Below are 115,343 nucleotides of genomic sequence, written 5' to 3'. Positions count from 1 at the left end.
ATAATAAGCTGAATTTATTCGCGCTTTTATAACGTCATCATGGCAAAAACCTCCCGATATTCTGTGAATACGTCCCCCCTATTTCTACCAGACTTTTGCAGTGTTAAAAGTGTTTTTTTAGGCATCGTACTCACAGAATTACTCGCGTTTATCCTTGCTTTAGCCCCGCTCAATAAAGTGGGATTTGATTGGGGCTATACTATTCGCAATTTTTTTAATGATTTAGCCCTTATCTCTCTTTTTGTACAATGGATTACGCTCTTTAGCATGGCAACACTCTGTGTTTTAAAACCGTTTTTAACACAGTTTAATAGCAACAGTATTGTTGGCATCATCAGCTATTGCATCATTCTACTGGTCACTAATATTGTGGGAGAAGTAGCATGGCTCATCGATGAAAACATCAATCATCCTAATCTTAGTTTTGCCGTACAACATTTTTGGCTGATTCTACAATCAACATTAGTGATTGCCATTACTTGTGGCGCGGTTCTCAGCTACTTATTTTATAAAAGCACAGGGCGTAAGGCATTAATCACGCTGGTTTATATCAATATTGTTTTGACTGCTTTTATTCTCAGCGAATTAGTGGCTTTTTTACTTACACCTTTTCCATTCCGCCCCATAGCCGAACAACATCTCCTATTCCTACTCCGCAATTTAGGCATTAGTGCCATTGTTAGCGCAATTGTCTTACGTTACCTATACGTACAATATTCATTACAACAAGAAAGCAATTCAAATGCACACGCTAATATCCAAGCCTTACAATCCAAAATTCGCCCGCATTTTCTTTTTAACAGCATGAATACCATTGCAAGCCTGATTCGCTTTCAACCCAAAGAAGCAGAACAAGCCGTTGAAGACTTTGCTGAACTCTTTCGTGTCGCGCTGGCTGATGCGAGCGAGCGCGTGACGATTGAGGAAGAAATCAGTTTATGTAAACAATATTTACATATAGAAACGTTGCGACTTGGTGAACGTTTACAGGTTGAATGGCAACTGAATAATGTACCGATGGATAGCTTAATCCCTTCATTATCATTACAACCCTTGTTAGAAAACGCGGTGTATTATGGAATTCAACCCTTATTAGAGGGAGGGGTCATTGTTGTAACAGGTTTATTTGATGGGCAACGAATCTGCCTAGACATAGAAAGCCCTTTACCAACAGAACCTAAAACTCATCAAGGGCATGGTATTGGACAAGAAAATATCCAACGACGTTTAGCATTTTATTATGGAACGCAAGCGAAATTAATTCGCCAAGAAGGAGAGGGAATATATTGTGTGAGTTTACGTTTTCCTTATGAAAGAAAAGCGTAATTTAACTTGAGTTCGGCGATTTTTATAAAACAAAACAGAGACCTGCTAGGTTTTTAAAACTTAGCAGGTCTCTAATTAACGCTTTGAATTATAAACTAGAGTTAGAGGATGCGATTAATGATAAGAACTCCGCACGGGCGGCAGGGTTTTGGCGGAATGTGCCAAGCATTGCGGAGGTGGTTGTACTTGAGCTTTGTTTCTCTACCCCCCGCATAATCATACACATATGACGTGCATCCATGACAACCCCAACGCCATATGCATCTGTACATTCCTGAATTGCTAAAGCAACTTGATGGGTAAGTTGTTCTTGAATTTGTAAGCGACGTGAGAACATATCAACAATTCGCGCGACTTTAGACAGACCTAACACTTTGCCACGTGGTAAATAGCCAACATGACATTTACCAAAAAACGGCAACAGGTGATGTTCACATAAGCTATAAAATTCAATATCTCGTACTAAGACAACTTGGTCACTGTCTGATTCAAATAACGCCCCATTGACAATCGATTGTAAATCTTGTTGATAACCGCTGGTTAAACGCAGTATTGCTTTTGCGGCACGCTCTGGGGTTTTTAATAAACCATCACGAGTCACATCTTCACCGACATTGGTGATAATGTCACGATAAACAGATGTCAGGACATCAACAGCATTGTCTTGAATAGGATATTTTGAAGCGTCTTGGAACATAACATCACGACCTTTTGGAGTTTAGTGTTAATCAACACGATGATGATTGATGGTTGATACAGTGATAAAAAATACAACTAGAAACAATCAGGCAATTCCCTTGTATCGAGTTTGTTTTTATAACAGCTTAATGGTGTAGTCTTCAGGATTTAATCGTTGATTATCTAAATAAACCTGATGCCCTTGTAAGCATAAACGCCGTTTAGCAAACCAGTGAATGACTTGCGGGTAAAGTTGATGTTCTATTTGTAACACACGTTGTGCTAATTGTTCTTCTGTATCATCGTGATAGACAGGTACACGTCCTTGTAAAATCGTCGCGCCGCTGTCTAATTCTGGGGTAACAAAATGCACGGTCGCGCCGTGTTCTGTTACTCCAGCTTGTAAGGCTTGCCGATGGGTATGCAAGCCTTTAAAGGCAGGTAATAGGGACGGGTGAATATTAATTAAACGCCCTAAGTAATGTTGAATAAAAGCGGGGGTTAAAATCCGCATGAAACCCGCTAATACCACTAATTGTGCTTGATAGCGGTTGATACAGATTTGTAAGGCGGTATCAAACGTTGCACGGTCAGCAAATTGGGTATGGTCTATGATTTCACAGGGAATACCTGCTTGTTCTGCGTATGTTAAACCCTGCGCTTGTGGACGGTTGCTAATCACTGCGCGGATGTCCACTAACGGGTCTGCCGCGTCGATAATGGCTTTTAAATTACTGCCTCGTCCTGAGATTAAAATAACAACTGCCAATCGTTCCATTATGCGCCAGCATGTAAGATGATGCTGTTTGTAGCATCTTCAACTACTTCGCCAATATGCCACACGGTTTCCCCAGCATCGTGTAAGCATTGCATGGTGGCATCTAAATCCGCTGGCGCGACACAGACAACCATCCCAATACCGCAGTTAAACGTGCGATACATTTCATCGTCGGCGATATTGCCTTGTGTTTGTAGCCAATCGAAAACAGGCGGACGATGCCAACTTTTCGTATTAATCCGCGCACATAAGCCTGTGGGTAAAACACGTGGCACATTTCCTGTTAAGCCACCGCCTGTGATGTGGGCAAGCGCGTGAACGGGAATTTTTTCAAGCAGTTTTAAAATGGATTTTACATAAATACGGGTGGGTTCAAGCAGGGTATCGCCCAGTGTCCGCCCATAAAAGGCTTGATGGACATCGGCATTACTTAAGGTTAATAACTTACGCACTAAGGAGTAACCGTTAGAATGTACGCCACTAGAGGCAAGCCCTATCAGCGCGTCGCCTGCTTTCACTTGACTGCCGTCGATGATTTTTGATTTTTCCACCACTGCAACACAGAAGCCTGCTAAATCATAATCTTCACCGTGATACATGCCGGGCATTTCTGCGGTTTCACCCCCGACTAACGCAGCCCCTGCGAGTTCACAGCCTTTACCGATGCCACTAATCACACTGCTAGCAATTTCTACGTCTAACGCACCTGTTGCATAGTAGTCGAGGAAAAATAATGGTTCTGCACCAGAGGTTAGGACATCATTAACGCACATGGCAACTAAATCGATGCCAATTGTGTCGTGTTTACCTAACTGCATGGCGAGTTTTAATTTTGTTCCCACGCCGTCTGTACCAGAGACTAAGACAGGCTGGCGATAACGGTCTAAAGGGATTTCAAACAATGCGCCAAAACCGCCAATACCGCCCAGCATTTCGGGGCGATGTGTCCGACGGGCAATCGGTTTAATCCGTTCGACCAGTGCGTCGCCATTGTCTATGTCGACTCCTGCATCACGATAAGTTAAAGAAATTTGATTTTTCACGGTGTTTTATTGAACTGTGTAAATTTAAGAAAAGAGAATATCAGCGACATGACCTTGAAGTCACTTTAAACCGCTTCATCATGACTGATAACCATATCAATAATGGGTTGTTATTTAAAATGTTCTATCCATTTTTTGCGGATGACGGATTTTTGCAAGTCTTGCGCATGATTTGCGAGATAATAAATGTTTTACGAATTTCTTCAATTTATTTTAGTCGCTACGACGTTGGCTGTTTATGACGCATAACAAGCACTCAGTAATTTTAAGTATTGCAGGGATTTTCCTGTTTTTAATGATAATTTTATCTATTATTCATGGATTAACAAAATTAACACATCCTGTTTTAGCGGGGATATGTGCATGGTTAGCAGGCATTTTATTATTTAAACGGGTCTCGCGTCAGCAAAAATACCAAGTATGGATTATCTTCACGATAGGCTTATTGGGGATTATCTTTAGTCTTTCTCAAAATAATCAAGCGGTTTTAAGTGCTGCTATTTCTATTAATCAAGCGGTTTTAGCCATGTTAGCCTCCGTCGGCTTTTTGCGTTTAGTGACACAACCACGTTTACAAAAGCATGAAACCTTGCCTACGGGAAAATCGGCGTTATTACGGACTTTGTACGGTGTGCATCTCTTTGGCTTTTTTATCAATATGTCTGTCTTGGTGATTATGGGCGACCGTTTAGCCGCGCAACAGCATACCTTAAGCCGTCAACAAGCCATTATTTTATCGCGGGCTTTTGGCATGGCGGTGTTGTGGTCGCCCTTTTTTGCGGCGATGGCAGTCGTGTACTTATATATTCCGCATATCAATTTTTTATTACTGATGTTAATGGGTTTCCCATTGGCTTTGTGTGGCTTATGGTTGACAGGGCGAGCGTTAAACGGTGAAGCAGAAAGTGAGTCGTTCACTGGTTATCCCATGCATTTTGCCGCTTTGTGGATACCTTCCTTACTGGCGTTATGTGTGGTCATTACCCACTTTTTATTGCCACAAGTCCCTGTTTTAACGTTAATTACCCTATTGCCGTTGTTGCTGGTTTTTCTCGTGCTCAGTCTGCGTCATGGGGGGCGAAGCGCGTTCCAGCAGTTTTATACTCATATCACGCATGGTTTACCGACAATGTCAGGAGAATTACTGCTTTTTTTAGCGGCGGGCGTGATGGCTGCGGGCATTAGTGGCGTGTTACAAGTTTTAGCGATTCAGTTGCCATTAAGCCAGTTTGGTTTTATCGAAGCGAGTTTTTTACTAATCGTTATCCTATCGATTGCTTTTATTGGCGTACATCCTTTAATCAGCATTACCACCTTGAGCCCTTTATTTTTACCTATTCCGCACGACCCAAATTTATTAGGCATGACTTTTTTAATCGGCTGGGGTTTAGGGGTTTCAGGTACGCCTTTTTCTGCCATGCACTTGATGATGCAAGGTCGATTTCATTTAAATACTTATACAATGACACGCTGGAATATTGGATTTACGTTGAAAATGATAGGCTTATCACTATTCGTTTTGTATAGTTATGATTGGATAAACGGTTAGGAGAGGCAAGGAGGGAGTTTTTAAGCGGTTTGGGCGTGTGCAGTAACTCGTCCGCGTGCACCGTGAAAATATTCTTTCAGCCATGGGTGATCGATTTCTTGTAGCTTTCGAATTGGTTCAACGGCTAAAACTTTTTTATCCGCAAGCACGGCGATTTTATCCGTAACTTTCCATAAGGTATCTAAATCATGGGTGACAATGACGATAGTTAAGCCTAATAACTCTCGTAATTGTAAGACCATATCGTCTAATGCATCCGCGCCGACAGGGTCTAATCCTGCGGTAGGTTCATCTAAAAATAAAATTTTCGGGTCTAAAGCTAGCGCACGGGCGACAGCAGCGCGTTTTATCATTCCGCCACTCAATTGGCTGGGGTATTTATTGCCCGCGTGGGCGGGTAATCCTACTAATGCGATTTTATAAGCAACTAATTTTGCAATGGTCGTTTTGCTTAATTGTGTGTGTTCTTGTAGGGGAATTGCGATATTTTCCGCTACCGTCAATGAGCTAAATAATGCGCCGTTTTGGAACATCATGCCACATTCACGCCGTAACCACAGGGCTTGTCGGTCGCTTAAGCCTAAGACTTCTCGCCCTAACACTTTAATTGAGCCTGACACGGGTTTTTCTAGCAAAATAATTTCCCGTAATACCGTCGACTTTCCTGTACCGCTACCGCCAATAATTGCCACAATTTCCTGCGGATAAATACTCATATTCAGATTTTCATGGATGACCATTTTGCCGAATTGAGTCCGTAATTGATTAATTTCTATTGCGGGCGATAAAGACATAGCGTGAATCATTAAGGGGCGGTATGAATATAGGAATTTAGACTAATTCGGATTATTCGCGCAAGGGTTGCGTAAATGATTGTGACAGCGGTCTAAATAAACTTTTGCCGCATCATCTTGCTCATTAATGCTTAAAACCATTTCAAATAGTTGTTGTGCCAGTAAAAAGTTAGTTTGGTGATAGGATAAACAGGCTTGCTCAAATTGTGATAATGTTTGATTTTTCAGCGCAATTAAAGGCGGTAGGTCAGCATCATACACTTCATAAAGCGTCACTAGATTAGTTTTCCCTTTGACAATCACGCGGTCAAGTAAACGGATTTTATATTGTGTGGGGTCTTTGAGCTTTTGATAGGTTTGTTCAGTAATCAGTAAACACACTCCATAGGTTTTTGTCAGGCTTTCTGTTCTGGAGGCAAGATTGACCGCGTCAGAGATAACCGTACCATCCATGCGGCTTTGTCCACCCACTGTGCCAAGCATTAATAATCCTGTATGGATACCAATTCCAATGCGCAATTTAGGTCGCCCTGGTCTGCCACGAGTTTCGTTATATTGATTAAGCGTTTGGAGCATCTCGATAGCTGCTTGCAAGGCTTGGTCGGCATTTTTAGGAAAAAGTGCCATGATGGCATCACCAATATATTTATCGATAAAGCCTTGATGTTCACTAATAATTGGCTCCATACGGCTGAGGTAAGCATTGATAAAGTTAAAATTTTGTTGCGGGGTCATGGCTTCGGATAAAGAGGTAAAGCCACGAATATCTGAAAAAAGTACGCTCATTTCTCGTTCAGTATGGTCGCCTAGATTGACATCTATAATACTGGTTTTGTTGAGAAAACTTAAAAATTCATGGGGCACAAAGCGCGACATACTGGCTTCTAGTTTAGTGCGTTCGCTAATCAGTGCCATTAAAAATAAAGTGGTTAAACAGATAACGCCAATGAATGCTTGTAGCAATAATAAAGATTGATACAGTGAAGGCAGGACGAAAGGTCCAACGCGCATGATAGTGCCAAAAATGGCAATAACAGATAGGAGAAAAATCACGGTCATGGTTTCGCGTTGTCCAAAACGGAAAATTGACCAGATGATAAACGGCATCATTAAAAATGCCATTGGATAAGCCCGAATGCCTTCACTTAGCGGTTGACCAAAAATAAGCCATGCTGTTATGCCTAAACTGAAAAAAAGTGAAATTGCTTCAAATAGTTGGCTTCTAGTCCAATGAATATGCCATTCTTGATGCCACGTGATAATTAATGGTGCAACAACTAACACGCCAACAATGTCCGCAAGCCACCATGTCCACCAATTATTTAATAATGAACTTGCCTCGATAATGCCATAGAAATATAAAGCCGTATTGCCTACACTCGCACTAATCATGCTACTGAGCAATACCGCAAAAAAGATGAAAAAAATTACATTCTTAGTATATCCAAATAAATCCGCATTTTTCGCGTAACGCTTGATAAACCAGACGGCAATAAAAAGCGCGACAGCATTCCCTGTTGCTATCCACAATTGTTCATGACTAAATGACTCAAGAAAGAGCAAGTTTAATTCGCCTAACCAGACGCTAATTAAAAAACGATATCCCCAGATAAACATCACCGCAAAACCTAATCCTGCTACAGGCCAAATAGCGGTTACATCGCCCGTTGTACTGCCAAGTATGATACTCAGTTCACTGATGAGGTAGTAAACCACTGCAAATGAAAGAATATTGCCGATTTCTAATAGGCGATTGCGATTTTTACGGCTCAGTTTTTTAATCAAGGGAATGCGCAACATGAAGTTAAGGCTCTAGCGCGATATGAACTTTATCTCCTAAAAAACGCGGTTGGGTTTTTAAGAGATACAAATCGAGTACCGCTTTAAAACGAGCGAGATATTCGCGTAGCGGGGTTTTAATATCCATACTGGTGGGAACGTCTTGAGCGTTAAAACCAATGGCTTGTATGCCATAAAAATCGCTGATAAATAAAGCTCGTTGGTTATGGAAAGCTTGAGAAATGATAATAAAATCGTTTTGGGAAAAAACTTCCCGTGCACGAATAACAGAGTCTAGGGTACGAAATCCTGCATAATCAAGAGTCATAGCATTCTCAGGGATTCCTGCCTCTAGTAGTGCTTTTTGCATGTACAACGGTTCGTTATAGGAGGCTTTGCGGTTGTCACCACTGACAATAATATGTCGAATCTTGCCTGCACGATAGAGTTGTACGGTTGCCTCGATGCGATAGCGAAAATATAAATTTATTTGACCGTTCGCAATATACTTACTTGTCCCTAGTAATAACGCGACAGGTTTTATAGGGGTTGTCTGTATATCATTATATAACCTGTCATTTGTCGCTAATGTTATCCATTGGTCTATGAAAAAAATGATAATTCCTAATAAGCCTATGCTTAATAAGCCTACTTTAAAGCTGTAACGGGTGAACAGAAATAAACGTTTTAATGTCTTATCTGTACGCGATGATGAATAGAAAGAACTTAACATAGTGTGTGTGCGTTAAAAAACGCCATCAGTTAAATTAAGTAGATTAATGTTTGCAATAGTGAGTCGATATACATACTCATTACCTATAAACTTTCTTTATTAACATAAGGTTCAGGGATTACAAACAATAAGTTAAGATTTTATCTGTCATTCTGTAATCAATTTAAACCTTGTATAATGCATTAATATCCCTACTACCGCCTTATCGGTATCAACACATGCAAGTATCTTCCTCTCCCTTATCAATTTATCAACGCATTACCGCTAATTTAGATAAAGTAGTCAAAGGGCAACAAAATGCTATTCGTAAACTCGTAGCTGCCTTTGCCAGTGGTGGACATGTCTTGCTGGAAGATTTACCCGGTACAGGTAAAACAACTTTAGCCAAAGCCCTCGCGCAATCTTTACAACTCACCTTTCAACGTATTCAATTTACACCCGATTTATTACCCTCAGACATACTTGGCGTATCCATATTTGACCCGCGAGAACAATCTTTCCGCTTTCATAAAGGGCCTATTTTTACCGAAATTCTATTAGCCGATGAAATTAACCGCGCCTCACCACGAGCGCAATCGGCATTATTAGAAGCGATGGCAGAGCAACAAGTGAGTATAGAGGGAACACGCTATCCATTGGATGAATTATTTTTCGTGATAGCCACTCAAAACCCTATCGAGTTTCATGGCACTTATCCCTTGCCTGAAGCTCAAATGGACAGATTCGCCATGCGTTTTCAACTAGGCTATGTCAGTCTTGAGGATGAAGTTGCGATTTTAACGACCCATCGCACCGAACAACCGATGAATGAGATACAACCTTGCGTAACACGGGAAGAAGTACGTTTATTGCGTCAAGCGGTGCAAGCAGTACGTGTCAGTGAAGAATTAAAACAATATATCGTGCGCCTTGTCAGCACAACACGCGATTATGCAGGCGTACAAATGGGCGCAAGTCCTCGAGCCTCCTTATCCCTCATGAAAGTTGCTCAAGCCCTTGCCCTATTTGATGGGCTAGACTTTATAACACCAGCACACATCCAAGAAATTGCCGTTGTAGTTCTTGCCCACCGTCTAAAAATCGACTCACAAGCCCGTTTTTCAGGGGTAGAAGCGCAAAATGTAGTCACAAACATTTTACAAAACACCCCCGTTCCAGTGTAAACAATACATGATTAACTTTTAAGCTAAACAAATAGTTAAATGGGTAGCTTATTAAAACATCCACGAATAACCCGCAAAGACTCTCAAGGAATAATCCTTTTCTAACAAAGGACTATCCGCAATTTCATTTCCAAAGGCTTCATACTGAATCCCTGCGCTAATCCCCGAATGCGTCGTAAAAAAATAATTCGCCATAACGCCCACTGTCCCATTAAACCCTGCATCCCCCGTATATTGTGGACGGTCTAAACGTGCCTCTTCTGCCCGCACACCATAATAATAATCAACCAAATTCGCGCTTAACCACTTTAACCCCAATGTCGGCGTGACCCGCAAAACTGACTGACCCGTTCCCCCAAACACAAAATTATAACCAACCGACGCGCTAACCTCTTGCCCATCGTTATACCCTAACACATCTGATACCGCCGTCACATTGAAGAGAACCCGCCCAAACTGTGCATTTAACGCAAGCCCCACATCCATCGAATAATCACGGTCTTCCATTCCTTCAAAATAAACATTATCGCTTGCGTCATACCCCTCTAAACGCGGCTGCGCAATTATATCGATACTTCCCTCTAACTCATCGATAAGCTTGTAACCAACGGTAAACCCTTGTATATAAAACCTTTGATATTTAAGGTTTATCAAAGGAATAGGCAAAATAGTATCATCTTCCCCTTTATACGGCTCTGCTTTCCACAACACCCCCAATCCAAGGCTACCTTTCCACCCTGCCCCCCCCATCGGTGGCGCGGCATAAACAGGAACGACAACACACACAAGCCAGAATCCGACCAATAAATTACGCAATCTCATTTATTTTTATCTCCATAATAAACCCCTTAAACGCTTAGACTTCGCAACTTTTCAAAAAACTTAACAACTTGCGCATCTGTTGGGGTAGAGCGAGCTAATAAATAGCCATAAATTTCCATATCTTGCCACTCTAATATCGTTTCAAATAAGGCTTTTTCCTCAACAGACGCGCTCGGATAAGCCTGCTCAAGATAGCGAAAAAAAACAATATCCAACTCTTTCATCCCACGGCGACAACGCCATTTTAATTTAGACAACTCACTCATTAACTGACTCTCTCTAGCAAGATTAATTCACAATTGTTTTAACAGGATAGCACGCAATAAAAAAGCCGTTTATATCACTATAAACGGCTTTCTAACAGCTAAAAAACAAGCACGGTTTTTTTTAATTAAACCTTTCTATCAACCAATTTTTGCTTAATTGCCGTAATGGCTTTAGCAGGATTCAAGCCTTTCGGACATGTTTTTGCGCAGTTCATAATAGTATGACAACGATAAACACGGAAAGGGTCTTCTAAATCATCTAAACGCTCGCCTGTTGCTTCATCACGGCTATCAATAATCCAACGATACGCCTGTAATAAAATCGCAGGGCCTAAATACTGTTCACCATTCCACCAATAACTGGGGCAACTGGTAGAACAGCACGCACACAGAATACACTCATATAAACCATCTAACTTGGCACGTTCTTCTTTAGACTGTAAACGCTCGCGGTCTGGTGGGGGCGGAGTTTGAGTCTGCATCCAAGGTTTAATAGACGCATATTGTGCATAAAAATGGGTTAAATCAGGGACTAAATCCTTAATAACAGGCATATGTGGCAAGGGATGAATCACCACATCGCCCTTAATCTCACTGATAGCTTTCGTACATGCTAACGTATTAGACCCTTTACCGCCAAACTCTGCGCTATCGCCGATATTCATGGCACAAGAGCCACAAATCCCTTCACGGCAAGAACGACGGAACGTCATAGACGGGTCAATTTCATTCTTGATTTTAATCAATGCGTCCAAAATCATAGGACCACATTTATCTAAATCAATTTCATAAGTTTCCATATACGGATTTTCGCCCGTGTCTGGATTCCAACGGTAAATAACAAAACGTTTAACCCGTTTTGCATCCGTCACTGTATTAAAAGGTTTTTTCCCTTTTTTAACGACAGAATTCGCGGGAAGTTTAAACTCAGCCATTGCATACCTCGTTTCGGTTCTTCAATTACCCATTTATCAAACAGGTAGAAACTAAAATACATCACACAACAAGGGTGAAGTGACAGGAGAGCAATTGCTACTCCCGCCATCACACTGAATTAATACACCCGTTTCTTCGGCGCGACGTAGTCCATCTCATCGGTTAAGGTGTAGGTATGAACAGGACGATAATCGATGCTGGTATTTCCTTTATCATCCAACCATATCAATGTGTGTTTCATCCACTCGTCATCATTACGATCTGGATAATCTTCACGGGCATGTGCGCCACGGCTTTCAGTCCGATTCAAGGCAGCATTCATGGTGACGACGGCTTGACCGCGTAAGTTATCTAACTCTAAGGTTTCAATTAAATCAGAGTTCCACACTAAAGAACGGTCAGAGACTTTTACATCATCAAAAGCGTTATAAACTTCGGTAATCTTTTGAGAACCTTCACTTAAAGATTGACCTGTACGGAATACTGCTGCGTCATTCTGCATGACTTTTTGCATTTTTAAGCGCAAATCAGCGGTAGAAGAAGAACCTTTCGCATGACGTAATTTATCTAAACGGGCTAATGCGTTGTCGCCTGCATTTTTCGGTAAGGCTTTTTGCGTTTTCCAATCTTTGCTTAATTCTGCGCAACGTAAGGCAGCCGCACGACCGAAAACGACTAAGTCTAACAGAGAGTTAGACCCTAAACGGTTAGCACCATGTACAGACACACAAGCCGCTTCACCAATCGCCATTAAACCAGGGATAACACTATCAGGATTACCATTTTTCAGGGTGACAACTTCACCATGATAATTAGTCGGAATACCGCCCATGTTATAGTGAACTGTTGGCAATACAGGAATAGGCTCTTTACTAACATCAACGCCTGCAAAAATCCGTGCCGTTTCAGCAATACCGGGTAAGCGTTCATGAATCACTTCCGCGCCTAAATGCTCCAAGTGCAGATGAATATGATCATGACCTGAACCAACCCCGCGACCTTCACGAATTTCAATCGTCATAGAACGGCTGACCACATCACGAGATGCTAAATCCTTCGCATTCGGGGCATAACGTTCCATAAAACGCTCGCCTGAAGAGTTCGTTAAGAAACCACCTTCACCACGCACGCCTTCCGTAATCAAACAACCCGCGCCATAAATCCCTGTTGGGTGAAACTGCACAAACTCCATATCCTGCAATGCAATACCCGCCCGCAATGCCATCCCGCCACCGTCACCTGTACAGGTATGCGCAGAAGTTGCAGAAAAATACGCACGACCATAACCACCCGTTGCTAAAACAGTCATTTGCGCACGGAAACGATGGATAACCCCTTCAGCCATATCCAACGCCATCACACCACGACAAGCCCCAGACTCGTCCATGATTAAATCAAGGGCGAAAAATTCAATAAAAAACTCAGCTTGATGCTTTAAAGATTGCTGATAAAGCGTGTGCAACATCGCATGACCTGTACGGTCAGCGGCGGCACAAGTCCGCTGTGCAGTCCCTTCCCCAAAATTTGTGGTCATCCCACCGAAAGGACGCTGATAAATCTTCCCTTCTTCCGTCCGAGAAAAAGGCACACCATAATGCTCTAACTCAATAATCGCAGGCACGGCTTCACGACACATATACTCGATAGCATCTTGGTCGCCTAACCAATCAGACCCCTTAACGGTGTCATACATATGCCAACGCCAATCATCAGGTCCCATATTCCCCAAAGACGCACTAATGCCCCCTTGAGCAGCAACGGTATGGCTACGAGTTGGGAATACTTTTGTTAAACAAGCTGTTTTTAAGCCTTTTTCAGCCATCCCAAAGGTCGCACGTAAACCCGCGCCACCCGCACCGACCACTACGACATCGTAGGTATGATCAATAATTTTATAAGCTGTCGTAGTCAAGGTTAGCCTCCCAACGCAATCCGTAAAACGGCAACAACGCCCGCAACCGCAATAATGACGGCAAGGAATTTAATAATAATTAACATAATCAGCTTACTATACTCAACGTGGAAATAATCCTCGATGACAATTTGCAAGCCTAAAACCGCATGATAAACAGCGGATAAAATCAATAAAATTAACGTGACGGTGACAAAGGGAGATTTTACCCAAGCACTCACCACCGCAAAATCTTTACCTGCTAAAGAGATAATAGAGGCAACAAACCATAACAATAGCGGAATCAAAGCAATTGCAGAAAGCCGTTGAGAAATAAAATGCCCCGTCCCTTCTTTTGCTGACCCTAAGCCACGTACTCGCCCTAATGGTGTCTGTAAACGCATTCTTAACGTTCTCCTACAGAATAAAAGCTAACAACCAAGCTAAGCCTGTTAAAACGACGGTCACTAATAACACCAATTTTGCATTAGCTTCAGCGGTTTTAATCTCTAAGCCATGTCCCATGTCCCAAAACAGATGGCGAATCCCATTTGCTAAGTGATAGAACAAAGAAACAGACCAAGCGAACAACAAGAGCAAACCGATCCAAGAACCGATTAAACCTTGCGCAGTTTTATAGGATTCTTCACCCCCTGCAATGGCAGATAACCAATAAACCAGAGCAATAGTTCCCAAAGAAAGGAATACTCCCGTTGCACGGTGCACAATGGAGGTAAAAGACGTGAGTTGGGGTTTATAGATTTGCAGGTGAGGCGATAGAGGACGCTGATGCACGGGCATAACAAAACTTACCTCTTAGACAGGGTTAAACAAAAAAATGTTGCAGTACGGAAAAAATAAACTGCGAGTGAAGTCGAGCATTTTATGATAAAGATAAGGGAATATAAATAGTCATCATGAATTGATTTAATTGTTTCATGATGATTGCCGTTTTGTTGAAGCGTCATCCCATAATATTTATCACTAATAAATTAATATTTAAGGTTGATTTTTACTTCTTTAGAATTATATTGTGCGCAATCACGCGGAGACCCTCATCAAATTTATTGAGGTTATCCATATGCTAGAAATACTAATTGAAACACAAAAAAGATATAAAACCGCTAAAAAATTGTACTATATAGCGGAAAAATTTAGACGATTAAAGGATTTTGAATCAGCCTGTAAAGTAGCTAATCAAGCATTAACTTTATACTTAGACTGTAAACAGAGCAAAAAAAGATATAATCGGGTTATTGCGTTATTGAAACTCATAGAAGAGTGTCAACAACACATAATATTAACATTAAACAACTAAAAAACTTTCAGTATTTTATAATATCGTTATATTGAGGGTCGTACGTTAGCGTGAAAATACAAAAGCGCGTAATTTGAGTTACGCGCTTTTTTTATTTGCTCTATAACATCATTTTAAATGATCATGAAATATCAAGAATATTATTCAGAATAGTTGTAAAGTCCGTAGGAATATCATCAGCTTGTCCCCAGTGCATTACAACTTTTTTAATAACATCTGGTTTAGGTGGGTTTTGGTCTCTAATTGCCTTGTCATTATAATATTTAGCTATGAGTTTCGAAGTACTAATCCCAGATTCCCTATGATATTCAATATAGTTTTTGTTAATATCAATATTGGGTGTAAAACTTTTTAAAATATCGATTAAGAGCTCTGGCGCAATGTAATCCTCAAATTCTCCCTTTGGAAGTACATAACAATTATTTTTTAATAAGTTTTCTCTTTTTAAATCAGAAATAATTTTTTCCTTATCTTTATCACATATTAAATAAAAAGCACTGTTTGTATGTTTTAACATCACTAAACTAGTTTTTAAATTATTCTTTGAATATGGAATTAGCTTAATATTATGTTGTTCGATATTAACGCCAATAAATTCAAATAAGATTGGAAATGCAACTAACTCTGACTCTCCCTCAACTAAAACATAGACTTCCTTGAGAGGGTTAAGAGGTTTGTTTATAATTGAGTTATTTAACCAATAAATAGCATTACCTTGGGCGATTGCCTTTACTGACTCAATTGGGGACAGTATATATATTTGATTTTCTTTTTTATAACTAGCCTGTATGCCAACATTATATATTTTTTGAGTAGAAAATTCTTTTGCAAGAGCTCCATGAATAAACCCCATGATCGTAGAAAAATCGTTATAAATACAGAAAGTATTTTTTGTGTCTGACTCATAATTAATCAAAATAGCATGATTTTGGATAGTAATATTCAATATATTGAATTTCTTATTAAGATTAACTCCGTTTTTTAAAAAATGTTTTAGCGTATTTAAAACATTCTCTGTCCCACCTAGTTTTTTAAAAATACTATATTTTTTCATATATAAATAATCAGTTATCAAAAAAATACTAACTCCTGTTTTAACCCAAGTTCTGCAAAATTTTCTTCGCAAAATCTCACCAAACTTAGATTATGTCTATTAAACCTCTCACCACCACGTAGATGATCTATTAATTCAAGTTTTAGGAATTGGTTGTGACATATAGTAACCATACCATAAAGTGATTTAAATCTAGGACTGCCAGTCCTTCATGTCGTTTTATAATACGTTTACTATATCCATGTTTAAAGTAGGTTAGGCAAGCATTTTAACTCGTTACTAAACCTAAGTTTAGTCGTAAGCAACAACAAGCTATTTATAAATATCACCGCTTCAAGCAGTGTTATCCGTTTTTGTTTGATGGGTTGTAAAAATTTCGCCGAACTCAGGTTAAAAATAAATCTCGTTCTATTCAGCACTATCGTTCTTCTCTTTTTGGGTATAATCAGCTTTTACAGCATGTTGTGTTTGAACATAGCCTTGATTAGCCACTTTTTCATAATAAACGCCTAAATTAAATTGTGCTTTAGCATTTCCCTGTTTAGCCTCTCTTTTCCATTGTTTAAATAGGTTTTGCGTTACTTTAACTTCCTGTGTTTGTTCTTCTTTTTTTATCAACTCAATTGTAAATGTTTGACCGCTTGCAATAGGCTTTTTCCGACTAGGAGGAGTTTCCATTTATTTATCCTGTAGGGTGGATTATCCGCGTTTTTTATGGTTAGGGCTGTAGATTTTATTGTGCTTTAATCACTTTAAATACAATCTCACTCACTTGTTGATTAACCCATTCATTAGGATGTGCATCTACTTGGTTTACGACTAATTCAGCGGGCGTTTTTCCCGCAAATAATGTAGTGAGATTAATAGGGGTTGTGCCTTGTTCCTGAAAAAAAACAGCGACTTTATCCAAAATCGGTTTACTCTTTTCTAATGAAACCAAGTTTGGGAATAAAATCGGAATTAATGTAATTTGATGGGCTTTCGCATAATCAATAATACTTTTTAATTCCTGTTGATGAATTCCCCATGTTACAGGGTTTGTATAGTAGCCTTGCATTTTTTCCCAGTAAATCGATTCAGGTTGATTATTGTGAGAACGATACCATTGCCAATAAAAGTAATTGGCGAGATAAGACTGATTAACAATCCCTTGTAGATAACTGGGAACAGGTTGTAATAACTGTTGCCACCGAAATTGGCTATCCTCATTCAATTGGCTAGAGGCTTGGCGAATGTCATCAATAAAATAGGATAAAACAATAATATTAGGTTTATACGGATATTTAATAATCCCTTGATATTCATCAGGGGTACTCCAGCCAACTTGGGCAATATTTGCAACTAGCCAGCCTTTTCCAAGTTTTTCTTCTAATAAATTAGAAATACGGTTTTTGTAGTCTTTAATCCCTTGACCTGCAATGAAAGAGTCTCCAACAACAAAAACTACTTTATTGTTTTTAAGTTGCTCTAAGCTATAATTATCATCCCGATAACCCAGTGTGTTAATAGGTTGCCAGTAGGTATTAAACCAGCGTTTATTTGCTAGCGTAAAACTAAAGCTATCTGAGCGAACAATAAAGAGATAAGCCCCAATTTCTAAAAATAAAAGTACGAATGCAACAGTAAAAAATGATAGCGACGCATTGATAAGAGAATTTTTTAATTTTGATGGCTTTTTCCAATATTTTATGAAAATCAGTGATAATGTAAAAATACTGAGTATTAAACTCAAAAAAATTAAGCCATAAATCGCTAAGGGACTTAAAAAAGACATGAATATCCTCGGTATTTCAGCATATTACCATGATAGTGCTGCAACATTGGTGATGAATGGAGAAATCATTGCAGCAGTGCAAGAAGAACGTTTTACACGTAAAAAAAATGAAGCAGTATTTCCCGTGAATTCAATTCAATATTGTTTAGAGGCGGGAAATATTGCGTTTGGCAGTGTAGATTATGTCGTTTTTTATGACAAGCCTTTGCTGAAGTTTGAGCGTCTTTTAGAAACTTATTTAGCCTACGCGCCTCGGGGGTTTAAATCTTTTATACAGGCAATGCCAGTTTGGTTAAAAGAGAAGCTTTATTTAAAAGCTGTGTTGAAAAAGGAATTGGCGCAATTTTCTTGTGAAGGGCAAGAATTACCGAAGTTGTTATTTAATGAACATCATCAGTCTCACGCGGCGGCGGCATTTTTCCCCAGTCCTTTTCAGGAGGCGAGTATTTTATGTATCGATGGGGTGGGTGAATGGGCAACTACTTCGGTCTGGCAGGGGAAGGATAATCAGTTGATTCCGCAATGGGAGTCGCATTTTCCTCATTCATTGGGCTTGTTGTATTCTGCGTTTACTTATTACACGGGTTTTAAAGTTAATTCAGGGGAGTATAAATTAATGGGGCTTGCGCCATATGGACAGCCGCATTATGTGCAGAAAATTTTAGATAATCTTATTGATTTAAAAGAAGATGGTACGTTTAAATTGAACATGACGTATTTTAATTATCATGTGGGTTTAACCATGACTAGCCCAGCGTTTGATACTTTGTTCGGTGGTGTACCTCGTGTGCCTGAAAGTCCATTAACACAGCGAGAAATGGATATTGCGCGGTCTATTCAGGTTGTTTTGGAGGAGGCTGTATTGCGGTTAGCCCGCACAGTGCGCCAAGAATTGCCGTCTGAAAATCTTTGTTTAGCGGGTGGTGTGGCATTAAATTGTGTGGCAAATGGTAAAATTCTGAAAGAAAATATTTTTAAAAATATTTGGATTCAACCCGCTGCGGGTGATGCAGGGAGCGCGTTAGGGGCGGCGTTAAGCGTGTGGCATGAGTATTTAGATAAGCCACGACAGGCGCAGGTTGATGATGCGATGTGTGGCAGTTATTTAGGGCCAAAATTTTCTAATGCTGAAATTCAGGCTTATTTAGATTCTGTTGGAGCGGTATATGAGGTTGTAGAGGATAATCTTTTATTCTCACAAGTGGCAACGTTTTTAGCCTCAGAGGCAGTTATTGGGTGGTTTCAAGGACGCATGGAGTTTGGCCCTAGGGCTTTGGGCGGGCGTTCGATTTTGGGTGACCCACGTAGTGCAAAAATGCAGTCGGTTATGAACCTTAAAATTAAGTATCGGGAATCTTTCCGCCCGTTTGCGCCGTCGGTGTTAGCCGAAAAATCTAGTGAGTATTTTGATTTACCTGTTGCTAGTCCATATATGTTATTAGTCGCAGAGGTCAAGCCCGAATTGCGTTTACCAGAACGTCTTGAAGATGCAACGTTATTTGGGATTGAGCGCGTTAATTTACCGCGTTCTACATTGCCTGCTATTACGCATTTAGATTATTCAGCACGGGTACAAACAGTGCATCAGGAGACAAATCCGCGTTATTATGCTTTATTACAAGCCTTTGAAGCCTTAACGGGTTGTGCTGTTTTGGTGAATACTTCTTTTAATGTGCGAGGTGAACCGATTGTTGCGACACCTCAGCAAGCTTATGAGTGTTTTATGAAAACTGAAATGGATTATTTGGTTATTGAGAATTGTTTTTTAAAAAAATCGTTTCAGCCACAACATAATTTTAACAGCCTTAGTATAGAGTTAGATTAATTGTTATGCACAGCGTCAATACAGTTGTCGATAAGAAGGTATTACGGGAATTTGGTCTTGTGCTTGGCGGGGGAATTCTGGGTATTTTTGGGGTGTTATTCCCTTGGTTTTTGCATCATACCTTTTCGTTAGGATTTGGGTTGCTGGGAAGTGGTTTAATCATTCTTGCATTAGTGCTACCTGCGGTTTTAAAGCCCGTTTATATTGCGTGGAATCATTTAGGAAATCTCTTAGCGTGGGTTAATACGCGCTTGATTTTAGGATTGTTGTTTTTTTGTATCATTACGCCGTTAGGTATTATGATGCGTGTTTTAGGGGTAGGGTTATCCAAGCCTAGCTATCGTGTCAAAAAAACACACCGTTTACCAAATCACATGGAGCATCCTTTCTGATGTGGGACTTATTAAAAGATATTTATCTCTTTGTACGTGCGCGTAAAAAATTTTGGTTAATTCCCATCTTTTTGATTTTAGTTTTGTTAGGTGGTTTACTGGTCTTAACGCAAGGTTCAGTATTTACACCATTTATTTATACCCTTTTTTAACGCGAGTATGGCGAATTTCTTTTAAAAAGACAATAACTTGTCTGAATCAGAATTTTCAGAATTAACAGAATTTAAACCCCTTAAACCAAGAAATTAATACGAATCACGTTTTTTAATTCTGAAAATTCTGTGAATTCTGATTCAGACAAAAAAAGACCTGCTAGGCTTTGAAAATCTAGCAGGTCTCTGTTTTATTTTATAAATCTCGCCGAACTCAGGTTAAAAATAAATCTCGTTCTATTCAGCACTATCGTTCTTCTCTTTTTGGGTATCATCAGCTTCTACAGCATGTTGTGTTTCAACATAGCCTTGACTAGCCGCTTTTTCTAACCATTTAACTGCTTTTTCATGATTTTGGGCTACACCTTGCCCTAGCTCGTAACAAACCCCTAAATTATATTGTGCTTGAGCATCCCCTTGATTAGCGGCTTTTTCCTAACCATTCGAAAGCCTTTTCATAACAAAGTGCTACGCCTTTTCCTTCATGGTAACACTTTCCTAAAGCACGTTGTGCTGGAGCAAATCCTTTCTTTGTTGCTTTTTCAAACCATTCAAAGGCTTTTTCATCATTTTGAGCGATGCCTTGTCCCCTGTCATAACAAATCCCTAGATTATATTGTGCTAGGAAAAGTCCTTGATTAGCAGATTTTTGAAACCATTCAAAGGCTTTTTCATAACTTTGGGCTACGCCTTTTCCCATGACATAACAAAGCCCTAGATTATATTGAGCTTGAGCGTTTCCCTGTTTAGCAAGTTTTTCTAACTGCTTAAATAGTTTAGGTGTAACTTCAACTTCCTGTGTTTGTTTTTCTTTTTTTATCTCTCCAATTGCAAACGTTTGACTACTTGCAATCGGCTTTTTACGACTAGGTGGTGTTTCCATATGGCTCATGTTCTATCCCTCCCGCCACCACGCCGATAATCGATTAATCCATGTTTTCGGCATTGGTTGCATCATATCCATGTTTAAAGTCGGTTGGGCGAGGATGACGGATATATTGTCTTCTCCGCCGAGTTTATTGGCGCGTTCAACTAGAGCAATAGATTTTTGTTCTAGGCTGATGTCTCGCATTAGAATTTTTTGCATAACTTCGTCGTCTAGCATGTCGTTTAAGCCATCTGAACAGAGTAGGTAGATGTCGTGGGATTGTATGAGGTGTTCTGTCACGTCCACCGCAACCGTGTCGCCAACGCCTAGGGCGCGGGTAACGAGGTTTTTATTGGGAGAATAGCGGGCTTGTTCGCGGGTGTAGAATCCGCAGTCGATGAGTTCTTGTAGGACGGAATGGTCTGTGGTGAGTTGGGTGAATTCTGAACCGCGTAAACGGTATAAACGCGAGTCGCCAACGTGGGCGATGCTGATAAAAGTCGGTTGAAATACAGCCGCTACAACGGTTGTGCCCATGCCTCGATATTCTTGTTGTTCTTCGGCACTGTGGAATATGAGTTGATTGGCTTTGAGGATGGCTTTTTCTAACAGGGCAGAAATGCGGTGTTGTCCGTTGTTGGTGATGGTTTGTTGTTGTTCTGGGCTGAGTTGGCTGATTTCGTTAATCATTTCTTGCATGATGGTTTTAACTGCGAGCGCGCTGGCAACTTCGCCCGCTTGATATCCGCCCATGCCGTCTGCGAGGATGACAATGCCTAAATCGGCATTGCTGTCGATGCAGTCTTCGTTGTGTTCTCGAACAAGCCCTGTGTCTGTGTGTGAGGCAATTTCTAGGCGCATGATGTTACCTTGCAGTCACGTAGCGCGGCGGCAAATTCTGCGCCTGTTTGAAAGCGGTCTTCGGGGTCTTTGGCGAGGGCTTTGTTGATGAGGTCTTGTAAGCAAGTGGGGATATCAGGTCGTAGCATGGATAAATCGGGGTGTGGTTCGGTGGTTATTTTATACATCAGGGTTGCCATCGAGTCTGCTTGAAATGGTAACACGCTTGTTAGGAGTTGGTAGAGTAGTATGCCTAGCGAGAATAAGTCCGAGCGACCGTCCACCATTTTACCCGCTAATTGTTCGGGTGACATATAGGAGGGTGTTCCTAAAATAATACCTGTTTTTGTTCGTTTTGCATCTGTAATCCGTGCAATTCCAAAGTCGGTAATTTTAATTTTTTTGGTCGCAGGGTTATACATGATGTTGGCGGGTTTGATGTCGCGGTGGATAACGCCTTGGTTGTGGGCGTAGTTTAGGGCGGTCGCGGCTTGATAGCCAATGTCGATGATATCGGCAATGGGTAGGCGTTGTTCGGTTTTGGTGTAGGGGGTGAGGTTGCCCCCTTTGAAGAATTCCATGGAGATGTAGGCTAGGTTGTATTCTTCGCCTGCGTCGTAAATGGCTACGATGTGTTCGTGTTTTAAGCGTCCTGCGGCGGTGGCTTCGCGGAAAAAGCGGGCGGTGGCTTCGGGCAGGTCTTCGGCTTCGAATTCTTGGGAGAGGGGGAGGGTTTTGATGGCAACCAAGCGATTGAGTTTGGGGTCTTTGCCGAGGTAAACCACGCCCATCGCGCCTTTGCCGAGTTGGCGTTCTACTTGGTAGCGTCCAAGTTGGGGTTTTTCGCCACTTTCGTCTTGTAGCCAGTCGTCAAGGTGGTTATTTGTGCCTCGTAGGCGGGGTTTACGGGTGCTTTGTAGGCGTTCTAAACGGCGTTCGGTGTCGCGGAAGTTGGGGGCGTGGCTCAGAATGTAGCGATAGACGGCGGCAGCGTGGCGGGCTTGGCGACGGCGTTCATAATCTAGGGCAAGGTTGTAGAGTAGTCCTAATATGCCTTCATCTGTAGGGCAGAGGCGGAATTTTTCGAATGCCATGTCGAGCTGTCCTTGTCCTTGGAAAGCAAGCCCTAGCAGTCGGTTGCTTTCGACGGCGTTGGGTAGCATACGAAATACGTCTTGATACGCCATAATGCCTCGTTTACTGGTCAGTAGGAGGTGTCCTAAGCTCAGGAGGAGCAGTGGGAGTGTGCAGGAGATGGAGAGTCCTAACCGTAGTAAGCCGAAATATAGCACAAGCAGGGTAATAAAGCTGATAAAGCTGATTAATAACGCAATTTTTGGCTTTAAATGGGGCAGTATCAGGCAGAGATAAATCAGTATCAGGAGGAAAAGTGCGGTTTGTAGTCCTACTGCCCAGTGAGGGGTAATGAGGTAGTTTTGATTGAGTAGGCTACTGACGCTGTGGGCGATGGTGAGGATGGGGGGCATTTCTCCAATAGGTGTCATTTGGCGCGTGCTGTAGTTGGGTGCGGTCATGCCTATTAAGACAACTTTATCGCGGTATTTTTCGGGGGAAATATTGCCACGGAGGACATCAACGAAGCTGTCGAGGGTAAATGCTGATTGTCTCGCAATTTCATGTTCATGGTAGAAAATGGGTTGTATGTTTAGATTTGCATCGGTATTGATACGTAACGCGCCTAAACGCACGCCTTGTCCTAAACGGATTTCGATATCTTGTAAATTAACTCGTAAATGTTTGGCAGCAAGGAGGAGCGGTAAACTGGGTAGATAGAGTTGTTGGTATTGAGTAACAAGCGGGACGCGGTTATCCAGTAAAAGTAGGTCGGGCAATACGCTGGTATTTTCGTTAAACCGTTCAAGTGGTGAGCGAATGGTGTTAATACTCAGTGGTTGTGGTGATGGGCGTGCGGTGTCAAAGCGTTCACTGATATTGGTTAAGCGGTTTCGAGTGATGCTGTCGGGTAGGTCTGACTGGGGTAATAGTGGTTCACCCAGCGTAAAAGGAACGGCAAAAACCCATTTGCCTGATTTTTTTAAACGCTCGGCAAAAATGCCATCGGCATCGAGTTCTGAATAAGCAGCGTTGAGTTTGTCTTCTAGGGTTGTGAGGATGTTGGGTAATTCTGTCCAAAGTTTTGCAGATTGTGCAAAGTCGTTTAATTCGGCGAGGCTGTCGCGCTCGCTGGCACGGTTACGACGGACTTTCGTCACGGTGGCAATTAAGGTATTGAGTTTTGCAAGTTCTGTGGGGAGTTGGTTAATAGCGGGTGATTCGCTGTAAAAGCGAATGAGCTCGGCAAGCCGTTCTGTGCCTGCATCTTGTTGGGGTTTGGAAAAATCGAGATTAGTGGCGATAACATCAGCATAAGGTTGGAGAATATCCAGCAGTTGTGCATAAGTTGTGCGTGACCATTGCCCCGCGCCGAGTTGTTCTAAACTGTTGGTATCAATGGCAATAACCGCGACTTTATCATTGGTGTGTTGGCTGGTATAACGCATGCCATTGGCGTAAAGGATATTTTCTAACGGTTGTAAAAATCCAAATTGTGCTAGTCCTAATAAACACACCGCGACCAATACGCCGATAATCCAGTCATTCATAGCTAGTTTTTCTTTGAAAGTGGTCATGCTCTTATCGGTATTAACTTTAAAAACAATGTAGTATGCCTATTTTTAGCAAGGCTAATCTGATTGTTTTTAAATCCGCAAGATATATGCCAGTGAATGGTGACGTAAAGTCATGCACTGCAACTATTTGATAAACTACCTATATTGAGTATTCAGGTGCGTTTATAACACCTTTAAAGTTTGTAGAATAATTTTGATATCAACCCATAATGACCGTTCACGGACATATTGTTGTTGATAAGCTAACTTAATCGGTAATATCTCTTGTATATAGGTTTTTTCGGGATTGTCTGAAGTAGCAAGCAATTCGCCTTCATGCCGAAATGCTATCGACGCATAATCGGTAATACCACATGGCACGGATAAGACTTCTGCTTTAACTGCCTCTGGGTAATGTGCAACATAGTCAGGCACTTCAGGACGAGGGCCTACAAGACTCATATCACCAATTAAGACATTAAAGAGTTGCGGTAATTCATCTAATTTATAACGGCGTAAAAACATCCCTGCGCGGGTAATGCGTTTATCCGTGGTTGCGGTAATTTTTAAGCCCGTATTGGCGTGCATGGTGCGAAATTTAAAAATTTTAAATAAGCGTCCCCCTTGCCCGACACGGGTTTGTAAAAAGAAGATAGACCCCTGACTGTCTAGCTTTATCCAAATAGCCAAACTGAGCAGTAAAGGGCTTAATAAAATAATCGCGGGAATCACACAGCATAAATCGAATCCGCGTTTTACCCTCATCGCAACGCTCCTGTTAAAATTCGCCGTGTTGCGTTAATCACCCGTTCGACTTGCGCATCGGTCATATCGGGATAAATCGGCAAGCTGACAGCCCGCTGATACACATCATAAGCAATCGGAAAATCTTCAGGTTCAAAGCCATAGCGTTCTTTCCAATACGGTTGAATATGCAAGGGAATAAAATGCACGCTCGTTCCGATTCGCTCCATTTTCATCCGCTCAATGAACAAGTTACGGTCTATCTTTAACGCTTCTAAGGTTAATTGAATTACATATAAATGCCATGCGTGAACGTTATCAGGTGCGACATAAGGCGTGGTGAGCGGTAAACCTTGCAACCCTTCCGTATATTGCTTGGCAATCGCTTCACGACGTTGGCGTAAGGCTTCCGCTTTGCGTAATTGATGAATGCCCATTGCAGAGGCAATATCACTCATATTGTATTTAAAGCCAGGCGCGACAACTTCATAATACCAACTTGGCAAAGAAGAACTAGAACGGTCAAATGCATCACGACTAATACCATGCAAACGCATTATTTTCATCCGTTTAGCATACTCAGGATTCGCCGTAACTATCATTCCACCCTCGCCCGTTGTCACGGTTTTAGTCGCATAAAAACTGTAAGCGGTGACATCACCAAATTGTCCGATTAATCGCCCTTTATACTGACTCGGCAACGCATGAGCAGCATCTTCCACCACTTTTAATTGATACTGTTTCGCTAAGGCTAAAATCGTATCCATCTCGCAGGCTTGACCCGCAAAATGCACAGGCGAAATCACTTTAATTCCTGTTGTAGTAGCCAAAGCGTGGGCGAGTTTTTTTGTATCAATATTAAAAGTTTGGCGGTCAATATCAACAAAAATAGGGTCAGCCCCTAAATAGCGGGCGACTTCAGCTGTTGCCGTAAAGGTATAAGGCGACGTGATAATTTTATCGCCCGCACCGACACCAATAGCTTCTAAGGCTAAATGCAAGCCCGCAGTCGCAGAATTAACGGTTAAAGCGTAAGGCATTCCAACATAAGTAGAAAATTCTTGTTCAAACTGTTGCGTTTTCGGGCCCGCAGTTAACCAACCCGAACGTAAGGTATTGACAACTTCATTAATTTCTTCTTCACCAATACACGGCACAGCAAAAGGCAAAAACGCTTCATTCACTGCAAATTACTCCTAAAACAGAGGGCAAATAGTCATATTATAACCATAAGTTAGCCCGTTAAGGGATGTAAACACATCCTCGTAAAATACCCCTTAAAAACAAGCTCGCACTATCAACAGCATTAAACAAGAGTTGTGGTAAAGTATGCTTTATTCTAGCTATCGCTGATAGGAAATATCGGCGCATAAGCGGACAGATTTTTTTAAATTCACCCGTTAAGTTTAAAGAAAGGATAAGGATTGCCACCCATGTCAAACGCATTTGCAACATTAATCGGTGAAGCAGGTGATTTTGCAACGGTGATACGCGCCGCTCAAATGATTGCGTTAACAGATGCGACCGTTTTAATTTTGGGAGAAAGTGGCACAGGTAAAGAATTATTAGCCCGCGCAATTCATCAAGCAAGCCGTCGTCAACAAGCAAGTTTTGTGACAATCAACTGCGCCGCGTTACCCGAATCGCTAGCAGAATCGGAATTGTTTGGACACCGTAAAGGCGCGTTTACAGGGGCAGATACGCATAGACAAGGACGCATTCAAGCCGCCGCAGGGGGCACTTTATTTTTAGACGAGATTGGAGAATTACCGCTCAGTATTCAAGCTAAACTCCTACGTTTTTTAGAAAATGGCGAATGCCAAGCAATTGGTAAAAATACCCCAGATAAGGTCAATGTGCGCGTAATTACTGCAACAAACCGCGATTTATACGCCGAAATGCAAGCAGGACATTTTCGCCAAGATTTATATTATCGATTAAATATCGTCCCTTTAGAATTACCCCCATTACGCCAACGCAAAAGCGATATTAAAGGCTTAATTCAACACTTTACCCAACAATTTGCCCAGCAACACCAACGCACAGCCCCAAGCTACAGCCCCGCAACTTTAAGCGTTTTGACCCAACATGAGTGGGCGGGCAATGTGCGCGAATTACGCAATTTATGTGAACGTTTAGTCTTATTCCATGCAGGACAACGGTTAGAACCTACCCATTTACCCATTGAATATCATCAAGCGACAACACCAATAAAAACCAGCCCGCTTCCCTTTTTTAATGGTTTTCCTGATGAAGGTATTAACTTAGTTGAGGTAGAAATCATGCTCATCCGTCAAGCCTTAACAAAAACTTACGGCAATTGTAGCCAAGCCGCGCGTTTACTTGGCTTAAGTCGAGACACACTCCTATATCGAATTAAAAAATACGGCATTGTCTGAGCCTTTATTCAACACAATGGTTTTATCCGCCTCATACCTAACAACAAAATTCAGAGACAAAATCATGAGCTATCCCACAATAGAACAATTTGTTGGCAATACGCCACTTGTCCGTTTACAACGCCTTGCAGGCAAAACCTCCAATACCGTCCTTGTCAAATTAGAAGGCAATAACCCCGCAGGCTCGGTAAAAGACCGCCCCGCTTTAAGCATGATTCAAGAAGCGGAATTAAGAGGCGAAATTAAACAAGGCGATACCCTTATCGAAGCAACTAGCGGTAATACAGGCATTGCATTAGCCATGGTTGCCGCCATGAAAGGCTATCGAATGGTGTTGATTATGCCAGAAAATATGAGCGTAGAACGGCGGGCATCGATGAAAGCCTACGGCGCAGAACTGGTTCTCGTGCCCAAAGAAGGCGGGATGGAAGCTGCGCGTGATTTAGCCTTTCAAATGGAAAAAGATGGTAAAGGCAAAGTCTTAAACCAATTCGATAACCCCGATAATCCCCTCGCCCACTACAAAACCACAGGCCCTGAAATTTGGCAAGCCACACAAGGCACGATTACCCATTTTGTCGCCACCATGGGCACAACGGGCACGATTATGGGCGTATCGCGTTATTTAAAAGAACAAAATCCCACTGTTAAAATTATCGGTGTTCAACCCGCGACAGGTGCGAGCATTCCAGGGATTCGTCGCTGGCCCGTCGAATACCTGCCAAAAATTTGCGACTTTTCCCAAGTTGACCAAATCATCGACATGGATCAACCCACTGCCGAAGAAACCACTCGCGCCTTAGCCACGCAAGAAGGGATTTTTGCAGGAATTTCCTCTGGTGGCTCAGTCGCTGCCGCCCTACGAGTTTCACAAACCGTAGAAAATGCTGTGATTGTCTGCATTATCTGCGACAGAGGCGACCGCTATTTATCTACAGGGGTTTTTCCTGCTTAATCTAAGCCTCATCATTTTATCGACTTTTGAGAATAGGCAAGGGTGAGACGGTTATGAGCGGTATTAAAGAAAGTTACGTACAACTGCGCAATGCAGACATAGACCGTTTACTAGATACCTGCGAAACGGTCGACGATTTATCGGAACGTATCGAGCAACGTCTCTCCCAAGCCAGTAAACACTTCCGCCACGAATTAGACCGCCATTTAAACGAAGTGGGTTCACGTCAACAAGCCTTTGCCGAAACGCTTGCTACTTTAGACTTAGGCGAAGCAATTCAAGCCATAGAACAGCAATATACCGAACAATTACAAAAACTCGCGCAAGCCTTTCAACAACAAATCACCGAACAATTGCCCCAAAACAGCGGACACTATGCTGCCTTAATTCAACAAAAAACCCGCGAATTTACCAATGCACTGGGTGCGCAACAACATCAATTACATCAAGAATTAAGCGAAATAGCCGAGCAATTATACGCGCAACACCTGAACGAAGCCGACCAAGCGCAACAATGGGTTACAATCACACAAGCCTTGTTACAGTTTTTACAAAGCCATTACACACACCATCCACAATTTTTCCCCTTTGCCCTGCAAAAATTACAAGGTGAATTGCTATTAGCACAAAGCAATTTAGTACAGAAAAATTACCAAGCCACCATTGCCAACAGCCAGCAAACATGGCTAGCCGCGCAAAATCTACGCTTACAATTAGAACAGAAAGAAGTGGAATGGCAGGCTTATTGGCATTCTGCTCGCTATAGCGTATTAGAAACCCTTGCCATTGTAGAAGCACAAGCCCAATTAACCATTGCCGTTGGTTCAGGCAGTGAAGAAACGCAAACCGCAGTCGACGTTGATTTCTGGACAAAAGGCAAATATGCTGAATTATATCAACAAGTTCAAACTTTACAATGGCAACTAGAAAATCGTGATTTTATGCCAATTGAAGCGTTACAACAGATTTTGCAACAAATGGCAAATTATCAACAAACTTTAGCGAATTTAGTCGCAGAAGCCAAAGAGACATTATTAGCCTCACAATTGCGCAATAATATTGGGCAAATGATAGAAGAAGCCTTATATGAAGCAGGTTGGGAAGTGACTGATGCAACTTATGAAGGCGAAGACTTTCGAGAAGCGATGCACTTAAAATTAAAAAATTATCAAGGTGACGAAATTGTTACTATTATTAATCCAGACCCAAATGCGGATTATTTAATGCGGAATAAATTAAACATTTTATTTTTTGACCGTTCGAGCAATGATGACACCTCCCGTCAAGAGCGACTACGACATATTATCCGTGTTTTACGAGCAGGTGGATTAGAGTGCACCCAACCTGTCTGCGTTGCGGGCACAGAAAACCAAGCGAGCATGGAAACGGAACGTTTAGATTTTACGCAAATTCGTCAGGGTAAAGCAGCCCCATTAACAACGAGACAGCGTTAAAACATTATGATTTACTTGAATATACACTCAATAAACCTATTATGAATTGCTTGACATCGTAACGTTTTATGTTATTTACTGTGATGACTGTTATTTTTTTAAAATAAGCTATCTTGCTTACTCTCTTTATCTTATATTGCTTTTTAAGTTGAAAATTCATGATGTCGTTTAAACCCCTTTCTTTAAGTGTACTCATCAGTTTATTGTCTGCCCATGCCGTGTTTGCCCTTGAATCAACTGAGGCAAATCATCGCGCGACGCTTAAAGTTGCGACGACGGAAAATGCTGATAATACCGTCACCGTTAAAGCCAATGCAGGAACAGCCAGCGATACTGAAGAGAATGCGAAAAACCCAGAAAATAGTGAAAGTAGCGCGACAACAGACGTAGCAACCAGCGAAGACCGTTTAGCAACTTTATTGAAGTTGTTGGAGCAACTGAAAGAGAGTAACCCCGAACTCAGTCGCCAATTGGTCGAAAAAGTTGAGCAACATCAATTACAAATTTTGCAATTGCAACAAGAAAAAGAATTACTCAGTTTACAAAATGAATTGTTGCAAGAAAAAAATCGCTTCGCATTAGCCCAACTCACTGCCAATAAAGAGCGTGTAGAGTTAGAAAATGCCTTACAAGTCGCAAAACAGGCTCAAGCCCTTGCAGAACTTAACGATAAAAAAGCCCGCTTAGAATTAGAAAATGCTATTCGTGAGCAACAAAGCAAATTAAGCTTTGCTGATAAAGAGGTAGAAAAAGCCCAACTCGCTGCGCAAAATGCGCTACAAGAAGAGAAAAATAAAGTCATTGAGTTGAAAATTGCCTTAGAAACAGCACAAATAGCACATGAAACAGCAAAGCTAGAATATGAAAAGGTTAAGCAAGCCAGTATCGGCGATTTAACTGATAAGCTAGTCAAACGGGAACAACGGGCATTATGGGATAGTCAAACCAACAAAGCCCCAGAGTATTTACAAGACCCGTATGTCAATGGTGAGTTAATCATCAGTGACCGCCGAATCATGATTACAGGACCTATCTTACCAGGTAGCTCTATGTATGTGACTGAACGACTTTCTTATTTTAATAATAAAAGCGCAGAATATCCCATTTTTCTCATTATTGATAACTGTGCAGGCGGTTCAGTCATGGAGGGCATGCAAATCATAAAAGCCATGCAAGCCAGCCAAGCCCCTGTTTATGTAGTGGTTAAATCCCTTGCCGCCAGTATGGCAGCCGTCATTGCAACCACCGCAAAACGTTCATTTGCATATCCAGATGCGATTATTATCCACCATCAAGTATGGAGTGGATTTTTGGGGAATTTAACCCAGCAAAATGAGCAAGCAGCGATGATGCAAGAATGGTCGCGACGCGTGATGGAACCCGTTGCAAACAAAATGGGGATGAATTTAGAAACGCTGATTAAAGAGATGTATAAACATAATTCCGATGGCAATTGGCGGGAGTTTGCAGATAAAGCCGTGACACTTAAATGGGTTGATACCGTTGTCGAAAATGTACGAGATACTTCTTATATCAAGCAACCACAAGAGCCTGAAGTTGTTGCACCAGATGTTTTACTGTTCTCTAACCATGAAAAATTAGATACCAACGGGAAAAGTTATTATCAATTGCCACCCTTAAGTGTGATGGACATGTACCATTTATATAACCCTGATAATTATTACCGTTACTAACTTTACCGACGAATGCACACCGCTTTTAAAAAAACCTATTGGATAAAATCCGATGGGTTTTTTTATGAAATGATTCACAACACCGATTTTAATCGTGCATTGCTACACATGAAACAATATAGTAACCGTACCATTAAGTGATTTAAATCTAGGACTGCCAGTCCCCCATGTCGTTTTATAATACGTTTGCTATACATTTTCCTCTCACTGCTTCAAGATACTTTTCTAAATGGATAACCGAAACTGTGTACTAATTGTTGATGATGAAGAACATGGACGCGATGCATTAGAAATGCTATTAGCTACCGAAAATTATCAACTTGCATTCGCTTCACACGGTGAAGAAGCACTGCGGCAAGCACAAGCCGTTATTCCAGATTTGATTCTCTTAGACGTGATGATGCCCGGAATGGATGGTTTTGAAGTCTGTGCATTACTCCGTGCAAATAGCAAACTGGCAGAAGTCCCTATTTTAATGCTGACTGCCCTAGATGACCGAGAATCGCGCCTCAGAGGCATTGAGGTTGGCGCAGACGATTTTATTACTAAACCGTATGACCGTGTTGAGTTACGAACGCGCGTGCGTACCATCATGCGCCTAAATCGTTATCGTCGCCTTGTTTCGGAACGCTCACGCTTTGAATGGGTGATTGAAAACTCAGAAGACGGTTATCTACTCATCAACGAATACGACGTTGTCCAATACGCTAACCATCAAGCCAGACTCCTATTAAATCTCTCCACCCCCCTCACAACTGAAAAAATCAGCTTTCTCCCGCAAGCCTTACAAACCTATCAAGCTGAACCTCATCATGCATGGCAAGGTTGGGAAACACAAAAAACCAATATTGCTGAACAACGTTATTTAGTTCGCCCAGAAACCCAACACACCCCGCCACTGTGGCTATTAGTTGAAGTGTTAGAGCTACCCCTATATAAACAAGGCAGTATTCTCGTTCACTTACAAAACGTCAGCGAACGCATGAACTTACAACGGCAAATGTGGACATTTCAAACGATGGTATCGCACAAATTACGCGGACCATTAAATGGACTGGTCAGCCTGCAAATGCTGGAACAAAAAAATATGGATTTATCCAGCGAGCGGGCGCATTCCCTCTTAAAAATTGCCCGCGAAAGTGCAAAACGTCTGCAAGACCAAATTTTAGAAATCCTCCGCTATATCGACGTTGGGCAAATGGTGCGCGTAGATGGCAAAACACCCATCGAACAAATTGCAGAAATTACGACAAAAATTCGCTGGGATTTAGTCCTAGAAAACATTGAATTACACATTGCTGACGAATTACACAATAAACTCATTAATCTCTCCCATGAATCTTTAGAACTGATTCTGAGAGAATTACTTACCAACTCAAAAAAATTTCACCCCCAACAATCGCCTTGCATTCGTATTGATATCAATCCCTGCACCGAAGAACAAATTTTGATGACCGTCATCGACAACGGCGGACATCTCAGCACCGAAGAATTACAAAAGATTTGGATGCCCTACTATCAAAGTGAAAAATCATTCACAGGCGAAGTAAAAGGCATGGGGCTTGGTTTACCCATGGTTGCAATGCTGGTCTGGAATCGCGGCGGCTCTTGCCAACTCACAAACCGAGAAGGACAACAAGGTGTACAAGTGACACTCACGCTCCCTTTTTCAAACTAAACAAGATGAACAAAACCATTAAAATTAATTAAACCCCGCTAAAAATAATGACCCACTAAACGAATTATCACTGCTGTAGATTTTGTATGAAAACACTAACGCTCCTCGTGTTTGATTGGGATGGCACACTGGTCGACTCACAAGCACGCATCATTGCCAGCTTTCAAGCAGCTATTCACGACATCGGACTTGATCCTATAGACGATTCCGCAATTCGTAATATTATTGGCTTAAGCTTAGAACGCGCAATTTATCAACTCATTCCACAACTCAGTGCAGAACAATATCAACAATTTAAAGACCATTACCGCCATTACTACTTTGCCGAAGACACCCTGCCCGCGCCTCTTTTTACAGGCGTGACCCAAACACTACAAACCCTATATGACGCAGGCTACTGGTTAGCCGTTGCAACAGGCAAAGCACGACGTGGACTAAACATTGCGCTAGAAGAATATCAACTCAACCGATTTTTCCACACCACCCGTTGTGCTGATGAAACCTATTCCAAACCCCATCCACAAATGCTATTAGAAATCATGGATGAACTAGGCGTTATGCCCAACGAAACGGTGATGATAGGCGATACAGAATACGATTTACAAATGGCACACAACGCAAAAACCAGCGCGATAGCCGTCAGCTACGGCGTACACGAAAAAGCACGTTTACTGGCTTGTCACCCGCTACACTGCCTAGACTCACTCACAGAACTTCCCCCTTTTCTCAAAATCTTAGAGGACTAAATCGCATAACCGAACAACCCTAAACCACCAACAACCGACTATCGTTTACCCTCTACAAAAGTCATACACTGTGAGTCCTATGAAAAACGCTACCGATTCGCAATTTAGACAACGTATAGCACAAGTCAGCGCGCGCCTCATGGTGCAAGAAGGCATTGAAGACTACCACCTTGCCAAATGCAAAGCCGCGACTCAATTAGGCGTACCCAATACCCGCAACCTACCCAGCAACAGCGAAATTCAAGCAGAAATTCTTATTTATCAACGCCTATTCAAAAGCGATACCCAGCCACAACTTGTACAAGAACTACGTGAAACCGCTATACAAGCGATGCAACTATTCAAAGCGTTTTCCCCTCGTTTAACAGGCTCAGTCCTACTTGGAACAGCAACCCCACACTCAGATATTAATCTCCATCTTTTTGCCCATTCTCCCGAAGAAGTTGCACTCTTCCTTGTTGACAATCGCATCCCCTACGAATTAACCGACCGTAAATTTCGCATCACCGCCTCAAGGGAAATTAACAAAACGGTCAATTACCCCTGCTACTACTTCGTTGCAGGAGACCACAATGTCGCGCTCACCGTCTTCAATATAGACGACATTCGCTGGTCGCCGCTAAGCCCAACCGATGGCAAACCCATGAAACGCGCCGATTTGCCCGCAGTAGAAAAACTATTACAAGCAAATTGGATAACCTGACGTAAATAACCTGAGTTCTGCAAGGTTCTGTTAAAAAGACAAGCGTTTGTCTGAAATCAGGATTAGCAGGATTTAAACCTTAAAACAAAAAAAATTAACGCGAATCAATCTTTTCAATCCTGCTAATCCTGATTCAGACAAAAAAAGACCTGCTAGATTTTGAAAACCTAGCAGGTCTCTGTTTTATTTTATAAAACTCGCCGAACTCAGGTTCAGGTTATTTTATTTTGTAAGATATAAAAAAATATGAAAATCACCGAGATAATAACGATTTTTAGACTGCGCAATAAACACGTCAACTTTACTAAAACCAATAAGATAAAGTATATCGACAATATCAATCCCAAAATCATGAAAACACAAAATGCCACTATTATTGATTGGGTCGCCATGATAAACAGGTTCTAATAAATGTTTCACCTGTAAATCAACACTATCAACATACGCCCTTGTCACTGTTGACTTTAAACGCGGATTAATCGGCGTTGTTAATAAAGCATGTCCACCCTGTTTTAACGTTCTATAAATTTCCGTTAATGCCAGCTTATAATCGCTCACATGCTCAAGTACATCAAACGATAGTAATAAGTCTAACTCATTGTCTGAAAATGATAACCTTGTTACATCTTCATGGCGAATTAATTGCCCTTGACAAGCATAAAGCTGCCCGCCGACTTTATCCCCGCCTAAATACTCACTGCCAACCAAACCGTTTATTTTTTCTTTTAACCGAAAAAATAACGGAGTAACTGCCTCTGTAATATAAGCAGACTGTATTTTCTTTTTAGAAAACAACAGATTTACTAAATCAACCGTTGCGCGAGTTCTTGCATTAAAATGGCAAACTTGGCAAATCGCATCTTCTCGCCAATTAATAAACCCGCCGTTTTTAATGGCATCCACAAAAGCAGTAGAAATCGTCATTGTTCTCGCATCGTTACAAACACTGCACCAAGCACTAACAGCGGAAATATTTTGAGTAACAATCTGTTGCTCTAACGCCATTGTTGGCAAAAAGCCAATCGTATGAAATGCATCTACCTTCAGAAAAGGGCTTTCTTTTTTGGGGAATATTGAATGTTTGAAAAAACTAAATAATTTATTCATATAAAGTTTTTCTTTAGTTTTAAAATAGTTAGAGATATTATTAATCATTACATTAAATTAACGCCTCTTCAAGACGAAGCATAAGAAAAAATTTTAAATTTCTCTATAATATTAACTAATTGTTATTACTGAGATATTTATTACATAATGATATTATTAAACTTCTATTTACATATTGTTTATAAAGCTATTTCATAACTTCAGGAAATTACTTATAATCTTCATCAAGTTATTTACAGATGGGATTAAGCCATGAAAAATGTTTTTTTAGTAGGGCTTCTATATTTTTTTCCTTTTTATGCCTTCAGTGCAGAAAATTGCCGTCTTCAAACAGAACAAATACCTGATAACGCAATATTTACTCTACATTGCGCTCATTTAGACTTAGAAACTCAAGATGCTTTAAATACACAGTTTCAACAGTTACAAGCGCAACTAAGTAATACCCTCATGTTTAAAGATGCTAAACAAACCAATGCTAAAAATTGGGTAGCTCGTTATAACGATTTATCTAAAAATTTGGAGAGTTTGAAAAATATTACTAATGCTAAGGTATTGACCAACGCAAAAACATTATTAAAACAAGGGAATTTCTCTGACCTAGCTGTCTTATTAGACACTTTAAAAACGCCTGAGGGTAAAAAGACCAAACAAAATGCCAAAGTGCATTTTATGCTAGGGCAAGTTTATCTATTAGATAATAAGCCTGTACAAGCTCTGCCTATGTTAAAAGTGGCTTATGATTATTTTGATAATATTGAATACGGTGTGAAATATGCTGAATTATTACAGGAACAAAACGAGTACGAAGCGTCGAAACAGATATATAAGGACTTACTCAAAAGGTTAAAACAACACCCTGATGAAAAACAGCAAGATACATTATTACAGGTAAAAGACTATTTAGCATTTCTATATACAAACACCGAAGAACCAGCAGAGGCAGAAAAACTATATCGGGAAATTTTAAAATACTATAGAAAGCTAGCCAAAACAAAAACAAACGCAACATATTGTCTTTGCGAACTCGCAAGAACGCTCGGCAACCTTGCCAACTTAATTTCTGAAGACCCAAAACGCAACGAAGAAGCCGAACAAGGATATAAAGAATCTTTAGAAATTTACAAAAAATTAGCTAAAACAGACCCTATCTATCATGCTTATGTCGCAAAAGCACTTATTAACCTTAGCCATTTAATCGCTGAAAATCCCAAACGTACTGAAGAAGCCAAACAAGGGTATAAGGAATCTTTAGAAATTTATAAAGCGTTAGCTAAAATAGACCCTGCCTATAACGTTTATGTTGCCGATATGCTATTTGAACTTGCAGTATTAGCGACCAAAGCCCCCGACTGTAACGCAGCAGAGGTAGAACAACAGTATCAAGAGGCGTTAATATTCTATAGAGATGCAGCCAAAACTAACCCCGCTTACTATGCCTATGTCGCTGATACCCTCTACAACCTTGCTCTCATGACTGTTAAAGACCCTAACCGTAAAGCAGAAGCAGAACAACAGTATCAAGAGGCGTTAATATTCTATAGAACCGATTTGAAATGTTTAAAAAGAAGCGATTCGTTTAATCATGAGTCTGATAAAACACAGTTTCAGTTTAGCGTTAGCATTCTCAAGAGTCCGTTCAAAGTTCTTAACTAAGGACTTACATCGCTCAACCCAAGCATTAGAACGTTCTACTACCCATCTTGCTTTAACAGGTACAAAGCCTGTCTTACCTTGTGCTAACTTTTCTTGCTTATTGGGCTTGGGAGATAACTCAAACTGGATTTTACTCAGAATATCAGGATAAATTTTTTCTAACGCTTCCTGAATACGCACAGGATGATAGCCATTATCCAAGAGAATTGTCGTTTTAGGCATCTCTAAAGGTTTGTTCCTGAAGTAATCGATATTCTCCTTGAACAGCTCAATCAATCCTAGGTCATCATTGATATTGGCTTTTGTACAGCGTGTAAACAAGGGCAAGCCTAAACTATCAACGGCTAAGTGTCTTTTAATTCCATTGGTAGCTTTGTAAAAGCAGAAGCCTTTACTTTGACGACTCGCCAGACAAGTATTTTTCACCGCTTGGGAATCTACTATGATTAGGCTTGTATATTGAGCGTTTTTTTTGATTGCGTGCGGGCATTTTCATGTAAGCCTATCATCAATTTATCGATAACTCCCGAAGCCCGCCATTGTTTATAATGCCAATAAACCGTTGAATAGGGAGGGAAGTCTTTAGGAAGGTCGCCCCAATGGCAGCCATTTTTGAGCTGATAAAGCATTGCATCAAATAGCAGGCGATAGCCCCATTTATGCGGACAGGTAAGCTTTTTTTTGGGCAATAACGCATTTAAGAGGGGTTCAACCACTGCCCATTCTGCATCTGTTAGGCTACTTGTGTAAGGACTCTTTTTGTTTTGTTTTTTCATCTTTTACATTTTATCTTAGACTTCAAATAGGTTCTATAGAGATGCAGCCAAAACTAACCCCGCTTACCATGTCTATGTTGCTGATACCCTCTATAGCCTTACCCAATTAATTGCCAGAAATCCCAAACGAAGCAAAGAGGCCGCACAAGGATATAAAGAACTCTCCATAATAAGTAAAGAATTGGTTAAAAATAACCCAACCTACCGCACTAATCTTGCATTGAGCCTCTATAATCTTGCTTACCTAATAGATGATGATCCTAAACAACAGGAAGAAGCAGAACAAAGCTATCGCGAAGCATTAGCAATTTATAAAGACTTAGCCAAAGACAACCCAAATTATAATGATGATATTGCTGGAATTCTCTTTAACATTGCTCGATTAATTATCAAAAATCCCAAGCGAAGTGCAGAAGCAGAACAAACCTATCAAGAGGCTTTAGCAACATATAAAGAGTTAGCTAAAACTGACCCCGCCTACAGCAATGATATTGCCGATACTCTTAATAACCTCGCGCTAATAATTGCTAAAGACCCCTCACGCAAAGAAGAAGCAGAACAAAACTATCAAGAAGCACTTACAATCTATAAAGACCTAGCTAAAACAGACTCTTATTACGACGCCGATATTGCTAGAACAACTTATAATCATGCATTATTAATTGCCAAAGATACCAAGCGAAGTGCAGAAGCAGAACAAAGCTATAGAGAGGCTTTAGCAATCTATAGAGACTTAGCTAAAACTGCGCCCAACTACAGCAAAGATATTGCTAAGGTTCTTAATAACCTCGGGCTACTAATTGCCAAAGACCCCACACGCAAAGAAGAAGCAGAACAAAGCTATAGAGAGGCTTTAGCAATCTATAGAGACCTAGCTGAAAATAATCCCGATGTTTTTCAAGCACGTGTTGAAAGAGTTCTAAATAACCTGAATGAATTGAAGGCTAAAGACTCAACATGGACGTATCTGCTTAAACAGGTTTTTTTCTAACTAATCTGAGTTCGGCGAGTTTTATAAAATAAAACAGAGACCTGCTAGGTTTTTAAAACTTAGCAGGTCTTTTTTTGTCTGAATCAGAATTCACAGAATTTTCAGAATGAGCAGAATTAAAAAGCGTGATTCACATTAATTTCTTGGTTTAAGGGGTTTAAATTCTGTTAATTCTGAAAATCCTGATTCAGACAATGTTTTAATTTTGTCTGATGAATCCTGATGAAAAACAAGAGAGTAATCTCTGTCAGTCCTTCAACCCTTTTCGCGTGTTCCAACAGACCTGCTAGGTTTTGAAAACCTAGCAGGTCTTTTTTTGTCTGAATCAGAATTCACAGAATTTTCAGAATTAAAAACATTAATTTCTTGGTTTAAAGGTTTTAAATCCTGTTCATCCTGATTCAGATAAAAAAGACTTGCTAGGTTTTTTTAAAGATACTTGCCAAGCGCAGCTTATTCAGTCACCTGAAAAATAAATGGTTTACCGATAACAAGTTCTGTCATATCCCCTACACGATAGCCTGAGTAAATGGCGACATAGCCGATAAAGCCTGTTAGTGCGCCTTGCCAAACTAAGTTTTGGTAATTGCTGTTCAATGCTACTTTTGGACTGCCTTCTAAATGGTTTAAACGACCATCCCACGCTTTCCAGCCTGCCTCAGTGTATAAGTAATCAGTGGTAATCAATCCATTAGGATGAATAAGGAATGCACCGATAAAGTATTCACCTGCTAATCCTCGATGAGTGCGGTCTATTACCGTTTGTACGGTTAGGCTAAATATATCTGTATTTTTCAGTGGTTGGCTTGTGTCTATCAGCGTTGTTGTATCAAAACTTGCCGATAATTGTCCGATGGTTTGGGCATCGATGACATTTTGAACTTGAATCTTAATATTTGCCGTTAATACTTCGTCGTAGTTGAGTGCACGGCTTTCAACTTGGAGAGTGAACTCGCGGATATTGCTTTCATAATCTAGGGCTTGACTGTTTGCAACGTAGAGAATGTCGTCAATAAGGCTGAATGTACCATTTGCATCATTGCGGAGGCGATATTGGTATTGTTCATCTTCATGTTGTGGGGTGAGTAATCGCCCGATTGGCGTACCGTTGATGCTGTTTTCTAGTACGCTGTTATGTGTGAGGACTATGGTATCGGCAGGAAGTTGTAAATCTTGAACGTTAATCGTAAAGGTTTGTTCATAGGACGCGCCTGATAGGTCTGTGCTACGTATGGTAATGTCGTGCGATTGTTGCTTGCTGTAGTTAATGAGTGCGCCATTTTGGACTACTAGCTGATTGCCTTTAATTGCAAAACGTCCTTCTAAGTTATCCAGCAAGCTGTAACGGAAAATGTCTTCTTTATCTAAATCGCTTGTACTTAATACGCCAATTATTTGATTAGGCACGCTAAACTCTTCAACTTGGTTATTGCTTAGTTGTATCGCGGTTGGGGCGCGATTGTTATTTACTTGTAGTTGAATAATTTGTGTTTGTAGGAGTTGTCCATCTAAGCGATAGCCGAAGTCTAGTTGATAGATGCCTGTTAAGAATACTAAATTGCCTGAAAATAGTTGCCATGTGCTGTCTGCTTGTAAACTCGTATTGAGTGCAAGATTGACCGTGACATTGTGTTGTTGGGTATTTTGTAGATTATGCCAGTTGTAACTAACGACAATATCAGCATTTTTTCCAATAAGTTGGCTAGGTACAATTAAGCGTCCTGTTAGGGTGACATGTTCAGGGGCATCGATGACGAGGTTATTGCCACGAACACCGCTACCTGTTACCGCTTCGCCTTGTATGATGGGGGTAGTGTTGTTAGTTTGTGGATGTACCGTGATGACAAAGGTTTGTGTGATGGATAACGCGCCGCTGTCGGTGCTACGTACTTGTATGGTCAGCGTTGGTGTCGTTGTCGCGTTGAGTACGGCGGTTGTATAAAGTGCGTTGCCGATAAGGCTAATCAATCCGTTAGCATTATCTAAGAGTTGATACGTGTGTGTATCGCTTGTATCTGTATCTAGGGTATTGAGATAGCCAATTAGGGTATTGCTAGGCAAGCCTTCATTTAGATTGTTGTTAGATAAGCTAATCCCTGTTGGGGCTTGGTTGGTTGTTGCGGGTAGCCCTGTACATGTTAGAGGATAAGTGACTGTCGGCTGACTTGGGTCATTGGTGTTTAAGGTCAGTGTCGCGCTTAGGTTTGTGCTTGTGCTGGGGGTGCAGGTTATCAGCAGGGATTGCGCGGGCGCACCATCGGCAATATCAAACGGAATGGTTGGGGATGTTATCGCAAAATCATTGCTGTTTATGCCTGTTAATGTGGCGTTGCTAATGGTTAATGTGCTTAAACCTGTTTCGAGAATGTTCAGGGTATTGCTGATACTGTTACCGACAATTGCAGAGCCAATTGCCAAGACATTGCCGACACTGGGGATAGAGTCATATCCCGCGACAGGGCTTGTCGTGCCTGTGCAGTGTAGTGTGTAGCTAACAGTGGGTTGTGTTGGGTCATTGGTGTTGATGTTTAACATGGCTTCGCGTAGCCCATCTGCACTGGGTTGACAGTGTAATGTGAGCGTTTGCGCGGGGCTTCCATCGGCAATTGTTAGCGGGAATGCTGGCACTAAAAGGCTAAAGTCACTGGCTTGCGTGCCCGTTATGCTGAAGTTGTCGAGGATTAAGTCAGCATTGCCGATTTCTTGAAGAGTGAGCGTTTCTGTGCCACTAGTTCCTATTAAGTGTGTTCCAAAACTTAGGGTGCTATTGGGGATGGGGGTGCTGGCGTAAATCGCTGAACTACTGGGATTAGTTCCTGTACATTGTAAGGGATAGCTAGGCGCGGCTAGGCTTGTATCGTTGGTGCTAAAGTTTAGGGTCGCATTCAATGTGCCTGTCGCGCTTGGCATACAGCGAATTGTGACGGTTTGGGCAGAACTACCGTCGGGCAATGTGAGCGGGAAGCTGGGACTGATAATGCTGAAATCGCTGGCATTAGTGCCCGTTATGCCTGTTAAAGCAACAGTTAAATCGGCTGTACCTGCTTCGCTGATGAGTAATTGTGTGGTCACTGCTGTTCCTATCATGGCAGTCCCGACATCTATTAAGCTACTGGCGACAGGGGAAGAGTTATAAACCGCACTGCTAGGATTAGACAAGGTTGTTGCAGAGGCTTCAAGGCTATTCGCGCTTAGAACAAGGTTACTATTATTTGCATGGGGTAATGTTTCTGTGGCGACGACAAAATAGTAAGTTGTGCTCGAATTTAAACCTGTCACTGTAAAGTTATTAATCGTTTTATCGACTGTACTGGCTATCAGACTGTAAGCACCGCCTGCCGTTGTTGAATAGTAAATTTTGTAATGTCCACTATCTGCTGTGTATAAAATCGGTGTCCATGATAGTTGAATTTGACTACTAGACAGGGTTGTTGCAACGAGGTTGATAGGTGCAACGGTTTGTGTTGTATCCCAACCTGCTTGTTTACTGGCGACGAGGGCGGCTTCTCCGCTACTGGTGGCAGAGATTGCATTGTAGGAAATATCTAAAACGACTAATCCAGTTAATCCAGAAATTGGCGGGAAAGTCCCTGAAAAGATATTACCTTGTAATTCAATCACGGTGAGTGTGCTTGGTAATGTGGGCACAACGCCTGTTAAATGATTGTTATTAACGTGTAACAAGTTCAGATTAATGGGTAAGCTCGGCAATGAGCCTGTTAGCGCGTTATTGCTGATGTCTAACGATTGCAGGGTATTGGGTAATGTTGGAATAGCACCGCTTAAAGCATTGTCTTGTACATAGAAAGATAATAGGTTAGTAAAGCTGAGTAGGTTAGGAATATTACCTGTTAAATTGTTATTAAACAGGCTTATATCGTTCAGACTTATTGGTAAATTGTTGGGAATTGAGCCTGTTAGGGCATTATTGCTAAGAGATAAGACACTTAAGAAGGTTAAAGGGCTGTAATCAACCAAATTGCCCGTTAGATTTTGTGTGTCGCGTACAATCGCTGTGACATGTCCACCGCTACATGTGACCCCTGTCCATGTTGTGCAAGGCGTTAAAGTACTGTTCCAATTATTGCTTGCACTATCTGTCCAATTTATCCCATTATTATTATTGTACATATCAAGCAGAACGAGACATTCCGATTCTGGTATCTCTGATTGTGCTTGACAAAGTGAGCCTGTGAATTCAATAGCACCAATATCGCAACGAGGATATGTAGGACGTGTTGCATCGATTTGGTCTGTGGTAATTGGCGCGTTATTGCTAAAGAGCGGATTTGTACCACTGCTGATAAACGTACATCCTGCGTTATTACCCGCATCAATCGCGGGGCTACTGACAGCAAGTGGAACATAATAAGGCAATGTTGCCGTAGGCGTATTTAAAACCGTTGTGCTGACGCTGGTAATGTCTGTTGCAATCCAGCCTGTACTACTACCAACATTATCGATGAGATTATAGCCTGTACTATTAACCCCGCCTGATACGTTTTTATCCCCCCCGCCTGTATTAAAGGCAATCATCGTATTTTGAATATTAATGGTTCCCCCATTGTTATAAATTCCACCGCCATCAGTTGCATTGTTAGTCACAAGCGTATTACTACTTAGGTTCACCGTTGTTGGGAGGTCTGCATAAATTCCTCCCCCTAGATTCGTGACCGAATTCGAGAAAAAGCTGGTATTAGCAATATTAACGATTCCTTTCGCAAAGATAGCGCCGCCATGATTAGCATTATTGTTGAGAAAACTGCTATTCAAAATATTGAGGGTACATGTTGAACATGTCCAAATTGCCCCGCCTTCGCTACCTGCTGCATCGTTATCCATCAAAGTGACATGGTCTAAATGGGCAATATTTAGATTGAGAATCGCGCCGCCACCAGTACCACTGGTATCTTTCCCATTCTTTAATACGATATTTTCTAAATATAGCTCCCCAACAGGGGGCGTAATTTGGAAAAACTTATCGTTAGCATCGCCATCTATCGTTTCATCACCCGTTAAACCGACAATTGTCAACGGTTTATCAATGACAATTTGCCCACTTGTTAAGACGATGGGAATCGCGCCTGTATTCAGCGAGATGATGTAATTAGGACAAATTCTTGCCACAGCATCGCGCAATGAACCTGAACCGCTATCCGCAATACTTGTCACAACCATGTCACTGGTTATACATTCAGCAATCGTGGCAGAAAATTCAGAGGTGTTATTATTAAGGCTATGGGTTGCTGTCGCAGTAATAAAGGGTTTACTGGCTTGTGGGGTATAGGGAAAGGTAAAAGATGCGTTTCCGCTTGCGTCGGTTGTCACGGTGGTTGAACCTAAAAAGGTTTCACCCTCGCCATATCCTGAACTGTTCGCGTTTGTACTGGCAAAAAATTCTAGTTTAAAGTTCTCACTAGCATGACTGGATAAAGTGCCTATGATATCTGTTTTATCGGCGACGCTCAAAATGGGATAATTTTGTTGTAGATTACCCCCTGTCGGATTATCAGGGCTATCGTTAGCAGTCACACCATCGGCAGATAAATCAATGCCTAATCCTACATGATTAAAAATCGTATTTTCCGCTAAGGGATTATTAAAGCCTGTTGCTGTAATGGCAACACCAGTGCCTGTATTATTGATAATCGTATTACGCAATAACTGATTGTTAAAATCTAAAATTGTTACACCATTACCATTTGTATTTTGGATGGTGTTATCACTGATAACAACAACACCTTGTCCATCTAATTTAATGCCTGAACAAGGGCTTAAACTTGTGCAGTTTGCAATACTACTTGTACCAATTTGATTATATTGAATCGTTCCCTGTGTGGAATCAGGTATTGTTAGAATACCGTAGCCCTGATTACCCGCAATGATATTGCCCGCCGCGCTGTGGTTGCCACCAATTAAAAAGTTTTTAACATCCTCTAAAACAATTCCGCTCCCCCCATTTGCAACGGCATTGCTGATACTGCGATTCGTACCAATATAATTGCCTTGAACATTGATAAATTTGCGGTTTATCAGGTGAATACCATGGCTAGTATTCCCTGAAATCACATTGCTTGCTGCGGGATATGTACCACCGATATCGATGGTTTCAGCATCTAAATAAAGCCCTACCCCATTGCCTGCACTGCTTGTCCCTGCTTGGTCAATACCAATAAAGTTGCCTTGAATCTGTAAATTATTCGCAAAGCTACTAATCCCGCTGGTACTAAAGTGATTAATCACCAGACCTTGAACAAGGCTGTTTAACGCGGGGGGCGAGAAATTTAAACCATCGCTAGGGCCTACAATGCCACTGCCGTCTAACACAACGCATAAATTGGCATTATTACCACTGCCCATCGCCAACGTGTTTTGTGTTGAGCTAGGTTGGGTGTAGCCATCAATCACTAAAGATTCTGAAATAGACGGCAATACACTGCTTAATGCAATGGTTTGTGGACATGCGCCAGCAAGATTGAATTCAATTCGGTCACGCCCTGCGCTTGCATTTGCATCTAAAATCGCTTGACGCAGAGAGCCTATACCACTATCAGCAGTCGTGCTTACGGTCAGGGCAAAATTGATGAAAATATTACCGATATTGTAAGAAGTGGAAAAATTATTAGGCGGGATTACATCATCAATTAAATCAGACCCTGATTTAATATCATGAAAGCTTCTATTGCTACCACTGATTGAACCAACAACAAAGGGCGGATTTTTCAAGGTAATTTGTATTAGCCCTGAACTATTTCCCCCTGTTGCATCCATACTCACATTAGCATCGACACCGCCAGATACTTCTAAACTATCCGTTAAAATTTGAATCGTTCCACCAGCCCCATTAACGCCTAAACTGCGAACATCCGCGTTTGAAATAGAAGCCAAACCATTTGGAATATTGAGCGTGATAATGCCCGCTTGTCCCGTATCTACAGAAGATATAGAAGACGCATCTAATGAACCCGTTAAAACATTTCCACCTGAATTAATCGTGATATTGCCCGCATTATTGGCGATACCTGTGCCAGTCGTGCGTGAAGTAGCATCTATATTATTCGCATTAATATCACCCACAGGCGCATCTAAGATAATACTACCCGCAGTATTAACATTAATCGTTGAACCGACAACAAAAGAACGACTTTGTAATTCACCTAATGAAAGCTGACCCATTGCACTAGCAAAACGGATATTGCCGCCCATCCCTACCGCAACACACGGTGTTGTACACTTAGATTCAGTAATAATCTTTCCTGTTACAATATTTACATCAATATCATTATTAGCTTCTACAACAATATCGCCACCACTACCTGCAACACTGCTAGAAAAATCACTGTCTGCATATAAGTTTGCAAGCGTAACTCCACCATTCTGCGCACTAATCGTAATATCGCCCCCATTTGTCAAAGCCGTTGTATTATCTGTTGAACTATCGATTGTCCCCAGTACAATATGACCGTTAGTTGTTGTTAAACTAACGCTCCCGCCTTTTGTGGTAATATCGCCACCACCCACAATCCCCATGCCTGCCTTAAAATTGATAGTCACATCCTGACTTGTTGTAATAGCAGTATTCACTTGTACTTGGTTTCCTGCTATTGCTTGTAATACTGTGCCTGCATTCAAAAAATTCACGGATTGATTGAAAATAATATCGTGAGACGCTTGTAAAATAATTGAACCTGATAAACTGCCCAATGTTGTGGCACTGACGGTGATTGTAGTCGGCGTATCTGATTGTAAAATTTGATTATCGCTCAATGTCCCTGCTGGCGAATCTACGGCACCGATAATTAAATCCGTCGGGTCAAGTAAAATAGTCCCCTGCTGACCTGTCGGTGCTAAAGCAGCAACATCGACATTTCCCTGAAAAGTGAGTTTATTCTTACTAGAAACTTCGACAAACCCGCCTTGTGTGTGACCTGTTGCTTGAATATGTCCGTGAAATTGTGTGTCTTCATCTGACCAAACAATCACTTTTCCACCTAATTCTGCGCCATTACTACGCACAATCACCGTTGGATAAATGGTTGTTTGCTTTGCCGTGCTTAACTTACCTAAGCCTTTAAAATCACCTCCGATAAAAATTTCTCCCCCTTGCACCAAGCCCGAAGCCTCTAAAACCGCAGGGGCAAATAATTCAATTTCCCGTGCTAAAACATAAATTTTTCCGCCTGTTTCAGATTGCGTGCTGGCGTTAATTTCTTGATTAATTTTTAAATTATGTTCTGATTGTAAATAAATTTCGGGGCTACGTAGGGGAGCATTAATAATAATTTGCGCTTTAGCCCGTAAGCGAATGGCTTGAGAAGAAATTAAGGGCGCGTTAATAACTATCGTTTCGGCATTAATTTCAATGGGTTTATCATCACTTTGTATTGTGTTATTGATAAAAAAAGGAGAGGGGAGACCGCGTTCAATTGCGTGAATGGTTAGAAATGGGTAGCAAAGAAAGAACGCTCCCCATAAAAAGGAGAGTAAGCGTGCTGATAACATGAGTTTTCTATCCAAGTAGGAAAAAATAAAACGAGAGAATGCAATTTAGCGAGTTTAACGCACTGCAATATATTTTAGAGGTATCTTAAAGATAGCGTGTGGTCAAAGGCTTTTTACAACAAAATGCAGTCGTTATGCTTGTTTTATCAGATAATAATTATCTAACTCAGTGCAGTTTTATCAAGAGATGTCAACAAACCTCTTCCTAACCTAAAAACTGTTTTATAACGCTATCACCCAATTGTTAAATGGTAGCGTTTTTTTATGTAAACATCCTATTCCGATGATTACCTAGATAATAATCTCTCTGGATTTCCTACCGAGATAGCTAGATTTTTTATGTCCATAAGGCACGAATGCCAAAAAATGCAGTATCTTTCATCCGACGCGCAACACTTTTGAGAACAGGGGCTTGTGGGTTGATGCAAAAGGTCATGCTTAATAAAATTCGCCGTTCATTTTCCCCAAGTTTCGTCGCCTTGTGTAACACTTTCGCACCTTCAAAAATAACCAACGTGTTAGGCGGGGTCGGAATCATTATCGCTTGCTCTTTTTGTTTAATCCACAATTGGGCGGATGATAATTCGTGTTTAAGATAATTTTCGTTAACCAGTGGCAATAAAACGGTGTAGTGCTTGCCTGTATAAAAATTGTGGTCGTAATGCCAATTAATATGGTCGCCCACCCGTTCATAGACGAGTAATGAACAAGAACTTTGGTCATGTAACGGCGTTGGTACAACTAAACTACCAACCACTGCCGAGCAAATTTGTTGCAACGTAGCTGAGTGATAAAAAGCAATTAATTCAGGGGCTAACTTGTGTAAGGCTTCATAAGAAACCGTTCCACCTTTTTTATGGGTTGGTAAGTAAGAGCGTTCAGTATAAAGAGAACGTACAGCCACATCGTGAAGCTGTTTAAACAACTCATCAGGTAAAAATTGAGGGATTTGCGCAATATGCTGGTCAAATGTGGGTAAATCTTGGCGAGGATAAGAGAAGCTGACTGGGTAGCGTTTCAAGATGTCTTGTTGTAAAACTTGTACTTTTTTATAGCGCGATTTTTGGCTAAAAAATAGGAAGGCATAAAAGCCCGCTAACGTCACAATGATAAAACATAGTAGGTATAACATTTGTCTCGCGTCCAGTTATAGAAAATTTTATCTATCAAAGAGTTAATCCTTATTATCCAGCAACTGAGTATTCTAGCGAGTAAAAATGACGATACTGTTAAATCAGTTTTTTCATCTTTAACTTGCCGAAACGATTGAACCGCCTGAATCTGCCTCTTTTATCGTAAACGTACCATAAAGTGATTTTTAGGACTGGCAGTCCTCCGCATCGTTTTATAGTGCGTTTACAATAAACCCAGTGCTAATCCTGAAAATCCTGTGCTTCCGCGATTGCTTTTTTTCTTCATCATCTTTGTAAAATAGCTAAAACGATTTTACGCCTGAACTCACGGTTTAATTTATAAAATCTCGCAGAACTGGGGGTAAATTACATATCGCTTTACTTGTCGTTATATATTAATTAATATAACGGTTTGTGTTATAAATCATTTAGGGTAATAGTTATAAATGTCTGAAAAACAGGATGTTATAGATTTTTCTGCTCGCACTCACACCATATTAGCATTTATGTATGCTGTACCTATAAGCACTTTAGGTGGATTGATTGGTTTAGGAGGGGCTGAGTTCCGCTTGCCTGTTCTGGTGGGTGTTCTACGTTACAATATCAGTCAAGCTATTTCGATTAATTTGTTCATCAGTTTAGTCACATTATTAATAGCCTTTTTTGCAAGAAAAAGTGTTCTGTCTTTAGAACCTTTATTGCATTTTATACCTGCAATGTTGGCGTTAACATCTGGAGGAGTTTTCGCCGCCTTTTTTGGTGGGAGGTTAGTTACCTCTTTATCAAAAGAACAATTGGAAAGGCTTATTATGTGGTTACTAAGCTTTATTGGCTTATTATTAATAATAGAAGGTTTTATGCCAGAAAGTTCTGTTGTCTTACTACCAAATAGTTGGTTATGGCATGTAGTTGCTGGCATCTTGTTAGGGATTGGTATTGGATTAGCGAGTAGTCTATTGGGGATTGCAGGCGGAGAATTAATTATTCCAACATTAATTTTGGGGTATGGAATGGATATAAAATGGGCAGGTACAGCAAGTTTGTTAATTTCTTTACCTATTGTGATGACGGGTGTTATTCGTCATCTTAAGCATGGCGCATATCAATCTTCTAAGGTTTTTACAAATACCCTTGTACCGATGAGTATCGGTTCTGTCATTGGCGCAATGATAGGTGGAATTTTAGTTGGTGTTATCGCCCCTACACTGTTAAAAATTTTATTAGGTATTATTTTAATAATTTCAGCAATTAAGATTTTTCTACATTAATCCGAGTTCTGCGAGTTTCTGTTAAAAAGACAATAGCTTGTCTGAATCAGGATTTTCAGGATTTAAAACATTCGTTCACATTAAGTCTTTTATTTGAGGGTTTTAAATCCTGATTCGGACAATTTTTTAAAAGAAGTCCGTAGAACTCAGGTTAGTTAAAGTTCTGTATCAAATTAAGGTACTTCTAAGGCATTGCATTGTAGTTGTTTGATTTGGTCACGCAATGCGGCGGCTTGTTCAAATTCTAAATTTTCTGCATGTTTGTACATTTGTTGTTGTAGTTGTTTGATTTTTTTCGTTTGTTGTGCAGGCGTTAATCGTAAATAAGTGCCGACTTCTTCTGCAACTGCATAGACATTTGCTTGTGATGCACTTGGCGCGACGGATACACCGTTGATAATGTCACGAATGGCTTTTTCAATTTTACGTGGCACAATCCCATACTTTTGATTATGTTCTAATTGTTTCTCGCGTCGTCTATCCATTTCCGCAATGGCGCGTTGCATAGAACCTGTGATTTTATCCGCATATAAAATCGCTTTACCATTAACATGACGGGCAGCACGTCCGACTGTTTGAATCAGTGATTTATCGGAGCGCAAAAAGCCTTCTTTATCCGCATCAAAGATGGCAACCAGTGATACTTCGGGCATGTCTAAGCCTTCGCGCAGTAGGTTAATCCCGACTAAGACATCAAAAACCCCAAGGCGTAAATCGCGGATGATTTCCACCCGTTCCACCGTTTCTATATCGGAATGTAAATAACGTACTTTTACGCCGTTATCGGCTAAATAATCGGTTAAATCTTCCGCCATGCGTTTGGTTAAGGTGGTGATTAAGACGCGCTCATTGATTTTAACCCGTTGTCTAATTTCAGATAAAATATCATCAACTTGTATCGCTACAGGACGAATTTCAACCGTCGGGTCAACTAAACCTGTCGGACGGACAACTTGTTCAACCACTTGTTGCGCGTGTTCAAGTTCGTATTGGCTGGGCGTTGCAGAAACATAGATAGTTTGTGGGGCAAGCTTTTCAAATTCTTCAAATTTTAAAGGGCGATTATCTAACGCAGAGGGTAAACGAAAGCCGTATTCGACCAGCGTTTCTTTACGGGCGCGGTCGCCACGATACATGCCGCCAATTTGTGGCACGGTTACATGACTTTCATCAATGATTAATAAGCCGTTTTCGGGTAAGTAGTCGAATAAAGTGGGGGGCGGTTCGCCTGCATCGCGTTGGGATAAGTAGCGCGAATAATTTTCTATACCTGAGCAATAGCCTAATTCAACAATCATTTCTAAATCGTAAAGCGTGCGCTGTTCTAAGCGTTGCGCTTCGACCAGTTTGCCCTTGTCACGTAATGATTCAAGCCGTTCTTTTAATTCATCTTTAATTTTATCAATTGCGTTTAGTAGGATATGGCGCGGGGTGACATAGTGGGTTTTTGGATAAATGGTTAAGCGGGAAACGATGCGCGAGACTTTGCCCGTTAGTGGGTCAAAATAGCTTAAACGTTCAATGTCATCGTCAAAAAGTTCTACCCGTATCGCATCGCGTTCTGATTCTGCGGGATAAATATCAATGATGTCGCCACGGACTCGATATGTACCGCGTTCTAAAGCAATATCGTTGCGGGCGTATTGTAATTCGGTTAAACGACGGAGAATAAAGCGTTGTTCAATCTTTTCTCCTTGAATGAGGTGTAAAACCATTTGCATATACCATTCAGGGTCGCCGAGTCCATAAATAGCGGAAACAGAGGCGACAATAATCGCGTCGGGACGCTCTAACATGGCTTTTGTGGCAGAAAGGCGCATTTGTTCGATATGTTCGTTAATCGAGGCATCTTTTTCTATATAGGTGTCGGATGAGGGGACATAGGCTTCTGGTTGGTAGTAGTCGTAATAAGAAACGAAGTATTCAACCGCATTATTGGGGAAAAATTCGCGCATCTCGCTGTATAGTTGGGCTGCAAGGGTTTTATTTTGCGCAAGAATCAGGGTTGGGCGTTGTAGGGTTTGAATCACGTTGGCAATGGTAAAGGTTTTGCCTGAGCCTGTAACACCGAGCAGGACTTGATGGCGGTATTGTTGTTCTAATCCTGTGATTAGTTGACGAATTGCAGTCGGTTGGTCACCGCTTGGGGTGTAAGTAGTTTGTAATTTAAAGGCATTAGACATGTTTATGTTCACACGTAGCACGCTTTATAGTATCCAATGAGATACTGTAAATATAATCATAGAATGAGTTATGTGCTAGGGGGAAGGGTGAAAACAGGGGAAAAATGTGTTACGACATTGGATAGATAGGTAACACATTTAGGAGGACTTTGTTTATTTATAATAAAGGTTGGTCTGTTGCTAACGTACTGTTATTAAAGCCTGTAATGTCTGACAGTTGGTCGTAATCCAAAATGGTGAGGGTGTGGTGTGATAGATTGACTAAGCCTTCTTCGCGTAAACTGCGCAGGGTGCGATTGACATGTACGAGGGTCAAGCCTAGTGTGTCAGCAATGTCCTCTTGCGTCATGGGGAAGGGAATACTATCGGTAATTTTGGGATTACGTAAGCGCAGACGTTGATACAGTTCGAGAAACAGAAAAGCGAGCCGTTCTTTTGCATTTTTCCGTCCAATGTTGACTAAGTATTCTTGCCCTAGTGTCATATCTCGCGCAGTTATCCACGCAATTTGCAACCCTAATTCAGGATTAGTCTGTAGCATTTGCAGGAAATTGGGACGTGGAAACACGCAAAGCGTGCAGTCTGTCAGCGTTTGCGCGGAGTGATTCATGGGAAATTGTAAATCTGCTTGAAAACCGATGAAATCCCCTGGTAGGACATAGCGTAAAATCTGCCGTCCGCCATTGCTCAGGGTTTTATACAACATGATCCAGCCACTAAACACGGTGTAAATATTACCGTGCAGTTCCCCTTCTCGATATAAATATTGCTTTGCGGGGATAGTGGTTTGTCCTGCCCGATATTGTTGAACAACGGCTTGTTGTGATTCTGGGAGAGGTTGGAATCGGTTGAGTTTACGAACAGGGCAGGCGTGACAAGGAACAGTTTGTTCGCTTTTTTTGGAACGGTTTGTCATGGTACAGACGCAAATTAACTTAGGTTAATGTCAATCCATAGTTTATGATTTATTTTGGTGAAAAAAAAGATTTTTAAGTATTTAAATTTATTTTTTTAAAACAAATTGTTAAGTGATGTAAATTTATTTGTTTTTATGATAAAATCACGGTTTTTATAGCATTCCAAATAAAACAACTTTGAAATCATTATTAATTTATATTTCATACTATTTTTCTAAACATTTAAAAGTTTTATAAAACTGACCTAAGCATTCGTCATATTTGTTTTAAATATAATAATGTGTTGGACTATTATAAGGTTGCAATTATTAAAATATTTTCCTTAAAAAAACCAATATTAGGAGATAAAGTTAGATGAACATTAAAAAACAAGTTTTACCATTACTCATTGCTGGTAGTTTAGGCATGATTGCAAGTGCGCCTGCTTTAGCCATTGATCAAGGTGATATTTTAGTACGTGGTCGTATTATTAATATCAGTCCTGATGCAGATAGTGGCGATGTTTATTCTAGCGCGGTTGGTGGTAATGTGGCTGGCACAAGTGTTGATGTCGATGATGCTTGGACATTAGACATTGACTTTACCTATATGTTAACCAAATATGTGGGTGTTGAGCTGTTATTAGACTTAAGTTCTCAACATAATGTCTCTTCTAAAGGCGAAACCTTAAATACACTCGCGCCTGGTGACATTATTGAAACCCGTGTGTTACCCCCTGCTTTAATTTTACAATATCATTTATTACCTGATGGTCCTGTGCGTCCTTATGCAGGTTTCGGCTTTAACTACACCTATTTCTTTGATGAGAAAGTAACTAGTTCTTTAGATAATGGTTTAGGTGGTGTGTCTGGCTTGAGCTTAGACTCTTCTTTTGGTTGGGTCGCTCAGTTAGGTGTTGACTATGACATCAACGAAAATGTGTTCTTAAATGCTGACGTGAAATATATGGACATCAGCACAACTGCAGAATTTGATTCTGGTGCTTTAGGTCATGTTAGCACTGACGTAGATATCAATCCGTGGGTTATCGGTTTTGGGGTTGGTACTAAGTTCTAAGTTTTTAGGAATTTGTTTATCTGTTTGACAATGGATTGTCTTCCCAAAACATAAATAGTTAATGTCTATTCTCAAAACCAAGTTCTGCAATGGAACTTGGTTTTTTTATTGGGCTATATCAAGTTTATAAGAGTGGTGGAGTCTCATATAAGCTAATGATAAATCGACTGCCTTTACCAAATTCACTTTCAACACTGACATAACCACCGTGTAATAATGTCAGGCGATAAATCAATGCGAGTCCTAATCCTGTTCCTTCATATTGTCGTGATAAGCGGCTATCTATCTGGCTGAATGGTTTAAATAATTTAATGCGGTCTGCTTCGGCAATACCTATGCCTGTGTCCCAAACGCTGATATGTACTTGTTTATTCGCATCATCATTTTTTAATTCTAATCCGACCTCACCATTATCAGGGGTAAATTTAACGGCATTGTTGAGTAAATTAATGATAATCTGGCGTAACCGTTGCCTATCTGCTTGAATGGTCATTATGCTGCTATTGATGTTTAATTTTAAGCGGATATTCTTTTTCATTGCTTGAGGACGAATAAAATCAATACATTGTTGGCATAAACTATCAAGAACAACATCTCCAAAGGTTAAATGCATTTTTCCTGCTTCAATTTTAGATAAGTCTAAAATATCATTGATTAAACTTAATAAATGTTTTCCACTAGATTCTATGATTTGGATAGATTTCACTTGTCTTGGTTCTAGCGTGCCATAAACATTTTCTTGTAAGGCTTCTGCCATACCTAAAATAGCATTGAGCGGTGTCCGAAGTTCATGACTCATGGTCGCAAGAAACTCATCTTTTAAGCGTGTCGTTTTAGCAAGCTCCTTATTCTCAATGCTTAATTCATAGTTTTGCCGTTGTAATGTGATATCGCGTCCCATACCAAAATAGCCTAGAAATTGGTGATGTGTATCAAAAAAGGGAACTGCCGTGATTTCTATTAATAAGGAAACACCATCTTTTCTACGAAATTGAATTTCTTCATGTTTAAGTGGAAGGTAAATCTTTTTATCAATATTAAAAATTGTGTGAAACTTTTTAAGTTCATGTTGGGGAATAAGGGTAAAAAAATGCCGTCCCATCAATTCTACAGGTTCATACCCTAGAACTTTACGAACATTATCACTAATCATCGTAATTACAAGATGTTGATTAAACTCCCAAACCCAATCGCTACCGTTTTCTACAAGTGTACGAAATTGTTCCATGCTTTTATGCAAGGCTAATTCGGTGAGTTTTCTTTCCGTGATGTCTGTGAGAGACCCTGCCATGCGGGTTGCATTGCCTGCATTATTCCAGACGGCTTGCCCTAAGAGATGAAACCAGCGATACTCCCCTGTTTTCATTCTTAAACGACAGTCAATATCGAAAGGTTTTTGTGCTTGTAAATGTTGTGTGAGTGCTTCAGTGACTAAGGGGTGATCTTCAGGATGGAGTAGATTTGTTAAGCGCGATAAACTCGGCTCTATTTCATTTTCTGTGTAGCCTAGTAGTTCAAAAAATCGAGATGACCACCATGCTCGATCTTCAAACGTATTTCCCCAATCCCATAAGCCACAGCTTGTCCCTAATACGGCAAGTTCAAAGCGTTCTTCACTTTTCTTTAATGCAATTTCTACTTGTTTTTGTTCATTAATACTTTCTATAACGCCCGTTACAATATGAATATTATTTTCTATATGAATATAAGCATTTACTTTTACCCACTGTAATATATTGTTTTTTTTAACTCTAAATTCAGTTGTCAGGATATTTGTATTTTTCTTAGGAATATTAGCTAATAAGGTTTTTACTTTTTCTTTATCTTCATCACTAATCCATGAAAGCACCTCATCTATAGAAAGTTTTTGTCGTTGAATGGATTGTTGCGAGCTATTTTTTTGATTTAAATAATAAAAATTGCCGATACCTTGTTCAGTAATTTGGTATTGGAAAAAATGGTAAGGGACTTGTGCAATGAGTTGGTTGATAAATTGACAGTCATTAATCTGTTGTTCTGATTTTTTAAGACATTGTCGTATTTGATAAGGTAAAACTAGGCTGATAAAACAGGTGACTCCAAGTAATACGGTTGTAATAGAACTATCACTTATGTAGCTCCAATAGATATTGGTAAAAATAATCACCCAGAACGACACGAGTAAATGAGCTAATAAGATAAGTGAATATCTCATTGTGAATAAACCCTGCGTTTAAGATTAAACTGATTCATATGATTGCCTTTAAGAATCAAAAAAGAACAGAATAGTACCGTAAAAAAACTATTGCCATTACTTATCCTCTGTTACCATGTATATCTTCTAAATCAGCCCTTAATTGACACCCGTTAACAGAATGTTGAAGTTACCCGCTTTTTTTACGGAACATCCTACCCCTGAAGTTGTCGCTGCGGTTGACCTAGGGTCAAACAGTTTTCATATGATAGTTGCTCGTATCAATGACGGACAAGTGCGAGTCTTAGATAGATTACGTGAAATGGTACGGCTTGCAACTGGCTTGGATGCCACCCAAATGATTTCCCCTGAAGCCCAACAGCGTGCATTAGATTGTTTAGCCCGCTTCGGACAACGTTTGCGTGATATGCCTGTTGATAGTGTTCGTATTGTTGGCACTAATGCATTACGGGTTGCAAAAAACGCGAATGATTTTTTAATCAAAGCAGAACAAGCCGTTGGTCATCCCATAGAAATTATTGCAGGACGTGAAGAAGCACGGCTCATTTACTTAGGCGTTGCTCACACGCTATCTAGTAGTAAAGAAAAACGATTAGTGATTGATATTGGTGGTGGAAGTACAGAATTTATTATTGGAGAAGGTTTCGAACCACTTCGTCGAGAAAGTCTGCGGATGGGGTGTGTTGATATGAGTGAACATTATTTCGAAGATGGCAATATTCGCCCTAAAAATCTCCGTCGAGCAGAAATTGCCGCCTTATTAGAATTACAACCCATTGAAGCGATGTTTAGAACAACGGGCTGGGCTGAGGTTATTGGTTCATCAGGCACTTTACGTAATATTGAACGTGTGATTATCGAAATGGGCTGGGGTACGGAAATTACTGCCGAGAGCCTTCAAAAGTTACGCCAAGCGTTATTAGACATAGGTACAACAGAACGATTGAGTCAATTAAAAGGCTTAAACCCCAAACGTACAGCCGTTTTTTCAGGCGGCGTTGCTATCCTACTGGGGATTTTTGAAGGGTTTGGCTTAAAGCGGATGCAGATTTCAGATGGCGCATTACGCGAAGGCTTAGTTTATGACTTATTGGGACGAATTGTGCACGAAGATGTGCGAGAGCGCACAATTCGCACACTAAGCCAACGTTATGGTGTAGATTTGCAACAAGCTGAACGAGTAGAGGCAACAACCCTACAATTTTTATCAGATGTTGCGAGAGAATGGCATCTTGTCCATGAAGAATACGCACAGATGTTAAGTTGGGCAGCACGTCTGCATGAAGTTGGGTTAAGTATGGAGCATGAAAACTACCATAAACATGGTGATTATATTCTAAGTCACTCAGATTTATCTGGATTTTCAAAGCAAGAACTAGCTCTATTAGCAACGCTTGTTCGTGTTCATCGACGTAAATTTCCCAGCGATATTCATCTACGTTGTAGTCATGTGGAAAAAACCACGCTCATTCGTTTAGGTGTTTTGTTACGTTTATCCGTACTTTTGCACCGTAGTCGTAACTCTAACGTTTTACCAACAATGCACCTACATTCAAACGAGAATATGTTAATATTACGCTTCCCGCCTAGCTGGTTAGAGCAACATCCGCTTACCCAGACAGATTTAGAGCAAGAGCGCGATTATTTACAAGATGTCAATATACAACTGGTTTTTGAATAGCCTATTTTAGGACTCAGCTAAAACTCAGTCACTAGATGTATCATTTTAGCAACAAAATCGTATTTGTGGTTTTTTTACAAAAAATTTGTTGCATTTTTTCGTCATCTGCGTTAAGGTTCTCATTGTATGCTGACTTGATTCAGTACTTGTAGCCGAATTAACATAGTGCCGTTTTTGTAAGACTGTATCTAATCCAAAGAATAACATTCCTCTATATGTGTTTTAGCTAACATTATAGGGACAAATTTTGTAAAGTAAATCAAGCAAGTGGAGAAATTTGATGAAGCAAAAGACTTTAGTATCTAGCGTAACAGCCGCTCTGTTAGCTGTTTCTCCTTTCGTGTTAGCTGATGACATGTCTGACATGAAAGCGCAAATCGAACAATTGCAAAAACGCATTAACACCTTAGAATCCACTGGTTCTTCAGGTGCAATCATCACCGCACCTAAGCCTAAATATGGCTTAACTTTAAAAGGTCACGTTAACCGTGCCGTTATGTACGCTGATGATGGTGTCGATAGCGATACATTCTTTGTGGACAATGATAACTCCTCCAGCCGTTTAAATATCGATGGCAAAGCAGCGGTTAGCGATGACGTAACTGTTGGTGTGGCTTGGGAATTAGAATATCAATCTAATGCCAGCAATACCGTTGTTATGAATCAAACTGCTAGCAACAGCTCCGAGACTTTCTTCAAAGAACGTAAGATCGAACTGTACTTTGATAGCAAAACCTTAGGTCGTTTATGGTTAGGTCAAGGCGACATGGCTTCTAATACGACCACAGAACAAGACCTCTCTGGCACTTCAATTGCTGGTTACTCCTTACTGAATGGTCTCGGTGGTGCGTTATCTTTCCGTGATTCTGATGCTGTTAACAATCCTAACGTAGCTACCATTACTCAAGTCACCACCAACTTTGATGGTTTAAGCCGTGATGACCGTGTTCGTTACGACACACCCAGCTTAGGTGGTTTAATGTTATCCGCCAGTGCGACAACTGGTGGGGCATGGGATGCTGCTGCTTATTTAGCACGTTCTTTCGGTCCTGTGAAAGTTGCTGCTGCTGGTTTCTATGCTGACCCTCAAGACCTGAAAACCTATGAAAGCCGTTACGGTGGTTCTGCTTCTTTCTTATATGAACCCATCGGTATCAGCTTAACCTTAGCATATGGTCAAGAAAGCTATGACTTAAGCAAATCTACCCGTGATGATGAAGCAACTTCTTATTATGGTAAATTAGGCTACCAATTCAAAGGCTCTGATGTAGGTAAAACTGCTATCGCCCTTTCTTATGGTATTACCGAAGACTACAATAAAGTTGATGACGAGCTTTCCAGCTGGGGCTTAGGCTTAGTTCAAAATATCGACAAAGCTGCAACCGAAGTATTCTTCCAATACCAAGGTTTCTCTTTAGACCGTACTGGTACCAATGTGGAAGACATTTTCGCCATCATGGGTGGCGCGCGCGTCAAGTTCTAATTTAGTACATAGAGGTTAGTAATATGAGCAAAGGAAATTATTTCCTGAGCCTGTTGGCAATTATCGCAACGTTATCAGGCTGTGCAATTGGTGGTGAGCCACTTCATGGTAATCATACAGCAGGCGCGCCGCCTGAAGGACCTGGGTTATTTACAGGTGAAAAAGGTGCAATCTGTGTTGGTAATTGTGAATAAATAACCTCTAAAATTGAAAACCCACTATCTAAAAATCTAAATAGTGGGTTTTTTATTGCCTGAAAAAAGAAGTTTTATGCCATCTTTTAAGTTCAGCGAAAAAATAAAGACCTGCTAGATTTTTAAAATCTAGCAGGTCTTTGCTTTTCTGAATTTTGATTTAGCGCGTAAATAATGCCATAGACTCAACATGTGCCGTATGCGGAAACATATCCATTACCCCCGCTTTAACAAGGCGAAATCCTTTCTCATGCACTAGCACACCTGCATCACGGGCTAATGTGGCAGGATTACAAGAGACATAAACAATATTTTTGGTGTGTGTCATGGGCAAATTTTGAATAATTTCCAATGCGCCACTTCTAGGAGGGTCCAGTAAAATCTTATCATAAGCAATTTGCATCCACGGCTGTTGTAACTGCTTATCTGCTAAGTTAGCCGTATGATAACTGACATTATGAATATCTTGCTGATGTGCATTGGTTTCTGCACGCAATAATAAATCGGCATCGCCTTCCACGCCAATGACTTGAGCTGCTCGCCGTGCAAGCGGTAGCGTAAAGTTACCCAACCCACAAAATAAATCTAAAACGGTTTCTGTTGATGTTACTGCCAACCAATCAAGTGCTTGCGGTATCATTTGCTCATTAATTGCAGTATTAACCTGTGTAAAATCATAGGGTGCAAAGTTAAAACTTAATGACTCTGTGGGTAACTGATAATGCAGACTGGTTAAGGGTAAGTCGGGCGGATATAGCGCGGCAACCGTATTAATTTTTCCTGATTGCAAATAGAAATAAAAATTCTGTTTTTTTGCAAAATCTATGAGTTTTTGCCGATCAACTTCTGATAACGGCACTAAATTGCGAATAATAATCGCGGCGTGTTGGTCATCAATTGCGACTTCAAATTGAGCAATCTGCTCTTTTGCCTCAAGTTGCTCTATCAACTCACGTAATGCGCTAATTTTTTCTCCAACTAGCGGATGTAAAACATCACAATGACGAATATCCGTTAAAAAACCGCTTTGATGTTCTCTAAATCCAACAAAAACCAATTGCTTTGCGCGTACAAATTTAACGCCTAATCGCGCTTTACGACGATACCCCCAAATATCTGCGCGTAGCGGGGAAACAACTTCCTCAGGCTCAACTTTGCCAATATGCTGAAAATGCTCTAATAAGGTAGCCTGTTTATGTTGTATTTGGGCGAATGGTTCTAAATGCTGTAAGTTACACCCACCACAAACGCCGAAATGTGCGCAGCGTGGCGTAACACGTTGAGGCGAGGCTTCCAAGATTTCGACGGCAATTCCTTCATCATAACGACTTTGTTGTGATAAATAGCGAAACATTACTTTTTCGGTAGGTAATGCCCCAAAAATAAAAACGGTTTTACCGTCAATATGAGCAACACCTCGTCCATCATGGGAAAGATTTTCAATGGTTGCGGCAACAGGTGTTTGAGGAATAGATTTTCTACGGCGGGTCATGAGGATTTAGTATGATTTGATGAGGGTACAATTTAACAGTGTACCGATAAATTAAGGATTCTCAGAAGGAGAAGCGGCTTGAGTTGAGTTGTTACTGAGGGTGAATAACGGTTTTTCATTCAGCAACGCATTGATTTTTAAAAAGGTAGTTTCCCCAACAACACCATCGGCAGAAAGACCGTATTGTCTTTGAAATGTCAGTACCTTTTGTTTCAGTGTACTGTCAAACGTGGCGGAAGGATTTGGTTCTGCGGGCAAATTTTGAATACGATTCAAGCGTTCACGCAACCAAAGTACATCATCACCAGACATCCCGCGTTTTAATACCGTCACGGGTAAGCGAGGAGGCTTCCATAAAGTTAATAACTGTCCTGCCCAAAAACGATCAATCGTTTTTGTCATATAAGTCAATGATTGACCACCAAAATTTAAAGTGGCAGTTGTTTGATCTAAACGAGTGACAACAACATGATATTGTTTACCATCTTCTGTATTGAGCTCTATCACTGTTGGACTATTTAAACGACGTATATCATCCCACGTCCCTGCTTTATAAAAACATGCCCAGCCTTGGCTAGCTGCTTTGTCACAAGCTGTTGTTCCCGCTAATTTTTCATACTCCATACCCCATAATGCAAACAACGTATCAAACGCTGTTTTAGTATCACTGAGCGTATTTGCATTCTTCAATGTGCTTAAAATATCATCTGATGCTGGCGTGGATGTTGTTACGTCCGTATTAACCTGCGGTGCTGTTGTTGTCACCGTGGGCGGAGGTGTTACGACTGGGGGCGTTGTCGCAATTGGTTGGCTAGCATCAACAGCACGGTGAATAGGTGATAAATGACTAGTGACAATAGGTAATGCTGAGGATGTTGTTGTCACAGCAGGCAATGATGGTTTTGAAACAAGCGTATTTTCAGCAGGAAGTGTCGGCGTTTTAGGTGTTTCTGCCGTTGTCTGTTCAGAAGACTGAAAAAAATTATGGATATTAGGGTATTGATAAACTGCCCAACCACTTAAAGCACTCACGACTAATAAAACAGCAATCCCACCAACCCACTGGGGGGAAACATAAGGATTAAAATGCTCGCCTCGCACCTCACGCACGGCTTTACGTACCACGCTTAAATCAACAATCGTTTTATTATTGACATATCCACCCAATAGAGAGCGGTCACAAATAATATTAATTAAACGAGGAATTCCGCCTGTACGTTGATAAATATAATGAATTGCAGGACGGTTAAAAAGCGGACGGCGTGCACCACTGATTGCCAAACGATGGTTAATATAGGCTTGTGTATCTTTTAATGAAAGCGGTAATAAATGGTAACGGGCAGTAATTCGTTGCGCTAATTGGCGCAGATTGTTCCGTTTAAGAATTTGATTTAATTCTGGTTGTCCAACTAAAATAATTTGCAATAATTTTTGGCTATTGGTTTCTAAATTCGTTAATAAGCGAACCTGTTCTAACACATCAGGGCTTAAATTTTGAGCTTCATCTAAAATTAAAATCGTTTTACGCCCCACTGCATGGGCAGTGAGTAAGTAATTATTTAATGTATCAATAAAATTTTTTAGTGAAAAAGAACGATCATAGCTAATTCGTAATTCATCGAATAGCGATGCTAATAATTCTAAGGGGGAAACTCGTGGATTTAGTAGAAGGGCGACATCAACATTTTTAGGTAATTGCTCAATGAGACAACGGCAAAGCGTTGTTTTACCTGTGCCAACCTCTCCAGAAAGCAGAATAAAACCTGCATTTTCATTAACACCATAAAGTAAATGGGCTAATGCTTCACGGTGACGCTCACTGAGATAAAGATAATGTGGGTCTGGAGTGAGAGAAAAAGGGGTTGCAGTTAATCCGAAATGAGTGGTGTACATGAGCTATCGACAATGAACTATTAATTTATCACTCATTATACCAATTTAAAAATAAACGGCATGACGAATGGTGTTAAGTCATTGCTAGTATGGATATGGTGCCCGGGGCCGGACTCGAACCGGCACGGTGGGTTCAGCCAACCGAGGGATTTTAAGTCCCTTGCGTCTACCAATTTCGCCACCCGGGCGAGGACACGTTACCAAAAAGATAAGTCTTTACAACAAAACACAAATTAACAATACATGGAGGCTGATGACGGAATCGAACCGACGTACACGGCTTTGCAGGCCGCTGCATCACCACTCTGCCAATCAGCCTAAAAAACAGTTTGACGGTTCAATCTTTAGATTTCTAAAAATCTAATTTGGAGCGGGAAACGAGACTCGAACTCGCGACCCTAACCTTGGCAAGGTTATGCTCTACCAACTGAGCTATTCCCGCATCGTCATAATGAAGCCAATATTATAGCAGCTCTATCAATACTGTCAAGCAATTTTTAAATCTTTTTTACAATTTAACATTGCTTCACGGATTTGCTTTACGGCATGAGCCTGCAAAACTGCTTGCCGTTGCTGTGCAACACATAACGCACCGCGAAACCCTAAATAGAAAGGGGATAATATCATTAGTTGAGGGATATTTGCAAGCCCTATTGAACCAGCCAACCCATTTATTAAACCAAGCGACTGAGTTTGCTTAACAAAAAAACCTAATTCACTATTATTCAGATAATGTGTTAAATTGCCTTTTTGTTTATTTGCCGTATCCAACATAACCCCAGTAAATCCTGCTTGAGCAAATTCAAAAAGAGTTGCTAAATTAGGTTGTTGGTCTGCAAATAAGACCGCGATTAATTTGCCACCCCGTTGAGTTAAGGGTTCTAAGGCTTTCATACAATCCAATGCAGGCGTTGCCCCCCAAAAACCAATTTTAACGTAATCAACCCCATCATCCATCGTTTTTGCCACTGCTCGATAAATCATCTCGGCTTGCATCGGTAAATCACCAACGGTTGCACTGACTGGCGCACGATGATTAACAAATTGCGTGACAGCACGAATCGTTGCACTAGGTAAAGCGCCTAAAGCCCCTGCCAAAGGATTTTTTAAATCAATAATATCAGCACCACCCTGCAAGGCTTGGTCGGCTTCTGCTACATTCATTACACTGGCTAATAATTGCGTCATCTAAACATTTTCCATCAAAAAAGCATTATATTTTTCCATCAACCACTGCCATGCTTCTTGCTCTCTCTCTCCAGCGGTTTTCTCAATCGCTATTTTTAAATAGTCTAATTCTTGTTGTACTTTATTGAGGGGCAGAAATGCCAAACGGCTGATTAAAATAGCCCCTTCAATCACAGCAGCTTGTGCACGGTTAAAACCACGAAAAGGCGCATGAGTCGCTTCATGAACCACTTTACAATAAAAACGTGGACGAACTTCATCCGCTTCTACCTTAACGACCTGTACTTCTAAATGACTTAACGCAACAGAAAGTACATACCCTTGAATAGTCGTTGCAGAACGACTCGACCAATCACGTCGCCCCGTCAAACAACCCGCAAATAGACGAACATCATCACAAAAATTAATCACAGCTTGTGAAGTGTGCGTTAAATTATCCAAGGTTCGACAAGGACAAAAAGGCGCGATAATTAATGTATCTACTTGCCAATGAATGCCTAACGGCGCAGGGTGCATACTGCCATCAGGATTACACGTTGTGACAATGGACTCATAAATCATAAGCGCACCTAAATCCGCGAACAATAAAAAAAGGAACTAATCATTTTAGGCTAGTTCCTTTCTAATGTCACAATGCTTATTTTTGTACTTATTCTACAGCGAGGATAACACTACTAGATTTGAAGACAGCGGCAACAGCTACGCCTTCTTTCAGACCTAAATCACTTAAAGCATCCTCAGTAATGACAGATTTCAGAACAGCACCACCCGCTAACGTAACGCTAACAATGGTATTGACAGCCCCTTTTTCGATACTGGCAACTTTGCCCGCTAAATGATTTCTAGCACTAAATTTCAACTTAGTATCGGCACTGACCAGAATAACCTGCGGGGCTTTGATTAAAGCAATCGCAGATTGCCCTTCTTTTAAACCTAAACGGTCTAAACTAGACACCGTGATAGAGGCGACAACTTCAACATCACCCGCTAATTTTAACGTCACTTCGGCATTAACTGCCCCTTTAGCAATCTTAGCAACAGTCCCTTTGAATTGATTTCTTGCACTGGTGTACATAGTATTCCTCTTGTTTTGGTCACTATCAAAGAATAAAATTGAAATAAACTAGCAACTTATTATTTAACGTTATGCCTCTACCGCAATGATAACGCTACTAGATTTAAAAATTGCACAGATTGGATCACCCTCTTTAACACCCAAATCTGTTAATGCCTCTTCCGTGACAACTGCCTTCAGCGTATTACCACCTGCTAGATCAATTGTAACCGCGATATTGACAGAGCCTTGTTCTATATCAGAAATTTTTCCATACAACTGATTTCTAGCACTAAATTTTAAGGTTGTGTCCGCATTGGCTAACACGATTTGAGGTGACTTCACCAATGCAACCGCAGTTCGTCCCACACACAAACCCAACTGATTAATACTATCCAAAGTAATCGTTGCAACAATTTCCAGCCCACCTTTTAACTTCAACGTCACTTCAGCATTAACAATGCCCTGCGTAATACTGGTAATCGTCCCTGCAAACTGATTTCTCGCACTGGTTTGCATGTTAAGACGATGCATAAACTGATAAAGCTGGTCGAAATTCTCAATTTTTTGGTTTAACTGTTCCAAAAACTGCTGATGCTCGCGTTCAAACTCATGAAACGCCTTAATTAAACGATGCGCATACTCAGTTAATTGAGAACCACCGCCCCCTTTACCCCCTGCAACTCGAGTTACTAACAACTCTGGCGCGAGATTATTCATTAAATCAATAGAATCCCAAGCCCCTTTATAACTCATTCCCATCGCTTTAGCCGCTTTAGAAATAGAACCGAACTCGCCGATTTTCTCTAAAAGCTGAATTCGCCCCGGTCCTGCAAAATTACGATCATCACGGTATAGCCAAATGAAACCCTGTATTTTTGTTGTCACTGAATTAGCTCCGTTGCAGTTGTGATAAATACTACCTTCAATTTTATAAAACATCAAATATCAAAATAAATACAATATAAAAATAATTATCATTTTAAACTATTTTAAATCAATTAATTACATTGATTAATTAAACTAATGCTTAAATATTTATACCGAGATATAGTATTATTAACAACACTTTTAAAACTTAATGTAATGATTTATATTAATAAAATTAAATATTAAAATTGATGTAGCAAATCATTATTATTTAAATAATAACGAAAATATTTCAAATTTTTTTAAAATCCATTTTTTTAAAAAAACCTATTATTTAACTAAATAACGACCCTTTTATTACTTACTTACAGAATAACGCTCAATCAATTAACAAAAAATAAGTAATATTATAGAATTAGCAAATAAAAATATTGCTTACCGTTATTGTGCTATTTACGCTAGAAAATCAATATAAATTAACTTCATAACTGATTAAAAATTATTTAAAATTTTTTGTTATCCCAAATTAGGATAGATAAAAAAAGCGTTGATAAGAAATCTAATCAACGAATAGCGGTATTATCATGAAAGGAGAAATTGCAGGCAATAAAAAAACCCCAACCGAAAAAACGGTTGAGGCTTTAGAAATTTGGTGGAGGCGGCGAGAATCGAACTCGCGTCCGTAAATCCTCCGCCCTTGGGACTACATGTTTAGCCCTAGTCTTCAATTTAGCCACTGATTCTCCGACGGGCAGGAAAATACAGCAGTGAGTCCAAGTAAAGTTTAATGAATCCACCCTAGACGCATGAATTCACGATCCTACTAAAGTGACTGCTACTCCAAACACGCAGGCTTATCTGGGTAACAGTTTAGCCGCCTAAGCAGCTAAAGCGTAGTTGTCGTCGTTCGCAACTAGATTGTTTTGCAGAGTATTTACGAGGTATCTGCCCCTCGACATGCCCCTTAGGTTTTGCAACCCACGTCGAAACCAAGTCGCCCCCAAGTGATAGAATAGTATAGAACCATTAACGTGAATTTACCAGATGACCAGCTCAACCCTTTATTTACGCCTCTTACGCTATGTAAAACCCCATCGACGTTTATTTTCAATTGCCATTATTAGCATGATTATTATGGCATTGACTGAACCTGCACTGCCCGCTTTATTACAGCCCTTGTTAGATGAAGGCTTTGTCCAACAAAATCCTGATATTATTCGCCTCATTCCTTTGTTATTGCTCTTAGTGATGTTAATTAAAGGGGTTGCGATGATTATCAGCACGACTTGTCTTGCAAAAGTGGCAACACATGTTGTGACTGATTTACGTCAAGCGATGTTTGAAAAAATCTTGTCATTACCAACTACCGCTTTTGATAACACGTCGTCAGGTGTTTTACTGTCTAAAGTGACCTATGACGTAAGCCGTGTGATGGCAGCCTCTACAGAATCTTTAGTCGTTATAACCCGTGATAGTTTAACGGTTTTAGGTTTATTAGCATGGATGTTTTATTTAAATTGGCGATTAACATTAATTGTATTTTTAGTCGCGCCTGTTGTGGTTGTTACTATGCGCGTTGTCAGTAAACGCTTGCGCGGTATGAATATATCGACGCAAGATGCGATGGGAAATATGACTCGAATTTTAGAAGAAACCATTAGCGGTCATAAATTAGTTAAAATTTTTGGCGGTCAACAGTATGAAAAAAATCGGTTTTCTGGTTCTTGTCATGCTGTTTTAGAGGCAACGGTAAAATCACAAACAACCTCAGCAGTCAGTATTGCCATTGTGCAGATGCTAACGGCGTTTGTCCTTGCATTAATCATTTATATTGCTGCGCAAGAAGCACAAGCGAATTCGATTACGGTTGGTGGTTTCGTGTCTTTATTCACGGCTATGGGCATGATGTTTACGCCAATTAAACACTTAACTAAAGTTAATGAACAGTTACAACAAGGGCTTGCTGCGGCACAAAGTATTTTTGCTTTAATCGACCAAGATTCTGAGCAAGATAATGGTAAGCAAACCTTACCCCAGTTAGTCGGTGAGATTGATTTTAAACAATTAACGTTTGCGTATCATACGGAATCGCATCCTGCTATTTATGATTTGTCATTAACCATTCGGGCGGGGGAAACTATCGCGTTAGTCGGCGCGTCGGGCAGTGGCAAGACAACGCTGGCAAATTTAATCCCGCGCTTTTATAGCGTGACGCAGGGACAAATTTTATTAGATGGGGTTAATATCAATGAATTACCTTTAAGCATTTTGCGGGAAAAAATTGCCTTAGTCAGTCAGGAAGTGGTGTTATTTAATGATACGGTCGCGGCGAATATCGCTTATGGAGCAATGGCAAATACACCACGAGAGAAAATTATTGCTGCAGCTAAAGCCGCTCATGCAATGGAATTCATTGAGCAAATGCCTAACGGGTTAGAGACGATAATTGGGGAACGTGGCGTTAAATTATCAGGTGGACAACGGCAACGACTTGCTATTGCGCGGGCATTATTAAAAGATGCACCAATTTTAATTTTTGACGAGGCAACGTCAGCATTAGATACGCAATCAGAGCGTCATGTACAGGATTCGTTAGATTATTTAAAACGAGGACGCACGATGATTATTATCGCGCACCGTTTATCGACTATCGCGCAAGCTGACCGTATTATTGTGATGGATAAGGGTAAAATTGTTGAAATTGGTACGCATACGCAATTATTAGGTCAGCAAGGCACTTATGCAAATTTGTACCGTGTGCAGGAGCAGGTAGAATCAGCGTAATTTTAAAGAATTTGAGTTCGACGAGATTTTATAAGCAAAGCACAGACCTGCTAGGTTTTGAAAACCTAGTCGGTCTGTCGGAACACGCGAAAAGGATTCACCAGACAAGCTGTTGTCTTTTTAAAAAATCTCGCCGAACTCAGGTTAATTAATAATCTCTGCTGTTTGTAATAATGCTTTATTAAAAACAACGCCTAATTTATTGGCAATTCGCAAATTAATAAACAGTCGACCATCTTTGTTTTTTGCAATAGGTATATCATTGGGTTGCACCCCATCCATAATTTTTAATGCTGCTTGTGCTGACCATGTTCCTTGCTCTTCTGCTAATTTGGTGATGCCTAACAATGCAAAAGGCTTTAACCAAGAAAAATTTGCACCGATAGGAATATGCGCATTTTGTTCAACAAATTGGATAGCGGTTTGTGTGTCCCATCCTTCAAGTCCAACATAATTGATAAGCAGTAACATATCAGCATCGGTCATTAAAAAGGCAGTTTTCCATTCCTCAAAGGTTTTTACAAAATATGCATGACTAATGGGAAGTTTTAAAACATCGATATAATTTTGTACTAATTTTCGTTCGCTCATTCCATCAACAGTTAGTATTGCAACTCGATTGCCTTTCGCATATTTGCGCAAGTGCGCAACGACAACATCCGCTAAATCAACCTCTAACATGCCTGTCATGTTTTTAGTGGGAAAACCATAAACTTTAATATCCTCATTAATTCCACAAAAAATAAATGGCAAATTGCTTTCTTTATAATAAGGAACAATTAAATATTTAGCCGCATCATCATCAGAGGCAATCACGATATTCGGTTTAAAGGTTTCAATGAAATCTTTTGCTTTTAAAGCAATTTCTTGTTTCCATGCTTCTGTTGGATGATTTTTGGTATCCATGTAGAAAACTTGGAAATCAATGCCTTTATCTTTAAAAACGGTTTCTATACTGTGATTAAGTCCCGTTACCCATTCAAAAGAGGAATGATAAGAGGCAACGTGCAGGACTTTTTTGCCTGTATAGTTAGAGGCTGCCAAAACCCATGGGGAGAAGGAGGAACAAGCTAGTAGTAGCAATATAAGTATTTTTAGCATAGATATCCCACCATTTATAATGTTTGTTTCATTATTGTGCAGGATAAATAATATAAGGTAAATTAAGACAATTACTTTAAATTAACCAGTTAAAGAATGCCAAAATTTACCTTGTTTTTAAGACTGGCGAATAACGTTTGATGAGATGCTAGCAGGGGTCTATGTGTGTGACCTTGCCCATGTATGGCTGTAAAGCAGCGGGAATATAAATTCTGCCACCTTCATCTTGATAATTTTCCATCACAGCAACCAGTGTGCGACCAATCGCCAAGCCTGAGCCGTTTAAGGTGTGTAATAAATTCGGTTTTTTTGTTTTAGGGTCGCGCCAGCGGGCTTTCATCCGCCGTGCTTGGAAGGCTTCAAAATTACTGCAAGAAGAAATTTCGCGGTAGCGTTGTTGACCTGGTAGCCATACTTCTAAATCGTAGGTTTTCGCAGAGGAAAATCCCATGTCACCTGTGCATAAGCTCATGACTCGATAGGGTAATTCTAAACGCTGTAATACAGTTTCGGCATGTCCTGTTAAGGCTTCTAAGGCTTCATAAGACATATCAGGGCGCACTAATTGTACTAATTCTACTTTTTCAAATTGATGCTGACGTATCATCCCGCGTGTATCTTTACCATACGCACCCGCTTCACTGCGAAAACAGGGGGTATGGCAAACATATTTAACGGGTAAGGCTTCTTCATCAATAATGGTATCCCGTGCAATATTGGTAACAGGGACTTCAGCTGTGGGAATTAAATAGTAATTTTGTTCGGGAATATGGAATAAATCTGCTGCAAATTTAGGGAGTTGTCCTGTACCGAATAAGCTTTCACTATTCACCATATAGGGCACATTGACCTCAGTATAGCCATGTTCTTCGGTGTGTAAATTCAACATGAATTGAATCAGGGCGCGGTGTAAGCGAGCTAACGCGCCACGCATTAAAGCAAAGCGTGTTCCTGTAATTTTTACAGCGGTTTCAAAGTCTAATAAGGTGCTCATCGCGCCTAAATCGACATGGTCTTTGGGGGGGAATGGAAAAGTTTTCGGCGTGCCCCAGCGACGCACTTCGACATTTTGTTCTTCACTGTTACCAACAGGAACGCTACTGTGTGGAATATTGGGGATTTCATAAAGTAATTGATTTAATTCTGATTGAATAGCGTCGAGCTGGACTTCTTTATTTTTTAACTGTTCGTTAATCTGGTTAACGCTTTCCATTAATGCGGTGACATCTTCGCCTTTTGCTTTTGCCTTACCGATGTCTTTAGAACGGGTATTTCGTTCATTTTGCAATTGTTCTGTTTCGGTTTGGCATTGTTTACGGGCTTTTTCTAATGCCGTCAATTGTGCGTCATTAACGGTAAAACCGCGCGTGGCTAATTGACGGACAACATCAGGTAAATTATTACGAATTAACTGGGGATCAAGCATGTTTGATTCTCGAAGAAAGGAAATGATCAATTATCACATCTATTATCACTGCATAGATAACAGAGGTGATAACTGTTGAAAAGTGTGAGCAATTAAGGGGAAAGAAGCGTAATTAAAAAACATGCAGTTATTATTCAATTTGTTTAATTTGTCCCTTAATGCTTAAAGGACGGTCGCGTAATTGACGCAGTTGTTGCTCTGCAACCCGTCTATTTTCTTGGGGTAATAGACGCACGGTGTACCAATCACCCACTTTAACCACTTCGGATTCTAAAGTACGTTCTTTTAATTTATCAACCAAAGCTTGTGCCTGTTTTTCTTCACGAAAACTTGCCGCTTGTACATAAAAATACCCTGTTTTGGGGGGTTCAGCGGAAATAGTTTCAGCAGACTGTGTGGCGGCTTGTTGGCTATCTTCTTTCGTAATTGGCGAGCCATCTAATCCTAAAAATACAAAGTGAGACGGGAGCGCGTGTGTAACCACTGGTGAAACTGTCGTATGACTCGTGGGCAAACTTGCATTGCTACCTGTGACAACCTCATCAGGCAACGCTTCACGTAATTGATAAGTGCCTTCTATATCGCTCATACCAACGCTTAACACTAATTTGAGAAAGAAGTAAATAATCAACATGAGCAGAAATAATACAATGCCCCCAACAAAGCGTTGTTTAGGGTCATAGGTATCATTATTAACAAGACGGCGGTTTTGTATTGTCATAATCGTTAATGAATTGTGAATGTTAGAGTCTATTTTCAGTATATTATAGACAACGATTTTTAGGAATGATGACCAACATCTTGAGATGTCGTTAAAACCCAGAGACGTTATTACAATATCATTTTTTTCTTTGTGGTAAACCTGTACTATGCTAGTGAACGTTAATATCACCCAGTGAATTGTTATGAAATATCTCGTTATTCCTGCCCTTGTTTGCCTTTGTTTAAATACGTTATCTGTACACGCAGAATCTAATAAAGGCTTTAATAAACAAGCTAGTTCTAGCGTTTCAGAAACATTTGATAAAACAGTCAGAGTTCGAAAAATCGATAATCAGCGTTTTGACTTTTCCCGTTTTTTTAATAAAGACAGCGTGACAGAAATCTTGCTGGCGCAAAGTTTTACCCGTGTTGAACGGGAAGATATGGAAGCGATTGCCGCCTCTGGCGTTAAAGTCAGTGCCTTTACTTCTGACAAGGGACATTACGACCATTTGTTATGGAGCATTGAAGATGAAGCAGAAGAAGGCATTTTATGGGAAGAGTTTTATAAAACCATCAAATATGGATGTTGTGCACAAGAAACAACGTATAAATTATTTGATTTAAAAACAGGGCGATTACTCACACTCTTTACAGGCGAGTTAGCACGTTTAACTGTTTTAGGCGTGGCAGAAACAGAAACAACCCGCTTAATTGCATATTTATCTAGTGCGGCAAGTTTAGGCTTTGATGAAAATGCAGCCGATGCAATTGGCACATTAACACTCAGTTCAGACAAGGGCGTGGAAGATAAAATTATTTTACTCTCCAATAATGAAAATTATGAAATCAATACGCCACAAGTTCAGCTCGTTGCAGGCAAACAAACACAAAACTTATTAGTATTAGATGCAACGCAGGAAAAAGATAAAAAAGTCATCCCCAGTTATAGCGTCTTGCTAACGTTTAACGATGGACAAACCTTACAACTGCTGATTCAACAAGATAAATTTGATATTGCACATCCACAAGGTACTGCGAAAGTAAAAGCCATTCATGCCGAAACGGAATAAATTGGGCAATATTATGATTCACTGTTAGACCCATTTTTTAGTCTTGTTATCCTATGCCTTCTATAAAAGCGATTATCGTCACGCTCTTATTTACCCTGCTTTACGCATTAGCATTCATCGATATACCCGTTACTTTTATTGCTGACCAAGCCGCTAAAAAGCACGGGCTAGACCCTAAATTATTTCGCGCCGTTATTCGTCAAGAATCTAATTGGAATTCGATGGCAATTTCGCCAAAAGGTGCAGTTGGTCTTGCCCAGTTAATGCCCGCTGCGGCGCAAGATTGCGGATTAGAACAACAAGAACGGTATTCCCCTTATTACAATCTCAACTGTGGTGCGTGGCATTTGGCAAAACACTACCAAGAATTTAAAAGCGTAGAAAAAGCCTTATGTGCCTACAATGCAGGGGCAAGCCGTGTGCGCCGTTTTGGCGCGTGCCCTCCCTACCCAGAAACTCAGCAATATGTGCGTAATATCATGACGCACTGGCAACAAACCAGCACTAATTAACTTGAGTTCGGCGGGTTTCCTTTAAAAAGATAAAAGATTGTCTGAATCAGAATTCACAGAATTTTCAGAATTAGCAAAATGCGAGTACGGCGAGTTTCTTTTAAAAAGACAATAGCTTGTTTGAATCAGGATTTTCAGGATTAAAAGATTGTCTGAATCAGAATTTTCAGAATTAAAAAGACAAGAAAATTAAAAGAATAAAAAATTATGTTTTTAATTGTTTTTAATTCTGAAAATTCTGTGAATTCTGATTCAGACAAAAAAAGACCTGCTAGGTTTTGAAAACCTAGCAGGTCTCTGTTTTGTTTTATAAAACTCGCCGAACTCAAGTTATTCCTACTTTTCCTTTAGGTACAACTTTTTATTTCTTCCATTCCGCTTTTATCATTAATCCTCTGTTTTATATCTATTATCTCGCCGTACTCGCGTTAATCCTAAACTTGATGAGCACTTTAATTTGTTAAATCCTTCTCAACCTATTTTTATTTAAGTCATTTTTCGCCGTACTTGCGTTAGCAAAATTAAAAAGCGTGATTCGCATTAATTTCTTGGTTTAAGAGGTTTAAATCCTGTTAATTCTGAAAGTTCTGATTCAGACAATCTTTTATCTTTTTAAAAGAATCTCGCCAAACTCAGCTTATTTAAAACGCAGGCAAGCCCCAACTTTCGGGCGTAAATTCATCCATTGCGTTTAAAACCGCGTCGGCTTTGGCAAATTGCGCTTTGTCTAATTCAGCGGGCGGAATCGCAACAACCGACATGCCCGCTGCTTTTGCCGCTTCGACGCCAACAAGGGCATCTTCAAAGACTAAACAATGCGCTGGGTCTGCATTGAGCGCGTGAGCGGCAGCGAGAAAAATATCGGGCGCGGGTTTGCCTTTTTTCACCACAGGATTATCGCCTGTAATAATTGCTTGAAAGACGTTAAACCATGTTTGATGGGCTTGCGTTTTTAGCGCAAATTTAGATTTTGGGGTACTGGTTGCGACGGCTTGCGGGATGCCTTGTTGATGCAAATGTTGGGTTAAGGCTTTTGCACCGCGTAAGGGTTGAGCCGTTAAAAAAAGCGCGTCGAGTAAGGGTTCGCGTTGTTGTAAATATTCTTCAGCGGTAATCGGTAATGCTAATGATGACACCAGAATTTGTGCAGCATCGAGTTGTTTACGTCCCATCATTTGCGACTTTAACGCCCATGTAAAATTTTTACCGTATTGTTGGGCAATGTGTTGGGTCACAGTGGTGTAAAACGGTTCTGTATCTAGTAGTACGCCGTCCATGTCATAGATAACATGGGTTATTTTTTTTGTTGCTAAAGTCACGGCAAGTTCCCTATTTTAATTCGTTTTTTGCTTGTATTAATGGTTGATAAATCCGTTTTGCGAGGTCTTTAAATTCTTGATTTAAAGGATTGCCTTGTTCTTCGCGGAAACAGAGTTGATAGTATTCGTTTTCTTGTTCGCCTTTTGATTCGTAGTTAGCACTTTTGCTCCCTTGCCATTCCTTATTAGCTTCTTTAAAAGCTCCTACTTCATCAAATTCTTGCCCTATTTTTAACCCTTTTTCCATATATTTCCATGCTGTTTCAGCAAAAAAAGGCAGGGGTTTTTGTAGTCCTTGATAGTATAACGTGCTTAAGTCTTCTAGTAGTTCAAGCGCGTTGTCGACGGCATTAAATTGATGAATGTTATCTTTACCAATCAAGTGGCTAGTTTTTGGATAATGCGTTGATTTCAGTGTATTTAAGCATAAGTGTTCTATCCATAAGCCAAGATAATCTTTTGCTTTTAAGTTGGCATAACGATAACGGATTAAGTGTTTTGTCCAAAGATGGTCGATGCTGCCTATTATGTGCAAACGTCCAATTTTAAGGTCAATAAAAGCAGGGGCTAAACGTTGGTTGTTATCCGTGTTTTTTTTCACTTTAATCACAAAATCATTAATTTCTTCTGTGAGTTGTTGGTAAACACAATGACCAATTTCCCCATGGGGCAGTTGTCCGCTGGCTTTGGCAATTTCAAAATAAGTATCAGGGGTTTGTCCTGCCAGTGCACGCTCTACTAAATTTTGATTAAATTGATAACTTTCTAAATTGGAGAGTTGAAACGGTTCAACTTCTGGTAAATGACCGATACCTGTTTCAAAGTAAATCCCTAAGCGTTTGCGCAGTAGAAAGCGCGTAGGATTGATAAAAAACTGAATAAAATCGTTGAGGGTAATATTTAGTAATTCGCTGGGTGGTTCGGGTAAGGAATGGCGAATAAATGGGGGCAGGGTTTGAGGCGTTTGTTGCAAGATACGGCTGGCGTGACAATATTCTTCTGCATAGCTGAATAAGGTCGGGTTTTCACCTGAAAAATAACGCGGGCTAAAGCCTTGTAATGGATGATGAATAACTAGTTGTTGACTGATAGGGCGGTCATTTTCTGGCAATACAAAGGCTTTGTCGAGATAATCCAATAATTCCGCGACTAAGACAGATGGTGGCATTTCGGTATTGTCACGAATATTCCGCCCTTGATAACTGATATAAAAGCAGTTTCTGGCAGATAGTAAGGATTCTAAGAATAAATAACGGTCATTTCCACGGCGGGAACGGTCGCCCCGCTCTGGCACTTTTACCAATAAATCAAAGCCTAAGGCTTTATCAACACGTGGAAAAGCGTTGTCGTTCATTCCCAGCAAACACACGACTTTAAAAGGAATGCTACGCATGGGAAGCATGGCGCAGAAAGTGACTTGTCCTGTTAAAAAATTGGTTGTTTGTGGTTCTACACCGAGCAAGTTGTTTAAAAAAGTCAGTACAATTTCAAACGGTAAGATTTGTTCAAAGTTTGCCAATTGTGTACTGGCGCGAAGTTTTTCAAAACTGTTACGAATGGCTTGCGCTTCGGCTTCGTTTTCGTCATTAATATCCAGAAATTCATCTAATAAGGCGTTGAGAAAAATGCCCCAGCCTTCTGCCGTGCGTGCGTGTTGTAATTCGCCAATCGTTGCGAATAATTTTTCGCTGAAATCTAGTAGTTTACCTAATGCAATTGTGTCACTGCCTTCTACTTCGTCATAGGGCAAAATCCCTGCGAATAGCGTTTCTGGCGCGTTAGGTATAGAAAGTGGATGTTTAGGTAGGGCATAGCCTAATAGTAAGCGGTCTAAGCCTGCACGCCATGTATTTTCTATAAAATCAGGCAGTTCTAAATTGGCGCGATTTTGTCCATCGATACCCCAACGAATTCCTGTTTTTTCTATCCAGTCACGAATACGGTCGATATCTTCTTCTGTCAGTTGGAAACGTCTTTGAATCGCAGGGGTTTCTAGTAAGCGCAATACGTCGCTACTGGTAAAACGGCTGTGTTGTAGTTCAATAATGGCTAGAAAACTATCGACTAATGCACTTTCACCGCGCAATTGTCTATCGGCAAGGCTGTAAGGAATGCGTCGATTTTCTGGGGTGGTGGCAAAAACAGCTTGAATATAGGGGGTATAAAGTTCGATATCGGGCATCATGACCAAAATATCACGGGCTTTTAAGTCGGGGTCGCTGGTAAAGAGGGCTAATAGTTGGTCGTGTAATATCTCTACTTCACGCATTAGGCTATGACAGGCGTGAATTTGTAGGGATTTGTCCAAAGCGGGTAATGATAATGCGGGGGGCGCGGTTGGTGTGTTTTCACCACGGTCGATTAAGTTGAGAATGTCCGATTGTACATGCGCTAATAAAGTCGGTTGTGAAGTTTCGGTGAGCGGGTCTATAAAAATATCATGATTTTCATAGTAGTAATCGTTCAATGAGTCGATAAATTCTCGCCCTAAGCGTCCCCATGAGGCTAACAAACTGTTGCCTTTTTCTAAATATAGGCTTTCTGGCGCGACAATTTGACCGCGTAGCTTAATAGTTTTTCTAGCAATTTCGCTGTCAGAAGCGATATGCCCCCAATATTCTTGGCAGGGATTGAGTAAAAAGATATGTACGTCTAAATATGCGCCGAGTTGGATTAAGACATCGAGAAAAAACGGTGGTAAAGCGGCAACGCCGAAAATAGATAGGCGTTTTGGTAAACGGTTGCTCAGTTGTGGGGTGAGACTTTGAAAAAAAGCGGCTCGCACGGCGGCGCGGTGTTGTTTGCCATGTTTTGCAATTAAAGCCCGCCATAATATCGATTGCCATTTTTCAGAAGGGTCCTCTTTTGCCCAATCTAGGGATAATTTGCCGTTTTCCCAGTCGGCTATCATTAAAGGACGGAAAACAACGTATTGGTCGAATAGGTTAGCAATTCGATTGGCTAGTTGATAGGTTTTTAAACGATGGCTTTCACCGTGTAAATAGTGTTTTAAATCTTGAAATTCAGGTTTATCTAAATATTGGGGTAATAATTCAAATAATGTCCATGTCATGACTTCTCGTTCAAACAGGGAAACGTCGGGCAATTCGCGGATAGTACGGCGAAAAATACGCCATAATATTTTATCAGGAAAGGGAAATTCTGCATTTGTCCATACGCCTAATTGTTCAGCGAGTTGTAAAGATAACCAGCGTTCCATCCCTTTACTTTGTACAACAATGGTTTCTTTTTCTAAAGGATTTTCTAAGGGATTTTGCAAAACTTGTACGAGTTCATCGCGCAGGCACTCAAGTTGATTACTGGTATAAATATGCAACATAGCAAAATTAAATTATGCGGAGTAAGGGGGAATATTTTTTAATAAATCGCAATAAGATAAAGTATGATAAAGGGATTTGTATGATTTTGCGAGTTATAGTTATTGTCTTTTTCGTAACTGCGCAGACGGTAAAATACGATGTACTACTTTACAAGCTCGCAAAGACCTTGCTATAATTTTTCGCTCAATTCATTAGCAAGCATTTGGTGCTTGTATCAATTGATAGTCCATTACGGAGAGGTGTCCGAGCGGTTTAAGGAGCACGCCTGGAAAGTGTGTGTACGTTTATAGCGTACCGAGGGTTCGAATCCCTCCTTCTCCGCCAGTTTCTATGGTAGCCACGTTGGTTCCCTCGCATCATGAAGTTATAAACCCTGTCAGGTCCGGAAGGAAGCAGCAGTAGTAATCTAGTGAGTGCCGTGGTGTAGCTGGCGTGGTTGCCACCCTTAATTAGCCTGTTTGTATCCCCATCTGCCCTTGTCTTTGCTTCCCTCAACACTTATCCTGTAACGATTCGCGCTATTCTCAATATTGTGCTGAGTTTGTAATTTAGTTACTAAGGATAAACAATGGCTTATCAAGTTCTTGCCCGTAAATGGCGACCACATATTTTTCCTGAAATGGTGGGACAAACGCATGTTGTGCGGGCGTTAACCAACGCGCTTGATAATGACCGTTTACACCATGCCTATTTATTCACAGGCACGCGCGGTGTGGGAAAAACGACGATTGCGCGGATTTTTGCTAAATCATTAAATTGTGAAACGCATGGCGTAAGCTCGCATCCTTGTGGCACTTGTCCTACTTGTCGTGAAGTGGACGAAGGGCGTTTTGTCGATTTAATTGAAGTTGACGCAGCCTCACGAACACGGGTAGAGGATACGCGGGAAATTTTGGAAAACGTGCAGTATGCCCCCACACGCGGACGTTATAAAGTCTATTTAATTGACGAAGTGCATATGCTTAGTACAGGCAGTTTTAACGCGCTGTTAAAGACCTTAGAAGAACCCCCGCCACATGTTAAATTTTTACTTGCCACCACTGACCCGCAAAAATTACCTGCAACTGTCCTGTCTCGTTGTTTGCAATTCAATTTAAAACGCTTACCCGCAGAACATATTGCCCAGCATTTAGAAAAAATTCTCACTATAGAAACAATTCCTTTTGAACTAAGTGCCTTGCAACAATTAGCCATTGCGGCTGATGGTAGTTTACGCGACGCACTCAGTTTACTAGACCAGTCTATTGCTTATGGCGGGGGGCGAGTTCATGCGGAGGAAGTACGCAGTATGTTGGGCACGTTAGACCAGCATATTGTGGTTGGGATTATTCAAGCCCTTGCGAATCATGATGCGCTTGGTTTATTACAGCAAATAGCCCAAGTTGCCGAGCAAAATCCTGATTTTATGAGCTTGTTAGCGGATATGCTATCGTTTTTGCAACGCATTGCGATTGCCCAAGTTGCCCCTGATGCAGTGGATAAAATGCAAGCGGATAGTTCGACTATTTTAGAATTAGCACAACAGCTTAGTCCTGAAGATGTTCAACTGTTTTATCAAATTGCGCTGGTCGGACGGCGGGATTTACCACTTGCACCTGAAGCACGCAGTGGCTTTGAAATGATTGCCTTGCGAATGTTGGCGTTTCGTCCTGATAATCCCAGCCGTTTGCAACAAACACCGCCACAACCTCGCCCAAGTAATCCCGCTCCGCCTAGCCAGCCTAATACACGCCCCACACCTGCCCCCATTACGTCGACAGCAACGCAACCCGCAACAGTCACATCATCCCCTATAAATCCTGCAAGCCCTGAAAATGTGGCGACTAATCCCGTTTTAGATTCAATGGTCGCGCCAACTGTCTCCCAGACAATCGCGTTAAATACGGCAGAAGATTGGACAACTTTATTGCAGGTTTTGCCATTAGGGGGAGTCGTGAAACAGCTTGCAGTCAATTGTGCGTTTGAAAAACAGGAAGGTCATTTAATTAACTTAATTTTAGCGGGTGAAAATAAAGTTCTTATTAATCAGTCTGGTAAATTGGAGCAGGCATTACAGCAGTATTATCAAAATGCCCATTTACGGCTACATGTTCGAGTCGGTGAATTCATTGCGGATACACCTGCACAGCAACAAAAACGTCAGCAGTCTGAGACAGAAAAACAGATGCACGAGGATATTTATAACGACCCTTTTGTGCAGGCAGTACAAGAGCATTTTAGTGGGCAAGTACGCCGTATCACGGCAAAAACGAATTAAATCGCCTCACCGCCTTATGTTTTTTTATTAATCATTCTGAAAATCTCAATCCAGACAAATTGAAGGATAAACACTTGTCCTCCATATTGAGAGTAATTTCTCACTTTTCTATCTCATCCGCTTATGCGTAACTATCTTTTTACCTGCTTGATTTATTTCTGTCTTAGCCTTTATATGGGGATTGCGTTTGCAACTCCGCCAAATTTAACGGATATGTTGCAATCTGGCAGGCATGGCAATCAATCGTTAGAAGATAATGGGTTGCAACCACTCGCAAACACGATTCCTCCAGCAACAACGACTACCGCAGAAACCACAGCGCAACAAGCTCCAGTCAATGTGGAAGATGAGTTTTTAGACCCAGAAAAAGCATTTTTTCTTAGCACACAAGTCATCGATGCGCAAACCGTTCAAGTTACTTGGCTCGTTGCTGAAGGTTATTATCTTTATGAAAATAAAATGCAGTTTTCCGCAGATAATGCCAAGATTCAAAAAATAATCTTGCCCAGCAGTCAGATGAAAGATGATCCGTTGTTTGGCAACGTTCAAGTATTTGAACAGCCTGAAGTGGTTGCAACAATTATCTTCGGTGCGGTACAAACAGAGACAATTGTTTTAACCGTTCATTATCAGGGGTGTGCCAGTGCGGGCTTGTGTTATCCGCCAATGGCAAAAACTATTACGCTGACGATGCCACACACTAATGCAAGCAGTGTCCCGCCTGTATCAAGCGAAGTCAGTGCATTACCGATTGAAAATAATCTCGTACAACCTGCCGTTGTTCCCGCAACAACGCCCGCCCCTGTGTTGATTTCTGAACAAGATGCGATTGCGCAAGCCTTGATGCAGGATAATATTTTTTACACCTTACTGTTATTCTTTGGCTTTGGTTTACTGCTTGCATTTACGCCCTGCGTTTTTCCCATGATTCCGATTTTATCCAGCATTATTGTGGGACAAGGGAAACAATTATCGACCTATTCTGCATTTTCCCTCTCGCTTGTTTATGTGCTCTCTATGGCATTGACTTATACCGTTGCAGGCGTTTTTGCGGGTTTAGTGGGAGAAAATCTGCAAGCCAGTTTTCAAGAACCGATTGTTATTATTGTCTTTAGCTTGATTTTTCTCGCCCTTGCTTTGTCTATGTTCGGTTTTTACAACTTACAAATGCCTAATGTGTTACAAAGCAAATTAACCGATGTCAGCAATCAGCAAAAAGGTGGCACATGGATTGGCGTTGCCATCATGGGCTTTTTATCTGCGTTAATTGTAGGACCTTGCGTTGCTGCACCGTTAGCGGGAATTTTAATTTATATCAGCCAGACAAAAGATGCGGTATTTGGTGGAATGGCGTTATTTTCGCTCAGTTTAGGCATGGGCGTACCTTTGCTATTAATTGGCACATCCGCAGGGCGATTTCTCCCGAAAGCAGGATTATGGATGGAAACCGTTAAACAAGTCTTTGGCGTGTTGCTACTTGCAGTTGCGTGGTGGCTATTAGCCCGTTTACTGCCTGACTTTGTTGTTTTAATGGGGTGGGCGACTTTGTTTATTGTGTCTGCCGTTTACATGGGCGTTTTAGAGCCGTTACAAGTTGGGGTGTCCCATTGGCGACGTTTATGGAAAGGGGTCGGCGCGGTCTTATTTATCTATGGTATTTTGCTGATTATTACCGCAAGTCAGGGGGGCAAAGCAGTTTTATATCCCCTGCAATTGTTAGGCAACGCGGCAAACGGTGAAACCGTTAAAACAGAACTAACCTTTCAAAAAGTAAAGGGGTTGGAAGGGTTAAATCAGGCAATTGCCCGCGCAAAGCAAGCGGGAAAAGCTGTGATGTTAGATTTTTATGCCGATTGGTGCGTTGCCTGCAAAGAAATGGAAGTTTTCACTTTTACCAATCAGCAAGTTCAGCAACAATTGCAATCTTTTGTCTTATTACAAGTCGATGTGACGGCAAACGATGAACAGGATAAGGCGTTATATAAGCACTTCGGTATTTTTGGACCGCCTGCCATTATGTTTTATAACACTCAAGGGATTGAGCAAATAGCTTACCGTGTCGTTGGATTTACCTCAGCCGACAAGTTTTCTCAACATATTGCGACGTTTCAACAATCATTATGAAAAAATTTTTCTTTTTATTTTTCTTGGCTATCGGTGTGACAGGACTGAGTAGTTATATCTCTTATCAATATTTAATTCATCAAGCCAATGCGGAAAATCAAATGCAAACCGACCTGCAAACAGCAGAAGAAGTGCGTTTGCAACAGGCAAAATTGACAACACCGACCAGCGTAACACGTCGCCCTGACTTCAGTTTGCCCGATTTACAAGGGATAATCAGAGAAAATCGGGAGTGGGATGGTAAACTGGTGGTTATTAATTTCTGGGCGACATGGTGCGCCCCTTGTGTGCGTGAAATTCCCATGTTAATGCACTTTCAGCGGACTTATGGCACGCAAGGCTTGCAAATTGTGGGTATTGCCATTGATGATATCGACGCGGTGAAGGCATTTCATCAAGACATTAAATTTAATTACCCCATTTTATTGGGTGAAGATGCAGGAATTAGTTTGTCTAAAAACTTAGGCAATCGTGTTGGTGCATTACCATTTAGCGTTTTCATTGACCCCAAAGGCAATATTATTACCAGTTATGCAGGCGAGTTAGACGAAACACAGTTATTAAAAGTCATTCAACCTTTTTTAACCCCAGTGAACCCGCTCCCCCCACAGTCAGACACGCTTCCCACTCAACTACAATCCTAAACAAGTTGTAATGCCATTGATAATTAATCAAAAATGGCAAAACACTTTATTTAACAGACATGTTACCACTATCCACTACTCCACAAACGCCAAATCAGTTGCTTGAAAATGGGATTCGTCTCTTTATTCAAGCCTTTCCTACTACTTATCCCGTCGCTTTGGCCGTTGGCATTCTGTCTATGTTACCGAGTTTAAGCTCGGCGGCGTTTTCCTCTGAGAATTTAGACGATGTGATGCAAGCCATGTTAGATTTCACCCCCTATATGCCGTTTTATATGGGCATTATGTTGGTGTTATACAGCATTCTTTTTTATCAACTCAGTACCGTTATTCGTGGCATTCAAGTGAGTTATCGTGAAATTGTGCGGGCGAGTATAGAAAAATTGCCTGTTTTATTTATGGCTACGTGGATTTATGCCTTTATCTTGAGCTTAGGCTTTTTCTTTATGGTCATACCAGGCATTATTTTAGGAATAGCGTTAATTTTCTACATTCCCTTGATTCTATTTGAAGATAAAGGCATTTTTAGCGGGCTACGTCAGAGTTTTCAGCTGGTTTGGGGGCGGTGGTTTCACACAGCCTTAGTGCTATTACTGGCGTTTTTTATGTCTTCTGTGCTGGGGCAATTACTGCTTATGTTATTAGAAGCCTTGCTCTATTTAATTATGCCCATAGAAGAAACGAGCCTTTTAGCTATTTTGAAATTTGCTTATGGTTTGATAAATGCCTTATTAAGCCCATTTTTAGACGGAGTTATTTTACTGCTGCTCTATGATTTAAAACTCAGACAAGCAATAACACAACCGACGGTTAATCATATTGATACGCCTAAAAACGGACACTTTGATGCTTAATCACGGTAGATAATCTGGCAAGTTACAAACATAAACGCCATTCTTTATCAAAAACCCGTTGATAAACAAGATAAACACTTGCCATTGTTCCTATCGCGGTTGCCGCTGAGAGCATGAGAATAAAGACGATTTGATAACGGGCAGCTTGCAACGGGTCTGCCCCTGCTAATAATTGTCCCGTCATCATGCCAGGGATAAAGACTAATCCGACGGCATTCATTGAATTAATCATCGGCATTAATCCTGCTAACAACGCTGTCCGTATGCTAGGCAATGCCACTTCCCACAATGTTCCACCGAAAGCAAGGGCTTGATTAACTTCCGCAGTACGCTTGCGTAAATCATCTAATAAACGTTCAATTGAAACAGCAATACTCGTCATGGTATTGCCTAAAACCATGCCTGCACTGGTTAAAACATAACGGGGGTCATACCATGGGTCTATTTGTAAAATCAATGAGGTAAGGGTAAAGGTAACCGTAATATTTGAGAGGAAAATCGCCGCCGTGACAGGCATAAATAAACCCGTTGGACGTTTATTAATCCGTTGAATAGCAATATGGGTTGTCATCATAATCATACATAGCAAAATACCCAACACTATCCACATATTAGCGTGTTTAAATATCCACGTGAAAGCAAAACCTAACGCAATCAATTGTGCATAAGTCCGCACAACGGCAAAGATTAAACTTTGTGCTACGCCCAACGCCATTACAACCGAAATAATGCCCGCAACACAAATAAACAGGGTTGCTAAACCAATTTCTAACCAGCCAACTGCCACAATCGTTGTTTGCATATTCAATCAGGAAAATTATTTGACACGATAAATGATGATGACAATATCAGTTTTTCTGTCTGAGTGAGAACATTCTTGACAGGATATTGTGGTAAAAAAACCTGAGTTCGGCGATTTTTATAAAATAAACCAGAGACCTGCTAGGTTTTCAAAACCTAGCAGGTCTGTCGGAACACGCGAAAAGGTTTCAAGGGCTGACAGAGATTATTTTCTTGTTTTTCATCGGGATTCATCCAGCAAGATTAAAACATTGTCTGAATCCTGATTCAGACAAGCTGTTATCTTTTTTAAAAGAAACTTGCCGAACTCAAGTTAAAAAAGCATTGATAGAAATGAAAGACCGTCAATAAAAAAGGGATTAGATGCAATGCATCTAATCCCTTGATAAATTCATGGTGGGCCCAGCAGGACTCGAACCTGCGACCGACGGATTATGAGTCCGCAGCTCTAACCAACTGAGCTATAGGCCCGATTAAGAACCAGTGAGGATACTGTTTTTTACACTTATTTGCAATATCCCTGTTGATTAATGTTTACGCTTTGGCTTTGATAACGCTTGTAATTTATCTTCACACTGTTTATTTAAATATTCTGCCCGTGCAATTTCTTGCACATGATAAGCATCCTGTTCTTGTAACGTTGCTAATTGATTTAGATTAGTTTCTAACGTTGTTTTTGCTGCTTGCAAATCTGTTTGCATTTGTTGAATTTGTTGATTATAGCTTGTTTCTACTTGTTGCTGACTCTTTTGTGTTGTTTCTAACTGTACAGTAAGTTGTTGTAACTGTGATTCGTAGCGTTGTAACAGCTCTGTTTGTGTTTGTTGTAACTGCTGTAATTGCTGACTGGTCGCGGTTAAATTTTGCTGTGCAATTTGCAATTGTTGTTCATAACTGGCTTTCATGGTTTGTTGCGTTTGTATTGCGGTTTGCAAGGCTTGTTCTAAACGAGCTTGTTCGGTATTTGCAACGGTTTTTTCTTCGGTCAAAGTCGTTAAACGTGTTTGTAAATCTACAACTTCTTGGGTTTTAAGGGTTAAGGCTTGTTGAACTTGACTTAAGTTTTTTTGTGCGACTTGAACTTGTTGTTCATAATTTTGTTTCAATGTCGCTTGTGCTTGTTCCGCTTGTTGTAATGCCGTTTTTAAACGAGAGACCGCTTCATTATTTTCCGTCTGCAAGGCTTGCAAATGTTGCTCATGCGCTTGCACTCTTTCCGCTTGTTGTTGCTGGGTATTGCTTAACGCGGCTTGGGTTTTTAACAACTTTTCTTGCGTGGTTTTTGTCTCTGCTAAAGCGGTTTGTGCTTGTTGTAATTGTGTTTCGTATTGAGCACGAAGTGCATCGCGGGCTTGAATAGCGGCTTGTAACTCGCGGTTGACTTGCTCTAGTTGCGTTTGATGCGTGCTGTTTAACTGAGCGTATTGCGCTTGTAGGCTTTGTAACTCTGTTTGTAGGCTTGCAACTTGTTGTTGGCTGACCTCACTGCTTTGTAAGGCTTGGGTTAAGGCTTGATTTTTCTGCGCTACTTTCTCTTGCTCTGTTTTTAAGCTTGTTAATTCATGCTGTAAGCTTTCTTGTGCTTGTTCTGCACGTAAGCGTTTATCCTCTGACTCCTGCAAATTCCGCTGACACTCTGCCATGATAGCCTGTTGTGACTTTTGAATTTCTTCGATGGTTACTTGAGCTTTTTGCAAGGCTTGCTGAATCGTTAAAGTGGTTTGTTGGGCGATTTGCAATTGTTGCCCATATTCAGCTTTTAAACGAGTTGTTTCTTGTTGCAGGCTTTGGATTGTTGCTTGTAATTTTTCTGTTTCTTGCTTGGCATTGGTTTCAGCAATACGAGCTTGTTGTAATTCTTGTGTTAATGTCTGCTGTTGTTGTTGTGCCTGTTGTGTCACCGTTTGCAATTGTTGGGTGTATTCTTCTTTTAAGACTTGGCGTAACGTATCTAAATCAACATTTGCCAATGTGGCGGGTGTGACTGCAATTTCTAATGCATTGCCTGTATTCCCATCTGAATTTTCTGCATGACCTGTGCTGGCTAGACATTTTTGTAAATCAGCGCGGAGGTTTTGCCCTTCTGCTTGGCTTTGTTGCAAATTCGTGATTAATGCACGGCGAATGATTTGACATTCTTCCTGTTGTTGGTGCAGTTTTTCGTCAAATTCTCGTTTAACAATGGATTGTAAACGGGCGGATTCTTCTTGTTGTTGGCGTAATTGACGGACTTGTTCAACTTTTAATAAGTCTTGAGCATCACGCGCACTGCGCAATTCTTTTTCTAAACCTGCCATTATTTCCGCGTGTTCTGTTTCTAATTGTTTAAGCGTTTGCGCTTGATTTGTTTGTAGTGTTTGCAGTTTTTGCTCATATGCCGTTTTTAACGTGGTTTGTTGCGTTTGTAAGTTTTGATTATCGGTTTCTAAGCTATTGATTTTTTGTAGGGATTTTATTGTTTCTTCTTTTTGTTGCTGATAGTTTTTCTCTAGTTCAGCCTGTTTTTTTTCCAAAGTGCCAATTGTTTCTTGAGCTTGTTGTTTAGCGTCTTCAACTGTATGCCACGCCTGAATTGTCATACTGATTAAGATGACAAAACAGACGGCGACAGCAATCATAATCAAGCGTTTAATTTGCATTATTCTTATTCCTTGTCTGTAGATGACATGTGCAGTCAACCGTTTAAGTCATTATAAAGGGTTCACTGCACTGCGTCAGGAAGTATTTTCGGTAATGCGAAAATTGTTCCTTTTGGTATTTAATGTTATTAGCAATTATAATTAACTGACTTCATTAATATAAATTTTTTCTCTTATTTTTAATTGTCAGGGAGGCTTATTTTAAAACAGATAGATTGTAAAAACAGATAGTCATTAAATGAACAGCGAATGAAAAAACGAAATATCGTAACCCTCACGATATATCGTGATTTAAATCACGAATAATGGTGAATAATATCGCTTAACTATTTATTTTTTAAATAATTAATTAATTGGTACTTTATTTGCTCTTTAACCAGTGTTTAAGACTTTTGGCGATAAGCAGGAATTACCATGAACGCAGAAAACAACAAAATTAAATCAACGACTGCCATTCCTCTTGATGAGGTGCAACAAGGCTTATATGCCAAACGGCAGAAAATTTACCCTCGCCAAGTGCATGGGTTATTTGCCCGTTTACGGGTGACGAGTGTCTTGGTGTTATTAGGTATTTACTATATTTTTCCTTGGCTTCAGTGGGATGGACGACAAGCTGTTTTATTTGATTTACCCGCGCGACAATTTTACATTTTTGGCTGGGTTTTCTGGCCTCAGGATTTTATTTATCTGGCTTTTTTATTGATTATTGCAGGCTTTAGTCTGTTTTTTTTCACGACGTTAGCGGGGCGGTTATGGTGTGGTTATGCCTGTCCGCAAACGGTTTGGACGGAAACCTTTTTATGGATGGAGCGTTTAGTTGAAGGCGACCGTGCAAAACAAATGAAGTTAGATAAAGAGTCATTTTCAGCATATAAATTTCGAATTAAAGCGACGAAACATAGTATCTGGATTATTTTTTCTTTAATCACAGGCTTTACATTTGTTGGATATTTCACCCCTATACGGGAATTAACAGGCAGTTTAAGCAGTTTTGATTTATCGGGTTGGGAAACCTTCTGGTTTTTCTTCTATAGCTTTGCAACGTATGGCAATGCGGGCTTTATGCGGGAACAAGTCTGTACGTATATGTGTCCTTATGCGCGTTTCCAGAGTGCGATGTTTGATAAAGACACGTTAATCATTGCTTATGATACAAATCGCGGTGAGCCACGTGGGTCGCGGAAGAAAGGCGAGGATTATCAGGCTAAAAATTTAGGGGAGTGCATCAACTGTACGATGTGCGTGCAAGTCTGTCCGACGGGTATCGATATTCGGGATGGCTTGCAATATCAATGCATTGGCTGTTCTGCCTGTATTGATGTTTGCGATGATGTGATGGATAAAATGGACTATCCAAAAGGTTTAATCCGTTATACGACAGATAATGCGATGAATGGTAAGCCGACACATATCTTCAGACCCCGTGTGTTTATTTATGGCACGTTATTAATTATTCTGTTTGGATTATTAATTTATTCCATTTCCATCCGCCAACCGTTACAACTGGATGTGATTCGTGACCGTAATGTTTTATATCGTGAAAATAACGAAGGCTTAATTCAAAACGTGTATATTTTGAAAGTTATCAATAAAGATGTACATCCGCATGTATATGAAATTACGGTGACTGGCTTAAAGGATGCGCAGTTTGAAACGGACAAAGCGGTGATTGAGGTAGAAAGTGGGTCTGTTTTAGATTTACCTGCTCGCGTCAATGTTGAGCGTGCTAACATTCCTGCACAAAGTAACGAGATTGAATTTACCATGACGGCAAAAGATAACCCTGAATGGAAAGTGACAGAAGATGCTCGCTTTTTAGGGCCGATTCAGTTACCCCGTTAATTGTCCACGAAAGGCACGAAAAACACGAAAAAAAGTAGTGTTCGTGCCTTTCGTGTTTTTCGTGGATATTACTCCCTAAAAAACGATAATAACTTGCCTATTGAAGTTGTAAGCTTTACCCTTACTTTTTTAACTATCATTAAAAAAGTATAGGGGTTTTCCCTTACCATAAAATCACAAACAACAAGCAAATTCAACTAGATAAGTTATTAACATCATGTTAAAGGCTACGCATGAGCAGATTAACGAGCGTGCACAACGACTCTTAAAAATCTTGATTGACCGTTATATTCGAGACGGTCAACCCGTCGGCTCTCGCACGTTATCCAAAGAAAGCGACTTAGATTTAAGCCCCGCAACCATTCGCAATGTGATGGCTGATTTAGAAGAAATGGGCTTAATTTTTTCGCCACATACCTCTGCAGGACGAATTCCAACCGTTCGCGGTTATCGCGTTTTCGTCGACAGCTTATTACAAGTTAAACAACTCAGTAACGATGAAGAAAGTCTATTAAGACGAATGTTCCGCAATGATGCAATAAGTTTTGATAATCAACGCTTGTTCGAAAAAGCCTCGAATCTCCTCTCTGAAGTCACGCATTTAACCAGCGTGATTATGCTCCCCCGTCGTAAAACCCAAGCACTCCGTCACGTCGAATTTTTATCCCTTTCAAAACAACGGGTATTGGCTATTCTCGTTATTAATGAACATGAAGTTCAAAATCGAATTATTCACACCAGTCGCGCTTATAGCTCCACAGAATTAGAACACGCCGCCAATTATTTAAATGCCGCCTTTGCTGGTAAAGATATTCACCGCGTGCGTCAAGATTTAGTCGGCGAAATGCGCAAAGCTCGCCAAGACTTAGATAATTTAATGGAAACTGCCCTCGAAATGGCAGATAAAACTTTTACCAATCAAGAAGAAGATAAACCCGATTTTGTCGTTGCAGGGCAAACCCATTTAATGGATATTGCTGAACTGTCAACCAATATCGACAAACTTCGCCACTTATTCAGCGCATTTAATCAAAAATGCGATATTCTCCATCTTTTAGACCAAGCCATTAATGCACAGGGAATTCAAATTTTTATCGGTGAAGAATCAGGTTACGAAGTTTTCGACGACTGCAGCGTGATTACCTCACCTTATAAAGTAGATGGCTCTGTCATTGGTGTGTTAGGTGTCATTGGCCCTACCCGCATGGCGTATGAGCGCGTCATCCCCATTGTCGACTTAACAGCAAAACTGCTTAGTTCCGCCTTGAAGTAAACAGATTTATCCCTACTTATTGCGATTAATTACGACTTTTCATGGATTCGGGCGCAATTTATCCTGTACCCGCTACCCCCCTTTTTTTCATGGTTTATTAGCAATAAAAACTTGCTCACTATTTTTGGAGTAACGAATGACAAGCACAGTAAATGACAAGACAACCCCGCCAGAAAATCCAGAAGTTACCAACGCTGTTATTGAAAATGAAGAATTATTAGAAGCCCCAGCCGTTGAGACAGAGTCAACGCCGATTTCAGTAGAAGAGCTTAATCGTCAACTGATTGAGGCAACCCGTAGGGCGGATGAAAATTGGGATGCCTTATTAAGACAAAAAGCCGAATTTGAAAACATGCATAAACGCATGGAACGCGACCTTGAAAATGCACGTAAATATGCCTTAGAAAAATTCGCAACAGAATTACTCCCCATCAAAGACAGTATGGAGTTAGGCATAGAAGCCACAAAGAACGCAGACACGAGCTTAACCACGGTTGCTGAAGGCATGGCATTAACCCTAAAAATGCTAGCCAGCACCTTAGAAAAATTCGGCGTACAAGTAATCGACCCGCAAAACGAGAAGTTTAACCCCCAATTCCACGAAGCGATGGCAATGCAACCTGTGCCCAATGTTGAAGATAATACAGTCCTTTTCGTTCATCAAAAAGGTTATCAATTAAACGAGCGTTTATTACGTCCTGCTCGTGTTGTCGTTGCTAAAACGCCAAAATAACCAAGAAATAGCAAGACTTCATATTGTTATTGGCTTCATCCGCTTTCATAAAAAATGGGCTTAATGGCTTTTTATAAAAAAACGCTTTTTTCTTGAAAAAAAACGCCATGCCCTTATATCGGATAACAGTAAAAAACAATTATTACTCAAAGAATTAACAGGAGATGACAGAATCATGGGTAAAATTATTGGGATTGACTTAGGTACAACTAACTCTTGCGTTGCCGTGATGGAAGGTAAAAGCGTTCGTGTGATTGAAAACAGCGAAGGTGCACGCACAACCCCTTCTATTATCGCTTATGCCGATGATAGCGAAGTTTTAGTTGGACAATCTGCGAAACGTCAAGCAGTTACCAATCCACAAAATACATTATATGCCGTTAAACGCTTAATCGGACGTAAGTTTAAAGACAAAGTCGTACAACGCGATTTAGACATCGTTCCTTACAAAATCATGGAAGCCGACAACGGCGACGCATGGATTGAAGCAAAAGGCAAAAAAATGGCACCGCCTGAAATTTCTGCGCGGGTGTTGATGAAAATGAAAAAAACCGCCGAAGATTATTTAGGCGAAACCGTTAAAGAAGCCGTGATTACCGTCCCCGCTTACTTTAATGACTCCCAACGTCAAGCCACGAAAGATGCAGGACGGATTGCAGGCTTAGATGTTAAACGGATTATTAACGAACCCACCGCCGCCGCACTTGCTTATGGAATGGATAAAAAACGCGGTGATGCAAAAATCGCTGTTTATGACTTAGGGGGAGGGACGTTTGATATTTCCATCATCGAAATTGCTGAAGTAGATGGCGAACAACAGTTCGAAGTGTTATCTACTAACGGTGATACTTTCCTCGGTGGGGAAGATTTTGACTTACGGATTATCGACTTCTTAGTTGACGAATTTAAACGCGATACAGGGATTAATTTAAAAAATGACCCCTTAGCCTTACAACGCTTAAAAGAAGCCGCTGAAAAGGCAAAAATCGAATTGTCTTCTAGCCAACAAACCGATGTCAACTTACCCTATATCACGGCTGATGCTTCAGGTCCTAAACACCTGAATTTAAAATTGACCCGTGCGAAATTAGAAGCCTTAGTCGAAGACTTAATCGAACGCACTGTAGAACCCTGCAAAATCGCGCTAAAAGATTCTGGCTTAAGTGCTAGCCAAATCGATGAAGTCATTCTCGTTGGTGGACAAACCCGTATGCCGAAAGTGCAAGAACGGGTGAAAGATTTATTCGGCAAAGAACCGCGTAAAGATGTCAACCCTGACGAAGCCGTTGCGATTGGGGCAGCCGTGCAAGGTGCTGTGTTAGCGGGCGAAGTGAAAGACGTATTACTGTTAGACGTAACCCCCTTATCATTAGGGATTGAAACCATGGGCGGTGTGATGACCAAAATCATCCCGAAAAACACCACCATCCCAACCAAAGCATCACAAGTCTTCTCAACCGCTGACGACAATCAATCCGCCGTAACGGTTCATGTTTTACAAGGCGAGCGGGAAATGGCTTCCGCGAATAAATCGCTAGAAAAATTTGATTTAAAAGATATTCCTTTAGCACCTCGTGGCGTGCCACAAATCGAAGTAACCTTTGATATTGATGCTAACGGGATTCTGCATGTGTCCGCTAAAGACAAAGCAACAGGCAAAGCGCAATCCATTCAAATCAAAGCCTCTAGCGGTTTAAGTGAAGACGAAATTCAACGCATGGTCAAAGATGCGGAAGCACACGCCGCAGAAGACCGTAAGTTCCATGACCTAGTCAACGCCCGTAACCAAGCGGACAACATGGTGCATTCTGTCACTAAGACCTTAAAAGACTTAGATGGCAAAGTCGACACCAACGAAAAAACCGCGATTGAAGCAGCGGTGGAAGCGGTTAAAGAAGCCATGAAAGGCGATAATAAAGAAGATATTGAAGCCAAAACCCAAACCCTTGCCGAATTATCTGGCAAGTTAGCCGAAAAAGCCTACCAACAAGCAGGCGGGGCTGAAGGCGGTGAAGGCTTCACCAAAGCGGCAGAAAATGCAGCCAAATCTAACGATGGCGTAGTCGACGCTGAGTTTGAAGAAGTCAAAGGCGACAAGAAATAATTGCCGTCATTTTATGACTGTTGAGCGCATTACTTAGCCTAAAAATTAAGTAGTGCGCTTTGTTATTTCCGTTGTCACGTGATTTTGCAAATCCCATTTACCCCTTGCCAAACAACGCGCTACCATGTCAAAACGAGATTATTACGAAGTGCTGGGCGTACAAAAAAACGCCAGTGAAGACGAACTGAAAAAGTCCTATCGTCGCCTAGCGATGAAACACCATCCTGACCGCAACCCCGACAGTGCGGATGCGGAAGAAAAATTTAAAGAAGCAAAAGAAGCTTACGAAATTTTATCCGACCCCCAAAAACGAGCGGCTTATGACCAATTTGGTCATGCAGGCGTTGATGCTTCCATGGGTGGCGGGGGCGGTGGTGGCTTTGGCGGTGGTTTTGACTTTGGCGATATTTTCGAAAGCGTGTTCGGTGGTGGAGGGCGTAATGGTGGGGCTGGTGGTAATCGCGTTTATCGCGGTTCTGATTTACGTTACGACTTAACCATTACCCTAGAAGAAGCTGTCAACGGCACCGACGTTAAAATTCGGATTCCGACACAAGTCGAATGCGAAACCTGCCACGGCTCAGGCGCAAAACCTGGCACGAGTCCTGTAACTTGTAGCCATTGTGGTGGTGCAGGACAAGTGCGCATGACATCGGGCTTTTTCTCCGTACAACAAACCTGCCCCTATTGTCGTGGCGTTGGCAAAATTGTCGAAACCCCTTGCCCTACTTGCCACGGTGCAGGACGGACAAAAGATACAAAAACCTTATCCGTTAAAGTTCCCGCTGGGGTGGATACAGGCGACCGCATTCGCTTATCAGGTGAAGGCGAGGCGGGCGTAAATGGGGGACCTTCAGGCGATTTATATGTACAAATTAACGTCCGCCAACACCCTATTTTTACCCGTGAAGGCAGTAATTTATTTTGTGAAGTGCCGATTAGTATTGTCACAGCCGCACTCGGTGGCGAATTAGAAGCCCCAACTTTAGACGGGCGTGTCATGCTCAAAATTCCCCCAGGAACGCAAACAGGGCAAACATTCCGCATTCGTGGCAAAGGCGTAAAACCTGTACGCGGTGGCAGTGTTGGCGACTTACATTGTCGCGTTATGATAGAAACTCCCGTGAGTTTAACCAGTCGTCAAAAAGAATTATTGGAAGAATTCGGCAAAACTTTAGAATCAAATCATCATCGTCCACAAGAAACATCATGGTTAGACCGTGTTAAAAAGTTTTTTGACGATATGAAACTGTAAGTTTCTCTCACTCAATGTCGGTGCGTTAAAAAACATCACGACGCACCGCACAACATCTGCATCGATTTCTTTCATCTTTTCCTCAATCGTTCATTTATTCGATATATTCGATATCAAAGCGAGAAAACGCCATGATTAAAATAGCCATCGCAGGGGCAGCGGGGCGGATGGGTAAACACCTCATAGAAGCTACCCAACAACACCCAGAAACCGTTTTAGCGACTGCTTTAGAACATCCCGCAAGCACACTTTTAGGCGCAGATGCAGGCGAACTTGCAGGCGTTGGAAAACTCAGCATCAGCGTACAAAGTGATTTATCTAAATGCTTAGATGACTTTGACGTATTGATTGATTTCACTCGCCCCGAAGCGACACTTGCCAATTTAGCCTATTGTCGCCAAGCAAAAAAGCGCATGGTGATTGGCACAACAGGATTTTCTCATGAACAAAAAAACATTATTAACGAAGCCGCCAAAGACATCGCCATCGTTTTCGCGCCGAATATGAGCATTGGGGTCAATCTCAGCCTGAAATTACTAGAAATGGCGGCAAAAGTGCTCGGTGATACTGTCGACATAGAAGTCATCGAAGCCCATCATCGCCACAAAGTCGATGCCCCATCAGGGACTGCGTTACGCATGGGCGAAGTCGTTGCGCAAGCCTTAGGACGTGATTTAAAAACCTGTGCGGTTTATGCCCGAGAAGGTATTACAGGCGAGCGTGACCGCCAAAGCATTGGCTTTCAAACCATCCGCGCAGGCGACATTGTCGGCGAGCATACTGTGATGTTTGCTGATGTTGGTGAACGGATAGAAATTACCCATAAAGCCTCAAGCCGTATGACTTTTGCAAAAGGTGCAGTACGTGCTGCGGCTTGGCTTGCTGAGAAAGAATCAGGCTTATTTGATATGCAAGATGTATTAGGGCTGAAATAAAATAACCTGAGTTCGGCGAGTTTTATAAAATAAAACAGAGACCTGCTAGGTTTTCAAAACCTAGTAGATCTGTCGGAACACGCGAAAAGAATTCACCAGAGAAGATTAAAAAATTGTCTGAATCAGGATTTTCAGAATTAACAGAATTTAAAACCCTAAAACCAAAAATTTAAGGTGAATAACGCTTTTTAATTCTGCTAATTCTGAAAATTCTGTGAATCCTGATTCAGACAAGCTGTTGTCTTTTTAAAAGAAACTCGCCAAACTCAGGTTTTTTTTAGCATTATCGTATCAAATTCACTGAGCGGCCCTTTTTTCATGTTTTTACGGACACCCGTGATTAATTCAATGCCTTGCGTTTTCAAAGTTGCCTTTAATGCTTTAGAAATATAGCCCTTGTCACCGTATAACTTGCCTTGAATAAATTGCGTCATCGCCCTTAAGCCCTTGCGGTCATCAAAATTCGCGGCGGTGAGAAAAAAGGAGATTAATTCCCCTGTATCATCAATGACTAAATGCAATTTAAAGCCAAAATACCACCCAATAGAGTTCTTCCCCCCGTTGTGCGAGGTTTGCAAAGGTTTTATGGTGTGAAATTCGCCGATTGTGGCAAACCTTTAACGGGGCGGAGTCAATGAAGGCAATCCCGCGAGAGTTTACCCGCCGACTGTGCAAGTAGGCACTGAGCGGTATCATCACTGATTGGGATAACTCAACAAACCGTTGATAACTGACCCGTTTCGGAAACGCCCCCCCCGAGAACATGCGGAACATAGTGGGTATAAAATCCTTTGAAATGGCGTTGATTAGATTGATGAAACAACACGAGTAAGGTCATCACTTCCGACGGGGACATTGTCCCATCTCGCTGACTTTTCTTGAGATTTCCTTCTTCTAACAACATTTGTTCCCATAAGGGTATAAACCATTTACAAAAGTCATCGATTGAGCAGAACAGGATTGTTATCATATCCATGGTTGTACCTTTGGAAAGTGGAGGTGGACGTTTAGTGATGTTCCATTATTCCTACTTTTCCTTTGGGTACAACTTTTTATTTCTTCCATTCCGCTTTTATCATTAATCCTCTGTTTTATATCTATTATCTCGCCGTACTCGGGTTAATAGCAAATGAGAAAAAATATTTTCTCTTGAATTGTAAAATGGAAATATTCCCCCCTTACAGGGAGGAATTTCTACTTACTACTACCCCACCCACCGCCGAGCGTTATAAAACATCTGCATCCAAGGGCTTTCTTCATGTTGCCAGTTGTCGGGTTTCCATGACCAACGGCTGGTTAAGAAAATCCGTTCAGGATGGGGCATCATGATGGTGAAACGTCCGTCTGGCGTGGTTAAGCCTGTAACGCCTTGCGGTGAGCCGTTGGGATTGCTGGGATAGCGTTCGCTCATGTGTCCGCTGTGGTCAACGTAGCGTAGGGCTATCAGTCCATCGCGTAAAGCACGGTCTAAATGGCTGGTGTTGTCGAATTGGGCGCGTCCTTCGCCATGGGAAACCACAACAGGTATCATCGAGCCTTCCATGCCTTGTAAAAACAGTGAGGGTGAGTCAAGGATTTCAGTCATAACAAAGCGGGCTTCGAATTGTTCGGATTTGTTGCGGACAAATTGCGCCCAGTGTTGTGCACCATCAATCATGTCGCGTAATTGCGCCATCATTTGACAGCCGTTGCAAATACCCAGCGCGAAACTATCAGTACGTTGGAAGAAGGCGGAAAACTCGTCGTAAGCACGCGGGTTGAAGAGGATGGATTTTGCCCAGCCACCGCCCGCGCCAAGTACGTCGCCATAGGAGAAGCCACCGCAGGCGGCAAAGCCTTGAAAGTCTTTGAGGCTGACTCGTCCCGCTAAAATATCGCTTAAATGTACGTCAACGCTGGTAAAGCCTGCTTTATCAAAGGCGGCTGCCATTTCAACATGTCCATTTACGCCTTGTTCGCGCAGAATTGCCATGCGTGGGCGTTGGCTATGGACAGCAGGTGCTTGGAGCGGGAAGGTCGTTTTTAAGAATAATCCTGTATCTTTTGGATTTAAAGTAAATTCTTCCTCTACACAAACGGGGTTATCGCGGCGTTTTTGTAGTTGGTAAGTGGTTTCGTTCCAAGCTTGTTGTAGGGTCGTGCGGGGCAGACTGAGTAGGAGCGTGTCTTGTTGATAAATATTAAGGCTGTCGCTGTGGTTGACAGTGCCGATAATGTGGACGGGCAGTTGTGTGTATTGGGCGAACCAGTGTTGTACTTCGTCGATGTGACTTTGATTCACTTCGATAACTGCGCCCAGTTCTTCGCTGAATAATAAAGCGAGTACGTCGGGGTTTAAGCCGTCGAGTTGGATATCGATGCCTTTGTGGCTGGCGAACATCATTTCACAGAGGGTGGTTAATAAGCCACCGTCGGAGCGGTCATGATAGGCGAGGAGTTTGCCTTGTTGGTTAAGGATTTGGATGGCGTAGAAGAAATCTTTTAAGTCTTTGGGGTTGTCGACGTTGGGCGTAACATCGCCAAGCTGTTGATAAACTTGGGTGAGAATTGAGCCACCAAGTCGGTCTTTGCCTTGTCCTAAGTCTATGTAAAGTAATAGGCTGTTTTCTGCACGGAGAACAGGGGTTAGGGTTTTGTGAATATTATTCACGCGGGCAAAGGCGGAGACGATAAGCGAGAGGGGCGCGGTAACAGCTTTGTCGTCCCAGACGGTGTGCATAGACAGGGAGTCTTTGCCGACAGGAATGACAAGCCCCAGCGCGGGACAAAGGTCTAGGGCGACGGCTTGGACGGTGTCGAACAGGGCGGCATCTTCGCCCGCTTGTCCGCAAGCTGCCATCCAATTAGCGGATAGAACGATGTCGCTGAAGTCGGCAATCGAAGCGGCGGCAAGGTTGGTAATGGCTTCGCCAACAGCCATGCGTCCTGAAGCGGGGGCATCGAGTACGGCAATGGGGGTACGTTCGCCCATAGACATGGCTTCGCCTGTGATGCCTTGGAATCCGCTGGCGGTGACAGCGCAGTCGGCAACAGGGGTTTGCCACGCACCAACCATTTGGTCACGGGTGACTAAGCCACCGACGGAGCGGTCGCCGATGGTGATTAAAAAGTTTTTGTTGGCAACGGTGGGATGACGCAGGACGCGGAGAATAGCTTCTTCTAGGGTGAAATAGGGGTCATCGAGTTTGAAGGGTTTGCCATTTGTTTTTACCCGTTGCACATCTCGGCGCATTTTCGGCGGTTTACCCAGTAGGACAGATAAGGGCATGTCGATGATGGCTTCTTGTTCTTTGAATAGTTGGAGCTGTCGTTGGCTGGTGGCTTTGCCAATTACAGCAAAGGGACAGCGTTCACGCTCACAAAGTTGGGTAAACAGGGGCAGACTGCTGGGGGCAATGGCTAATACATAGCGTTCTTGAGCTTCATTGCTCCAGAGTTCCATCGGGGAGAGGGCGGGGTCTGCGCGGGGAATGGCGTTGAGGTCGAATATCGCGCCTTTTTCGCTGTCGTTGACTAATTCGGGAAAGGCGTTGGAAAGTCCGCCCGCGCCAACATCGTGAATGGATACGATGGGGTTGTTGTCGCCAAGACTCCAGCAAGCGTCGATGACTTCTTGGCAACGGCGTTGCATTTCGGGGTTGCCCCGTTGGACGGAGGCAAAATCTAACTCAGCGTTGCTGTGTCCTGCGGAGACGGAGGAGGCAGCCCCGCCCCCTAAGCCGATGAGCATTGCAGCTCCACCGAGTGCGATTAAAAGATTTTCCTCAGCGATTTCCTGCTTTTGTACGTGTTCTGCACGAATATTGCCGAGTCCACCCGCTATCATAATCGGTTTGTGATAACCACGGCGTTTGCCGTTCACGGTTTGTTCAAAACTGCGAAAGTAGCCACAAATAGCGGGGCGACCAAATTCATTATTAAATGCACTCGCGCCAAGTGGGGCTTCTAGCATGATTTGCAGGGCTGTTGCGAGGCGTTGCGGTGTGCCGTATTCCGTTTCGTAAATTTGGGGCGCGTCAGGAATATGGAGTTGTGAGACGGAAAAGCCTGTTAATCCTGCTTTTGGTTTTGCCCCGCGTCCTGTCGCGCCTTCGTCACGGATTTCTCCGCCTGAGCCTGTTGATGCACCAGAGAAGGGAGAAATAGCCGTTGGGTGGTTATGGGTTTCTACCTTCATTAAAATATTAGTTTCTTCAGTGAGGTAGTGATATTCGTGGGTATTGGGGTCGCAGATGAAACGCGGAATTGTAAAGCCTGTCAGTACGGCGGCATTGTCTTTATAAGCAGAGAGCACTTTACCTGAATGTTGCTGATGGGTGTAGCGTATCATGTTGAATAACGACTGAGTTTGTGCTTGTCCGTCGATAACCCAATCAGCATTAAAAATCTTGTGTCGACAGTGTTCTGAGTTAGCTTGTGCAAACATCATTAATTCGACATCGGTTGGATTGCGTTTTAAGGCAATGAAGTTTTCACATAAATAATCGATTTCGTCTTCAGAAAGGGCTAACCCTCGCGCTTTATTGGCGGTAACTAAGGCATTCCGTCCTTCGCTTAAAACAGGAATTACGCGCAATTGGCGGGGTTCAGCTGTGTTAAATAATTGTTCGGCATCGGCTAAATTTAAAACGACGGTTTCGGTCATGCGGTCATGTAAGAGGGGCATGAGTTGCTCAAGTTCGGCGTTATCTAATGGTGTGCTAGCGGTTACTGTCCAAATCGTACCATGCTCAATGCGTTTAATGCTGTTTAAGCCACAAATCGTCATGATTTCTGTGGCTTTACTAGACCAAGGCGAAATAGTGCCAATACGAGGAATAACAATCAGTTGTTGTCCATGGGGTAAAATGGGCGGGGTGTTTTTCCCATGTAATAACTGTTGTAAATGGTGGCTTTCCTCATCAGTTAATGGACGAGCGCAATCGAGCAAATAGAGATAATTGGCTTGTATAGATTGCAATGTGGGGAGAAAAGCTCTTGCGGTATGCAGTAATTTTTCGCAACGGAAAGGAGAAAGCGCGGAATCACCCGTATAAAACATGGTCGCCTCTTGGTTTAGCGTGTAAATAAACTATTTTAACAGAATTGTTTTACGGGTTTCTTGGGTTTAGTGGGGAAAGTGATGAAAAGGGTAGCAGGAAGCAGGCATAAAAAAACCCCGCTTTTTAGCAGGGTTTTTAAGGTTAAGCAAGATTAAAAAGGATTATTTTAATTTTGCTAACTCTTTCTCAATCAGTGCGTGAGGCAACGGTACATAACCGTCTTTTTTCACCACTTCTTGACCTTGTTTGCTCAGAATCATGGTTAAAAATTCTTTAACTAAAGGAGAAAGTGGTTTGCTTGGGTCTTTGTTGACATAGACGTATAAGAAACGGGATAAGGGGTATTCACCACTAATGACGTTTTTATATTTGTCAGCACCATCACCAACTAAAGCAGGCACGGTAGAAGCTCCCGTTTTGGGAGAGATGGCTAAAATTTTAACCCCAGAGGTTAAGTAGCCAATGCCTGAATAGCCAATGCCGTTTAAAGAAGCACTGATTGATTGCACGACAGACGCAGAACCGGGTTGTTCGTTGACGTTGTTTTTAAAGTCGCCTTTGCATAAAGCGTGTTCTTTAAAATAGCCGTAAGTACCAGAAACAGAGTTACGACCGAATAATTGAATGCTTTGTTCAGCTAAAGAGCCTTTTAAACCTACTTGACCCCATTTAGTGATGTCTTCAGCACCGCCACATTTTCTTGTAGAGGAGAAAATCGCATCAACTTGTTGGATAGTTAAACCATCAAGCGGGTTGTCTTTATGGACATACACAGCTAATGCATCAATCGCAACGCGAATTTCAGTCGGAGGATAGCCGAATTTTTTCTCAAACGCTTCAATCTCGCCGGGTTTCATAGGGCGACTCATAGGACCAGTATGGGCTGTTCCTTCAGTTAAAGCGGGTGGCGCGGTAGATGAACCTGCCCCTTGTACTTGAATGTTTACGTTAGGATAAAACTTTTTGTACTCTTCTGCCCACAGCGTCATGAGGTTATTCATGGTATCAGAACCAATGCTGGACAGATTACCAGAAACCCCACTGGCTCCCCCTTTGTAATCTTGCAAATCATCGATTGCAGAAACAGGGGTGGTCATCATAAAGCTAACGCTGAATAACGCAGCCGTCAGTAGCTTTTTCATCAAATACAACTCCTATGGTAAGTTTTGAAGCAATTACTATTATCTAAGCAATGTGTGACATATTAATGACAAAATAACTCGCATATAGAAGCGACACAATAAGCGATTTCTTTTTCAATCATATTTCATCGTTAAGGTAAATATTGGTAATGACCTAACAGCAGGTAGTATTGTTCTTCGTTACAATAGCCACAAAATTTAATTTTTTTTATGAATCACGAGTCAGAATAAATATGCAGTATTTATCATCTTTAGCCAGTCAAGGCACAGAAGCGTTTATTCCCGTTAAGTCGTTAATGATTAAAATGCGTTGGACAAGTGCCGCCGACCTCGATTTAGCCGCTGCCTATCAAACTAAAACAGGCAAGCAAGGTTTGGTGCATTATGCTGATTTGGGAAGTCTTGAGCATTTTCCCTTTATCAAACTCAGCGGTGACCAAGGGCGCGGAGACAGAAGCGGTAATAATGAGGAAACCTTATGGATTAACGCGCTAAATGATATGGCATATGTTTGGATTTTTTGCTGGGATTACGGCATGGTACAGAGCGGTAGCCGTGGGCGTTTTCAAGATTGCGATATTAGTTTACACGTGATTGATGATAACGAGGCGACTATTCAAGTCAAGGTCGATACCAGCGAAACAGGCAATGTATGCTGTATCGCCACGTTAGATAATAGCCAAGTAGTTGGAACAAAACTGATTAATGTCAGTAAAGTTGGCACATTGCGCGGTTTATCTAAATTAGAACAGTTATTAGGTGTTTTAAAGACATAAGTGCGTTATCTCGATTGATAATGCCTGATTAGTTCCATAGAGACTTGCTAGATTTAACCTGAGTTCGGCGAGTTTTATAAAACAAAACAGAGACCTGCTAGGTTTTGAAAACCTAGCAGGTCTTTTTTTTTCATGACACTGCCTTGTCATTGCGACCGCTTACTATAACGCACGATGTAATGCGTCATGTATTTATTGCAAATTACAGTCAGGTATCTATGTTCTTTATTTCAAAAAACATAGATATTATTTTGAATTATCACGCATTTTTTGAGGCATGATGAATATACAATTGTTGTTTAAAAGTCTTTTTCTCATGGGCTTATTAGCCAGTTCTGCGCTGGTTTCTGCATTACCTGATACCAGCGCACGTGAATATAAAATATTGTTAAATCCCAGTTTATTTAATGGGGCAAATCCTGAAATTGCGATTGCTTCGTACTGGACGGATTTACAAGCCGTGATTCAATCCAGCATTAATCGCAGTCGTAGTGGCAGTTTTACGCTGGATAAAGTACGGACTGTTAAATTTTACGATACACCAAGCACTTGCCGTTTACGGGCCAATGATTTTATTTTTCGGGAACGGGTAGAAAATGGACAGCGAGAAGTGACATTAAAATATCGCTCTCCTGACCGTTATGTCTCTGGATATCAAGACATGCAGGGCACTGGTAGCGATGCAGAAACGAAGTTTGAAGACGATATCAGTACGCCTTTTGTGGTGAGCTATTCTCATTCAACCAAGCAAAGTATTGGCAGTGGTAAAAATTTGAATAATATGGATGACCCTATTGGTTTATTCTCAGGGTTGAGCGCGTATCAATTTAATCCCAATGAAAGCATTACGTTGGTTGGTGGTTTAAGCATCAGCGAAGTGGTTTATAGTGGGGCTAGTGTCGATTTAGGCAGTAAAGTTGCGACTTTTGATTTAACCCTTTGGTACTTATCTGCAAATAGTACGACACCTGTAACGGCTGAAATCTCTTACAAATACGCAGATTCAAATGCAGATTATTCTCAAAATGTAGTCACGCGGGCTAAAACATTATTTATGGCTATGCAAACCATGAGTGCGTGGTTAGCAACTAATAGCATGACAAAAACGAATTTTGTATATACCTACAATCCTTCATTTTGTCAGTAAAACAGTTCGTTTTTAGATAAAAAAACGGGGTAAGACTCGTATGATTAAGCGTATCAGATATTAATACACTAAATGGATACTAGGCTTACCCCTAATGGGGGAGTTAGTTGTTTAGAACTTAAAGAAACCTATATTGCCTCATTGGCAAGGAACAGTGTAAACCTTTTTATACTGATTTTTCTGCAACATATCTTGTACATTTTGCCCATAGCCCGCATAAACATTCGCCCCGCATAAGGTACTGACGTTGACACTATTCAATATTTTTAATTGATGGGTATCGGTGAGCATACCGCTAGAATAAGCGGGAAAATCATCGGTATAGGGTAACCAACCATTCCCATCATTGATATACCAAATTTCCCCTATTTGTGCAGCGACGTACAAACTGCCATAAGTACCAACATCGTTAGTCGCAACGGTTAATGTGCCTGTCAGCGATAAATTATCAAGATTGCCTGTCGTCGTGGTTGTAATATCAAAGGCATTCTCTGTTTCGATACTATCGGGTAATCCCACTAATCCCACCGAACCAACCGCAACATAACCCCCTGTTTCTTGAGAAGTTAAGTTTAATAACAAGTTGGAGCTATCCCCGTCAAGGTAATGCATATCCGTTGAATTGAGCGTATCACGTGTGCCACGGCTGTTATAAGGGGCGTTTGCATACACGCTATCAGTGATAACATCATCAAAAAAGAGTTGGGTAGTAAAATTATAGGTTGTGTTCCCTTGTGCATCAAAAACCCGCGCTCGTACATGAATATGTGCGGTTCTGCCGCGATACCATCCCGGATAAATGGTTTTAAACGTAACCGTTCCAGTCGAATCAGTGAGTTGATACCCCCGTAAAAAAGTTTGCCCAACAGTACTGGTTTGCCCATTGCCAGACACATCTGAATATTCTCCCGCTGCATCTGCGTGCCACACGTCTATTTGTACATTACGAGCAACGGAGCAAGCACTAGAGCTAGCATTAATCACACTCAAGGTTAAAGTCAGCGGTAATCCTTGCAAGACAGTGCTACGGGTGGTATCAGTGGTTAAATCGGAACGATTTAAATGTTCATCTATCCAATAAGGCCCTTCTGTTTTTGTTGCAGAGAGAAGACAGAGCGGATTTGCATCTGCGGCTTGTGAATCCGTTAGGAAATGACGTAACCCATACCCTGTTAGGGGTAAGGCACTTAATACGCCTAAAGTTCGTAAGAGATTGCGCCGTGTCGTATTTGGGAGAGCGGTTCTCAGTGCATCAAACATGATAGTTTCCTCAAGGTACTGTTGAGCGGGAGATAACCGTATTTATAAAGTGGTTAAAAATCTCCCCTTATTTGAAATAAAGGATGACAAACAAATATGGGGAAACTTTGAGGAAAATGTGAAAATTGTCCCTTTAATTTGTACGTAAATAACCTGAGTTCGGCGAGATTTTTTAAAAAGACAAGCATTTGTCTGAATCAGGATTTTCAGAATTCACAGAATTTAAACCCTAAAACCAAAAAATTAAGGTGAATCACGCTTTTTAATTCTGCTAATTCTGAAAATTCTGTGAATTCTGATTCAGACAAACTCTTGTCTGTTTATAAGGAATAAAACAGTCTATTGACTATCAAAAGGTATCAATGAAGGTAAGGCTTTTTATTTAAAAGATTATCAACAACTTGCAATACTTGTTTATGTGCATCCTCTAACATCATTAAACAATGTTCGGTTTCTGTGTTAGTAATACGGCGATAAACTTGTAATTCACTAATAGCACTCGCAATATTTACAAGTGGTGGAAATAGTTCATGTGCTGCCATGCGGGTAAAGTTATCTAAGGTTTCATGCTGTTCTTGCAACTGCCGATTTTGAGCAACTAACTGTTTTTGCAATGCACTGATAATAATATGCGTATGTACACGGGCTAAAATTTCGCCTTGTTGAATCGGTTTTACTAAATAATCTACTGCACCTAGCGAGAAGCATTTAATTTTGCTTTCCATATCCATCAATGCCGTTACAAAAATAACGGGAATATCTGACGTTTCTAAATTACTTTTTAACTGCCGACAGGTTTCATAACCATCCATATTAGGCATCATGACATCGAGCAAGATTAAATCGGGTTTAACCCGTGTGATTAATGATAATGCCTCATTACCACTGAGTGCCGTCATAACATCTAAACCTGTCGCTTCTAAATAAGCCGATAAAACGCCTAAATTTTCTGGCGCATCATCAACGACAAGAACCGTTGCTTGATGGGGGGAAAGGGTTTGATTCATAAAAATTATGCTATGACCACGTTCTATAATTTAGCCAATCGCGCCATGATAGGGGGATAACGCACCAATAAAAGTAACGCCAAGCAGATGGCATAAATAAAAGGTTCGCCTAATTTGACCTTCGATTGTGCTAACCACCAAAAATGTAAAACACCCGCAATGCCAATTAAGTAAACTAAACGGTGCAAAGCCTGCCAACGTTTACCGCCCAAGCGTCTCATCATCGCATTGGTTGAGGTTATTGCTAGTGGAATCAGTAGGATAAATGCAAAAAAACCTACCATAATAAAAGGACGCTCTTCAATATCCTTGATAATAGAAGATATATCTAATGATTGGTCAAATATAATATACGTACTGACATGTAACACGGCATAGAAAAAGCTATACAAGCCCAACATCCGCCGAAAACGAATCATTTCATACCATTTACTAAGCTTTCTTAATGGGGTAATACATAACGTAATCAATAAAAAACGTAATGCCCATAATCCTGTTTGGTCTAAAAAATATTCGATGGGATTCACATGCTGTACAGCAATGAAGACGATAAAAAATAAAGGGATTAAGCACAGCACAAACAAAATAGGCTTAATTATCTTGTCGACGCTTGCGAAAGAAGGGGCTAATCCCATAAATGATAATCTCCTAATTGCAACCAATACTGCATTTACTTTGTTTTAAGAATGGCTAATTTTAATACACATGTTTCTGTTGCCACCGTTTGCAGTGGCTTATTAGCAACCACCTATTTAGGCGCGGGAGCAGTTGCACCGCAAGAAGTTATGCTACTTTGGTTAGCAGGCACACTCGGTGGCATTCTGCCTGATATCGATTCGGACAATTCAACCGCGATTAAAATTATATTCACCGCTTATGCCGTGATATTCTCGTTTATTGTCATGTTCAGCCAAGCTCCCTACTACTCCATTGTTGAACTATGGGTAATCTGGTGGCTAACATATCTCTGCATTCGTTATGTACTGATGGAAATTTTTAAAGACTTCAGTGTCCACCGTGGTGTTTTTCATTCCGTTGTTGCAGGCTTATTTTTCTGGTACGGCACAACAGCAATGTGTTATCACTTTTTCTTTATCGATGCTTTATTAGCATGGTCTATCGGTTTTTTTATTTTTGTTGGTTTTCTCGTTCATTTATTATTAGATGAACTATATAGCGTTGACTTAATGAATAAACGACTAAAAAAATCATCAGGAACAGCTTTTAAATTAGTTGATTATAATAATTATCAAACATCAGGCATCATGATAAGTATAGTGATTATTTTGTTTATGCTAACGCCAGATTCTTCCCGTTTTTTAGATATTTGGTTCAGCCAAAAATCATATCAGAACATTGCCACGCATTTTTTACCGCGTGATGGTTGGTTTAAAAATTTTCGCTTAGAAATGATTAATATTAACACTGTCCCACAAAAAAACCCGTCTCATTCTGAATAAAAAATTTTGATAATCAAAAATATATTTTTAGCATTATTTAATAACCCACTTTTTTAGTAAATTATTTTAAATTCACGCATAATTTACTATCCGTTATATTCCCTATTATTCAAATGGTGAAATCAACTGATTAAATAACAATACTGTTTTATTGACATGCGCATTTAAAAAAAATCCACTGGCTTAAGCAACATTAACCCAGCAGATTTTTTAACCGATTTATTTAATACATTATTTGACCTGTAAACGAATCGCGCCGTCTAAACGGATAACTTCTCCATTCAACATTTCATTTTGCACAATACAAGCGACTAACTGCGCATATTCATCAGGGCGACATAAACGTGCAGGAAAAGGCACTGAAGCGGCTAAACTAGCCTGTGCCTCTTCTGATAAAGACCCAAGCATTGGCGTTTCAACCAAACCAGGTGCAATAGTCATCACACGGATACCATATTTTGCAAATTCTCGCGCAGCAGGAAGTCCTAAAGAAACAACGCCACCTTTAGACGCGCTATAAGCCGCTTGCCCAATTTGTCCCTCAAAGGCGGCAACAGAAGCTGTATTAATAATAATGCCACGCTCACCTGTAACGTTAACGACTTCAGTCGTCATCATTGCTTCCGCTGCTAATCGCATGATATTAAATGTACCCACTAAATTGATATTAATCACGCGACTAAAATCGGCAAGGGGTAACGCGCCATTTTTTCCCACAATACGAGCAGCGAGTAAAACGCCCGCACAATTTACACAAATTCTTGCAATTCCTAACTGCTCACGGACTTGCTGAAACGCTTTTTCTGCACTTTCTGCACTGCTGACATCACATTGAACCGCCAACCCGCCGATTTCCTCAGCAACTTGTTGGGCTGCGGATAAATTGATATCAAACAGAGCGACTTTTGCCCCTGCGTTTGCTAAATAACGCGCCGTTGCTGCACCCATTCCAGAACCTGCGCCTGTAACAAGAGCAATATTACCTTGAATTTGCATAATAAATCCTTTGGTGAATAAAATTATTATCGTAGGGTGGAATAGGCGCAAGCCGTATTCCACCGTTTCCATCATGAAACCCCGTAAAAATGGGTTAACTTGAGTTCGGCGAGTTTTATAAAACAAAACAGAGATCTGCTAGGTTTTCAAAATCTAGCAGGTCTTTTTTTGTCTGAATCAGAATTAACAGAATTAAACACTGTCTGAATCAGAATTCACAGAATTTTCAGAATTAGCAGAATTAAAAACAATTAAAAACATAATTTTTTATTCTTTTAATTTTCTTGTCTTTTTAATTCTGAAAATTCTGTTAATTCTGAAAATTCTGATTCAGACAATCTTTTAATCCTGAAAATTCTGATTCAGACAATCTTTTAATTAGGTTAAAATCCCCTTAAATCCATAACCTACAGAAGTCTATCATGCTCAATATTCCCCCGCTACGCCAAGCTATTCAACAATTCAATTTTAATGCGCTGTTTGAGGAACTCGGCTGGAATCGGGCACGGAAAGTTTTTGAGTTGGAGATTGAAACGCAAATTTATCCCTGCCAAGCCATCGCTTATTTGGGGAAAGTCACCGTTTATACCGTGCAAGCCTTACCATCCGCGAAACAACGTCAAGCTATCGCGCAGGAAATCACGGAGAATTATAGCGTCGAGCATGTGTTGATTTTTACCGATAAGGAAACACAAGCGATTTTTTTCTGGGCTAAACGTGAAAAAAATAGATTGTTACCGCGTGAACATGCTTATTTTCGCGGACAGTCAGGCGACGCGCTGGTGAATAAGCTCGTTCCGCTGATGGTCGATTTTTCTGAGTTGGATGATTCGGGTAATTTACCGCTCGTCGAAGTTCTCGAGCGGTTGAGAAAAGCTCTCGATATCGAGCCTGTGACGAAAAAGTTTTATGCCGAATTTGCGAGTTTTTTAGAAAACTTTGTTATTGATATTGAAGGGATTAATGACGAGCGGGCGCGTCGTTGGTATGCTTCGGTGTTGCTTAATCGGTTGATGTTTATCTGGTTTTTGCAGAAAAAAGGCTTTTTAGACAACGGTAATCGAGAGTATTTACTCGATAAACTCGCAGACAGCCAAAAACAAAAAACCGATAATTTTTATCAAGGTTTTCTCCAACGTCTGTTTTTTGAAGGTTTCGCTAAACCTGAACATGAGCGCGAAAATGCCGAAATTTTAGGCAAAATTCCTTATTTAAACGGTGGTTTATTTCTTCCGCATCATTTGGAGGAAACCTATCAAATTCAAATTGCTGATGTCGCTTTTAGTCGATTGTTTGAGCTTTTTCAAGGTTATTCATGGAGTTTGGATGATTCGCCCACAGGTGATGATAACGAGATTAATCCCGATGTTTTAGGCTATATCTTTGAGAAATATATCAATCAAAAAGCCTTCGGTGCGTATTACACGCGCAAGGAAATTACTGAGTATTTGTGTGAACGCACTATTCACCGCTTAATCCTCGATAAAGTTCAACAGCCCGCTATTCCCAACGTTTGTGAAGCCCGACACTTTGAAACGCTGGATGAGTTGTTAGGCAAGCTCGATAAATCTTTAGTGCATCAGTTGCTTAATGAAATATTGCCCAGTCTAAAATTGTTAGACCCCGCTTGTGGGTCAGGCGCGTTTCTCGTCGCGGCAATGAAAACCCTCGTCGATATTTATCGCGCTATCACTGCCCATAGTGACTCCCACAGTCTTTACGAAATCAAAAAGAAAATTATCACCCATAATCTTTTTGGTGTGGACATCATGGAGGAGGCAACTGAAATCGCTAAACTTCGTCTTTTTCTCGCCCTCGTCGCGGCGGTTGATAAAGGAGAAGATTTAGAACCCTTGCCGAATATCGATTTCAATATCATGGCGGGGAATTCATTAATCGGCTTGCTGAAAGTCGATGCTGAAAAATTCGAGCAATTCGACCTGTTCAAAACTGATAAAAGCCAACGTTATCACACGCTGTTAGCAGAAAAAAATCGCATGATAGCCAATTACCGCGACGCGACCAGCTACAGCAAAGACCTGCGCGGATTGCGCGAAAACATCGAACAAGCCCGTCAACAAGCGCAACAGGTTCTTAATCAATTATTGCTTGAAGAGTTTCATCAGCTAAAAATTCAATATGAACAAGCGACTTGGGACGAGGCGAAAAATAAAGAGGGTAAGCCGAAAAAACGTTCTTTAACCCTGAGCGATATAGAACGCTTACACCCTTTTCACTGGGGCTATGAATTTGACCAAGTGCTTGCTCAGGGGGGATTTTCTGCGATTATTGCTAATCCGCCTTGGGATGTTTTTCAAACCGACGAGAAAGAGTTTTTTCAAGAATACGCGCCAGAAATTCAAAAGAAAAAAATTCGTATTGAAAACTGGAAAAAGCAATTTACAACGTTCATGCAAGATGAAGAAATTAGAGAAAAATGGCTTAATTACGTTAGCCAATTTTCTTTTGTATCTAAATTCTTTAAAAACGCCCCTCAATTTAAACATCAAATCACTATCGTAAACGGTAAAAATGTTGGTTCTAAAATCAACTTATACAGTTATTTTACCGAACAAAGTTACAACCTACTTCAAGATAAAGGACTCTGTGGCATTGTGATTCCCAGTGGCATTTATACCGATTTAGGCGCGACGGGATTGCGCGATTTGTTGTTTAATCAGACGGAAATCACAGGACTTTTTTGCTTTGAAAACCGCAAAGCAATTTTTGAAGGCGTGGACAGTCGTTTTAAATTTGTCGTCCTGAGTTTTGAAAAAGGACAAACAACGGAACAATTCCCAACCGCGTTTATGCGTCATGACCTGCAAGAATTAGAAACCTTTCCCACACAAGGCGCGTTATGGCTCTCTGTTGATTTAATTAAAAAACTCTCGCCCGATTCGCGTTCAGTGATGGAGTTTAAAAACAATTTAGACTTACAAATTGCAGAAAAAATGTTGCAATTTCCTTTATTAGGCGAACAACTGGAAAATACATGGAATTTAAAATTAACGTCTGAATTTAACATGACAACAGACAGTCACCTGTTTAAAACCGAAGCAGGGGCGGGACGGTTGCCCTTGTATGAAGGGAAAATGATTCATCAATTTACGCATTTGTGGGGTGAACCGCGTTATTGGGTTGATGAACAAGAAGCTAGAAAGGTTTTACTGGGAAAAGAAACAGATACAGGGCAAAAACTGGATTATCAGGGGTTTCGGATAGGATTTCGTGATGTTGCGAGTAGTACGAATGAAAGAACAATGATTGCAACTGTTTTGCCTAAGCATATTTTTTGCCCTCATACCATGAGTTTAGAAAATGTTTGTACATCATTATTAGATGAAAAAACGAGATTATTTATAGTTGCTATATTTAACAGTTTTATCAGTGACTATTTGATAAGACAGAGAATAACGACACATGTTTCATTTTTCTTTGTTTATAATTTGCCTATTCCCAGACTCCCCGCAACCGACCCAATATTTAACGAAATCGTCCGCCGAACCGCGCAACTTATCTGCACCACACCCGACTACGACGACTTACGCGCCGAACTAAACGCGACAGGGTTTAAAGACCTGCAAGGACAAACCGACCCCACCCAACGCGCCCAACTCCGCGCCGAACTCGATGCCTTAATCGCTCATCTTTATGGTTTAACTGACGAAGAATTAACCCATATTTTAAACACTTTCCCGTTAGTCGCGGAGGAAGTGAAACGGGGCGTGCTGGAGAAATTTAGGGATTAAACGCTGTCTGAATCAGGATTAAAGACTGTCTGAATCAGAATTCACAGAATTTCCAGAATTAGCAGAATTAAAAACAATTAAAAGCAATTAAAAGCAATTAAAAACATAATTTTTTATTCTTTTAATTTTCTTATCTTTTTAATTCTGGAAATTCTGTTAATTCTGAAAATTCTGGTTCAGACAGTGTTTTAATCTTTAACCAACAAGAAGCCAACATATGAAAAAAGACCTTTTAACGTATCAAATTATCGGTTGTGCAATGAAAGTACACAGAACAATGGGAAACGGTTTTCAAGAGGTTATTTATCAACGATGTTTAGAAATAGAATTTAAAAAAGAAGGCTTACTATTCGGTAGAGAAGTAGAGCAAGATGTTTTTTACGAAGGTGTGCAAGTTGGCACAAGAAGAGCGGATTTTATTGTAGAAAATAAAATTGTTGTAGAACTTAAAGCGTTAATAATATTAGAAGATGTTCATATAGCCCAAGCTAAAAATTATGTTGTTGCCTATCAATTTGATAAAGGCTTATTAATTAACTTCGGCGCAAAAAGTTTAGAACATAAACTTATTTTTCCTTAGAGGATTAAAAGATTGTCTGAATCAGGATTAAAGACTGTCTGAATCAGAATTCACAGAATTTCCAGAATTAGCAGAATTAAAAACAATTAAAAGCAATTAAAAACATAATTTTTTATTCTTTTAATTTTCTTATCTTTTTAATTCTGGAAATTCTGTTAATTCTGAAAATTCTGGTTCAGACAGTGTTTAATACAGGATTAAAAACATAATTTTTTATTCTTTTAATTTTCTTATCTTTTTAATTCTGGAAATTCTGTTAATTCTGAAAATTCTGATTCAGACAGTGTTTAAATCTTAATTCAGACAATCTTTTAATCCCAATTCAAACAGGCAGGCTTTTTCTTACAACACGCCACCGCGTTTAATGTCTAAATAACGATTGACGATTTGAATGGCTAATTCTTCAGGTTGGGTATCCATGAAAATAAGCCCTTTGTGTTTAAACATTTCTTGTGATTCGTGGCGATGTCCTAAGTATTCATGCACGGCAGCATAACGTAAGGCTTCATTAAAGTGACGAATAGGGCTGTCTAGCACGTCATCGAGTATTTTTTCACGTAAACTGGCTAATAAAACAAGATGTTTTGTTTTCAGTAGATTTAATGCAAGGTATAAATCTTCGCTGTCTTCATCACGTAGGTTAGAAATTAAGACGACTAAGGCGCGTTTTTGGTGATAGTGCATGAATTGTTTAACCGCTTGTAAATAGTCGCTGGTGTGTAAAGTCGGTTGTAAATCATACAGTTGATTTAAAATTAGATTGACGCTGTTTAAGCCTTTGCGTGGGGCTAACCAGCGTTCTGTTGTACTGCTAAAGGTCATCAGCCCTAATGCGTCACCTTGGCGTAGGGCGACATAGGAGAGTAATAAAATAGCGTTGAGGGTGTGGTCAAAGTGGGACAGCGTGCCATCTTGTGCGGTCATGCGTCGTCCACAGTCAATGAGGAAAATAATTTGTTGGTCGCGTTCATCTTGGTAGTCTTTAGAAATTAATTTTTTTAATCGAGATGTGGCATTCCAATTGATTTGTCTCAGTGTGTCACCTGCACGGTATTCACGCAGTTGATGAAATTCTAAGCCCTCACCCCGTCGCGGACGTTTTCGAACACCGAGTTGTCCTAAACGGTTTTCTACTGCAAATAGGGCGTATTTGGTGACTTCCGCAAAGTTGGGGTAAACCTTGATAGGGTGTTGTAGGGCTTGATAATGGTAACGTTTCCACAATCGCCATGGTGAATATAACAGTAGGTGTACGCCACTAAAGCAGAAATTGCCGCGTTGTTGGGGGCAAAAACGGTATTGGGTTTGAACCGTTTCACGCGGGAAAAGTGTGAGTGTTTGGGGTAAGGCTTCAATACTGGCTTGTAGTGGGTAATCATCAATAATATCTAGTTGTTGTGTGTGCTGACTGTGGTTATCTATACTCAGTGTGACTTCGCGCCAAACACCTAATGCAAACGACCCTGCCGTTAAACGTTTTATTTGTGGAAAAGGCAGACGATAGAGATAGATGAGGTCGTAACCTGTAAGTAGGACAATTGCCCCGCCCATTAATTGCCATAGTTGTGATAGCACAGGGTATAAACTGGCAAAAATGGCAAGGAGTAGCCAAATACCGCATAAATAGAGCAATAATGGGGCGGGGCGCATGGGGATTTATAGACCTTCTACGGTGTCTAAAACAAGGCTGAATGTATCGCCTCGTTCTTCATGTTCTACGCGAACAGGTAAATAATGTAATTTGGGGGCTGCCCAAATCGTGGTTTTACGTTTACCGTTTTCGGAAATACGTTCATATTTTAGGGTTTGTAACTTACCAATCCCTGTATCAATCTGTTCA

The 115,343-nt window shown here is 40.9% G+C and carries 90 protein-coding genes, 5 tRNA genes, 2 other RNA genes and 1 pseudogene (1 of these 98 running past the window's edge); 40 read left to right on the top strand and 58 right to left on the bottom strand.

Going from position 1 to position 115,343, the window contains the following annotated elements; all coding sequences use genetic code 11:
- Positions 1-39: 39 nt before the first annotated feature.
- Positions 40-1,326, top strand: coding sequence for a sensor histidine kinase (locus tag BEGALDRAFT_RS11135; RefSeq protein WP_002690036.1), 1,287 nt, complete (start codon positions 40-42; stop codon positions 1,324-1,326).
- Positions 1,327-1,414: 88 nt separating this feature from the next.
- On the opposite strand, the gene folE is transcribed toward BEGALDRAFT_RS11135, so the two are convergent.
- The 3 genes from folE to purM all read right to left on the bottom strand — a co-directional run bounded on the left by folE (position 1,415) and on the right by purM (position 3,825).
- On the bottom strand, positions 1,415-2,023 hold the full coding sequence (gene folE, locus BEGALDRAFT_RS11130; RefSeq protein ID WP_002690034.1) for a GTP cyclohydrolase I FolE: 609 nt from the start codon (positions 2,021-2,023) through the stop codon (positions 1,415-1,417).
- 117 nt (positions 2,024-2,140) lie between these two features.
- Positions 2,141-2,782, bottom strand: coding sequence for a phosphoribosylglycinamide formyltransferase (gene purN, locus BEGALDRAFT_RS11125; RefSeq protein ID WP_002690032.1), 642 nt, complete (start codon positions 2,780-2,782; stop codon positions 2,141-2,143).
- The gene (gene purM, locus BEGALDRAFT_RS11120) at positions 2,782-3,825 is read right to left on the bottom strand and encodes a phosphoribosylformylglycinamidine cyclo-ligase (RefSeq protein WP_002690030.1); all 1,044 of its coding nucleotides are present in this window, start codon (positions 3,823-3,825) and stop codon (positions 2,782-2,784) included. Before purM ends, purN begins: the two co-directional genes overlap by 1 nt.
- A gap of 295 nt (positions 3,826-4,120) precedes the next feature.
- Here purM and BEGALDRAFT_RS11115 point away from each other — a divergent pair, with 295 nt between their 5' ends.
- Positions 4,121-5,374: a hypothetical protein gene (locus BEGALDRAFT_RS11115; RefSeq protein WP_157237579.1), complete on the top strand. Its 1,254-nt coding sequence runs from the start codon at positions 4,121-4,123 to the stop codon at positions 5,372-5,374.
- Positions 5,375-5,394: 20 nt separating this feature from the next.
- Here BEGALDRAFT_RS11115 and BEGALDRAFT_RS11110 read toward each other — a convergent pair whose 3' ends face one another.
- Genes BEGALDRAFT_RS11110 through BEGALDRAFT_RS11100 form a run of 3 tightly spaced genes read right to left on the bottom strand, consistent with a single transcriptional unit; the run spans position 5,395 to position 8,680 of the window.
- Positions 5,395-6,168 (bottom strand): ABC transporter ATP-binding protein, encoded by a 774-nt coding sequence (locus tag BEGALDRAFT_RS11110; protein WP_198284636.1) that lies wholly within the window; start codon positions 6,166-6,168, stop codon positions 5,395-5,397.
- A gap of 42 nt (positions 6,169-6,210) precedes the next feature.
- A complete protein-coding gene (locus tag BEGALDRAFT_RS18275) occupies positions 6,211-7,968 on the bottom strand; it encodes an adenylate/guanylate cyclase domain-containing protein (RefSeq protein WP_002690024.1) in 1,758 nt (585 codons plus the stop codon).
- Between the two features lie 4 nt (positions 7,969-7,972).
- Positions 7,973-8,680, bottom strand: coding sequence for a SanA/YdcF family protein (locus BEGALDRAFT_RS11100; protein WP_002690022.1), 708 nt, complete (start codon positions 8,678-8,680; stop codon positions 7,973-7,975).
- A 218-nt stretch (positions 8,681-8,898) separates the two neighbouring features.
- On the opposite strand from BEGALDRAFT_RS11100, the gene BEGALDRAFT_RS11095 reads away from it, so the two are divergent.
- The gene (locus BEGALDRAFT_RS11095; protein WP_002690020.1) at positions 8,899-9,843 is read left to right on the top strand and encodes an AAA family ATPase; all 945 of its coding nucleotides are present in this window, start codon (positions 8,899-8,901) and stop codon (positions 9,841-9,843) included.
- Positions 9,844-9,894: 51 nt separating this feature from the next.
- Here BEGALDRAFT_RS11095 and BEGALDRAFT_RS11090 read toward each other — a convergent pair whose 3' ends face one another.
- The 9 genes from BEGALDRAFT_RS11090 to BEGALDRAFT_RS11045 all read right to left on the bottom strand — a co-directional run bounded on the left by BEGALDRAFT_RS11090 (position 9,895) and on the right by BEGALDRAFT_RS11045 (position 17,904).
- The gene (locus tag BEGALDRAFT_RS11090) at positions 9,895-10,665 is read right to left on the bottom strand and encodes a MipA/OmpV family protein (RefSeq protein WP_002690018.1); all 771 of its coding nucleotides are present in this window, start codon (positions 10,663-10,665) and stop codon (positions 9,895-9,897) included.
- Between the two features lie 26 nt (positions 10,666-10,691).
- On the bottom strand, positions 10,692-10,931 hold the full coding sequence (locus tag BEGALDRAFT_RS11085) for an FAD assembly factor SdhE (RefSeq protein WP_002690013.1): 240 nt from the start codon (positions 10,929-10,931) through the stop codon (positions 10,692-10,694).
- A gap of 125 nt (positions 10,932-11,056) precedes the next feature.
- Positions 11,057-11,866 (bottom strand): succinate dehydrogenase iron-sulfur subunit, encoded by an 810-nt coding sequence (locus BEGALDRAFT_RS11080; protein ID WP_002690012.1) that lies wholly within the window; start codon positions 11,864-11,866, stop codon positions 11,057-11,059.
- A 119-nt stretch (positions 11,867-11,985) separates the two neighbouring features.
- On the bottom strand, positions 11,986-13,779 hold the full coding sequence (gene sdhA, locus BEGALDRAFT_RS11075) for a succinate dehydrogenase flavoprotein subunit (RefSeq protein WP_002690011.1): 1,794 nt from the start codon (positions 13,777-13,779) through the stop codon (positions 11,986-11,988).
- Positions 13,780-13,781: 2 nt separating this feature from the next.
- Entirely contained in the window at positions 13,782-14,162 is a 381-nt protein-coding gene (gene sdhD, locus BEGALDRAFT_RS11070) for a succinate dehydrogenase, hydrophobic membrane anchor protein (RefSeq protein ID WP_002690010.1), read from the bottom strand.
- 13 nt (positions 14,163-14,175) lie between these two features.
- Complete coding sequence (gene sdhC / locus BEGALDRAFT_RS11065) at positions 14,176-14,559, bottom strand: succinate dehydrogenase, cytochrome b556 subunit (protein ID WP_002690009.1); 384 nt, start codon at positions 14,557-14,559, stop codon at positions 14,176-14,178.
- Positions 14,560-15,197: 638 nt separating this feature from the next.
- Positions 15,198-16,130, bottom strand: a complete 933-nt coding sequence (locus BEGALDRAFT_RS11055) for a TOPRIM nucleotidyl transferase/hydrolase domain-containing protein (RefSeq protein WP_002690006.1) — start codon at positions 16,128-16,130, stop codon at positions 15,198-15,200.
- A 408-nt stretch (positions 16,131-16,538) separates the two neighbouring features.
- On the bottom strand, positions 16,539-16,808 hold the full coding sequence (locus tag BEGALDRAFT_RS11050; RefSeq protein WP_040294944.1) for a hypothetical protein: 270 nt from the start codon (positions 16,806-16,808) through the stop codon (positions 16,539-16,541).
- Positions 16,809-16,863: 55 nt separating this feature from the next.
- Positions 16,864-17,904 (bottom strand): hypothetical protein, encoded by a 1,041-nt coding sequence (locus BEGALDRAFT_RS11045; protein WP_040294943.1) that lies wholly within the window; start codon positions 17,902-17,904, stop codon positions 16,864-16,866.
- Here BEGALDRAFT_RS11045 and BEGALDRAFT_RS11040 point away from each other — a divergent pair.
- From BEGALDRAFT_RS11040 to BEGALDRAFT_RS19410, 3 genes are read left to right on the top strand one after another with little or no spacing between them, the layout of a single operon-like run.
- Positions 17,903-19,729, top strand: coding sequence for a carbamoyltransferase family protein (locus BEGALDRAFT_RS11040; RefSeq protein ID WP_002690002.1), 1,827 nt, complete (start codon positions 17,903-17,905; stop codon positions 19,727-19,729). The genes BEGALDRAFT_RS11045 and BEGALDRAFT_RS11040 overlap by 2 nt on opposite strands.
- A gap of 5 nt (positions 19,730-19,734) precedes the next feature.
- Positions 19,735-20,121: an SxtJ family membrane protein gene (locus tag BEGALDRAFT_RS11035; RefSeq protein WP_002689998.1), complete on the top strand. Its 387-nt coding sequence runs from the start codon at positions 19,735-19,737 to the stop codon at positions 20,119-20,121.
- A complete protein-coding gene (locus BEGALDRAFT_RS19410; RefSeq protein WP_002689997.1) occupies positions 20,121-20,273 on the top strand; it encodes a DUF5989 family protein in 153 nt (50 codons plus the stop codon). Before BEGALDRAFT_RS11035 ends, BEGALDRAFT_RS19410 begins: the two co-directional genes overlap by 1 nt.
- A 237-nt stretch (positions 20,274-20,510) precedes the next feature.
- Here the strand turns inward: BEGALDRAFT_RS19410 and BEGALDRAFT_RS18800 are convergent.
- From BEGALDRAFT_RS18800 to BEGALDRAFT_RS11010, 6 genes and pseudogenes are all read right to left on the bottom strand, one after another.
- Positions 20,511-20,672: pseudogene (locus BEGALDRAFT_RS18800) on the bottom strand (SEL1-like repeat protein); the annotation flags it as partial.
- Positions 20,673-20,694: 22 nt separating this feature from the next.
- Positions 20,695-21,165: a tetratricopeptide repeat protein gene (locus BEGALDRAFT_RS11030; protein ID WP_050978438.1), complete on the bottom strand. Its 471-nt coding sequence runs from the start codon at positions 21,163-21,165 to the stop codon at positions 20,695-20,697.
- 3 nt (positions 21,166-21,168) lie between these two features.
- Entirely contained in the window at positions 21,169-22,002 is an 834-nt protein-coding gene (locus BEGALDRAFT_RS11025; protein ID WP_002689995.1) for a Stp1/IreP family PP2C-type Ser/Thr phosphatase, read from the bottom strand.
- Entirely contained in the window at positions 21,993-24,632 is a 2,640-nt protein-coding gene (locus BEGALDRAFT_RS11020; RefSeq protein WP_002689993.1) for a serine/threonine-protein kinase, read from the bottom strand. The genes BEGALDRAFT_RS11025 and BEGALDRAFT_RS11020 overlap by 10 nt, the downstream gene beginning before the upstream one ends.
- Positions 24,633-24,794: 162 nt before the next feature.
- Complete coding sequence (locus BEGALDRAFT_RS11015; RefSeq protein WP_002689992.1) at positions 24,795-25,376, bottom strand: sugar transferase; 582 nt, start codon at positions 25,374-25,376, stop codon at positions 24,795-24,797.
- Positions 25,373-26,539 (bottom strand): DegT/DnrJ/EryC1/StrS family aminotransferase, encoded by a 1,167-nt coding sequence (locus BEGALDRAFT_RS11010; protein WP_002689990.1) that lies wholly within the window; start codon positions 26,537-26,539, stop codon positions 25,373-25,375. The genes BEGALDRAFT_RS11015 and BEGALDRAFT_RS11010 overlap by 4 nt, the downstream gene beginning before the upstream one ends.
- Positions 26,540-26,788: 249 nt before the next feature.
- Here BEGALDRAFT_RS11010 and BEGALDRAFT_RS11005 point away from each other — a divergent pair, with 249 nt between their 5' ends.
- From BEGALDRAFT_RS11005 to BEGALDRAFT_RS10975, 7 genes are all read left to right on the top strand, one after another.
- Positions 26,789-27,754: a sigma-54 interaction domain-containing protein gene (locus BEGALDRAFT_RS11005; protein WP_002689988.1), complete on the top strand. Its 966-nt coding sequence runs from the start codon at positions 26,789-26,791 to the stop codon at positions 27,752-27,754.
- A 64-nt stretch (positions 27,755-27,818) separates the two neighbouring features.
- Positions 27,819-28,709 (top strand): cysteine synthase CysM, encoded by an 891-nt coding sequence (gene cysM / locus BEGALDRAFT_RS11000; RefSeq protein WP_002689986.1) that lies wholly within the window; start codon positions 27,819-27,821, stop codon positions 28,707-28,709.
- 53 nt (positions 28,710-28,762) lie between these two features.
- Complete coding sequence (locus tag BEGALDRAFT_RS10995; protein WP_002689984.1) at positions 28,763-30,163, top strand: hypothetical protein; 1,401 nt, start codon at positions 28,763-28,765, stop codon at positions 30,161-30,163.
- 158 nt (positions 30,164-30,321) lie between these two features.
- The gene (locus tag BEGALDRAFT_RS10990) at positions 30,322-31,857 is read left to right on the top strand and encodes an ATP-dependent Clp protease proteolytic subunit (RefSeq protein WP_002689983.1); all 1,536 of its coding nucleotides are present in this window, start codon (positions 30,322-30,324) and stop codon (positions 31,855-31,857) included.
- A gap of 229 nt (positions 31,858-32,086) precedes the next feature.
- A complete protein-coding gene (locus BEGALDRAFT_RS10985) occupies positions 32,087-33,535 on the top strand; it encodes an ATP-binding response regulator (protein WP_002689981.1) in 1,449 nt (482 codons plus the stop codon).
- A gap of 86 nt (positions 33,536-33,621) precedes the next feature.
- Entirely contained in the window at positions 33,622-34,281 is a 660-nt protein-coding gene (locus BEGALDRAFT_RS10980; protein WP_002689980.1) for an HAD-IA family hydrolase, read from the top strand.
- Positions 34,282-34,360: 79 nt separating this feature from the next.
- Positions 34,361-34,984, top strand: a complete 624-nt coding sequence (locus BEGALDRAFT_RS10975) for a hypothetical protein (RefSeq protein WP_002689978.1) — start codon at positions 34,361-34,363, stop codon at positions 34,982-34,984.
- A 222-nt stretch (positions 34,985-35,206) separates the two neighbouring features.
- On the opposite strand, the gene BEGALDRAFT_RS18270 is transcribed toward BEGALDRAFT_RS10975, so the two are convergent.
- Positions 35,207-36,091 (bottom strand): class I SAM-dependent methyltransferase, encoded by an 885-nt coding sequence (locus BEGALDRAFT_RS18270; RefSeq protein WP_157237578.1) that lies wholly within the window; start codon positions 36,089-36,091, stop codon positions 35,207-35,209.
- Between the two features lie 252 nt (positions 36,092-36,343).
- Here BEGALDRAFT_RS18270 and BEGALDRAFT_RS10965 point away from each other — a divergent pair, with 252 nt between their 5' ends.
- Positions 36,344-37,747: a tetratricopeptide repeat protein gene (locus BEGALDRAFT_RS10965; RefSeq protein ID WP_002689975.1), complete on the top strand. Its 1,404-nt coding sequence runs from the start codon at positions 36,344-36,346 to the stop codon at positions 37,745-37,747.
- Here BEGALDRAFT_RS10965 and BEGALDRAFT_RS18795 read toward each other — a convergent pair.
- Positions 37,652-38,173 (bottom strand): transposase, encoded by a 522-nt coding sequence (locus BEGALDRAFT_RS18795; protein WP_198284588.1) that lies wholly within the window; start codon positions 38,171-38,173, stop codon positions 37,652-37,654. The genes BEGALDRAFT_RS10965 and BEGALDRAFT_RS18795 overlap by 96 nt on opposite strands.
- A 20-nt stretch (positions 38,174-38,193) precedes the next feature.
- Positions 38,194-38,523 (bottom strand): transposase, encoded by a 330-nt coding sequence (locus BEGALDRAFT_RS10960; protein ID WP_040294833.1) that lies wholly within the window; start codon positions 38,521-38,523, stop codon positions 38,194-38,196.
- 181 nt (positions 38,524-38,704) lie between these two features.
- Between BEGALDRAFT_RS10960 and BEGALDRAFT_RS10955 the strand changes: the two genes are divergently transcribed.
- On the top strand, positions 38,705-39,514 hold the full coding sequence (locus tag BEGALDRAFT_RS10955) for a tetratricopeptide repeat protein (RefSeq protein ID WP_050978436.1): 810 nt from the start codon (positions 38,705-38,707) through the stop codon (positions 39,512-39,514).
- A gap of 453 nt (positions 39,515-39,967) precedes the next feature.
- On the opposite strand, the gene BEGALDRAFT_RS10950 is transcribed toward BEGALDRAFT_RS10955, so the two are convergent.
- Both BEGALDRAFT_RS10950 and BEGALDRAFT_RS10945 read right to left on the bottom strand, forming a co-directional pair.
- Positions 39,968-48,016: a beta strand repeat-containing protein gene (locus BEGALDRAFT_RS10950; RefSeq protein WP_002689971.1), complete on the bottom strand. Its 8,049-nt coding sequence runs from the start codon at positions 48,014-48,016 to the stop codon at positions 39,968-39,970.
- A 337-nt stretch (positions 48,017-48,353) separates the two neighbouring features.
- Complete coding sequence (locus BEGALDRAFT_RS10945) at positions 48,354-49,148, bottom strand: hypothetical protein (RefSeq protein WP_002689970.1); 795 nt, start codon at positions 49,146-49,148, stop codon at positions 48,354-48,356.
- Positions 49,149-49,595: 447 nt separating this feature from the next.
- Between BEGALDRAFT_RS10945 and BEGALDRAFT_RS10940 the strand changes: the two genes are divergently transcribed.
- Positions 49,596-50,417: a sulfite exporter TauE/SafE family protein gene (locus tag BEGALDRAFT_RS10940; protein ID WP_002689968.1), complete on the top strand. Its 822-nt coding sequence runs from the start codon at positions 49,596-49,598 to the stop codon at positions 50,415-50,417.
- A 173-nt stretch (positions 50,418-50,590) separates the two neighbouring features.
- Here the strand turns inward: BEGALDRAFT_RS10940 and uvrB are convergent, their stop codons facing one another.
- Complete coding sequence (uvrB, locus tag BEGALDRAFT_RS10935; protein WP_002689966.1) at positions 50,591-52,600, bottom strand: excinuclease ABC subunit UvrB; 2,010 nt, start codon at positions 52,598-52,600, stop codon at positions 50,591-50,593.
- Positions 52,601-52,757: 157 nt separating this feature from the next.
- Complete coding sequence (locus BEGALDRAFT_RS10930; RefSeq protein ID WP_002689964.1) at positions 52,758-53,516, bottom strand: Crp/Fnr family transcriptional regulator; 759 nt, start codon at positions 53,514-53,516, stop codon at positions 52,758-52,760.
- A gap of 355 nt (positions 53,517-53,871) precedes the next feature.
- Between BEGALDRAFT_RS10930 and BEGALDRAFT_RS10925 the strand changes: the two genes are divergently transcribed.
- Complete coding sequence (locus tag BEGALDRAFT_RS10925; RefSeq protein WP_002689961.1) at positions 53,872-54,573, top strand: OmpW/AlkL family protein; 702 nt, start codon at positions 53,872-53,874, stop codon at positions 54,571-54,573.
- A gap of 124 nt (positions 54,574-54,697) precedes the next feature.
- Here BEGALDRAFT_RS10925 and BEGALDRAFT_RS10920 read toward each other — a convergent pair whose 3' ends face one another.
- Entirely contained in the window at positions 54,698-56,767 is a 2,070-nt protein-coding gene (locus BEGALDRAFT_RS10920) for a PAS domain-containing sensor histidine kinase (RefSeq protein ID WP_002689959.1), read from the bottom strand.
- Positions 56,768-56,927: 160 nt separating this feature from the next.
- Here BEGALDRAFT_RS10920 and ppx point away from each other — a divergent pair, with 160 nt between their 5' ends.
- From ppx to BEGALDRAFT_RS19195, 3 genes are all read left to right on the top strand, one after another.
- Positions 56,928-58,448, top strand: coding sequence for an exopolyphosphatase (gene ppx, locus BEGALDRAFT_RS10915; protein ID WP_002689957.1), 1,521 nt, complete (start codon positions 56,928-56,930; stop codon positions 58,446-58,448).
- A 280-nt stretch (positions 58,449-58,728) separates the two neighbouring features.
- Positions 58,729-59,931, top strand: coding sequence for a porin (locus tag BEGALDRAFT_RS10910; RefSeq protein WP_002689955.1), 1,203 nt, complete (start codon positions 58,729-58,731; stop codon positions 59,929-59,931).
- 23 nt (positions 59,932-59,954) lie between these two features.
- Entirely contained in the window at positions 59,955-60,125 is a 171-nt protein-coding gene (locus BEGALDRAFT_RS19195; protein WP_002689954.1) for a hypothetical protein, read from the top strand.
- Between the two features lie 160 nt (positions 60,126-60,285).
- On the opposite strand, the gene rlmD is transcribed toward BEGALDRAFT_RS19195, so the two are convergent.
- From rlmD to ssrA, 10 genes are all read right to left on the bottom strand, one after another.
- Positions 60,286-61,617, bottom strand: coding sequence for a 23S rRNA (uracil(1939)-C(5))-methyltransferase RlmD (gene rlmD, locus BEGALDRAFT_RS10905; protein WP_002689952.1), 1,332 nt, complete (start codon positions 61,615-61,617; stop codon positions 60,286-60,288).
- A 51-nt stretch (positions 61,618-61,668) separates the two neighbouring features.
- On the bottom strand, positions 61,669-63,510 hold the full coding sequence (locus BEGALDRAFT_RS10900; protein WP_002689949.1) for an ExeA family protein: 1,842 nt from the start codon (positions 63,508-63,510) through the stop codon (positions 61,669-61,671).
- Positions 63,511-63,606: 96 nt separating this feature from the next.
- Positions 63,607-63,698, bottom strand: a tRNA-Leu gene (locus BEGALDRAFT_RS10895).
- Positions 63,699-63,754: 56 nt separating this feature from the next.
- Positions 63,755-63,828: transfer RNA gene (locus BEGALDRAFT_RS10890), tRNA-Cys, on the bottom strand.
- A 48-nt stretch (positions 63,829-63,876) separates the two neighbouring features.
- Positions 63,877-63,952 (bottom strand) — tRNA-Gly (locus tag BEGALDRAFT_RS10885).
- Positions 63,953-63,996: 44 nt separating this feature from the next.
- Entirely contained in the window at positions 63,997-64,698 is a 702-nt protein-coding gene (locus tag BEGALDRAFT_RS10880) for a (5-formylfuran-3-yl)methyl phosphate synthase (protein ID WP_002689947.1), read from the bottom strand.
- Positions 64,699-65,259 carry a DUF447 domain-containing protein gene (locus BEGALDRAFT_RS10875; protein ID WP_002689946.1) on the bottom strand — a complete coding sequence of 187 codons (561 nt, stop codon included), beginning with the start codon at positions 65,257-65,259 and terminating at the stop codon, positions 64,699-64,701. It lies immediately after the preceding gene.
- Positions 65,260-65,347: 88 nt separating this feature from the next.
- Positions 65,348-65,773 (bottom strand): TOBE domain-containing protein, encoded by a 426-nt coding sequence (locus BEGALDRAFT_RS10870; RefSeq protein ID WP_002689944.1) that lies wholly within the window; start codon positions 65,771-65,773, stop codon positions 65,348-65,350.
- Positions 65,774-65,842: 69 nt separating this feature from the next.
- Entirely contained in the window at positions 65,843-66,640 is a 798-nt protein-coding gene (locus BEGALDRAFT_RS19540) for a TOBE domain-containing protein (protein ID WP_050978435.1), read from the bottom strand.
- A 632-nt stretch (positions 66,641-67,272) separates the two neighbouring features.
- Positions 67,273-67,624, bottom strand: a transfer-messenger RNA (tmRNA) gene (gene ssrA, locus BEGALDRAFT_RS18790).
- Positions 67,625-67,666: 42 nt separating this feature from the next.
- On the opposite strand from ssrA, the gene msbA reads away from it, so the two are divergent.
- The gene (msbA, locus tag BEGALDRAFT_RS10860) at positions 67,667-69,406 is read left to right on the top strand and encodes a lipid A export permease/ATP-binding protein MsbA (protein WP_002689940.1); all 1,740 of its coding nucleotides are present in this window, start codon (positions 67,667-67,669) and stop codon (positions 69,404-69,406) included.
- Positions 69,407-69,550: 144 nt separating this feature from the next.
- On the opposite strand, the gene BEGALDRAFT_RS10855 is transcribed toward msbA, so the two are convergent.
- The 3 genes from BEGALDRAFT_RS10855 to BEGALDRAFT_RS10845 all read right to left on the bottom strand — a co-directional run bounded on the left by BEGALDRAFT_RS10855 (position 69,551) and on the right by BEGALDRAFT_RS10845 (position 72,654).
- Entirely contained in the window at positions 69,551-70,507 is a 957-nt protein-coding gene (locus BEGALDRAFT_RS10855; protein WP_002689938.1) for an ABC transporter substrate-binding protein, read from the bottom strand.
- 148 nt (positions 70,508-70,655) lie between these two features.
- A complete protein-coding gene (gene serS, locus BEGALDRAFT_RS10850; RefSeq protein WP_002689936.1) occupies positions 70,656-71,933 on the bottom strand; it encodes a serine--tRNA ligase in 1,278 nt (425 codons plus the stop codon).
- A 130-nt stretch (positions 71,934-72,063) separates the two neighbouring features.
- On the bottom strand, positions 72,064-72,654 hold the full coding sequence (locus BEGALDRAFT_RS10845) for an SPOR domain-containing protein (protein ID WP_002689934.1): 591 nt from the start codon (positions 72,652-72,654) through the stop codon (positions 72,064-72,066).
- A 184-nt stretch (positions 72,655-72,838) separates the two neighbouring features.
- Here BEGALDRAFT_RS10845 and BEGALDRAFT_RS10840 point away from each other — a divergent pair, with 184 nt between their 5' ends.
- A complete protein-coding gene (locus BEGALDRAFT_RS10840; RefSeq protein WP_002689932.1) occupies positions 72,839-73,708 on the top strand; it encodes a hypothetical protein in 870 nt (289 codons plus the stop codon).
- A gap of 53 nt (positions 73,709-73,761) precedes the next feature.
- On the top strand, positions 73,762-74,220 hold the full coding sequence (locus BEGALDRAFT_RS10835) for a lytic transglycosylase domain-containing protein (RefSeq protein ID WP_002689930.1): 459 nt from the start codon (positions 73,762-73,764) through the stop codon (positions 74,218-74,220).
- 641 nt (positions 74,221-74,861) lie between these two features.
- Here BEGALDRAFT_RS10835 and BEGALDRAFT_RS10830 read toward each other — a convergent pair.
- Together BEGALDRAFT_RS10830 and recC are read right to left on the bottom strand one after the other, a co-directional pair.
- Positions 74,862-75,539 (bottom strand): HAD-IA family hydrolase, encoded by a 678-nt coding sequence (locus BEGALDRAFT_RS10830; protein ID WP_002689929.1) that lies wholly within the window; start codon positions 75,537-75,539, stop codon positions 74,862-74,864.
- 10 nt (positions 75,540-75,549) lie between these two features.
- Positions 75,550-78,879, bottom strand: coding sequence for an exodeoxyribonuclease V subunit gamma (gene recC / locus BEGALDRAFT_RS10825; protein ID WP_002689927.1), 3,330 nt, complete (start codon positions 78,877-78,879; stop codon positions 75,550-75,552).
- A 234-nt stretch (positions 78,880-79,113) separates the two neighbouring features.
- Between recC and BEGALDRAFT_RS10820 the strand changes: the two genes are divergently transcribed.
- From BEGALDRAFT_RS10820 to BEGALDRAFT_RS10800, 6 genes are all read left to right on the top strand, one after another.
- Positions 79,114-79,204, top strand: a tRNA-Ser gene (locus BEGALDRAFT_RS10820).
- Positions 79,205-79,220: 16 nt separating this feature from the next.
- Positions 79,221-79,316: signal recognition particle sRNA small type (gene ffs / locus BEGALDRAFT_RS18785), an RNA gene on the top strand.
- A 132-nt stretch (positions 79,317-79,448) separates the two neighbouring features.
- Positions 79,449-81,137, top strand: a complete 1,689-nt coding sequence (gene dnaX / locus BEGALDRAFT_RS10815) for a DNA polymerase III subunit gamma/tau (protein ID WP_002689926.1) — start codon at positions 79,449-79,451, stop codon at positions 81,135-81,137.
- A 123-nt stretch (positions 81,138-81,260) separates the two neighbouring features.
- A complete protein-coding gene (gene dsbD / locus BEGALDRAFT_RS10810) occupies positions 81,261-83,261 on the top strand; it encodes a protein-disulfide reductase DsbD (protein ID WP_081484173.1) in 2,001 nt (666 codons plus the stop codon).
- On the top strand, positions 83,258-83,905 hold the full coding sequence (locus BEGALDRAFT_RS10805; RefSeq protein ID WP_002689924.1) for a TlpA family protein disulfide reductase: 648 nt from the start codon (positions 83,258-83,260) through the stop codon (positions 83,903-83,905). The genes dsbD and BEGALDRAFT_RS10805 overlap by 4 nt, the downstream gene beginning before the upstream one ends.
- Before the next feature lie 59 nt (positions 83,906-83,964).
- A complete protein-coding gene (locus BEGALDRAFT_RS10800) occupies positions 83,965-84,759 on the top strand; it encodes a hypothetical protein (RefSeq protein WP_002689923.1) in 795 nt (264 codons plus the stop codon).
- Between the two features lie 22 nt (positions 84,760-84,781).
- On the opposite strand, the gene BEGALDRAFT_RS10795 is transcribed toward BEGALDRAFT_RS10800, so the two are convergent.
- From BEGALDRAFT_RS10795 to BEGALDRAFT_RS10785, 3 genes are all read right to left on the bottom strand, one after another.
- On the bottom strand, positions 84,782-85,561 hold the full coding sequence (locus tag BEGALDRAFT_RS10795; RefSeq protein WP_002689922.1) for an ABC transporter permease: 780 nt from the start codon (positions 85,559-85,561) through the stop codon (positions 84,782-84,784).
- 393 nt (positions 85,562-85,954) lie between these two features.
- A tRNA-Ile gene (locus BEGALDRAFT_RS10790) sits at positions 85,955-86,031 on the bottom strand.
- A gap of 56 nt (positions 86,032-86,087) precedes the next feature.
- Complete coding sequence (locus BEGALDRAFT_RS10785) at positions 86,088-88,199, bottom strand: hypothetical protein (RefSeq protein ID WP_002689921.1); 2,112 nt, start codon at positions 88,197-88,199, stop codon at positions 86,088-86,090.
- Positions 88,200-88,613: 414 nt separating this feature from the next.
- Between BEGALDRAFT_RS10785 and ccoG the strand changes: the two genes are divergently transcribed.
- The 6 genes from ccoG to dapB all read left to right on the top strand — a co-directional run bounded on the left by ccoG (position 88,614) and on the right by dapB (position 96,341).
- Positions 88,614-90,041, top strand: coding sequence for a cytochrome c oxidase accessory protein CcoG (ccoG, locus tag BEGALDRAFT_RS10780; protein WP_002689920.1), 1,428 nt, complete (start codon positions 88,614-88,616; stop codon positions 90,039-90,041).
- Positions 90,042-90,258: 217 nt separating this feature from the next.
- Positions 90,259-91,314 (top strand): heat-inducible transcriptional repressor HrcA, encoded by a 1,056-nt coding sequence (gene hrcA / locus BEGALDRAFT_RS10775; RefSeq protein WP_002689919.1) that lies wholly within the window; start codon positions 90,259-90,261, stop codon positions 91,312-91,314.
- A 136-nt stretch (positions 91,315-91,450) separates the two neighbouring features.
- Positions 91,451-92,047: a nucleotide exchange factor GrpE gene (grpE, locus tag BEGALDRAFT_RS10770; RefSeq protein ID WP_002689918.1), complete on the top strand. Its 597-nt coding sequence runs from the start codon at positions 91,451-91,453 to the stop codon at positions 92,045-92,047.
- A 175-nt stretch (positions 92,048-92,222) separates the two neighbouring features.
- Complete coding sequence (dnaK, locus tag BEGALDRAFT_RS10765; protein WP_002689917.1) at positions 92,223-94,151, top strand: molecular chaperone DnaK; 1,929 nt, start codon at positions 92,223-92,225, stop codon at positions 94,149-94,151.
- 124 nt (positions 94,152-94,275) lie between these two features.
- Positions 94,276-95,406: a molecular chaperone DnaJ gene (dnaJ, locus tag BEGALDRAFT_RS10760; RefSeq protein ID WP_002689916.1), complete on the top strand. Its 1,131-nt coding sequence runs from the start codon at positions 94,276-94,278 to the stop codon at positions 95,404-95,406.
- 131 nt (positions 95,407-95,537) lie between these two features.
- On the top strand, positions 95,538-96,341 hold the full coding sequence (gene dapB, locus BEGALDRAFT_RS10755; protein ID WP_002689915.1) for a 4-hydroxy-tetrahydrodipicolinate reductase: 804 nt from the start codon (positions 95,538-95,540) through the stop codon (positions 96,339-96,341).
- 266 nt (positions 96,342-96,607) lie between these two features.
- Here the strand turns inward: dapB and BEGALDRAFT_RS19535 are convergent, their stop codons facing one another.
- From BEGALDRAFT_RS19535 to BEGALDRAFT_RS10740, 5 genes are all read right to left on the bottom strand, one after another.
- Entirely contained in the window at positions 96,608-96,919 is a 312-nt protein-coding gene (locus BEGALDRAFT_RS19535; RefSeq protein WP_269719552.1) for a transposase, read from the bottom strand.
- Complete coding sequence (locus BEGALDRAFT_RS19615) at positions 96,864-97,037, bottom strand: transposase (RefSeq protein WP_269719564.1); 174 nt, start codon at positions 97,035-97,037, stop codon at positions 96,864-96,866. The genes BEGALDRAFT_RS19535 and BEGALDRAFT_RS19615 overlap by 56 nt, the downstream gene beginning before the upstream one ends.
- A gap of 16 nt (positions 97,038-97,053) precedes the next feature.
- Positions 97,054-97,317, bottom strand: a complete 264-nt coding sequence (locus BEGALDRAFT_RS19530) for a hypothetical protein (protein WP_232281985.1) — start codon at positions 97,315-97,317, stop codon at positions 97,054-97,056.
- 228 nt (positions 97,318-97,545) lie between these two features.
- Positions 97,546-101,382, bottom strand: a complete 3,837-nt coding sequence (gene purL / locus BEGALDRAFT_RS10745; protein WP_002689914.1) for a phosphoribosylformylglycinamidine synthase — start codon at positions 101,380-101,382, stop codon at positions 97,546-97,548.
- 162 nt (positions 101,383-101,544) lie between these two features.
- Positions 101,545-102,525 carry a PstS family phosphate ABC transporter substrate-binding protein gene (locus BEGALDRAFT_RS10740; RefSeq protein WP_002689913.1) on the bottom strand — a complete coding sequence of 327 codons (981 nt, stop codon included), beginning with the start codon at positions 102,523-102,525 and terminating at the stop codon, positions 101,545-101,547.
- Between the two features lie 233 nt (positions 102,526-102,758).
- On the opposite strand from BEGALDRAFT_RS10740, the gene BEGALDRAFT_RS10735 reads away from it, so the two are divergent.
- Both BEGALDRAFT_RS10735 and BEGALDRAFT_RS10730 read left to right on the top strand, forming a co-directional pair.
- On the top strand, positions 102,759-103,301 hold the full coding sequence (locus BEGALDRAFT_RS10735; protein ID WP_002689912.1) for a hypothetical protein: 543 nt from the start codon (positions 102,759-102,761) through the stop codon (positions 103,299-103,301).
- 277 nt (positions 103,302-103,578) lie between these two features.
- Positions 103,579-104,448 (top strand): hypothetical protein, encoded by an 870-nt coding sequence (locus tag BEGALDRAFT_RS10730; RefSeq protein WP_157237577.1) that lies wholly within the window; start codon positions 103,579-103,581, stop codon positions 104,446-104,448.
- A 138-nt stretch (positions 104,449-104,586) separates the two neighbouring features.
- Here BEGALDRAFT_RS10730 and BEGALDRAFT_RS10725 read toward each other — a convergent pair whose 3' ends face one another.
- From BEGALDRAFT_RS10725 to BEGALDRAFT_RS10715, 3 genes are all read right to left on the bottom strand, one after another.
- Positions 104,587-105,708 (bottom strand): dioxygenase family protein, encoded by a 1,122-nt coding sequence (locus BEGALDRAFT_RS10725; protein WP_002689910.1) that lies wholly within the window; start codon positions 105,706-105,708, stop codon positions 104,587-104,589.
- A gap of 359 nt (positions 105,709-106,067) precedes the next feature.
- Positions 106,068-106,715, bottom strand: a complete 648-nt coding sequence (locus BEGALDRAFT_RS10720; RefSeq protein ID WP_002689909.1) for a response regulator — start codon at positions 106,713-106,715, stop codon at positions 106,068-106,070.
- A gap of 23 nt (positions 106,716-106,738) precedes the next feature.
- The gene (locus BEGALDRAFT_RS10715; RefSeq protein ID WP_002689908.1) at positions 106,739-107,350 is read right to left on the bottom strand and encodes a protein-methionine-sulfoxide reductase heme-binding subunit MsrQ; all 612 of its coding nucleotides are present in this window, start codon (positions 107,348-107,350) and stop codon (positions 106,739-106,741) included.
- Between the two features lie 51 nt (positions 107,351-107,401).
- Here BEGALDRAFT_RS10715 and BEGALDRAFT_RS10710 point away from each other — a divergent pair, with 51 nt between their 5' ends.
- On the top strand, positions 107,402-108,175 hold the full coding sequence (locus BEGALDRAFT_RS10710; RefSeq protein WP_002689907.1) for a metal-dependent hydrolase: 774 nt from the start codon (positions 107,402-107,404) through the stop codon (positions 108,173-108,175).
- A gap of 231 nt (positions 108,176-108,406) precedes the next feature.
- Here BEGALDRAFT_RS10710 and BEGALDRAFT_RS10705 read toward each other — a convergent pair whose 3' ends face one another.
- Positions 108,407-109,246, bottom strand: a complete 840-nt coding sequence (locus BEGALDRAFT_RS10705) for an SDR family NAD(P)-dependent oxidoreductase (protein ID WP_232281984.1) — start codon at positions 109,244-109,246, stop codon at positions 108,407-108,409.
- Between the two features lie 347 nt (positions 109,247-109,593).
- Between BEGALDRAFT_RS10705 and BEGALDRAFT_RS10700 the strand changes: the two genes are divergently transcribed.
- Together BEGALDRAFT_RS10700 and BEGALDRAFT_RS10695 are read left to right on the top strand one after the other, a co-directional pair.
- Positions 109,594-112,923 carry an Eco57I restriction-modification methylase domain-containing protein gene (locus BEGALDRAFT_RS10700; RefSeq protein ID WP_002689905.1) on the top strand — a complete coding sequence of 1,110 codons (3,330 nt, stop codon included), beginning with the start codon at positions 109,594-109,596 and terminating at the stop codon, positions 112,921-112,923.
- A gap of 217 nt (positions 112,924-113,140) precedes the next feature.
- The gene (locus BEGALDRAFT_RS10695; RefSeq protein ID WP_002689904.1) at positions 113,141-113,503 is read left to right on the top strand and encodes a GxxExxY protein; all 363 of its coding nucleotides are present in this window, start codon (positions 113,141-113,143) and stop codon (positions 113,501-113,503) included.
- Between the two features lie 342 nt (positions 113,504-113,845).
- Here BEGALDRAFT_RS10695 and BEGALDRAFT_RS10690 read toward each other — a convergent pair whose 3' ends face one another.
- Complete coding sequence (locus tag BEGALDRAFT_RS10690) at positions 113,846-115,153, bottom strand: DUF58 domain-containing protein (RefSeq protein ID WP_002689903.1); 1,308 nt, start codon at positions 115,151-115,153, stop codon at positions 113,846-113,848.
- Between the two features lie 6 nt (positions 115,154-115,159).
- Positions 115,160-115,343, bottom strand: the 3' end of a protein-coding gene (locus BEGALDRAFT_RS10685) for a DUF3108 domain-containing protein (protein WP_002689902.1). The gene runs 527 nt beyond the window's last position; 184 of the gene's 711 nt are visible here — the last part of the coding sequence; its start codon lies beyond the right edge, outside the window; the stop codon is at positions 115,160-115,162.

Origin of the sequence: Beggiatoa alba B18LD (genome assembly GCF_000245015.1) — a bacterium.
GTDB classification, from domain to species: Bacteria; Pseudomonadota; Gammaproteobacteria; order Beggiatoales; family Beggiatoaceae; genus Beggiatoa; species Beggiatoa alba.
Note: the sequence above shows the minus strand (reverse complement) of the source record. Positions and strands in the feature narration are given on the sequence as shown.

Bases quoted from the DNA above. Each gene is read 5' to 3' on its own strand.
- BEGALDRAFT_RS10700 (WP_002689905.1), top strand. From the start codon at position 109,594: ATGCTCAATATTCCCCCGCTACGCCAAGCTATTCAACAATTCAATTTT.
- BEGALDRAFT_RS10800 (WP_002689923.1), top strand. From the start codon at position 83,965: ATGTTACCACTATCCACTACTCCACAAACGCCAAATCAGTTGCTTGAA.
- BEGALDRAFT_RS18275 (WP_002690024.1), bottom strand. From the start codon at position 7,968: ATGTTGCGCATTCCCTTGATTAAAAAACTGAGCCGTAAAAATCGCAAT.
- serS (WP_002689936.1), bottom strand. From the start codon at position 71,933: ATGCTTGATCCCCAGTTAATTCGTAATAATTTACCTGATGTTGTCCGT.
- BEGALDRAFT_RS10690 (WP_002689903.1), bottom strand. From the start codon at position 115,153: ATGCGCCCCGCCCCATTATTGCTCTATTTATGCGGTATTTGGCTACTC.
- BEGALDRAFT_RS10835 (WP_002689930.1), top strand. From the start codon at position 73,762: ATGCCTTCTATAAAAGCGATTATCGTCACGCTCTTATTTACCCTGCTT.
- BEGALDRAFT_RS11055 (WP_002690006.1), bottom strand. From the start codon at position 16,130: ATGAAAAAATATAGTATTTTTAAAAAACTAGGTGGGACAGAGAATGTT.
- grpE (WP_002689918.1), top strand. From the start codon at position 91,451: ATGACAAGCACAGTAAATGACAAGACAACCCCGCCAGAAAATCCAGAA.
- recC (WP_002689927.1), bottom strand. From the start codon at position 78,879: ATGTTGCATATTTATACCAGTAATCAACTTGAGTGCCTGCGCGATGAA.
- purN (WP_002690032.1), bottom strand. From the start codon at position 2,782: ATGGAACGATTGGCAGTTGTTATTTTAATCTCAGGACGAGGCAGTAAT.
- BEGALDRAFT_RS10715 (WP_002689908.1), bottom strand. From the start codon at position 107,350: ATGGGATTAGCCCCTTCTTTCGCAAGCGTCGACAAGATAATTAAGCCT.
- cysM (WP_002689986.1), top strand. From the start codon at position 27,819: ATGAGCTATCCCACAATAGAACAATTTGTTGGCAATACGCCACTTGTC.
- BEGALDRAFT_RS10730 (WP_157237577.1), top strand. From the start codon at position 103,579: ATGATGAATATACAATTGTTGTTTAAAAGTCTTTTTCTCATGGGCTTA.
- dapB (WP_002689915.1), top strand. From the start codon at position 95,538: ATGATTAAAATAGCCATCGCAGGGGCAGCGGGGCGGATGGGTAAACAC.
- BEGALDRAFT_RS10985 (WP_002689981.1), top strand. From the start codon at position 32,087: ATGGATAACCGAAACTGTGTACTAATTGTTGATGATGAAGAACATGGA.
- BEGALDRAFT_RS19530 (WP_232281985.1), bottom strand. From the start codon at position 97,317: ATGGATATGATAACAATCCTGTTCTGCTCAATCGATGACTTTTGTAAA.
- BEGALDRAFT_RS10875 (WP_002689946.1), bottom strand. From the start codon at position 65,259: ATGATTTATGAGTCCATTGTCACAACGTGTAATCCTGATGGCAGTATG.
- BEGALDRAFT_RS11050 (WP_040294944.1), bottom strand. From the start codon at position 16,808: ATGGAAACTCCTCCTAGTCGGAAAAAGCCTATTGCAAGCGGTCAAACA.
- ppx (WP_002689957.1), top strand. From the start codon at position 56,928: ATGTTGAAGTTACCCGCTTTTTTTACGGAACATCCTACCCCTGAAGTT.
- BEGALDRAFT_RS11100 (WP_002690022.1), bottom strand. From the start codon at position 8,680: ATGTTAAGTTCTTTCTATTCATCATCGCGTACAGATAAGACATTAAAA.
- BEGALDRAFT_RS10795 (WP_002689922.1), bottom strand. From the start codon at position 85,561: ATGCAAACAACGATTGTGGCAGTTGGCTGGTTAGAAATTGGTTTAGCA.
- msbA (WP_002689940.1), top strand. From the start codon at position 67,667: ATGACCAGCTCAACCCTTTATTTACGCCTCTTACGCTATGTAAAACCC.
- BEGALDRAFT_RS10940 (WP_002689968.1), top strand. From the start codon at position 49,596: ATGTCTGAAAAACAGGATGTTATAGATTTTTCTGCTCGCACTCACACC.
- BEGALDRAFT_RS10930 (WP_002689964.1), bottom strand. From the start codon at position 53,516: ATGACAAACCGTTCCAAAAAAAGCGAACAAACTGTTCCTTGTCACGCC.
- dnaK (WP_002689917.1), top strand. From the start codon at position 92,223: ATGGGTAAAATTATTGGGATTGACTTAGGTACAACTAACTCTTGCGTT.
- BEGALDRAFT_RS10740 (WP_002689913.1), bottom strand. From the start codon at position 102,525: ATGAAAAAGCTACTGACGGCTGCGTTATTCAGCGTTAGCTTTATGATG.
- hrcA (WP_002689919.1), top strand. From the start codon at position 90,259: ATGTTAAAGGCTACGCATGAGCAGATTAACGAGCGTGCACAACGACTC.
- BEGALDRAFT_RS11135 (WP_002690036.1), top strand. From the start codon at position 40: ATGGCAAAAACCTCCCGATATTCTGTGAATACGTCCCCCCTATTTCTA.
- BEGALDRAFT_RS10965 (WP_002689975.1), top strand. From the start codon at position 36,344: ATGAAAAATGTTTTTTTAGTAGGGCTTCTATATTTTTTTCCTTTTTAT.
- BEGALDRAFT_RS11110 (WP_198284636.1), bottom strand. From the start codon at position 6,168: ATGTCTTTATCGCCCGCAATAGAAATTAATCAATTACGGACTCAATTC.
- BEGALDRAFT_RS11015 (WP_002689992.1), bottom strand. From the start codon at position 25,376: ATGAGGGTAAAACGCGGATTCGATTTATGCTGTGTGATTCCCGCGATT.
- BEGALDRAFT_RS10950 (WP_002689971.1), bottom strand. From the start codon at position 48,016: ATGTTATCAGCACGCTTACTCTCCTTTTTATGGGGAGCGTTCTTTCTT.
- BEGALDRAFT_RS10725 (WP_002689910.1), bottom strand. From the start codon at position 105,708: ATGTTTGATGCACTGAGAACCGCTCTCCCAAATACGACACGGCGCAAT.
- BEGALDRAFT_RS10995 (WP_002689984.1), top strand. From the start codon at position 28,763: ATGAGCGGTATTAAAGAAAGTTACGTACAACTGCGCAATGCAGACATA.
- BEGALDRAFT_RS11030 (WP_050978438.1), bottom strand. From the start codon at position 21,165: ATGAGCCATATGGAAACACCACCTAGTCGTAAAAAGCCGATTGCAAGT.
- sdhD (WP_002690010.1), bottom strand. From the start codon at position 14,162: ATGCGTTTACAGACACCATTAGGGCGAGTACGTGGCTTAGGGTCAGCA.
- BEGALDRAFT_RS10705 (WP_232281984.1), bottom strand. From the start codon at position 109,246: ATGATGGAAACGGTGGAATACGGCTTGCGCCTATTCCACCCTACGATA.
- folE (WP_002690034.1), bottom strand. From the start codon at position 2,023: ATGTTCCAAGACGCTTCAAAATATCCTATTCAAGACAATGCTGTTGAT.
- BEGALDRAFT_RS11035 (WP_002689998.1), top strand. From the start codon at position 19,735: ATGCACAGCGTCAATACAGTTGTCGATAAGAAGGTATTACGGGAATTT.
- ccoG (WP_002689920.1), top strand. From the start codon at position 88,614: ATGAACGCAGAAAACAACAAAATTAAATCAACGACTGCCATTCCTCTT.
- BEGALDRAFT_RS10710 (WP_002689907.1), top strand. From the start codon at position 107,402: ATGGCTAATTTTAATACACATGTTTCTGTTGCCACCGTTTGCAGTGGC.
- BEGALDRAFT_RS10945 (WP_002689970.1), bottom strand. From the start codon at position 49,148: ATGTTATACCTACTATGTTTTATCATTGTGACGTTAGCGGGCTTTTAT.
- dnaJ (WP_002689916.1), top strand. From the start codon at position 94,276: ATGTCAAAACGAGATTATTACGAAGTGCTGGGCGTACAAAAAAACGCC.
- BEGALDRAFT_RS11090 (WP_002690018.1), bottom strand. From the start codon at position 10,665: ATGAGATTGCGTAATTTATTGGTCGGATTCTGGCTTGTGTGTGTTGTC.
- BEGALDRAFT_RS11020 (WP_002689993.1), bottom strand. From the start codon at position 24,632: ATGACCACTTTCAAAGAAAAACTAGCTATGAATGACTGGATTATCGGC.
- BEGALDRAFT_RS10910 (WP_002689955.1), top strand. From the start codon at position 58,729: ATGAAGCAAAAGACTTTAGTATCTAGCGTAACAGCCGCTCTGTTAGCT.
- BEGALDRAFT_RS11025 (WP_002689995.1), bottom strand. From the start codon at position 22,002: ATGCGCCTAGAAATTGCCTCACACACAGACACAGGGCTTGTTCGAGAA.
- BEGALDRAFT_RS10925 (WP_002689961.1), top strand. From the start codon at position 53,872: ATGAACATTAAAAAACAAGTTTTACCATTACTCATTGCTGGTAGTTTA.
- BEGALDRAFT_RS11115 (WP_157237579.1), top strand. From the start codon at position 4,121: ATGATAATTTTATCTATTATTCATGGATTAACAAAATTAACACATCCT.
- BEGALDRAFT_RS10980 (WP_002689980.1), top strand. From the start codon at position 33,622: ATGAAAACACTAACGCTCCTCGTGTTTGATTGGGATGGCACACTGGTC.
- BEGALDRAFT_RS10920 (WP_002689959.1), bottom strand. From the start codon at position 56,767: ATGAGATATTCACTTATCTTATTAGCTCATTTACTCGTGTCGTTCTGG.
- BEGALDRAFT_RS10720 (WP_002689909.1), bottom strand. From the start codon at position 106,715: ATGAATCAAACCCTTTCCCCCCATCAAGCAACGGTTCTTGTCGTTGAT.
- BEGALDRAFT_RS10975 (WP_002689978.1), top strand. From the start codon at position 34,361: ATGAAAAACGCTACCGATTCGCAATTTAGACAACGTATAGCACAAGTC.
- BEGALDRAFT_RS11045 (WP_040294943.1), bottom strand. From the start codon at position 17,904: ATGTCTTTTTTAAGTCCCTTAGCGATTTATGGCTTAATTTTTTTGAGT.
- BEGALDRAFT_RS10805 (WP_002689924.1), top strand. From the start codon at position 83,258: ATGAAAAAATTTTTCTTTTTATTTTTCTTGGCTATCGGTGTGACAGGA.
- BEGALDRAFT_RS18270 (WP_157237578.1), bottom strand. From the start codon at position 36,091: ATGAATAAATTATTTAGTTTTTTCAAACATTCAATATTCCCCAAAAAA.
- BEGALDRAFT_RS19410 (WP_002689997.1), top strand. From the start codon at position 20,121: ATGTGGGACTTATTAAAAGATATTTATCTCTTTGTACGTGCGCGTAAA.
- rlmD (WP_002689952.1), bottom strand. From the start codon at position 61,617: ATGACCCGCCGTAGAAAATCTATTCCTCAAACACCTGTTGCCGCAACC.
- BEGALDRAFT_RS10880 (WP_002689947.1), bottom strand. From the start codon at position 64,698: ATGACGCAATTATTAGCCAGTGTAATGAATGTAGCAGAAGCCGACCAA.
- BEGALDRAFT_RS10960 (WP_040294833.1), bottom strand. From the start codon at position 38,523: ATGAAAAAACAAAACAAAAAGAGTCCTTACACAAGTAGCCTAACAGAT.
- BEGALDRAFT_RS10900 (WP_002689949.1), bottom strand. From the start codon at position 63,510: ATGTACACCACTCATTTCGGATTAACTGCAACCCCTTTTTCTCTCACT.
- BEGALDRAFT_RS10855 (WP_002689938.1), bottom strand. From the start codon at position 70,507: ATGCTAAAAATACTTATATTGCTACTACTAGCTTGTTCCTCCTTCTCC.
- BEGALDRAFT_RS11040 (WP_002690002.1), top strand. From the start codon at position 17,903: ATGAATATCCTCGGTATTTCAGCATATTACCATGATAGTGCTGCAACA.
- BEGALDRAFT_RS19615 (WP_269719564.1), bottom strand. From the start codon at position 97,037: ATGATACCGCTCAGTGCCTACTTGCACAGTCGGCGGGTAAACTCTCGC.
- BEGALDRAFT_RS11005 (WP_002689988.1), top strand. From the start codon at position 26,789: ATGTCAAACGCATTTGCAACATTAATCGGTGAAGCAGGTGATTTTGCA.
- BEGALDRAFT_RS11080 (WP_002690012.1), bottom strand. From the start codon at position 11,866: ATGGCTGAGTTTAAACTTCCCGCGAATTCTGTCGTTAAAAAAGGGAAA.
- BEGALDRAFT_RS10735 (WP_002689912.1), top strand. From the start codon at position 102,759: ATGCAGTATTTATCATCTTTAGCCAGTCAAGGCACAGAAGCGTTTATT.
- dsbD (WP_081484173.1), top strand. From the start codon at position 81,261: ATGCGTAACTATCTTTTTACCTGCTTGATTTATTTCTGTCTTAGCCTT.
- sdhC (WP_002690009.1), bottom strand. From the start codon at position 14,559: ATGCCCGTGCATCAGCGTCCTCTATCGCCTCACCTGCAAATCTATAAA.
- BEGALDRAFT_RS11095 (WP_002690020.1), top strand. From the start codon at position 8,899: ATGCAAGTATCTTCCTCTCCCTTATCAATTTATCAACGCATTACCGCT.
- BEGALDRAFT_RS10695 (WP_002689904.1), top strand. From the start codon at position 113,141: ATGAAAAAAGACCTTTTAACGTATCAAATTATCGGTTGTGCAATGAAA.
- dnaX (WP_002689926.1), top strand. From the start codon at position 79,449: ATGGCTTATCAAGTTCTTGCCCGTAAATGGCGACCACATATTTTTCCT.
- purL (WP_002689914.1), bottom strand. From the start codon at position 101,382: ATGTTTTATACGGGTGATTCCGCGCTTTCTCCTTTCCGTTGCGAAAAA.
- BEGALDRAFT_RS19195 (WP_002689954.1), top strand. From the start codon at position 59,955: ATGAGCAAAGGAAATTATTTCCTGAGCCTGTTGGCAATTATCGCAACG.
- BEGALDRAFT_RS11085 (WP_002690013.1), bottom strand. From the start codon at position 10,931: ATGAGTGAGTTGTCTAAATTAAAATGGCGTTGTCGCCGTGGGATGAAA.
- uvrB (WP_002689966.1), bottom strand. From the start codon at position 52,600: ATGTCTAATGCCTTTAAATTACAAACTACTTACACCCCAAGCGGTGAC.
- BEGALDRAFT_RS10785 (WP_002689921.1), bottom strand. From the start codon at position 88,199: ATGCAAATTAAACGCTTGATTATGATTGCTGTCGCCGTCTGTTTTGTC.
- BEGALDRAFT_RS10845 (WP_002689934.1), bottom strand. From the start codon at position 72,654: ATGACAATACAAAACCGCCGTCTTGTTAATAATGATACCTATGACCCT.
- BEGALDRAFT_RS10840 (WP_002689932.1), top strand. From the start codon at position 72,839: ATGAAATATCTCGTTATTCCTGCCCTTGTTTGCCTTTGTTTAAATACG.
- BEGALDRAFT_RS10990 (WP_002689983.1), top strand. From the start codon at position 30,322: ATGATGTCGTTTAAACCCCTTTCTTTAAGTGTACTCATCAGTTTATTG.
- BEGALDRAFT_RS10870 (WP_002689944.1), bottom strand. From the start codon at position 65,773: ATGTACACCAGTGCAAGAAATCAATTCAAAGGGACTGTTGCTAAGATT.